We start from the raw sequence: 84,418 nt of genomic DNA on the forward strand, positions 1-84,418 counted from the left end.
GGCATAAAGAATAAGAATAATAGACAAATCACACTCATTTCTAAGATGGATTCTGAGAAAAATTCTTAAAATCATAAAGGCATTTGGGAATAAAAACATTCCCAAATGCCTTTTGTCTTCAATCTGATATGTTCTTTTTTTTATTAAAAAGAACATATTTTTTATTTATTTTTCATTATTTATAATTTTCTAAAGATTATTGAAAATGGATTGAAACCTTGTATAATATTAGGTAGGATTAAGTAACTTTGAGAAAAAATGCTCATCAGCCTTTTAAAAATTGTTGCTTATCCTGCAATAAAACAGAAACGTTGTTTTGTCATACGAAACAGAAAGGAGAAAATGTCTTATGAGTACTGGAATGTTAGCTTTCTTATCACTTCTTCCGATCTTAGTAGTGGCTATTTTCTTAGTAGGTCTTAAATGGCCAGCTAGTAAAGCTATGCCAATATCTTATATAGTGGCTATTGCACTGGCATTGTTTGTTTGGAAGGTACCAATGGCTAATGTAGCAGCAGCATCAGTTAATGGCCTAGTTGTAGCAGCGACACTGCTATACATTATTTTTGGCGCGATCCTTTTATTGAACACCCTGCAGGAAAGTGGCGGTATTAAAACCATTCGCCAGGGATTTACAGATATCTCGGAGGATAGAAGAATTCAAGTTATAATTGTAGCTTGGCTGTTCGGATCATTTATTGAAGGTGCTGCTGGCTTCGGAACGCCAGCTGCCGTAGCTGTGCCATTATTAGTCGGATTAGGGTTCCCTGCGATGGCAGCCGTTGTAGCTGGAATGGTGATTCAAAGTACACCAGTTTCATTTGGAGCAGTAGGCACACCCATTCTTTTAGGAGTTCAATCAGGATTGACTGCTGATCCAAGCATTACAGATAACTTCCTTTCATTAGTAACCATGATTGGAACAAAGGTTGCACTACTACATATGCTTGCAGGTACACTTGTACCGCTTTTTGTGGTGGCATTAATGACGAGATTCTTTGGAAAAAATAAATCATTTACCGAAGGAATTAAGGTTTGGAAATTTGCGTTATTCGCTTCCTTTGCCATGACAATTCCATATATTATTGTGGCGAATCTGCTGGGGCCAGAGTTTCCATCCATGCTAGGCGGCTTAATCGGTCTTGCAATCGTTGTTACTGCAGCCAAAAAAGGATTCTTAATGCCTCCTAAGGACGAAGTGTGGGATTTTGATGAAAAATCAAAATGGGACCCGGAATGGGTTGGCAGACTTGAAATTAAAGACATTGCCCACAAAAGCGGCAGTATGAGTATGATTCGGGCATGGATACCGTATGTATTGGTCGGATTATTCCTTGTATTGTCAAGATTGGAAGCGCTTCCTATTATGGGCTGGCTTCAATCGTGGACAGTTTCATTTAATGAAATGTTTGGTACAGGAATTACTGCAAGTTTCCAGCCATTATATTTACCAGGAACCATTTTTATTGTCGTTTCACTCATTACGTTCTTTATTCATGGAATGAGTGGGAGCGCATACAAGCGAGCTTGGGCTCAATCTGGAAAAACCGTTGTGGCTGCTTCAACAGCACTAGTATTTACAGTGCCAATGGTTCAAGTGTTCTTAAATACAGGCGGCGGAGCAGCTGGTTATGAGCGGATGCCAATTGAATTAGCTAACGGTGTAGCTGCTTTAACAGGAGAGCTTTGGCCATTGATTGCAACATTTATTGGCGGTCTGGGTGCTTTTATTGCGGGAAGCAATACAGTCAGTAATATGATGTTCTCATTATTCCAGTATAATGTTGGTTCACAAATCGGAGTAGATCCTACATGGGTAGTCGCTCTTCAGGCAGTAGGAGGGGCCGCTGGAAACATGATTTGTGTTCACAATGTTGTTGCAGCCTCTGCAGTAGTAGGTTTAGTAGGGAAAGAAGGAGCAGTCATTCGAAAAACTTTATTCCCATTCACATATTATGCCTTATTTGCCGGATCAATCGGATATTCGATTGTATGGTTTTCGCAAAAGGGAATCTTCAATCTTGGATCGTTTATAGCTTTAGTGATCATTGGAGCAGCAATTTATATTGTAGCAACGAATCATAAGCGTGCGCTTCTTATTGCTGATACGAAATCAGTAGAAGTTAAATAAACAGCTAACATTAAAGTACATCATAGGAATTAAATAAATCAAAATTTCACGTTTTTTTTGAACGTATGGAATGTGATGCTGACATCCATGCGTTTTTTTATTCGCTGCTAGATCAAAATTAGCAATAGGTAATTAGTTTTTAGTAGGAGATTGGAAATTATTGAGAAGCAGTCAGGTCGAATCAATTGATTTAAAGGGTAATTTGGAATAAAATGTTTTTTTGTATTAATTGAGGTGACCCATCATGAAACCAATCTTACAATTAAATGAAACTATGCGAACCAAAGTTCAAAGTCTTGAATCTGAATGTGAACGAATATGTAAAAAATTAGTAAATGAATACAATCATACATTTTCACAATTAGGTGTGACATTAAACATTGAACTTGTACGAACACGAAAGCATTTTGAAGTCAGCCAAGATCAATTGTTTTCAAAAGATTATCATTCCTTTATCGAAATCGGAATTGAAAAGAATAATGAGTATTTTACCAATTCCGTTGTATCAATTTGGAAATGCAAAGAAGAATGGTTTAATCTAGTTGGCTTTATCACTGAAAACACTGCGGAAAAGATTGAGCAGAATATTAGGGAGATTATTCAAGAAATGATCCATGATTTAAAAGAAAGCTATTAGATTTTTCGGATGCTTCGTCAATGCTATATTTTTCACAGTATGATGTACATTAAAGTGGTTAGACTAACTGCATCAAATCTCGAGGAGAGATGAAGTGTGAAAAAATTGCTTGCTTTATTTGTGATGTACATTATATTTTTTTTATCATTTTCTATTTGTAAAGCAAATGTGAAGCCCGATCCAGATTCAATTCTTTCCTTACAGATTGAAATGTTAAGGTGGGACGAAGTCAATAAATTACTTCCCAAGTATTCAACCTTTAAGGTTGTCGATTTCGAAACTGGACAAAGTTTTATGGTTCAACGCAGAGCTGGCCATTATCATGCTGATGTTCAGCCAATCAGTCATAGAGATACGAAAATAATGAAAGACATCTATAACGGGGAATGGAGCTGGAGGAGAAGGGCGATTCTTGTTGCGGTTAATGATGAGTGGATTGCGGCTTCTATGCATGGGATGCCACATGGAGCTGGTGCTTTAAAAAACGGATTTCCGGGCCATTTTTGCATACATTTTTTTGGCAGTAAGACCCACAGGTCTCATGATACAGATTTATCCCACCAGCTGATGATTTTAAAAGCTGCTGGGAAATTAGATCAATATGTGTCTGAGGCAGAGCCTGAAGAGGTTGTTGATATTTTTTTTGCAGGCCTAAAACAGCACGATGCTAAGATAGTGGAGTCGGTGTTGATCCCAGGACAAAAAATAAATTGGGATACAGTCTGGGATGAAATGAATACGATTAGCTTAAGAAGATTCTCCATAAGTAAGGATCACCCTTCATCTATCTATATAGAGGTTCCCGTTGAATATGAGTGGATTCATAGGGATATCGGCAGGAAGGTATATGATAATGAGCTGTTTCTTGTTAAGCTTTCACCTATTAAGGGGTGGAAGGTAGATTCAGAATGGCTGACTGATGGTGTGTATTAAGCTACCAGCCTTCATTGATTTTCTAAGCAAGAAAAAAGGCTGGGCATCGTATGCTCAGCCTAAGATTCTCCAAATTTAATGAACATTCGTTCATCCTCCACTAGTCCACAAGCGGCACATTGAACCTTTACATCAGGTCCCCGATAGGCAAGATGGAATGGTTCCAGTTCTTCGTTTGTATACCGCTGTACAACATCACCTGTTTGCGGGTCTAATTTTACCGGTTCTGCATGTTGCTGAATAATATTAAACCTAGTTCGATTGGTTTTACAGTTTGGGCAACGATATGGTGCTGCCATAAATGCATACCTCCCTTATTAGTTTAATGATTAGTATTTGAAGAGTCGGCGTATATATGTAAATTTTTATAAGTAAAGGTAAAAATGTATGATTACATAGTAATAAATACAGCAATAATTGATATTTGCATGTAACGTCTGTAACAATAGGGGCTGTTTTTAAAGAGTGTCAAGCTAATATTTTGCCCAAGTTTATTCCAATCATATAATTCATAACCAACTGGTGAATGATTTGGGGGATTTTGATTTTTTTACCAGTTGACTGCTTATCCCAAGAGATACATAGATTAATAGGATTTGTGCTTATTATTTTCAGCAGAATTTTGTAGGTTTACAGGTTTTTTTGCGAAATTGGAAGCATCGTCCAAAATTATTACAAAAAACGGATGGTATGATGTTGTTGTAAGCGAAACGCGAAAAAAATTTCAAGGAGGCAAACTCATGAAAAAGTCATGGATTATTTCTGCAGCTGCAGCAGCTACTCTTATTTTTTCTGGAGCAGCAACCACAACAGCAGATGCTGCTGAAGTAAAAGTTCAATCTAAGGTGTACACTCAACAGTTTAACAATATAAATGAAGCAAACTCATATATTCAAAATCTATTAAACAAGTATGGTGTCCAATGGAACCAATTTAATGGTTTTGTGCCAACTAATCAGCCTACTACACAGGCTCCAACTCAAGCACAGCCTAAAGCTCAAGCTCCTGCACCAGCACAAAAGCCAGCTGCGCAACAACAACCAGCAAAACAAACAACTACAAATACTGCAGCAAGTGTTTCAGAATTTGAAAAACAAGTAGTTGAATTAACAAACCAAGAACGTGCAAAAGCAGGACTTGCACCACTTCAATTAGATGAAAACCTAAGTAAAGTAGCTAGAGACAAATCTCTAGATATGCAGCAAAAAGGTTATTTCTCTCACAACAGTCCAACTTACGGATCTCCATTTGATATGATGAGAAGCTATGGTATTCAATACAATTCAGCAGGTGAAAATATTGCAATGGGTCAACGTTCTCCAGAGGAAGTTGTACAAGCTTGGATGAACAGTGCCGGACACCGTGCAAATATTCTAAATTCCAGCTTTACTCATATTGGCGTAGGTTATGTAGCAAACGGTAACTACTGGACTCAAATGTTTATCGGAAAATAATAGGAATGATCTTAAACCTCAGGGGCTTTCCCTGAGGTTTTTTTACTTTAGGAGTACAAAATTTTAGCAATGCTGTGAAATCGACGTAGTCAAAACTTTTAGCAATCAAGCACGAGGGGCATGGAGACATAAGTCATGCGAGGCCACAGGATGTTGCGTATCGAGCATGATAATGTAACCAGGCGTGTGACTATAGGCTTGGCGCTTGCCTAGTTTTCTTTACATTTTTCGGATTTTTTTACATCATACTAATTCTATATGACGAAAACAGAGGTGCTAATGACATGCTTATCCGCAAAGCAAACCGTGATGATCTTCAGGCCATTATGTCGATGATTGAGATTACCGTTAAGCTTATGGAAAAAAATCAGAATGATCAATGGACGGGTGAATACCCCGCTAAAGATGATTTTCAATCAGATTTAAGAAAAGATAACTTATATGTAGCAATTCTCCATGAAAAAATTGTGGGATGTATTACGATTGATCAGGAAGAGCCCGAAGAGTATTCTTTAGTAAAATGGAGGAGGGCAGGGGAAGCTTACCTTTTTCACCGGTTAGCAGTAGATCCTGATACGAGGGGAGAAGGAGTAGCTTCCAAATTAATATCATTTGCTGAGAGTATAGCAATCAAGAACAATGTGTTTTATATGAAGGTAGACACCTATTCGCTTAATCAAAAAGCTCAAATGCTTTTTGAAAAACTGGGTTACGAAAAAAGAGGAGAAATTTATTTGTATGGTAAGATAGAGCCTTTTTATTGTTATGATAAAATTTTACATTCCTGATGTATGACAGAATTAATAGGGAGGGAGTTCAATCTCTGTTTCTTGCCATTCAACACTTTTAGGGAGTTTGATCTCGAGGATGTTATCCTTAAAGACTGTTTTCGCTCCTTTTTTTCGGACAAGCGATGGAAGTGGAATCGTCCAGGTATCCCCTTCTGCAGGAGCATCCATGATCATGCATTGATTTCGGGTATAACTAATTTTCATTTGATGAAGCCAGCTTTTATCTTCTATAGTCAAGCGGATAAATACATCATCATGCGTTTCAAATACCTTTTCTGAAAAAGGAGATGCAGAATAATCAGCTGCTCCTTGATGTTGATTGAATCGATGACTCCATGAAGATGGATTGCTCATCATTTCTTTAATTTGTGGCGGAAACATTTGGTTCATCATTTGGTCGACATATTTTTGAAAATGTTCTGGACTAAAGGATCCCCCTATTGAGTGCTCATTTTGCTTTCCAAATGGCATTTTCCAATTCCAAGGAAACATCATCTTCCCTCCTTTTAACTCAAGTGTATATAATTACGTTAAATCTGTATTAATATCGTATGCTTTTTAATTTGAACTGTTAATAGGGGACATAAATGGCTAAGCCGGTTGTTATTTGAAATGTAAAGGAATCGGTATTACTATAAAAGGACAAAGGGATAAGGAGTGGATGTATGGAAAGAAAAGCAGCTTTTATTACAGGAGGAACGAAAGGCTTAGGGAAACGTTCAGCAGAGGCATTAGCTGCTGTCGGGTATGATTTATATCTTAATTACCGAACCGAATATATAGAAACAAAAGAATGGGTTGAGTACGTACAAGATACATACGAGATTGCTGTAACCTTAATCAAAGGAAATATGTCTATAATGGATGATTGCTTAAAGGTAAGTAAGTATATTAGAGAACATGTGCCCAATTTATCAGCTGTTATCTTAAATGCGGGACCTTATATTGCTGACCGAAAGCAATTTGCTGAATATACAGAGAGTGAATGGTTTGAGCTATTGAACGGAAACCTTTCTTCTGCCTTTTATATTTTAAAAGAATTAATCCCTGTATTAAGAAAAAATAAAGGGCGAATCATTACGTTTGGTTTTGACAAAGTTGAGACAGCCCCAGGATGGATGTACCGTTCTGCTTTTGCTGCTGCTAAATCGGGGTTAGCATCCTTGACAAGGTCTATTGCCTTGGAAGAAGCCGAAAATGGAATAACAGCCAATATGATATGTCCTGGAGATATAACGAAAGAATGGAAAGAAAGAAAAATTGAGGATGCAATTGACTTTTATGATCCCGAGAAACCGGTTGGACGTCCTGGTACAGGTGAAGATATCGCGAGAATGGTTACATTCCTATGTGATGAAAAATCAGATTTTATTACAGGATCCATTTTCCATATAAACGGTGGGCAGGATGTTTTATCTAAATCTAGTAAAGAAAGTAAATAATGAGTGTAAATAGCGAAAACTTATAAGTTTTTAGTCACCATTGTTCTATGATTCCCTTTCTAGCATACATTGAAATTAAAGTATAGAAGGGGGAAAGATTATGGCTTACATTGGAACAAAAGGATGGTATATTCAGCAATTAAAGGAAAAAGGGATCTATTATCACCCTACTGAAAAAAAGAAATTAGAATTATATAAAACTTTTGTCGTGCGTAATTTATATTTGCAGGTAACCGCACAAAATAAACAGGAATAGCTTTTTTGTTATTTTACTAATAGAAAAACAGGCTGCTCACAAGGGAGAGCCTGTTTTTATGCTTCCATGGCGGACATATCCTCGTCCAGTTCTATCCGTTTTAAGTGGAATAAGAACAAATCTTTAGGAATTTCATAGAGATCATAAATCTCTTCATCTGGATTTGGGTTGAGTTGGCGATAAACAAATGGTCTAATCTCGTTTGCTTTGATGCAATACGGCAATTTCTCCGCAGCTCTTTTGGAACGTACATTTTCTTTTCGGATTCTCATGAAAACTGTTTCTATACCTAATTCTAAAAATAATTCGTTAAAAAAAGCATCTTTTGCCAGTTTATTATATCCTTTACCATGATACGGTTTACCAATCCAAGTTCCCAGAAATCCTGTGTTTTCATTTATGTCAAACAAGTTAATGGTTCCAATTGGACTGCCCCATTCGTCAGTAATGGTCCGTGAAATCATTTTTCCTTGCTCTTCCGCTTCAATCGTTTGTTTGGTCAAAAACAGGTATTCCTCATAGGAGTATGCCTTCTGCCGGACAAACGGAAAAACGTCCGGATGAGTCATTAGATCAAAGAGTGTATGAGAATCGTGCAGATCACGTTTTTTAAGCATAAAAAATACCCTCCTTTAACCGAGGGCATACTCCACGTACGTGTAACCACCCTCGAAATTTTAAAATGCAAAATTTCGGGGTGGGAATCGAACCCACTAGAACCAGTTTAACTGGTGGCTCACCATTTGCCTTCCCTAGTGCTCATTTTCAATTGACTAACATTTTCTTTTGTATCATACAGGATTTTTTAGCCGTTGAAAATAGGGAAAACGTTAATATTTCGTAAAAACTTTTGACAAAATGTTGAACCCTGTCGATTAAACAGTTTTAAACACAATTTCACCATTTATAATCGTCATGCTAGGTTTTGCTAAGAAGGAAAACGGGTGATCATCCCATAGAACAACATCAGCATCTTTGCCTATTTCAATACTTCCTACACGATCTTCTATTTGTAAATTCTTAGCTGGCAATATCGTAATTCCTTCTAATGCTCTTTGTACTGACAAACCTTCCCGAACAGCTAATGCAGCACATACATTTAAATATTGAATGGGAGTATATGGATGATCCGTTGTAATAGAAACTTCGATTCCTCTTTCGTACAGGGATTGGTACGTATACCAGCTTTTATTTTTTAATTCAACTTTAGAGCGTCGAGTCATTGTGGGACCAACTGAAACCTTTAAACCAACGGGCAGTTCTTCCACAACGAGATGGCCCTCTGTACAATGTTCAATCCGCAAATCAAGATTGAATTCCTCAGCAAATCGAACTGCTGAAATGATATCATCAGCGCGGTGTGCATGAATTCGAACTGGGATTTCCCGATTTAACGCCATTAAAATTGGTGCTGTTCGTAAATCCTCAGGGTTTCCTTCTGTCATGGCTTTATAAAACGCCTCTCTAAGCATTCCCATGATTCCCATGCGGGTAATAGATTCTTTATTGCCCTGAGAATGCATTCGTTTCGGATTTTCTCCTAAAGCTATCTTTAGACCAGCGATATCCTTCACAATCATTTTCTCGATATGTTTCCCTGCCGTTTTTATTACTGAGGTCGTTCCGCCAATCACATTTGCACTCCCTGGCATAACATGGGCTGTTGTAATGCCATAGCGAATTGAATCAGTAAATGCGGGATCGAGGGGGTAGACACCATCCTTAGCACGAATATGGGGAGTGATTGGTTCTATCGTTTCATTCGCATCATTACCAGCCCAGCCTGTTCCTTCGTCATACAGACCTAAGTGGGTGTGAACATCGATAAAGCCTGGAAGTAAATATTGTCCGGTTCCATCGATAATCGTAACGGAAAGAGGAGGAGTTAAGTTTTCACCAATCTCTTTTATTTTTCCATCCTGAATCAGTACATCCTGATTAAGCTTTGTATGAGACGTAACAGGGATTAAAGTAACATTTTTTATTAATAGTGTACTCATGCTTTCTCCTTACAGGTAAAAATCAAATAGTTTAGCCTATTGTAGCATGAGACCATTAGGTTGCCACTATCATTTTTTCCGATGAGCTCTTTTTTTTATAAAAAAATAAAGCAATAGAGAACATAGGGCAAAGACAATGAGATGTTTCATATATCTTCCTGCCAGATTTTCAATCGAAGCCCAATTATCTCCAAGACTCATACCAAGCAAAAGGAATAGAAAAGTCCAAGGAATCATTGCTGCCATCGTATAGGTGAGAAAGGTTGAAAAATGCATTTTCCCAATGCCTGCCGGAATTGAAATCGCATGACGAACAACTGGAATAAAACGTGCAAAAAAATAACCGTTGGTCCGTACTCGTTAAACCATTTTTCTGATTTCGAAAGATGATGAGGAGAAATTAAAATCCATTTGCCAAATCGTTCGATAAAAGGTCTCCCACCGTACAAACCGATCCAGTAGAGGAAAACCTGGGCAATCGTGCCTCCAAAAATGCCTGCAATCATCGCATCCAAAAAAGAGAGATGATTCGTATAAACGAGATAGCCTCCATAACTTAAAACAACCTCACTTGGGATTACCTCGACCATTAGCCCAAGCAAAATTCCCCAAAAGCCAAATGATTGTAGTAGATCAAATAATTCATGAACCCATTCCATTAATGATTACACCTCTTATATTACATAATGCCAAGGGATTGTAATGCAAGGACAAGACCGCCAAGTATCCACACATACACAGCAAAGATTTTTAAAGATTTTTTCTTTAAAATATGCAGCATCGTCATAATGGCTAAGTATCCGAACAAAGCGGAACTGATTGTGCCAACTAAAAGACTGGACAAAGAAACAGTGTTAATGGTACCTGTAAATAATTCTTTGCTTTGTAGCAATATCCCCCCAAAGATTGCGGGAATGGAAAGGAAAAAGGAGAAATATGCAGCGGTTTCCCGATCGAGTTTTCGCCATAAACCTGCCGCAATTGTGAAGCCAGACCGAGAAAGGGCGGGAAAAATCGCAGCCGCCTGGAAGGTACCAATAAAAAAAGCATCTTTTACGCTAATGTCTTCCATTTTCTTGGAACCATTCCGGATAGAATCGGAAAACCAAAGAATGGCACCTGTAAGCAGAAATTCCCAGCCTAAAGTGACTCCAGTTTTTGAGATTGCATCAAAATAGTCTTCAAACAAGAGCCCGACGATGACGGCTGGAATGGTCCCGACTGCAAGCAAAAAAGATAGCTTATGAAATGGATTTTTTAAAATCGTGACTATTTCATTTTTATAAATAACTAAGACGGCTAAAAGTGTTCCAATGTGAAGCATCGTATCTAAAAATAGACCTGCATCCTGAAGTCCAAAAAACTGTCTCCCAAGAAATAAATGACCAGTACTGGAAATAGGCAAAAATTCAGTTAATCCTTGGATTAACCCAAGAAAAAATGCTTCAATTTTTGTCAAATATCTCACCACGCTTTGTATTTGGAAAACTAAAAAATCGAGGTAAGTCTTCCTTTGGACAAACCTTTACTTCATATGTATTCAGCATGCAGGCATACCATGACATGAAATCAGGACTAGTAGGGAAGAAGAGGATCTTACATCATCAAAAAAATAGAGTAGATTAGCATCTACTCTTTAAAATAGTCCTCAAATTCTTTTGGGTCATCTGGTAATTTATTTTCTAAGTAAGGATTTTCCTCTGTTGCATTTTCCGGGTCCAGATTTGTTTTAATAACCAGCGTTGGCTGTTTATTTCCCTCTGCAATGACTCTGTCACTTAGTTCGTTAAAATCTTTCATATTGGGGCTTCCAGGTTTTCTTGGCTCCATACGGCGTCACCTCCTTGATGATTAGCATGCAGTCCAAAGAGAAAAATATGTAAGATCGCTAAGGGGAAGCCAAAAAAATATAGTACAATATACACTTAGAATCCAAAAGAAATGAGGAATGCAAATGGAAGAATTAGCGATCCAACTGGCCCAGAAACAATTAGATGCCTACAACAGTCAAAATTTGGAGGAGTTTTTATCGGTATACAGTGAAGATGTAGAGGTATTGGAATTTCCCACAAACAAGCAAATGTATAAAGGTATAGAGCGGATGAGAGAGAGGTATGAAGCATTATTTAAAAACAATCCAAATCAGCATGCAAAGCTGCTAACGAGAATGGCAAAAGGAAATATCGTGATCGATCATGAGTATGTTACAGGAAGAACAAATGAAATCGAAGTTACAGCCATCGCTATGTATGAAATAAAAGGCAACAAGATTGGAAGAGTCTGGTTTGTAAAATAGCGAAAAAGCATCTGAGGGTTTCTCGGATGCTTTTTCTTAATGTTTCTGACTATTGTCGTTCCCTTGCTTATCATTTTTTTATTTTTCTATTCATTTTTCATAGAACCCAAATAAAAATCATAGGTTTAAAGTAGAACACACAGTGCAGACCGGCCAATAAACAGCGTAGACCGGCCCATAAACAGTGCGGACCGGCACATAAACAGCGTAGACTGGCCCATAAACAGTGAGGACCGGCACATAAACAGCGCAGACCGGCACATAAACAGTGCAGACCGGCACATAAATTATTTGGGAGTCGACAATATGATGAATGAAATTTATGCAGACATTACAAACCAATACATGAAACAAAGCCTCTGGCTGATGCATTTATCCCTGTTTGTAGTTATGATTTGTATTATATGGGATATTCCATATGGGATTTGGATTATATCTCCGCTTTTTGTCTTAAGTTTAATTAGCGGATACATGTCGTATGTGTATCGTAACAGAACTTTTGACACTACCTCTGAAAAGAGGGATCATTCTGCGAATAGCGTAACAAACGATTTTGTAATACTGAAAGATGGGACAACCGTATATTTTATGGATCCAACAGGACGTAAACATTACACTGTACGGAACCGGGGAAAATCAGTATTTACCTTATATAATCAAAGGAATTTTCCAGTATGTTCAATTGAGAAAAGCCTTTTCTCCTCCTCTCCCTTTACGATTCGTAATCATAAACATAAGCTTATCGCAGTTTATATGGAAGGGGATACAGCTTCATTTTTTGCATATAATGGAAAAGTCATCCTAAAAGATGAATCATTCTCCATTAAATCCATCCATTTGCATCATTTTTGTTTTGAATCCGAATCACGAGAAAGGATTGCATTTGTTCAAAAAGGGTGGATGCCTATTCTTTGGCAAAAACGATTCCCCGCGAATGCTCCGACCATCACATTTAAAGAAGATGCAGATATAGAAAGAAGAGAGATTTTGCTCCTAGTGATCGGTTATATTCTTCTCCAAAAATAATATAAGCAGAATATATGCTTTTTAATTTTATTTTTGATATGATGTGTATAATTCGATATGGTTCCTTCGGGGCAGGGTGCAATTCCCGACCGGCGGTGATGAGCGATCGCTTGCTCTAAGTCCGTGACCCGTATTTAATACGGTGGATTCGGTGAAAATCCGAAGCCGACAGTGAAAGTCTGGATGGGAGAAGGAAGACGAGCGTTTGTTAAGACGCTTATTTCAATATGGACAAAATCGCCCCGTTTTGACAAAAACGGGGTTTTTTTATGACATGAAACAATGTCTTCAGGTATTTTTGGAAAAGCTAAAGTTATATTTTCCCGTATACATAAGGAGGTGTTTTGGATGTTTACTGGCATCGTTGAAGAAATAGGAACGATCCGGGAAATTAAACAGGGTAAAGAAGCGATGACTCTTACCATTCAAGCTAAAATAACAATGGAGGATATCCATCTCGGAGACAGTTATTCGATAAATGGTGTATGTTTAACCGTTAACTCTTTTACTAAAGACCAGTTTACAGTAGATGTAATGCCTGAAACGTTCCATAACACTGCGCTTTCCAAATTAAAGGTAGGATCCCCTATTAATATAGAAAGGGCCATGGCAGCGAATGGCAGGTTTGGCGGTCATTTTGTCTCGGGTCACGTGGATGGAGTGGGGACTATAGTAGGGCGAACGGAGAGAAGTAACGCGATTTATTTAAATATTCAAGTTCCCGAACATATCGAACAATTCTTAATCCATCGGGGTTCTGTAACACTAGATGGAACGTCGTTAACGATCTTTTCAATCGAAGGGAATGTGATTACCGTTTCTTTAATTCCTCATACAGCTCATGTGACAATTTTAGGAGGAAAAAAGATAGGAGATCTGATTAACGTGGAAGCTGATATGCTAGCAAAATATATAGCAAGCTTATTAAATAACAGGAGCCAGCAAAAAGAAAAAAAGGGAATAACTCTTTCATTTTTGAATCAGCATGGGTTCTTGTCTTAAAGTGAAGGGTGTGAGTCATTTGTTCGATACAATTGAAGCGGCATTAGAAGATTTAAGAAATGGTAAAGTAATTATTGTAGTTGATGATGAAGACCGTGAAAATGAGGGAGACTTTATTGCGGTAGCTGAATATGCAACACCAGAAGTCATTAACTTTATGGCAACTGAAGGAAGAGGTCTGATTTGTACTCCCATTTCAGAGGAAAGAGCGAGTCAGCTGCAGCTGAAGCCTATGACGGATGTCAATACTGATCTGCACGGGACTGCTTTTACAATCAGTGTCGATCATCAAGAAACCACTACAGGTATTAGCGCATTCGAAAGAAGCTTGACCATTCAGAAATTGATAGACCCTTTTTCACAGCCAAAAGATTTTAAACGACCTGGTCATGTATTTCCTTTAATCGCTAAAAACGGAGGCGTTCTTCGGAGAGCAGGACATACGGAAGCCGCTGTGGATTTAGCTCGATTAGCGGGAAAACAGCCAGCTGGCGTCATTTGTGAAATTCTCAATGAGGATGGCACAATGGCAAGGGTGCCACAGCTTAAAAAGATTGCGGAAAAGCATAATCTGAAATTAATTACGATTCAGGATTTGATTAGCTATCGCTTGCAGCATGACAGTTTAATTAAAAGAGAAGTAGAGGTGCAGCTTCCTACGATATATGGGACCTTTCGTGCAATTGGCTATACCAATGTGTTAGACGGTAAAGAGCATGTTGCTCTGGTGAAAGGTGAAATCAATGGGGACGAGCCCGTCTTGGTAAGAGTGCATTCAGAATGTTTAACAGGTGACGTTTTTGGTTCCAATCGGTGTGATTGCGGACCGCAATTACATTCCGCACTCGAACAAATTGAAGCTGCCGGAAATGGTGTCTTACTGTATATGCGCCAAGAAGGCCGCGGCATTGGATTAATCAATAAATTAAAGGCCTATAAGCTGCAGGAAGAAGGCCTTGATACTGTTGAAGCGAATCAAGAGCTTGGATTTAAGCCGGATTTGCGTGACTATGGCATTGGTGCCCAAATTTTACGGGATTTAGGTATTCAACAACTCAAAATCATGACCAATAATCCAAGAAAAATAAAGGGACTGAATGGATATGGGCTTGAAGTGGTGGAAAGAGTAGCAATTCAAATGCCAATCAAAAAAGAGAACGAAAAATACTTGCACACAAAGCATGATAAGCTTGGACATTTATTACAATTTCATCAAGGGGAGTGATTCATTATGAATACATTTGAAGGACATTTAGTTGGCACAGGTTTAAAAATTGGTATCGTTGTGGGAAGATTTAATGATTTTATTACAAGCAAACTGTTAGATGGAGCATTAGACGGATTAAAGCGTCTTGGTGTAGAAGATGACTCAGTATCAGTTGCATGGGTTCCTGGTGCATTTGAAATCCCATTGGCCGCTAAAAAAATGGCGGATTCTAAAAAATATGATGCTGTCATCACACTAGGAACTGTTATTCGCGGAGCTACACCTCACTTTGACTATGTGAGCAGCGAGGTTTCTAAAGGAGTGGCAAAAGTCAGTTTAGAAATAGGAGTACCTGTCGTGTTTGGGGTACTGACCACAGATACGATTGAACAAGCTGTTGAAAGAGCTGGAACAAAAGCTGGAAATAAAGGCTTTGAAGCTGCGCAAACTGCAATTGAAATGGCGAATTTGTTGAAATCCTTTGAATAAAATAAGCAAGAGAGTGGAACAGGCGATCCTTTGGGTTGCCTGTTTTTTTATGTAAACGTCTTCTAAGACGCTTAAAAAACTTTACGATACATAAAAGGAAATCTAATACTTCCAATTATTGTGTAATTTTTTGAAAACCAGGTATTATTAACCATATTTATTAAAACCAGATAGTCTACTAATCCTATTTTTATTTAGGACATAATTAAGACTATTATTTCAATCTATAATATTTCTATCTTATAAAATAATATTGGGGGGAGCTGAAAGTAATATGGGGTTAAAAGTGTTTCGTAAGTTTGTTTTTTGTTTTTTTTGTTTACTATTCATATTTTCGCTTTCGACATTCCATACAATTGTTCAGGCAGAAGTAGAAGCAGAAGAAACGGTTATGGCCAAATTAAATGGAAGAGGCTTTAAAGAAGTTGTGGATTTAGGAGTTGCGGCCTCAAATGTAGTCATAACTAGTGCTGTTTTCGGTAATGAGGATGGAAAAGATGTCGTATATACGACAGCAAATGGCGGAATGTTTAATGTAGTAGATGTAAAAGAAAACGAACTTATATTTTCTGAACAACTTGAAGGTGTTACTCAGGTTTGGTCACACACCATTGCACCAGATGGTACAGTCTATATTGTTTCTTTACATTCGCTTTGGAAGTATTCACCTAGTACAAAATCGGTTGAAGAGATTGGTAGCCCAAATTCTGGTCATCAGCTGTGGACAAGCACAGTTGACGAAGAAGGCAATGTCTATATAGGAACTTTTGCTCCAGGGAATGGAAGAATTTATAAATATGACGTAAGAACAGGTGAATTTGTTGATTTTGGCAAAATTGATGACGGTGATGGAAGTTATGTGCGATCTCTAGCCTTTCATGATGGCTATATTTATGCTGGTTTAGGCGTTAGCGGTAAGGTATACCGGATTAACGCTGAAACGAAAGAAAAAGAAGACATTACAAAAAATGTACCAGATATCATAGGAAAACCGATTGAACAAGTAAAATTCGCATACGATATGAATGTAATAGGCAACTATCTTTTCGTTAGATTTGACAGTGATGTAGAAAACGCACTCCTTTTCTATGATTTAACAAAACAGCAATGGGCAGACAAAAAAATAGCAAAAATTGGAGACGGTTCTGCAGATGATTATGGCGTATGGGGATTTACCCAAATTCCCGTAAATGGAGATAAAGCGTATGTAATCAATAATCGTCACATTTTAGAGATTGATATTCATACACTTGAAACAAGAGAAACGGGAGTATATTATCCAGCAGGACTAAGAGGAGGAGCATTTGTAGACTTAGGGCGTGAGGACTTGCCTGGGTTATCATTCGTTACTTTGAAAAGAAGTGGCGAAATGTTTGCAGCTAATATTGAAAATAGGACTTCTGTAAGTTTGCCTACGGTAATGGAAGCCCAACCTTTAATGCTGCATAACCTTGGAAAAGGTCCAGATGGGAATTTATATATGACAACCTATCCCGGAGGACCTAAGGGTGCACAATATAATCCAAAAACAAATAAATTTGTTTCCTATGCTCAAGGGCAAGCAGAAGGAATGGTCGCAGGAAACGGGAGTGATTTGTACTTTGGTATTTACCCGGGTGCTGTTATTCAAAAGATGAACACGGAGACACTTAAAATTGACACTCTGTTTAATCTCAAGGATGCATATGAACAGGATCGTCCGTATATTATGAAATTTGAAGATAATAAGTTATTAATCGGAACAATTCCAGATTATAAAAAATTAGGTGGTTCTTTAACCATTTATGATCCAGCAACGGGAGAAAAAGAAACCTACCGCAATGTCGTACAAGATCAGAGTGTTGTAGGGTTAGCGTATAAAGATGGATTCATTTATGGTTCAACCTCTACACTAGGAGGATTAGATATTGAACCGACAGCTGAAAAAGCCAAAATGTTTGTATGGGATGTCAAAGGTCAACAGAAAGTTATCGAATTTGAACTGGCATTGGATGAATTAGATACCCCGCCAATGATTAGCGGCTTAACATTTGATGATAAAGGTTTTTTATGGGGTGCCGTGGATGGTATTTTATTTGCGATGGATCCGAATACGTATGAAATAGTAAAATACAAAAATATATATCCAAATATAAAAAATAGAGGAATGTGGCGTCCCGTCCATATTGAATTTGGCAGTGACGGATTGTTATATACTGATTTAGGCGGCAAGTTAACAGTTGTGAATCCAAATTCTCAAAATTTACACCATGTTACACTTATTGATCAAGCAAAAGAAATTGAATTTATGACACTTGCAGAGGATAGTAATGGCAATGAGAATATTTATTTTCTTGAACATAATACAACTGTGTTAAAAATGATTCCTGTAATTAATGGCGGGGAAGTTATAGATGAACCTGAACTAGAAACAGTTGAAGTTCCGATTGTCAATGGCGGCTTTGAAGAATCGGTTGAAAATGGAGAGATTCCTGGCTGGTCATCATTGTTTGGGGAATTTTCAGCGAATGTTTCTTTTCAGACTAGTACTGAGCGAAGTTTCTCTGGCCATTATAGCTTGAAAGTTGCAGATACCTCACAATCTGAAACTGTGTTTGCTCAGTCTGATTTGATTCCAGTTACAGCAGGGACTGAATACACAGCCTCTGCAAAACTTTTCTTAGATGATGGAAGTGTCAGTTTCTTCCTCCGCTACTATGATGATAGTGGAAATCAGGTGGGTTCTGATGCAGATGGAGTCAATATTATTCATATTCGAGGCGGTCATAAACAATGGCAAACGGTTCAGGCAACCGTACCTGCTCCAGAGGGTGCAAAATATGCAAGAATCTTCGTAGGAGCTTCCAATTACTTTACAACAAATGGTGCGTACTTCGATGATATTACATTTACTTATAACAGGGTGAAATAGATAAAAAAATTGCACGAAACAGACTACTGCCAATTATACTGAAGAATATTGTCCGCAAAAGCTTGAATAAAGGCTTTTAAGCTACACAAACTGTAATTGTAATGGATAATTTGCTTAAATCCTTAAAATAAAATAAGAATAAGAATGGAACAGGCGATTACGAAGTCGTCTGTTTTTGTTTGCATAACGCTATAATTTCAGAGTGTTAGCCATATAGCAAATAAAGGACAAAACAGGCCAAAAAGCCGGTGAGAATGTCCTTCATAAGGGGGATGAAGGACAAAACAGGCCAAAAAGCCGGTGAGAATGTCCTTCATAAGGGGGATGAAGGACAAAACAGGCCCAAAAGCCGGTGAAAATGTCCTTTATAAGGGGGATGAAGGACAAAACCAAGTAAAAAATCCTGTAAAATTGTCCCATAAAAGGTATAATCAGGAAAATAATTAGTCGTAAACGGGGGTGTGTTTTGTGAAAGATACTATAACGATTCGCCGCTTTAAAAATCAAGATACCGGTGAATTAACAGAATTAATAAACCGTTCAAATCTTCACGAAAATAGAGCTGTTACTAAATCGGTTTCCGACATGAATCAGTTCTTAGATGAACCAGGGGAGGAAATCCGGGATAACACCTTTGTTGCGGCGGAACATAATAAAATCATAGGATATAATTCATTATGTTTTGTAAAAGGAGATGCATTGATAAAGGTATACAGCTATGGAACGGTTGATCCATTATACAGAAGACAAGGTATAGGAACGATGCTTGTAAAGGTATCCCTTCAACATTTGCAGCAAAGAGCAAAGGAAGAGGGGATAAAAATTATATATAATCAAATGGCACGTATAGAAAGGGCTGGTCAAATTCCTTTGGCAGAAAAATTCGGATTCAGCAAGCATACAGATTTACTTTCAATGAAGCTATCATTAGATCGATTTGAACCTAAGGATTCACAAAAAACAGATTTTGTTTTTCACACTCCAACTAAAGCTGATGCAGTTGAATGGGCAACTATTTATAACAATGCTTTTGCTTGGGCAAGCAATCATACAAATCTGGCTCCGGAAAATGTAAAATACGAGTTTCAAAGCTCTGAATTTTCCTCGGATTTTTATATTCTTTGCCGAGACAAGAAAAGAGAGCCATTGGGGTTTATTTGCGGACGCATTGAAGAAGAAGGTAAAGGTGTGATTTCGACATTAGCTGTCTCAAGATCATCCCAAGGAATGGGAGTAGGAAAGGTATTGTTAAATCAGATATTGGATAGAATGCAAAAAATGAATATTAAAGAAGTAAGATTAACGGTTGATTATCAGAATCCAACTCCTGCCATCCATCTATACAGAAAAACTGGATTTAATGAGGATGGCAGAATTATACAATATATATACGAGTTAACACCCTAAATAAAAGCAGCCCGAGATAGCAGAAATACCTGACACTCGGGCTCTTGTCATTATTTTGGATAAAGTATAATGAAGCTATCTATTAAATAAGGAAAGTGCTGCTTTGACAATGAGAACGACTGAAAATACAAGAACACTTAGAACTCCAACTAATGAAAAGAAAGAATCTAGGCTTTCAAGCGGAGTTGCCGCTAAATTAACTCTTATGAGTGCGAAACCCGCTAGAATAGCAGATAAAAATAACAATATGGCTCTGTCCATCATTCAATCCTCCTCTCTATCAATATATGTAAGCGGTAACAGGTTGTTCCACCCAAAATTTAGGAAACGCAAATTAGATACCCTATTTCACGTAAAAGTGATTTCATTGCCAAAACAGTAGAGGAGGGGGTATAATAAATGCTTGTGGTTTGCAAACAGCAAACGGGTGGGAGAGGGATATTTAGTAGGAACGATTACTAAATGAAAACATCAGAAATTAGGAGAGAAGTAATTGCCGGGACGATTGGTTTTTTTACAGTTGCCTATATTATTGCAGTTAATAGTATGATATTAGCTGAATCAGGAATGCCTTATCGTTTGGCAGTAATGGCAACAATCCTTAGCTCAGCGTTTGGCTGTATTTTGATGGGATTTTATGCGAAATCACCGATCATAGTCATCCCAGGGATGGGCATCAATGCTTTATTTGCCTATTCTTTTGTCGGGCAGATGGGAATGACCTGGCAAACAGCTCTAGTCTGTGTGGTCATTAGCGGATTGATTATGATGTCGATATCCTTTACGCGTCTTTCGGCCGTACTTTTACAGTCGATTCCTTCTTCGCTTAAGAGTGGCTTAACAGCAGGGCTCGGTATGTTTCTAATTTTTATAGGGCTTGAAAAAGGCGGTCTGATTGAAAGAGGTACACAAACCCTGATCTCATTTGGTGATTTGACGAATGTAACAGTAATCGCCAGTCTTATTTCGATTTTTGTGACGATGGTTCTTTTCATAAGAGGGGTAAAGGGAAATCTCCTCCTCAGTCTAATATTAGGTACATTGGTTTCCTTATGGCTGTGCCGTTCTTTCTTTGACACTTGTCATTTTATTTGAAAATATAGGGTTAGTTTATAGTCATTTAGCGAAAGCAAATCAAACAGAGAAGTTTTCAAAATCGTTTCGGGTAATTGGTCTATCTGCTGCCGTTTCAGGCATATTTGGCACGAGTCCTACGGTAGCGGCTGCTGAAACCCAAGCTGCCATTGTTTCTGGAGGGAAAACAGGATTAACTTCGATAACAACAGGCATTTGGTTTTTAATCAGTATCGTTGCGATTCCTTTACTGAAATGGATCCCGGACTCGGCAATTGCTGCGATTTTTGTGTTAATTGGCGGCCTGATGCTTGAGGAAATGAAGGAAATTAGTCCGCGAGATCTGACTGAAAGTTTTCCTGCCTATCTAATGATCGCTTTTATTCCGTTTACGAATAGTATTGTTGACGGAATGGCGATAGGCTTTATTCTCTATCCTTTATTAAAGATAGCCGCAGGAAAAAGAAAAGAGATTTCCTTTACGCTTTTGGCTGTTGCATCCTTATTTGTTGTGAATTATCTTCTCAAAATTCAGCTGGTTTAATTTGGGCAAGAACCCTTTCGGTTCTTGCTTTTTTTAAACAGAAATGTTCTCATCGATAAATGTTTAATGATAAAATAGATTAAATTTCTTTTTATTATGAAAGGACTAATGAACATGCAGATTCCCTATACTAAAGTTCATGGATCTAGAAATGATTTTATTTTAATAGACGAAGCTGGCAAATACTGGACAGACGAGGAACGTGTTCAGCTGGCTTTACAAGTATGCAGGCGCGATAAAGGCATCGGGGCGGACGGAATATTATTTGTATCAGATAGCGAAACAGCAGATGGAAAAATGCGCGTGTTTAATGCAGACGGGTCTGAGGCTTCCATGTGCGGAAACGGACTTCGGTGTGTAGCAAGATATTTGATTGAAAAGCTGGGAAAAGAGGAGCTAGAGGTTGAAACCATGAAAGCCACCTTATCGGTAAAGAAAGAGGCTGAAATTTTCCCTGGAATCCCAACGTTCGCAGTAGAAATTTCTCCCGTTTCTTTCAAAACGAGTGATCTCCCAATCTATGTGAATCAGGATGTAGTCATCAATGAAGTGATTTCTGAGATTCATCCTGAACGAAAGTGGTCGGCTTTGGCTGTTCCGAATCCTCATCTGATTACGGTGGTAGAGGGGAACATCATCAAATCAGATGAGCAGAAAGAGATAGCAGAGTATTTGAATGGGGAAAATCCGATATGTCCTGATGGCGTAAATGTCAGCTATGTGGTGCCTTTGTCAGAAGAGAATATTTTTGTCAAAACCTATGAGAGAGGTGTCGGTTTTACAAATGCATGCGGGACAGCAATGTCTGCGTCAACCTTTATTACATGCCAACTTGGTTTGAACCGCTGGGGAAACAAAATTAATGTATACAACCCAGGCGGTAAAGTACAGTGTGTCGCAACCAATAGCGGAGAACATGCATCGATTCAATTAATCGGTAATGCGACTTACGAACACCAAGGAACCATCCATTGGGATCAAGGTATAAACTTCCAGATTCATAAAGTATTTAAAGATGAAGAACAGGCCTATCAAAAACTAGAAGAAAACATCGCGACGGTTCTCGCCTTTTGACACAAAGGGACGGTTCTTCTGTTTCATCCTGAAACAGAAGAACCGTCCCTCCGTTGCATTAAACCTGCTTCTTCAGAAACTCAATAATTTCGTCAAAGGGCTGCTCTTCCCGTACTAAGTCGAATTTCCAGAAAGGGCAGCCCAGATGCCTAATTCGCTTTCTGACAACATCCATTGTGAATGCTTTTGGCGTTAAATCCTGGTTGACCTCGTCCCAAAATAAGGGAGTAGCCACAAGTCCTTCTTCGTTTCCTCGGACTGAATAGGGAGCGACAATGGTTTTCCCTTTCCCATGCTGGATGTAATCTAAATACAGACGATTTCCGCGATTTTTCTTAAGTCTCTCAATGGTGAATATGTCTTCATGCCCCAGTAATACAGACCGTGCTAAAAATTCCATAAAAATAGCTGTATCATCATAAGAATACGTTCGGGGAAGCGGGATATAGACCTGCAGCCCTTTATTTCCGGAGGTCTTGATAAAGGAATGTAAATGAAGCTGATCTGCCTGTTGTTTGATTAAGGCTGCTGCTTTCACAGCAAGCTGGAAATAATCACGTGAAGGCGGATCCAAGTCAAACACGATTTCAGAGGTTCCATTTTCATGGATTGTATTAAAAGGAACATGAAATTCAAATGCAAGCTGGTTGCCAAGCCACATGTAAGTTCTCAAATCATTACAAATAATATAATCGATATCCTCATGCCTAACCGTATTGATAAAATCAGGTGCATAGTCGGGGCAATTTTTCTGATAAAAGCTTTCTCCCTTTATACCGTGCGGGTAACGGATTACAGTTAGCAAACGGTCCTTTATGAAAGGCTGAATAAAACCATAAATTTCCCTCATGTATCCCAAATAACTAACTTTATCAATGCCTTCCCACAACGGTTTATCAGGATGAGTAACTTCTACTTCATGTGGGAGGTTTAAAAGGTCAATCCGAAATTTTTCTAACGTACAATCCGCTGGTTTTAAATCCAAGCGAAATGACACGAAATGGGGTTCTCTTAATTCATTATCCGCAATTTTCTCTAAAAATTTTACTTCTACACAAATTGCTGGCTCAACAAAATAAAAGGAGCCAGATGTTGACAAGGTATTTTGCTTAATGATTTGATTAAGTGCATCCTTTTCTTCCTTTGAAATTCCAAAGTAAAAATAACCCACTTCAACAACATGATCAGCATCTAGCACACCAATATAATAATAGCCATTTTTACTATCCAGTCTCGTAATAAAAGCTGTTATATGGATCCAGTTTTTATCTTTAACCCAAAGACTAGTTCGTTTTCCTTCCTCCCAAACAGACTTTTCTGATTTGCCTACAATCCCTTCCCCGTCATAATCTCTTACTAGATTCCATACCTCATTAAGCTTGCTGTAAGAAGGAATGAGCTGGATCACTCTTGGGTTGCCGGGTGAAGGCTGTAAGGGCAATTCTAAGTCCTTAAAAAGCTTTTCCAATGTTACCTTTCTTTTCGGGTACTTCTGTTTTCGGATATCCTCGCCTTTCAACATCAATAAATCAAACACTAAAAAAGAACAAGGAAATCTTTCGTGTTCTGTTTTGATTTTTTCCTTGGCACGCATCCTACCGCGCTGCTGTACCTTTGAAAAGCTTGCGTGATAAGGAGATAAAAGCATAACAAGTTCACCATCAAGCTGTAAAGGAAGATAGGGTAAAAACATGTCTTTATGATCCGCGTAAAACTGATAGACCTCTGGGAAAATAGGTGAGAGATCATTTCCGTTTCTGCTTTTAAAATCAAACGTGTTCTCATCTATATATAACAAAGCCCGAAAGCCATCATATTTTATTTCATATTTCCATCCCTTCGAACTAGGGATTTCACCGAGCTCAGGCAGCATTGGTTTCAACATGTATGAACACCTCCTTATTAGCATTACCTAATCTGGCTATAATTTTCCATAATATTTACCGGATTAGAAATAAACGATTACCCTCAAACTAACAGTAAATAACAACTAAAAGTGAGGGATTACATGCATACGATTTGGAAGGGCAGCATCAGTTTTGGACTTGTGAACATACCAGTAAAGCTTCATGCTGCAACAGATGACAAAGGAATTAAATTTAGAACATTGCATGAAAAGTGTCATTCGCCAATCCGTTATGAAAAGGTTTGTCCAGTATGTGAAGAGGAAGTGAAACAGGATGAAATGGTGAAGGCGTATGAATACACAAAGGGAAAATTTATTATTGTAGAAGATGAGGAACTGGAGAAATTAAAGAATCAGGCAGAAGAAAGAGCGGTAGAAATTGTACAGTTTGTCAAAATTGAAGAGATTGATCCCATCTATTTCGATAAAAGCTATTATCTCTCGCCTAATGAAGGCGGTACAAAGGCGTATTCACTGCTAAGGGAGGCATTAGCGGAATCAGGTAAAGTGGGTATTGCAAAGATGGTTTTTCGTTCGAAGGAACAATTAGCAGTTTTACGGGTATATCATGATACGATTGTGATGGAAACGATTCATTATCCAGATGAGGTTAGAAACGCTAAAGATGTACCGAATGTACCAGAAAAGAGCGAGCTGTCCAAGAAGGAATTAGATACGGCTATTTTGCTGATTGATCAATTAACGGCAGAGTTCAATCCAGAAGAATTTCATGATGAATACCGAGAAGCGGTACTTCAATTTATTGAAGGAAAGCGGACAGGAGCAGAGGTTGTTACGCCAAAAGAAAAAGAAAAGCCTACCAATGTTACAGATCTTATGGCGGCCTTGCAAGCGTCTATTGATAAAACGAAACCTAAAACGAAAGCGAAAACTGCAGCTAAAAAGAAAACAACTGCTGCCAAGGCTAAAGCCAAGAAAAATGCATAAATTCCAGATTCTTATTCATTAGGAAAACATAGGCAAAACCCTCTTTTCCGACATAGTCTAAATTAACAGTGTTGCAGAAAAGAGGGAAAAAAATGAGAAAAGTATTACTATTTTTAGATCCTGGAATCGATGATTCTTTAGCTCTAATGTACACTCTGATGCATCCTGAGTATGAAGTTGTCGGTATTGTTGCAGGCTATGGAAATGTTCCAAAACAACAAGCAGTTGAAAATGCAGCCTATCTCTTAGATTTAGCGGGAATCAAGGATATTCCGATCATTGCCGGCGCTATAGGTCCTTTGACAGGAGAACTAGTCCCTTATTATCCTTTGATCCATGGGGAAGAAGGACTGGGCCCAATCAAACCGCCGCCTTATGTATATGCCGATCAAGAAGTATTTGATATTGATAAAGCGAGAGAGCTCATTGAACAGCATGGCAATGAATTATCGATTGTAAACTTGGGTCGTCTTACAGATTTAGCGATGCTTTATATCCTTTATGGACCTGAATTTGTAAATCAAGTTAAAGCCATATATTTAATGGGAGGGGCCTTTTTGGTTCCGGGAAATGTTACACCGGTGGCAGAGGCTAACTTCTTTGCTGATCCCATTGCAGCAGATCTTGTTTTAGAAAAGGGGGAAAGTATAACAATTTTCCCCTTAAATGTAACCAATAAAGCCATACTGACTCCTGAAGTAGTGGAGTATTTAACGCAAATCAACAAGTCACCATATGCCTTTTTATTTGAACCAATTTTTGATTTCTATTTTGCTGCCTATCAAAAGTTAATCCCTGGTATAAAGGGAGCGCCCATCCATGACCTTTTAGTTGTCAGCGCACTCATTAATCCTGAAATTGTAAAAACTCTAAAACGGAGAGCACGGGTTGACCAGACGGGTGAATTCACAAAGGGAGAAAGTATAGCAGACTTTAGGCCAAAACCGAAAGAAGAACCAGCAAAAAAATTAGATACAATTGCTATGGAGATTGATTATCCGGCTTTTATCGAAGATGTGGTCCATATCTTTTCGCAAAGTAAGGTTGAAGAGTGAGAGATTTGTTGACATGTTTGATTTGGCTTGTTACAATGATATTGAGAATCATTCTCAAAAATTACCCCCCTCTATTTTTGAGATCGATATTGGATAAAACAGGGAAGATCTGTATTGGATCTTCCCTGTTTTTTTGTCGGCATTTTATTTTACTTTCATCGAATAAACTCCTACTCATTACAGAAAATATTCAAAAAGGGGAGAGGTATAGATCCAATGACTAAAAGGAAAATAAAAAACCAAACTCGGACTTCAATTTGTGAAACAGAATGCAAAAAAACAATCATCGAATAAAGAGAAACCGCATCAAAATTGATTACATTAAATTATCCAATCATTTGGATTAGGGGAGAGAAGTGTATGAAATTTATGGAGTATAAAGATACACAGTTGGCTTACTATGACAAGGGTGAAGGAACACCTATCATCATGATACATCCGCCTGGTTTTGGTTATAAAGTTTTTTACAGACAGTTTCCGCTGTCACAATATTTTCGCTTAATCATCCCTGATTTAAGCGGTCATGGAAGCAGTGGAGTCTACAGCACCACATCTACGATTCATGATTACACAGATGAAATTAAAGCTTTACTTGACCATTTAGGGTTAAAGTCTGTATATATATTTGGTTACTCATCGGGAGGTTCAGTTGCTCAGGCTTTTGCCATTAAATATCAACATTTGGTAAAGGGGATGATTTTGAGCGGAGCTTACCCAAAGGTTAGTTCCTTCATTTTTAATTTGGAACACCGAATTGGAATCCTGCTTGCAAAACGCCATCCGAAGTTCTTGTCGACTTTATTAAGTAAAACGCATGGCATCGATTACCATAGCACAACAGAATTATACTGGTATGCAAGGAGAACCCACCCCTCCGTTTGGGCTCATTTTTACAGGGAAGCGCTTATTTATAACTGTGTCCCTCAGTTAAACCAGCTAAACATTCCGCTTTTATTGCTTTATGGCACTCTGGCAGATCCGATCAATAAACATAATCGGTTCTATCAAAAATATTTAAATCCCGAAATCAAATTTATTAACAGAGGAACACACCAGCTCCCGATTTATTTTGCAGAGGAACTAAACCTTCAAATCCTTAATTTCATTAAAAAAAGCGATCAAATATCTACACAGTAGACTATTGATCGCTTTCTGGTTTTATAGCTTTAAAAGTGAGTAAGCAAGAAAGCAAGCAAAGAACTAAAAAAGCTCCAAATATCCAGCTTTTTTGTGTGTTCATAAGAAGGGCTACAATCGGTGGCCCTGCTGCAACTCCAACAAATCTCATGGAGCTATAAAGAGACGTAATGGTTCCTCGCTGCTGCTTTTCAACCCCCTCTGTTATCAATGCATCCAGTGAGGGCAAAGCCACACCAATCCCGATTCCGCCAATCGTAAAAAGAACAATTAAATACCACAGTTTAGTTGAGAAAATAACGAGAAACCCTGTTACTCCCAATGCGAAAACCCCAAAAAAAGTCAACCATTTCATTAAAACTTTATTTTTCTTAATGACTTTTCCAGTAATATACGATGCTAAACATAAAGCCCCGAGCGGGATCGCCAAGTAAAAACCTTTTTGGATATCTTTGATATTATATTGATCCTCAAATATTTTGGAAAGATAGAATAGCTCTCCGAATAAAACAAGCATTAAAATACAGCCAATAAAAAAGATTGAAAAAAGCCATTTTCCATCTACCTGAAAGATTTTCTTTATATTGATTAAGAAATAATCAAAACTGACTACTTCCTGATCTTTTTTCGGTGTTTTAACCAGTATCATAACCATTAATATGGTAATCGCACAAAAAATTGGAAAAGCAAAGAACGGCGTAAACCAAACAATCGCTGCAAGCACAGCCCCGAGGACCGGACTTAAAACTTTTCCAAAAGTATTGGCCGTTTCAATGATTCCTAAAGCACTGCTAACATCTTCTTCCTTTCGGAACATATCACCTACAAGAGGCAAAACGATAGGAAAAGCTCCTGCTGCACCCACTCCTTGCAAAAGCCGGCCGAACAAAATAAATAGATAGGCTGAGTCGAACAGCCATCCAGCTATACCAGAAATCAGTCCTCCGGCTGCTGCAATAATTAAGCTTGGGATAATGATTTTCTTTCTTCCCCATTTATCAGACAAAAATCCTGCAATTGGAATGAAAATAATGGCGACAATTGAGTAGACCGTAATAATTAAACTAGATTGAAAAGGGCTTATATTCAATTCCTTTTCCATTGTAGGAAGGACTGGTAAAAGCATGGAGTTACCAAGAGTCATCACTAGTGGAATCGATGCTATTGAAACAATGGCCCATTTTTGCTGATGGTTTTTTTTATCTGTAATACTCTTAGGGTCAGTAAATTCAGCACCATTCAAGCCTTCTATATGTTCCATGATCAATCCCCTCTTTAAAAAAATCATTATTCTTAATATGAACCGGAGTTAATAAAAATATTGACTGATTCTAAAGAGGGGGACTTCCATTTTTTTAATATTGTTGTTGACTTTTTTATTTTCCCGTAATATGATAATAAACAAATTCATTACGGTAAAGCGATGATGAAGAGTAGTAACTAGTCAAAGTTTCTTTAGAGAGCTGGTGGTTGGTGTAAACCAGTGTAACCGGCTAGTGAATGGACTTCTGAGCATCCAAACTGAAATCCTTTAAGAGAGTAGGATTTGGCGATCGGCCTGTTCGTTACAATGGGCAATCATTCATATTGGATGATAAAGTGAGCTTTTTAGCTAATAAAGGTGGCACCGCGGGGTACTTCGTCCTTTCAGGGAGGGAGTACCCCTTTTTGCATTCATCATCAATCAATATGGAAACTCGATGATTGAGAATAGTAAGAAGCATCGCATCTTTAACAGAGAGTCAGGGATGGTGGAATCCTGACAAAGAACAGCTTCTGAATGGACTCATGAGACATCCTTTGAAACGTTTGGAGTAGAAGGATGCGGACTCCGCCGTTATCCGGGACAGGAATTGTCTTTGTGCAATCCCTGAATGAGCGGGAGCAAGCGTGCTCCAACTAGAGGTGGTACCGCGGTAATTCGTCCTCTTCTTGTACAATTTTTGTACAGGAAGAGGACTTTTTTTTACTTAGAATTAGCCTGAGCTTTAGAAAGGAGAGTTTAGTTTAGATGAGGAAAGAGCAGGGTGTTTTTATTCATGTGGAAGAGATTGAAGGAGACACGTTAACTCCAATTGCAATCTTTCAACAAATTCCCGGAAAAAAGAAATGCTTGTTGGAAAGTTCCAGCAAGCACCAAGAAAACGGACGCTTTTCTTTTATTGCGGCCAACCCTTATCTAGAAATAAAGTCAAAGGGTGAGACAAATGAAATTATTAAAAGCAATCAAAGTAAAGAAATTAAAAATGGCCATACGATTCCTCTTTTAAAAGAGCTGATCCCACACATTGAATCAATGCCGAACTATCCATTTGTTGGCGGTGCAGTTGGAGTAATTGGCTATGATATCATTCGCCAATATGAAAACATTGGGACTATTATCAAGGATTCTATGCAGCTTCCTGATGCCCATTTAATGGTGTATCAAGATGTCTGTATCTATGATCATCTCATGGAAAAAGTAATCCTTATCGCTGTTTCTTTTACCAGTGAAGAGGATTCAAGAGCACGCCTTAAAGAAGTAAAAAATAGCTTGGAAAACCAACAGCCTGTTCATGCAAAAGATTACTTTAAAACAACGGCGGTCCAATCCAATATTAGCAAAGAACAATTTATTGCTAATGTTCAAAAGGCGAAATCCCTGATTCAGAAAGGTGATATATTTCAGGTTGTGTTATCGCAAAGACTTGAAAGCTCTTTTGAAGGAGAGCCATTTACATTTTATCGTGAATTAAGAAGATCAAATCCGTCTCCATATATGTTTTATATTGATTTTTCAGATTATATCGTACTTGGAGCATCACCCGAGAGTTTGCTGAAAACAGAAGGCAATGTGATGATATCAAACCCAATTGCAGGAACAAGGCCACGGGGAAAAACGGCTGAAGAAGATGAGTTTCTGAAACAAGAGCTCTTAGCTGATGAAAAAGAAAGAGCGGAGCATGATATGCTCGTTGATTTGAGCCGAAATGACCTGGGCAGGGTAGCTAAGATCGGATCGGTTCAAGTTTCACGATATATGGAAGTTGAAAAATTTCAGCATGTCATGCATCTTGTCTCAGAAGTAAAAGGCGTGTTAAGAGATGAGGTTCATCCTTTAGATGCTTTAGCAGTCTCTCTTCCAGCCGGCACGGTTTCAGGAGCACCTAAAATTAGAGCAATGACAATTTTAAATGAACTTGAACAAGAAAAACGCGGGTTATATTCCGGAGCAGTCGGTTACGTATCGTTTAATGGAAAGATGGACTTCGCTCTTGCTATCAGAACTATGATTATTAAAGGGAATCAAGCCTATGTTCAGGCAGGGGCCGGCATAGTGTTTGACTCTGATCCTGAAAAAGAATATCAGGAAACACTAGACAAGGCTCGTTCATTGCTGGAGGTAAAATCATGATTTTACTGATTGATAATTATGATTCATTCACATTTAACCTTTACCAGATGATTGCTTTAGAAGAGGAAGTCGTCGTTTATAGAAATGATGAAATTTCAATTGATGATATAGTTCGGATAAACCCAGATAGAATTGTAATATCTCCAGGACCAGGGAGACCAGAAGATGCAGGAATATGTGTCGATGTGATTAAAAGGTTTGGGAGTGAAATCCCGATTTTAGGTGTTTGTTTAGGACATCAGGCCATTGGGTTAGCTTATGGCGGCAAGGTGATTCAGGCAAACTTTATCAAACACGGGAAAAGGTCCAAGATTCGGCATGATAAAGCGGGGCTGTTTTCGGATGTGTCCAATCCATTAGAGGTTATGCGCTACCATTCATTGGTAGTGGATCGAAAAACACTTCCGCTTGAATTAACAGTAACGGCTGAATCGGTTGATGATCACGAAATTATGGCACTTAAACATCAGTTGTATCCAGTCTATGGCGTACAATTTCATCCTGAATCGATAGGAACGGATAGCGGGAACAAGCTGATTGAAAACTTTTTAAAAGAATGCAGGAGGACGGTCAACCATGCAAAAATTTTTACTGAAACTAAGTGAGGGATCTTCATTATCAAAGGTCGAAATGAAAATAGCAGCGGGAGAAATGTTTCATGAACAAACGACTGAAAGTGAAATCGCAGCTTTGCTGATGGCGCTTAAGTTAAAGGGAGAAACAGTTGAAGAAATTACAGGGCTTGTCGAGGCATTGCTTGAGAAGGCAATCTCGTTTCCAAAAAAGATACCAGGGTTAATGGATAATTGCGGAACGGGAGGGGATCGTTCAAAGAGCTTTAATATAAGTACAACATCCGCATTTGTTTTAGCTGGTGCGGGTGTAAAGGTGGCAAAGCATGGAAATAGAAGTATTACATCCCGTTCCGGCAGTGCCGATGTGTTAGAAAACCTTGGTGTTTCATTAACGATGTCGCCTTCTGAAGTAGAGAAAACGATTGAACAGGTAGGCATTGCGTTCCTATTTGCACCTCATGTCCATCCGATGATGAAAAAGATTATGAATGTGCGCAGGTCGCTGAATATCCCTACGATTTTTAATCTGATAGGTCCACTAACGAATCCGCTTCCATTAGAAACACAAGTGATTGGCATTTATAGAAAAGATCTCCTTACTGTTTTTGCTGAAGTTCTTAGAAACTTGGGGAGAAAAAGAGCAGTGCTTTTATATGGTGCAGGAGGTTTAGACGAAGCGACCCTTGTCGGTGAAAATGTATATGTTCTACTTGATAACGGAAAAATTACAGAACATACCCTTTCACCGGAAGATGTAGGCTTAAAACGAGCTGGAAAGGAAGAGATTGTTGGCGGAGATGCGAGTCAAAATGCAAAAATCTTGCGGGATATTCTGCTGGGGAAAGAAGGACCGCATTTGGACACGGTTTTATTAAATGCCGGAATCGGGTTATTTGCGAGCGGGATGGTCATGACTATTCAAGAAGGGATTCATGAAGCTAGAAAAAGCATTTTTTCTGGTAAAGCTTATGAAACATTAGAAAAATTGATACATGTCAGCAGTAAAAGAGAGGTAATATAAATGACATCAATTTTGGAAGAAATTCTCGCTGTTAAACAAAAAGAAGTAGAACGGCTGAAAGATGTAAACACATGGAATTTTCCGGAGGATCCAAAGGAGGCATATGCCTTAACGAAAGTATTAAAGGGAAAAAAAAATGTGAGTATCATTGCTGAATTTAAACGAGCTTCACCATCAAAGGGAATCATTAATGCAAACCTAGATCCTGTTAAACAAGCTGTTGCTTATAAAGAAAATGGAGCTGATGCCATATCGGTTTTAACCGATTCAACTTTTTTTAAAGGAAGCTATTATGATTTGCAGGATGTTCAAAATGCAGTAGACCTGCCAGTTTTATGCAAAGACTTTGTCATTGATGAGGTGCAAATCCATCGTGCTCTTCATGTTGGTGCTACAGTCGTTTTGCTGATTGCTGCTGCTCTGTCTGATCAAAAGCTAAAACAGCTCTTTCGTTATGCCTCTTCGTTGAGCCTTGATGCGATTGTTGAGGTACATAATGAAGAAGAGCTAGAGAGAGCATTAGAAATCGATGCCTCTATTATTGGGGTCAACAACCGAGATTTGAAGACATTTAATATTGACTTATCGACATCAGAAAAGTTAGGACCTGTGATTCGAAGAGAAGGAAAGTTTTTTATTGCGGAAAGCGGGATTCATACAAAAGAAGATGTAATCCGTGTTCGGGACGCAGGGGCTCATGCGATTTTAGTCGGAGAGGCATTTATGACTAGCAAATCAGTGAAAGATACGATTATGGACTTTAAAGTTCCGGTATTAAAAGGGTGAATGAGATGAAAGTAAAAATTTGCGGATTATCGGATGAACAGGCCGTTTACGCTGCTGTTTCTAACGGCGCAGATGCAATTGGCTTTGTTTTTGCCAAAAGTAAAAGAAAAGTTGATCCCTACACAGTTGCAGATATAACGAAAGCTGTTCCTGCAAGTGTTCAAAAAGTCGGAGTATTTGTCAACGAAACGAAAGAGAATATTGAGGAAATCGCGCAACTGTGCAGGCTCGACCTTATACAATTGCATGGAGATGAAAGTGAAGAGTTTGCGACCAGCTTGTCTTATCCTATTATTAAGGCATTTGGCATCAGCAGCCAGGAAGATTTAGAAAGGGCGAAATCCTATCCGGCGGAATATGTGCTACTCGATAGTCCTAAAGGTAAATATCGGGGCGGGAATGGGACTTCATTTGATTGGAATCTTCTCAAAAGGTCCGATTTCCCACAAAAAATCATTATTGCGGGCGGACTCAATGAACATAATGTGCAAAGTTTGCTTGATAAGGTAACCCCTTTTATGGTCGATGTCTCAAGTGGTGTCGAAACGGACGGGAAGAAAGATTTAAATAAAATAAAAAGATTCATAGAAAAAGTAAAACAGACAGAGGAGGCAGTAGAATGAAACCATATACATTACCAAACCAGACAGGTCATTTTGGAAAATTTGGGGGACGCTATATTCCAGAAACTCTGATGCAGGCAGTCCTTGAATTAGAGGATGCTTATAAGGCGGCACAGGAAGATCCGGACTTTCAAAAAGAGCTTGATTACTATTTAAAACAGTATGTCGGACGGGAAACTCCCCTTTATTTTGCTGAACACTTAACGAAGCAAGTCGCGGGTGCAAAGATTTATTTAAAACGGGAAGATTTAAACCATACGGGTGCCCATAAAATTAACAACACAATTGGTCAGGCATTACTGGCAGTCAGGATGGGGAAAAGAAAGATTGTTGCAGAAACAGGAGCGGGACAGCATGGTGTTGCCACGGCAACGGTTTGTGCCCTTTTAAACTTAGAATGTGTCGTGTTTATGGGGTCTGAAGATGTTCGCAGACAAAGGCTGAACGTATTTAGAATGGAGCTTCTCGGTGCGAAAGTGGTAAGCGTAGAGCAAGGGAGCGGAACACTAAAAGATGCGGTGAATGAAGCATTGCGATATTGGGTGACAAATGTGGAAGATACCCATTATATTATTGGTTCTGTTTTAGGGCCTCATCCATTTCCTAAAATCGTTCGTGATTTTCAAAGTGTAATAGGAAAAGAGACAAAAGAACAGATATTACGTAAAGAAGGGAAGCTCCCTGATGCGATTGTTGCCTGCATTGGCGGAGGAAGCAACGCGATTGGTATGTTTTATCCGTTTATTGAGGAAGAGAATGTAAAGCTATATGGAATTGAAGCCGCTGGTTCGGGGATTGAAACCGGTCTCCATGCCGCATCATTGACTGAAGGAAAAGTTGGAGTTCTACATGGTTCGATGATGTATCTCCTGCAAAATGAAGACGGGCAGATTCAAGAAGCTCATTCGATTTCAGCGGGATTGGATTATCCTGGAGTTGGTCCAGAACATAGCTATCTGCATGAGGCCGGAAGAGTCCAATATCATTCCATTACGGATGAGGAAGCTTTGGAAGGGTTTCAGCTTCTTTCCAAAACAGAAGGGATTATTCCAGCCTTAGAAAGCTCACATGCTGTTGCCTACGCAGTTAAGCTTGCAAAAGTGATGGATCCCGACCAGTCTTTAGTAATCTGTCTCTCAGGACGCGGTGATAAAGATGTAGAACAAGTGAAATCCTTTTTAGGGGGCCGGGCAAATGGGTAAAGAACGCATAGAAGCTGCCTTACAGAACGTATTAAGTCAAGGGGATAAAGCATTTGTACCGTATATAATGGCCGGAGACGGCGGATTAAATATGTTAGAAAAAAAGCTTTTATTTTTGCAAGACAATGGAGCGACGCTTATCGAGCTTGGCGTTCCATTTTCAGATCCTGTTGCTGACGGACCGACAATCCAGGCTGCCGGTATTCGTGCACGATCAGGCGGGGCAACGTTAGAAAAGATACTGAATCAATTAAAATCGATCAGAAATCATATTCATGTTCCTATAGTCCTGATGACTTATATCAATCCATTGCTGCAATTTGGGATTGAGCGGCTCGTTAAGGAAGCATCAGAAGCAGGGGTAGATGGATTCATAATTCCCGATGTTCCAATCGAAGAAGAAGATATCATAGCGCCACAGTTAAAGCGTGCCGGAATCGCCTTGATTCAATTGGTTAGCGTTACCAGCCCAATTGAAAGAATAAAAAGAATAGTAAACCAGTCGGACGGATTTGTTTACGCTGTAACGGTAGCAGGGATAACAGGTGCAAGGAAGTCTCTTCAATCGAGGCTGCATCAATATTTGGAGTCGGTTAAAAAAGTCAGTTCGCTCCCTGTGCTTGCCGGATTTGGTATTTCGACACCCGAACATGTAAGAGACACAACTCAATATTGTGACGGGGTTGTGGTAGGAAGCAAAGTTATTGATCTATTACAAGAAGGAAATCAGGATGAATTAATTTCGCTAATGAAAGCGAGTCAAAAGATTAGGCAATAGCAAAATGGCAGTACCTAAAAAAAGGTACTGCCTTTGAATGTATAGGAGTATAGATGGGCTGGCAAAAAAGAAATAATGACAGCTTCGTCTCTTAATAGCTGAAAAAAAAGTAATGTGAGAATCGACTTTATGTTCATTTATTGCAAAATCATTTATTATAATGTCAAACGATTGTTCGAAATTACTTTGTGAAATGGGAGAGAGTGTTAGAGGATGGATTGTACACTGCAGCATTATATAAAGGATAAACAAAACTATATTCTTATTGACGTTCGCTCCCCGCAAGAGTATAAAGAAGGGCACATCCCGGATGCAATCAATGTTCCTTTATTCACGAATGAGGAAAGAGCTAAGGTTGGAACCACCTATAAACTGCAAGGAAAGCAGCAGGCTCAATGGCTAGGCATGGAGATTGTTTCCCCTAAAATACCAGACCTTTTGAATCAAATTAAACGGGTAGCAGAAAAGGGGAAAATCCCTTTAATATATTGCTTTCGCGGTGGGTTAAGATCAAGATCGGTTGCACAATTTTGTGAGTTATCAGGTTTGTCTGTTTCAAGATTAGTGGGAGGCTATAAAGAATACAGAACGTATATTTCAGGGACCCTTGAGCAGCTGATTCCTGAGAAAGCTTTTGTTTTGCATGGATTAACGGGCACGGGGAAAACCGAGATCCTGAAGTGCCTTAAAGAAAAAGGCTTGCCTGTGGTGGATCTTGAAGAGCTCGCAGGCCATAGAGGATCTCTCTTTGGTCATATAGGCTTAGAAGTCAATTCGCAAAGAATGTTTGATGCTTACCTTTATGAAACATTGATCGAGATTCAGTCGCACTCCTATTTTATTATGGAAGCCGAGAGTAAAAGAATAGGAAATTCTGTGTTACCCGAACGATTATTGCAAGTTAAAAAAACAGGAATTCCCATTATCATTAATTGTTCTTTTGAGAATAGGGTAAAAAGAATTATAAATGAATATATTGTTCCCTATGAACAGGAGGAATGGTTTAAGGCTGCTGTAGAGGAGATACTAGTAAGGCTGTGGAAATACATGCGGGGACAATCAATATGCAAGGATATGAAAGATTCCTGGCAGAAAAAAGACTACCACCAGTTTGTTTCATTGCTGCTGGAACATTACTATGACCCTAAGTATCTTCACAAACAAAAGGATTATGATATGGAGACTGGAAGGGTATATACAGTGGACTCAGACCATATTAATGAGGCTGCTCTGGCTATTGAAAAAATTGTATCAAAAACAGAATTACACATACGCTAAAAAGAGCACCTTCGTAGGTGTTCTTTTAATGTCCTTCAAAAAAGGAAATACTGCATGATAGTTTATGAAATTAGTTGGATTTATTAATAAGAAACTATTGGCATTTTGCCCCATTAGTAGTAAGATTGTATCGGTTGAAGAAAACGATTAGAAATATTTTCTCAAAAAAATTTACAGCTGTATTTTCTTGTATTTTTCAACCGTGAGTAAGATAGAATCTTTTGAAAAGTCTTACTATTTGGAAGTGTTTTTTTTCCTTTGTAGATAACGCTTTACAGTGATAAAATAACAATGTGAAAGCGTTTATCTTACATTACAATAATTTTTTCACATACCGTTCAAAAAGTTTAGAAAAATAAAATCGTGGGAATGGTATGGCAGAATACTACTTGGAGGGTTCATTAATCATGAGTAAAGGTGCTGGACGCCTTATCAGTCCGTGGGAAAAATTTCACGGTCCGAACCTAGGCTATATTATGGAAGCCTATGAATCATATTTACAAAATCCAGATGATGTCGACCCAGAATTGGTTGCCTTATTTAAGGAATGGGGGGCACCTGTTATTACAGACGGGGATCCTTCAGAAACCAACGTAAGCTTCCAAACCAGTTTTACACAGGGGGTATCACCAGATCAGCTCCTAAAAGCTGTTCAGGCAGTTAAACTAGCAGAAAATATCCGTTCCTACGGACACTTAGCTGCTGACATTAATCCGCTTCAAAATCAAGAAAAAGATACATCCAGAATGGAGCTTGGAGAATATGGGCTAACAGAAGAAGATCTTCGCGGTTTGCCAAGTACGTTCATTATACAAAATCCTCCCAAGGCTGTAAAAAATGCTTTGGATGCGATTGAACATCTAAAGCGGGTGTATACGAGATCATTAGCATTTGAATTGCATCATGTACATGATCAAGAGGAGAAAAACTGGCTTAGAAACATGGTCGAATCTGAAGACTATTTCCCAGCCATTACTCCTGAGAAACAAAAAGAGATGTTGAAGCGTCTAGCCGAAGTAGAAGGCTTTGAAAGCTTTTTACACCGCACATTTGTCGGGCAAAAACGTTTTAGTATTGAAGGGGTAGATACACTTGTTCCTCTTCTAGATGAAATTATATCAGAATCGGTGCAAAGCGGTGCTTCTAATGTCAATATCGGTATGGCACACCGCGGCCGTCTGAATGTATTGGCACATGTGTTAGGGAAGCCGTATGAAATGATTTTTGCTGAATTCCAGCATGCTCCTAACAAAGACCTTGTTCCATCTGAAGGTTCCATTGGAATCAATTACGGTTGGACAGGTGACGTAAAATACCATTTAGGATTAGATCGCCAAATTAAGAGTGATAATGTCCAAAAAGCCCGAATTACTTTAGCGAATAACCCAAGTCACCTCGAATTTGTTAATCCGATTGTGGTTGGGTATACTCGTGCGGCACAAGAAAAACGGAATAAAGCCGGTTTCCCTGATCAGGATACAACCTCTTCCTTTGCGATATTGATTCATGGAGATGCAGCATTTCCGGGACAAGGAATCAATGCCGAAACACTAAACCTCAGTAAATTAAGAGGATATCATACAGGCGGTACCATTCATATTATTGCAAACAATATGATTGGGTTTACAACCGAAAGCGAAGATTCACGTTCTACTAAGTATGCGAGTGACTTAGCGAAAGGTTACGAAATTCCAATTGTACACGTAAATGCAGATGATCCCGAAGCTGTGTTAGCTGCTGCTCATTTTGCAACCCTATATCGTAAGACATTCCAAAAGGATTTCTTAATCGATTTAATAGGATATCGCCGCTATGGACACAACGAAATGGATGAACCTGTTGCCACAAATCCATTGATGTATAAGATTATTCATAATCGCCCTACGATTAAAAACCTTTATTTTGAAACATTAAAACAAAAAGGAATCGTAAATGACAGCGAATTAAAAGAGATTGAACAATCAATCGAATCTAAGTTAAAAGCGGCCTATGAAAAAGTTCCAAAAAGCAGTGAAGATTTTGATACGGAAATGAGACCTCCAGAGATCGTTGAAAAAGGGTTTCCAAAGATCAAGACATCGGTAGATGAAAAAACACTGACTGCTTTAAATGAAGACCTTTTAAAATGGCCAGCAGGATTCAAAGTGTTTAATAAACTTGAAAAAATCTTAAAACGTCGTTCAAAAGCCTTTGCAGAAGGAAAAATTGACTGGGCTCATGCAGAAGCACTTGCCTTTGCAAGTATCATTTCTGAGGGGACGCCAATTCGTCTTACAGGGCAAGACTCTGAAAGAGGAACGTTTGCTCATCGTCACCTTGTATTACATGATAGCGAGACTGGTGAAGTATTCTCGCCATTGCATAACTTGCCAAACGGAAAAGCAAGCTTCGCAATTCATAATAGCCCGCTATCTGAAGCAGGTGTATTAGGATTTGAATATGGCTATAACGTTTATGCTCCAGAAACACTTGTACTTTGGGAAGCTCAATTTGGAGATTTTGCTAACACGGCTCAAGTCATGTTTGATCAATTCATTGCAGCCGGGCGTGCAAAGTGGGGTCAAAAATCGGGGTTAGTGATGCTCTTGCCTCATGGATATGAAGGACAGGGTCCAGAACACTCCAGTGCCCGCTTAGAACGTTTCTTACAATTGGCAGCTGAAAATAACTGGACGGTAGCCAATCTTTCGAATGCTGCACAATATTTTCATATTTTAAGACGTCAAGCCTTAATGCTGCAAAAAGAAGAAATTCGTCCATTAGTTTTAATGTCACCAAAGAGTTTATTAAGACATCCTTTAGCTTCAGCAGCATCAGCTGACTTAAGTGAAGGTCAATTCCAGCCGATAGTGAATCAGCCTGGTTCCGGGGAAAACCCAGACAAAGTTGAACGTCTTCTTATCGGATCAGGTAAAGTTATGATTGATGTTGAAGAAGAAATGAGTAAGAAAGATGCTGACTTTAGCTGGCTTCATGTAGCAAGATTAGAAGAAATATACCCATTCCCTATGTCTGACATGAGAACACTCATTTCAACTTATAAGAACCTGAAAGAAATTGTTTGGATTCAGGAAGAACCTAAAAATATGGGGGCTTGGAGCTTTGTAGAACCTCGTATTAAGGAATTGGCTCCAAAAGGAGCAGAAGTAAAATATGTTGGACGCCGCAGAAGATCTAGTACGGCTGAAGGAGATCCGATTGTTCATAAGAAAGAACAAGCTCGTATCATTACTGAAGGAATCACACGCTAATCATATAAGGGGGACATAAGAGTGGCAGAAGTAAAAGTGCCAGAGCTTGCCGAATCTATTACAGAAGGTACAATTGCTCAGTGGCTTAAAAAACCAGGTGAATATGTGGAAAAAGGAGAATATATCGTTGAACTTGAAACAGATAAAGTTAACGTTGAAATTATCTCCGAAGAAGCAGGTGTGCTAAAAGAACAGCTTAAAGAAGAAGGCGATACTGTATTAGTAGGAGAGGTTATTGCTATTGTAGATAATGCTGCTTCTCCTGCAGCCGGGGCTCCAGCTGCAGAAGTGCCTGTTGCCGCGGAACCTAAAGAACAGCCAAAAGAAGCGGTAAAACAACCAGTTCCAGCGGCAGCAACGGAAACTACAGCGAACAATCGCCCAATTGCTTCACCGGCTGCACGTAAGCTAGCTCGTGAGAAAGGGATTGATTTAAGCCAAGTTCCTACAGTTGATCCGCTAGGAAGAGTAAGAAAACAAGATGTGGATTCTTATCAAAATCAGCCGGCTCCGGTTCCAGGTAAGCCTGCAGCTGCTGCCGTGCCTGCTGTAGATGTGTTGGATGCCAAGCCAGTTGAAAGAATCAAAATGTCTCGCCGCCGTCAAACGATTGCGAAACGTCTGGTAGATGTTCAGCATACAGCAGCGATGTTAACTACTTTTAACGAAGTTGATATGACTGCAGTTATGGAAGTAAGAAAGCGTCGTAAAGATCAATTCCAGGCTGAACATGATGTTAAATTAGGCTTCATGTCATTCTTTACAAAAGCTGTGACGGTTGCACTTAAGAAATTCCCATTATTAAATGCGGAAATTGATGGCGATGAAATTATCAAGAAAAACTTCTATGATATCGGTATTGCTGTCTCAACTGATGAAGGTTTAATCGTACCGGTTGTTCGCGATACAGACCGTAAGTCTTTTGCGGAGATTGAAAGAGACATCGCAGATCTAGCTAAAAAAGCACGTGAGAAAAAACTGGGCCTTGCTGAACTTCAAGGCGGTACTTTCACAATTACAAACGGAGGAACATTTGGTTCCCTTCTTTCAACACCGATCTTAAATGCTCCACAGGTTGGTATTCTTGGAATGCATGCGATTCAAAATAGACCAGTTGCGATTGAGGATAGAATTGAAATCCGTCCAATGATGTACATTGCCCTATCCTATGACCACAGAATCGTTGATGGAAAAGAAGCGGTAAGCTTCCTTGTAAAAGTTAAACAGCTGCTAGAAGATCCAGAGCAATTGCTTCTAGGTTAATCAAAAGAAAAAACCCCTTGGTAACTTGGTTACTAAAGGGGTTTTTCTTTTACCAATCTCTCCGCCTGAAGATGTACGGTTTTTCTGCCTGAGGAAGGAATTGAATTCAATCGGTTAGCCGATGAGACATTTTTATAAGAGCCTTACAATGAGGGTAGTAAACAAAGGGGAGAGATGAATAAATGTATCATAGCGACTATGTTCATTTGTATTTATATAACCAGTATGCAGAAGCAATTAATAAAATATACAGGGATAGATGCTATAAGAAAGATAGCTTTTTTGAAAAGTATACCTCAATGTTATCTAAAATTTGGAGCTGATAAAGTTGACGGGGAACGATAACAGATGATGATGTGCCCGGAATAAGAGGCAAGAGTTCCGAAAAATAGGTAATGAGTTTAGAAAAACGGCACTCAAGTTCCAGATAAAAGGTAATAATGACCTGAAATCCCTCTGTAGACCCGAAAACAATTTGAGTAAATGTAAGAAAAGCTCCTAATTGAGAGCTGAGTCCCTATAAAATGGTACTCAGTTCCAATTTTTTGACAAAATCTGACCCTCTGAAGGACTAGATGATTTTTCACTAATATAAACGAAGTCCATATCAATACTTTTACAATAAGTTGAGGAATAGAGGGTCTTTCCATTATACTATTAGTAAGATTGTTATTTAGGAGGATTAACATGCAGCATCTATCATGGGCCAACAAACCAACGATTAAACAAGTAAAATGTGTACATACAGACGCTAAAAAATACATGGTTGAAAATGTGTTAACACCTGGAAAAACATATGAAGTAAAAAATGAAACCGAAGAATTTTATTTTGTGGTAGATGATACAGGACAGGTAGGCGGCTTCTATAAAGATTATTTTGAAGAAGTGTAGGACCTTTGCTATATGAAAAGTTGCCATTAGGCTTTGTGGCAGCTTTTTTATTATATTTTAAAAGAAAATGGGGGATTAAACTAATGGGAGCTTATCTCTTTGTATATGGGACATTACGGAAGTATGAAGCTAATCATGAGTACCTTCAAAATAGTAAGTGCCTGGCCAATCAGTCATGGGTTAGAGGGAGTCTATTCGACACGGGTGATGGATATCCCGCGTTAGTAATAGACAATGAGAAAGAGTATGTATATGGTGAAGTTTATGAAGTGGATGATGAGGCATTAGCAAACATTGATCAATTAGAAGACTACAAGGCTGACAGAGATGAAAATCTTTATGATCGAGTTGAAATAGATATCTACACAGATCAGGGAGCCATAAAAGGGATCACTTATATCGCAGGGAACCAATGCTCATTAAAAACTAAAATAGAGCTTGGTGACTGGAGGGTCTATCAGTTTTTAAAAGAGAAGCCTGGCAAGGTTTATTATTTTGCCTATGGGTCTTGTATGGACCAGGAACGATTTAAACAGGCAAAGGCTGATCGCTATTTTCAAAAGGAAGTGGGGGCAGGAATTCTTCACGGATATTCAATGAAATATGCATTTCAGGTAGATGATGGGGGAAGAGCCGATATTATTGAGGCTAACGATAGTTTAGAGGGGATTCTTTACGATTGTCCGCAAGATGCGGTTGTTTATTTATTTAAACGTGAGGGTGTGTATACTCAATCGTACCGTCCAACATTTGTGGATATTCAAGTTGGGGACCAACTTTATCACTCTTGCTTAACTTTTACAGTGGTTCATAAAAAAGCGGAAATAGCTCCTCCTGTTCATTATGCTAAAGAAATCTTGAGAGGTTCGAAAGGAAAGGTAAGTTCCGCCTATTATAAAAGGCTTATCAGTCATTTAGAGGAATTAGAATTTGATTTGGCTCATCAGGAGATTAAACCGATTATTACCAGTCAATTTGCAGGAAGCTAGAGAAAAATCATGAATTTGAACCATTTATTTTCGATAACAGTCATCTGGATTATAGTAAAATAGTGTAACTTTCTTGTAATGGAAAGATAGTCTAAACAGTTCTTTATAAAAAATAAGTAATTTGGCACAAGGAAAAAATCAATTGAATAGGGAATCTTTGTAAAAACAAGCTATATAAATATAATAAGGAATTATTTTTTATCCTTGAAAGGAGGGATGTCGATGAATAAATAAAGGAATTATTGTTAAATCCCCTCTTAGCCTCGGAAAAAGACAACATGAATTAAGAATACGAAGGAAAGCTGTTATGTGTTGTGACGTGCTGTCGGTAAGGTCTATTTCTGACTGTGTGTGAACAGAATGGATGTGCCACAGAGTTTTGTGCAAAACAGTAACCCGCAGGTATTCGTGTCTTTTAAATTAAAATGAGGGGTGGTTTTATGTCGTTGTTGTATGGATTCTTGATCGGAAGTTTAATGGGATTGCTGACGCATGCTAAAAGAAATGGAAAAATCATTAAGCCTTACAACAAAAAGAGAGTATTTGAGTATGGTTTCTTGTTAGATCTTGTTTTTGGAGGAGTGGCGGCGATTGCCATTGTTACCCTAACCGACCCCACTACAGTAGAACAATTAATTTTCACGTCGGTATTAGCTGGTTACGGTGGCGATACGTTAATTGCCAAACTGGAAGAAGCCAAATTAAGTGACGTCCTTAATCAGCTTTTTTTTCAAGTAGAGATTGAACTAAACGCAGAGCTAACCGTTGAAACACAAAGTCAGGTCCATTCGTAATTTGACAGAATGGAGGGAAACTCTGTGGTAAGATTAAAAGAATATATGACAGAAGAAGAATATAATAAAATCAGAAACCTCCAGCTTGAGCTATTAAGAGCCAACTCAAAAAAAGAAGCACTACTAATTAAGGGAGAAATAGATGAAATCATACAACAGGTTAAAATGCGGTATCAAGCTGAAAAAATCGATAAACACTCCGCATCCTCTTAAGGATCCGCATCGCTCCCAACTCCTGCCTTTAAACTAAGGTAGCTGTAGCCTTAGTTTTTATTTTGCCTATTTCCTTCATCAATGGATATTTTCAATAGTTTTTTACCATAAACTTATTATGTAAACTAATTTTAAAGGATAGGTTTGGAAAGGGGATTAAAAATTTCCCCTTAGTCTTTGACAGACCGGAATATTAAAGTGGTATTATGACCCCCAAAGCCAAACGCATTACTTAACACAGTATGTACTCTTTTTTTCCTCGCGTGATTCGGTACATAGTCTAGGTCACATTCAGGATCAGGATGTTCAAGGTTAATTGTTGGAGGAATCGTCCCGGTATTTATGGCCATCAAAGAAAAAATTGCTTCAATAGCTCCGGCTGCACCCATCATGTGACCAGTCATTGATTTGGTTGAACTTATCGGAATTTGATAGGCCATCTCTTTAAAGAAAGTCTTAATAGCTGCTGTTTCAGATTTGTCATTATAAACCGTACTAGTTCCATGCGCATTAATATAATCAATCTCTTCTTTTTCAAGCTGTGCATACTGAACAGCCAGCTGCATAGCTCTTACCCCTCCTTCACCACCTGGGGCGGGACTTGTAATATGATAGGCATCTCCAACTGTTGCATAGCTGATGATTTCTCCATATACATGTGCATGTCGCCTAACCGCAGATTCATAGGATTCAAGAATAATGGCTCCTGCTCCTTCACCCATAACCAGTCCATCCCGATCTCTATCAAAGGGTCTGCACGCTTTTTTCGGATCTGGATTTGTTGAGATTGCTTCCATTGCACAGAAAGCACCAATACCTAATGGGGTGATAGACGCTTCGGAACCGCCAGCAATCATGATGTCTGCTTCTCCACGCTGGATTGCTCTGAAAGATTCTCCTATGGCATTCGCTCCAGAAGCACAGGACAAAACCGTACAATTATTAATTCCTCTAGCTCCAACCGCTATAGAAACCTGACTGGAAGCCATATTACTTATGACCGTTGTCGTAGCAAAAGGATAAAGGTTCGTATATCCGCCCTCAAGGAGATTTCTATGACTTTCCTCAAAGCTTTCAATCCCGCCAATAGCCGTTCCAAACCAAACCCCGATGCGTTCAGCCTCCACATCTTTGCCTATCTGAATTCGGGCATCTTCTAGAGCCATAATCGATGAAGCAATGGCATAGGAAGCAAAACGATCCATTCGATGTCTCTCATTCACCTTCATGTAATCACTTAATTGAAAATTTTTAACCTCAGCGGCCGTCTTGGCTGAGAAATGTTCACAATCAAACCTGGTGAGCGGACCAATTCCTGATTTTCCATTAATGGCTGATTCCCATGTTTCAGCTAGGGAATTTCCTATTGGTGAAATAGTCCCTAGACCAGTTATCACAACTCTAGTCAATTGTACCCCTCCTTAAAAAATGGATTTAAAGGTACAATTCGACAAAACTAGTCAAATATCCTCCATAATTTATAAAAAATGACATTTAATACCTTATTGAAGGCGGAAAAGTCTTTATATTTATGTAAGTAAATGGTCATGAGAAATAAGTAACAAAACGATATTCTCTGACGCCGTTCATTACTGAGCAGGATGAAGTCCATATTGCTTTATCCTATTTACAATCTGTTCTTGGTCAATACGGCTGGAATCATAGGTGATTTTAACTTCTCCGTCCTCGATGTCCACAAGAGCCCGTTCAACACCATCTAATCCCATTAAAATGGTTTCTAATTTTTGAATAGGTTCTTCACTTGTCGCTTCTTTTATAAAAAGAGTTAAGTCCTCCATAAGTTCCATCCTTTCTAAAGGAAAATGCTAATTCTCTTGTTGTATATTTTCCACTTTCATCTGAAATATGTAAAATTATTCTATAGAAAGTAAAAAGGATGGCCCGATCTTGCAGCCATCCTTACCTTATATTAGTCTTCGTAGCTTCTTTCCAGTTCATCAACGAGTGATCCTACGTATGCAACGGCCTTACGGATTGGTTCTGGTGTTGACATATCGACGCCTGCATATTGGATTAATTCGAGCGGAGTTTTTGTTCCGCCTGCTTTTAAAACCTCTAACCAGCGGTCAATGGCAGGTTGTCCTTCTTCTCTAAAGAGTTGCGAAACGGCAGTTGATACTGTCAAACCAGCAGAATAGGTATATGGATAAAGACCCATATAGTAATGTGGCTGTCGCATCCAGGTTAATTTTGCGCCTTCATCAATTTCAACCGTATCTCCCCAGAAATTAGAAAGAGCCTCGCCTTTTTGTTCGGAAAGCGTCTTCGCTGTTAACGGAACCCCTTTTTCAGCTAATGAATAGACTCTTCTTTGATATTCTCCCTCTAGAAGGTGAGTTACAAAGTTATGATAATAGGTTCCTAATAGCTGAAGGATAACCCAGCGTCTCATTCTTTTATCCGTTGTTTTTGATAAGATGTGATCAGCTAGAAGCATTTCATTCATCGTAGATGGAGCTTCAACAAAATAGGTAGATGGACGAGTATTGAAGCTGCGCTGATTTTTGTTAGCCAGATAGAAGTGGCCTGCATGTCCAAGTTCATGTGCTAGTACAAAGGTACTCCGCATGTTATTAGTCCAGGTAATTAAAATAAATGGGTGGGATCCATAAGGACTTGAACAAAATGCTCCTGTCGATTTACCCACGTTATCTGCTAAATCTACCCAACGTTCAGTTAAAGCTGTTTTCATGATTTGACTATATTCAGGTCCCATTACTTGCAACGCTTCTAAGATTATATTGGAAGCTTCTTCATAAGTAGTTTGAGGGTTGAAATCTGGATCGAGTGGAGCTTTCAAATCACAGAATTTCAGGGTATCTAATCCAAGCACCCGTTTTTTTAATTGCGCGAACCTGCGCATATGCGGAGCAAGCTCTTGTTGAATCACATCTAATTGATTATGATACATTTCTTCCGTCACTTTTTGCGGCTGAAGCAGCATTTGCGTTACCGAATCATACTTTCGGAGTTTTGCCATAGCTACTTGTTTCTTAACCTCAGTCGAATAGGTAGCAGCAAAGGTATTCTGGTATTGTTTTAAAGTCTTCACAAAGGATGCATATGCTTTTCTCCGGGTTTCCGTACTAGGGGATTGCTCATATTCATCTTCATAAAGGGCAAATGAGTTTGGCAGCTCATCTCCATCAGGGGTTTCAAATGAGTCAAACACCATATCAGCTAATTTACTTCGCTGGTAAATCATATAAGGTGCCTGATGAACTTCACTTAAACTAGCAAGAGCTTCCTCGGTTTCAGGGGAGAGTGTATGCTGCTTTCGCTTCGCTAAATCTTCTAAATTCTTACGAAATGGCTCTAGTGCTTCGTTTTCGTTTAAGTATTGTTCAACCGTTCCATCTGGAAGCGAGAGTATTTCTGTATCAACAAAGGATAGGGAAGCATTTAATCTGGCAAAGGCCGATGCAACCTTCCCGGAAATCGCCTGGTTATCTGGATTGGATCCATCCTCCGATGAGCGAAGGCTAGCATAAGTACCAACCAAAATTCCCTTTTCGGTTACATTGGCTTGCGCTTCTAAACATTCTAGCAGAACTTGAGATCCCTCTCCAAGTCTGCCCTTATATTGAGTAACCGTAGGAAGTAACTCTTCAATCTCTCTTAAAGCAGCCTCCCATTCTTCAACGGTTTCAAATAAATCTTCTAATTTCCAAGTTTGCTCGACAGGTACTTCAGCACGTGTCAGTCGTTTTTTTACGGTTTTTTGCATCATCATCAAATCTCCTTTCTTGAGTGGCCCGAATATCAAGTTTTATTGAAATCTATCAAATGGAATCTCTAGAAATTTATTTCGCCACTCTAATAAAATGATTATAAAGGAAAATCTATTATTTGTGTCATATAAGTCAGAATTTTTATGCAACAAATTTCGCGATAGATTTTAAAAAAAAGGGGGAATCGTGTAAATGCAGTTTCTATCATCATTTTAGTCATCCCTTTTCCCTTTATGATAAAATAAAATGATACATGTCCGATAAATAAGGATTGTTTTAATAGGAGTTGTTCTAATGTCAAAAAAATTAGTATTAGCAGAAAAACCATCTGTTGGCAGAGATATAGCAAGAGTGCTTGCATGCCAGAAAAAAGGAAATGGCTACTTTGAAGGTTCCGGATATATTGTGACTTGGGCACTTGGACATCTTGTCACATTAGCGGACCCAGAGGTTTATGATCAGAAATACAAATCATGGCGAATAGAGGACTTGCCGATGCTTCCGTCTCCATTAAAATTAGTGGTGATTAAGCAAACGGGAAAACAATTTAATACAGTTAAACAACTATTAAGCCGCAGTGATGTCAGCGAAATTATCATTGCAACAGATGCTGGGCGTGAAGGGGAGCTTGTGGCCCGGTGGATTATTGAAAAAGCAAAGGTATATAAACCAATAAAACGACTTTGGATATCATCTGTAACGGACAAAGCAATTAAAGAGGGCTTTTCACGTTTGCGGAGCGGAAAGGATTTTGAGGACTTATATGCCTCAGCCGTTGCGCGTTCTGAGGCAGATTGGTATGTCGGCATTAATGCCACTAGAGCATTGACGACAAAGTACAATGCCCAGCTCTCTTGCGGGCGGGTGCAAACTCCTACACTTGCGATGATTGCGGCAAGGGAAGATGAAATCAAAAACTTCAAACCTAAAACGTATTACGGTATTCAAGCTGAAACCGGTTCGTTAGTTTTTTATTGGCAGGATCCCAAAACAAAAGATCATAAAACGTTTCAAAAGGAAAGAATCCAAAACCTGCTTTTAAAGCTAAATCATAATAAATTAGTAGTAGAGAATATTCATCGGACTCTTAAAAAAAGTTATGCACCACAACTTTATGATTTAACAGAATTACAAAGAGATGCACACAAAATCTTTGGATTTTCTGCAAAGGAAACGCTATCTATTATGCAAAAGCTTTATGAACAGCATAAAGTGGTGACATATCCAAGAACTGATTCGAGATATCTTTCAGCTGACATCGTAGATACGTTAAAAGAACGGGTAGAAGCCTGCAGAGTACAGCCGTATGCTGGGGTAGCTGCAAAAATTATGAAAAGTCCAATTAAAACAAATAAGTCATTTGTTGATAATAGCAAGGTAACCGACCATCATGCGATTATCCCGACAGAACAGCCAGCTAATATGAGGGCACTAAGTGAAAAAGAGAGAAAAATATATGATTTAGTTGTGAAACGGTTCCTGTCCGTATTATTGCCTCCATTTGAATATGAGCAAACAGTTGTTGAAGCAAGGGCTGAGGGTGAAATTTTTACAGCAAAAGGGAAAAGAGTTTTGTCCCTAGGCTGGAAGGAAGTTTTTGAACAGCATGATGAAGATCAAACAGACGAGACGGAAGCTGTACAAACAATCCCTGTTATAGACAAGGGAGAGCTATTACATGTAATACGGTGGAACCAGACATCCGGTGAAACACAGCCGCCGAAACCTTTTAACGAAGCGACCCTTCTATCTGCAATGGAGAACCCGGTACGATATATGACCGGAGAGAGGAAGGATCTGATCCAGACAATTGGGAAAACAGGCGGGCTTGGTACGGTTGCGACTCGAGCGGATATCATTGAAAAGTTATTTAATAGCTTTTTAATTGAACAAAGAGGAAAAGACATTTTTATAACCAATAAGGGCAGACAGCTGTTAGAGCTTGTACCTGAGGATTTAAAGTCTCCAGCTCTCACTGCAGAGTGGGAACAAAAGCTCGAGTTAATTGCAAAAGGGAAGCTGCCTAAAAAAGTATTCATGAAAGAAATAGTTGCTTATACAAAAGAGGCTGTTTCCGAAATTAAAAATAGCGAGGCACGGTTTAAGCACGATAATATGACAGGAACACGCTGTCCCGAATGCGGTAAATTGATGCTTGAGGTCAATGGAAAAAAAGGAAAAATGCTTGTTTGCCAGGATCGCGATTGCGGACACCGCAAAAACATTTCTAAAATCACGAATGCCAGATGCCCGAATTGTTATAAACGGCTTGAACTTCGCGGTGAAGGAGAAGGGCAAATCTTCTTCTGCAAATGCGGTCATCGGGAAAAGGTATCTGCCTTTCAAAAGCGGAGAAAAGAAAATCAAACTTCAAAAGCTTCTAAACAAGAAGTTCAAAAATATATGAAGAAAAACAAGCAAGACGAGCCAATCAACACTGCTTTAGCAGATGCACTAGCGAAGCTTAAATTAGATCAGTAAAAAACATTTTGATGTATAAAACCAATAAATTTAATCAGGGGGATTCCTATGAGAACAGAAGATGTTTTAAAAGCTGATGTGTTAGTGATTGGTTCCGGAGCAGGAGGGATGATGGCAGCTCGTGCAGCCTCTGATAAAGGAGTAAACGTCATTCTCGCAGACAAAAGTTTAATAGGACGTGGCGGAGCTACCATTTTAGCGCAAATGACTGTTGCGGTAGCATTAGGAGAAGCAGAAGAAGATGATCCATCCATACACTTTCAAGACACAATGGAAGGAAGCAGAGGGTTAGCTGAACCGGATATCGTTGAAGCAATTGTAAAACGAGCACCTGAAGTAATTCTCGAAGTGGAAGGCTATGGAGTCAAATGGGCGAGAACCCCAGATGGAAAACGTTCACAAGTCATATCTCCAGGACACTCCAGAAATCGTTGTGTTTATGTGGATATATTGAATACAGGCGGAGCTACTTCCAATGGTTTACGAAAGGCTATTTGGAAAGATACACAAATTCAGCGGCTAAAAAATGTTATGATTACACGGCTGGTAAAGAAGGAAGGTCAAGTCATTGGCGCGGTTGGATTTTCAATAGAAGAGTTAAAGCCGGTCGGTATATCAGCCTCTAAAGTGGTTCTTGCTACAGGAGGTTTAACAGAGATTTATGAGAGAAATAGTGCATCAGCCAATATGACGGGAGATGGATTTTTACTTGCTGCTCAAGCTGGCGCAGAATTAAGGGATATGGAGATGGTTCAATTTTTTCCTATTGCTCACCTTTATCCCCCGTTAGTAGGAATTGATCCAATCATGTGGGATCCGTTCCGATATAAACTAGGCGGGCGCCTATTAAATGGGCTAGAAGAGGAATTTATGGATAAGTATGCTGGGGAAAAAGCAGGTAAATATACAGCCACAAGAGATATGACGAGTTATGCAATCTTTAAGGAAGTGGAAGAAGGACGGGGGACTCCTCATGGAGGAGCCTATCTCGATTTTCGCATGGTACCGGAGGCGAAGCTTCGCGAAGGATTTGGACCAGTCATTGATATATTATTGTCTCAAGGAGTCGATTTAACAAAGGATCTGGTTGAAGTCGCTCCAATGGCTCACTTTATGCTTGGAGGAATCAAAGTAGATAAAGAGATGAATACAACCGTGCCCGGCTTGTTAGCATGCGGTGAACTGATTCATGGTATGCATGGAGCGAATCGTTTGTCCGGAAATGCCATTACGGAGGCTCTCGTGACGGGAAGAATTTCAGGTGAAACGGCAGCAAAATGTGAAAAAGAAGACTACAGTTCGATTATACAAACGGAAAGTTCCCGCGAATGGGAGAGGCTGCAGCAGTTTTGGCATCCGAGAGACGTAGCAGAGGATGAAGCCTCTATGCTTCAACTCAGAAAAAAAATTCAGAAAGTCATGTGGGAAGGAGCAGGTCCTCTTCGGACAGAAGAAAAATTAAAAGAAGCATTAGTAAAGATTCGTAAGCTTAGAGAGGAATGCAAAAGTGTTTCTCTTGCCAAACAAAGCAAATATGCCCTTCCTTTGGTAGAAAAAATTGAAGCTTACAATATGACATTCATTGGTGAGGCAGTCGTATTAGGTGCTCTAAATCGCTGTGAAACAAGAGGAGCTCACGTAAGACTAGATTATCCAGACCAGCTTTCAAAACCTTTGAGCCCTCGATTTACCATGAGTGAAGAGCTTGAATGGAAAATAGAAAGCTTGTAAATAACGAACAGAAAGGGTGATAAAGGCATGTCAACGATTCAATTAAATGTCCTTCGGGGTGATGAAGATCAAGGGAGTACAATGGTTCATTATGAAATACTCTTTGAAGAAGGCATGAGCCTATTAGATGCTTTATTTTGGATAAGAGAAAATATGGATTCAAGCCTTGCTGTTCGTTATTCTTGCCGATCTGCTAATGCTTGTAAGGAGTGCATGGCTTTAGTGGATGGGAAAGCAGGTTATTTATGCAGTATGCGGGCAAAAGAGGGAACAACTCTAACTTTAGAACCCTTAAAAGGGCGCCCATGGGTACGAGATTTAACGACTGCTATAGAATGAAGAGTAAAAGGGTCATCTTTGATATAGATGACCCTTTTATTTTTGGCTGATAAAACCTGGAATTCGTTGATAAACAGCCCGGATTCGTTGATAAAATCAGAATTTGTTGATAAGCGTCCCGAATTCGCTGATAAAACCAGGAATTCGTTGATAAACAGCCTAGATTCGCTGATATAACCTGGAATTCGTTGATAAACAGCCTGGATTCGTTGATTAAACCAGAATTTGTTGATAAACGTCCCGAATTCGCTGATAAAACCTGGAATTCGTTGATAAGCGTCCCGGATTCGCTGATATAACCTGGAATTTGTTGATAAACTGCCTGAATTCGTTGATATATCCTGAATCACTAGACAGCCCGAATTCGCTGGCTCATTACAAAACAGCAATCTGTTCATTTTTTAGATCTGTTATAAACATATGGCCGGGTGCATGAGTAATCATAATCTCAGGTTTAACTTGCATGGCAACTGCCTGGGGGGTAACGCCGCAAGCCCAAAACACTGGAACTTCTCCATCTTTAATCGAAACACAATCACCAAAGTCAGGCTGATCAATGTTTTGAATGCCAATCGATGCCGGATCTCCAATATGAACAGGCGCCCCATGAACGGAAGGGAAACGACTCGTTACCTGGACTGCTCTTACTACATCTTTTTCTGGGACTGGCCGCATACTAACCACCATAGGTCCTTCAAATTGACCAGCCTTCAGACATGAAATATTGGTCTTATACATTGGAACATTACAATTTTCTTCTATGTGTCTGATTGGTATTCCGTTTTCAATCAATGCACTTTCAAAGGTGAAGCTGCAACCGAGCAGAAATCCAACCATATTATCGTCCCAAAGATCACGAATATCGGTTCTTTCCTCTGTAAGCACCCCGTTACGATAGACTCGATACTTCGGAATATCGGTTCTTAAGTCAGCAGAAGGGGCTGTTAAGGTCGGAATAGCTGAACCAGGTTCCGTAACATCAAGAACAGGACAAGGTTTTGGATTACGCTGACAAAATAAGAGAAAATCAAAGGCTAATTCTTTCGGGAGGACCACTAAATTAGCCTGAGTATATCCCTTGGAAACACCTGAAGTTGGTTTTATCCATTGATTGTTCCGGATCATCTCTCGAGCTGCATCGGGAGTCAGTTTAGCAGCCTCTAACATAGAACCACCTCATTTTATGCAAATAATTGTGGAATACCTTTAAATAATGAATAAATACCCATGAAGGCCATAGCAACTACAACAATTGCCCCAAAAATGGTCATCCATAAAGGATGCTTATAATCTCCAACAATATTCTTTTTATATGCAGCGATTAGCATAACTCCTAATGCAATTGGTAAAATAAGACCATTTAATGAACCAACCAGGATTAAAATCTTAACGGGTTGCCCAATCAACACAAACACGAGTGTAGAAACAGCAATAAAAAATACAATTACGAATTTATGATATTTATCAACCGTTTTGCTTAGAGTACGGATAAAAGAAACAGAAGTATATGCCGCACCAACAACTGATGTAACAGCAGCTGCCCACATCACAACACCGAAAATTTTATAACCGATGTCACCAGCAGCAAGACGGAAAACAGAAGCAGGAGGATTCGCAGGATCAAGAGCTAAACCTTGTGCAACGATACCTAATGCAGCTAAAAATAGGAAAATCCTCATAATAGAAGCAATTCCAATTGCTGAAACGGAGCTTTTAGTAACCTGAGGAAGCGCCTCTTTTCCTTTTATTCCAGCGTCAATTAAACGGTGTCCGCCAGCGAAAGTTATGTATCCGCCAACTGTACCGCCTACTAATGTAACAATCGCTAAGATATCAATTTGAGCAGGAGCAAAAGTTTTTACAACCGCTTCTCCATATGGAGGGTTAGAAGTAAACATTACATAGACCGTTAATGCGATCATGACAAATCCCATAACTTGCGCGAAACGGTCCATCATTTTTCCAGCTTCTCTTACAAGGAAAATGCCAATGGCTACTATACCGCTAAAGAGCGCACCCATCTTTGCTGAGATTCCAAATAAAACGTTCGTTCCTAACCCAGCACCTGCGATATTTCCAATGTTGAAGGCTAATCCTCCAGCAACAATCAATACCGCCAGGAAAATTCCTAATCCGGGCAATACATCATTTGCAATATCTTGTGCCCTTTTTCCTGAAACTGCAATAATTCTCCAAATATTTAATTGAGCACCGATGTCAATGATAATAGACATTAGGATTACAAATCCAAAGCTTGCTGCTAGTTTTTCTGTAAAAGTGGTGGTTTGTGTTAAAAATCCTGGACCTATAGCTGAAGTAGCCATTAAAAAGGCAGCGCCAAGAAGTACGCTCTTGTTTTTGGTCATAAGAACCCTCCTATTTTTAAAACTTTCTATTTAAATTCACCAATTTTTGCCACGGTAATTCCCGCTTCTTTTAATGCCTGTGAAATGTACTTTGCAAATTCCAAAGCATGTGGTCCATCTCCATGTATACAGACTGTATCAGCTTTGATGGATACATCACTTCCTTGTACAGATGTCACTTTGCCTTCTTTAACCATTCGAATCACTTGATGGATGGCTGTTTCGTGATCTTTAATAAGTGCATTGGCTTCGCGTCTGGAAGTTAAAGAGCCATCTTCTTGATAGGTTCGGTCTGAAAACACCTCACTGGCTGTGCGAAGACCGATCTTTTCTCCCGCTTTTACGAGTTCGCTGCCAGCTAATCCGAATAGAATTAACTCTGGGTCCACTTTGTAGATTGCTTCTGCAATCGCTTCAGAAAGCGGGGCACTTTTGGCAGCCATATTGAATAGTGCTCCGTGAGGCTTTACATGCTGAAGTTTGCCGCCCTCCGATTTTACAAATCCATACAAAGCCCCTATTTGATAAACAACCAGATCATATGCTTCTTGTGGTGTAACATCTATATTACGTCGGCCAAAGCCTGTCAAATCTTGAAAACCAGGATGTACGCCAATACCAACATTTTTTTTAATTGCAAGCTTTACAGTTGTTCTCATAGTGGCAGGGTCACCTGCATGAAAACCACATGCAATATTTGCTGAAGTAACATAATTCAAAATTTCTTCATCTCGTCCCATTTTATAGGCACCAAAACTTTCTCCCATATCACAATTTAAATCTACAATGTGCATATTCTTGCCTCCTATAAATATTTGAGGATAATCCCCTGTTTTAGTTGTTGAAGCTTCATTTCTCTCTCTATAAAAAGGCGTTCTGCCTCTTCATATGATACTAATGCAAATCTAAGTGAATCTCCTGGCTTTAGCTGAGCCATTAGCGGAATATCTGCAAAGGCAATTTGAGCAATTTTTGGATAACCGCCAGTTGTTTGCCGATCCGCCAATAGGACTATCGGGTTTCCTTCAGGAGGTACCTGGATGGATCCAAAGTTCACGGCTTCAGATAACAATTCAGTTGGTGTGCCTAATTCAAGGAAAGGTCCTTTTAAACGGTAGCCCATTCGGTCTGATTGTGTAGTTACTTCAAATAATTCGGTTAAGAATTGATCTTTGCTTTGCTCAGTAAATAAGTGATATTGTCTTCCTTTTATAGCACGTATGGTCGGTGAGCTTTGCAGAGATGGAATTAAATCAGACGTTACCGTCCAATCATTTTCTATAAAGCTCGTTTCACCCAATTGATTTTTTAAGCGATTGATCATTTGGTCAGAAAGGTTACTGGGTTCCTCACTGTCTAATCGATCACCAGATCTAAGTGCACGACCTTTAAAACCGCCAATTCCAGCTCTTAAATAAGTGGATTTACTCTCCATGACATTGGAGATTTTAAAGCCCCCTGCAACGGCTAAATAAGCGCGGCAGCCATTTTTACACGCGCCGAAACTCAAGAGACTTCCTTTTTTGACGAAGATAGATCGCCATAATCGGATTGGTTCGCCATTTATCGCAGGAGATAGATCGCCCCCGCAAATCGAGATGAGAGTGTCTTCTTCAAATTCAATAACTGGCCCGAGTAAAGTAATTTCTAATGTAGCTGCGTTTTCTTGATTCCCTACCAGAAGATTGGCTATTCGGTGAGAAAGTGTGTCCATTGCCCCGCTGACAATGACACCATATTTTTGGTATTTATATCTTCCAAGATCTTGAACACTAGTAAGGAGGCCAGGCTTCATGATTTTAATCATTATTTACGTCCTCCAATTCTTTGTATTCAGAACAAGAGATCGGGATAAAACGGATTTTATCTCCAGCTTTTAAAAGACTTGGAGGATTATCTTGAGGACGGAAAAGTTTTAAAGGAGTTTTTCCAATTAACTGCCAACCTCCAGGTGTTTCAATGGGGTACACACCAGTCTGTTTGCCTGCAATACCAACTGTACCAGCTGGGATCTTTAAACGAGGAGACTGTCTTCTGGGAGCTAAAATTTTTTCAGACATCCCGCCAATATAAGGAAAACCTGGGGCAAAGCCAATCATGTAAACGATATAATCTCCAGAAGCGTGTATAGTGATCACTTCATCAATGGTTAATCCATTATGTTTTGCTACGAATTCTAAATCAGGGCCAAATTCTCCACCGTAACATACTGGAATCTCTACCACTCTAGATGGAATTGAATCATCCATTTTTAAATGAGTAAACCAATTAGAAATCGAGTCGCATACCACTTGATAGGGGGAGAGATGATTAGTTTGATCTATAATTTTCATTGGATCATAAAATATGGTCACAGTTGTAAAGGCGGGAATATATTCTACCATCCATTCAATGGATTGATGATCAAGAAATGAAGAAATCATTTGAACTTTATGGTGTGTATCCAATTGAATATCATCGCCTAACTCAATCATTACAGCATTTTCACCTAGCGGAAATAATCGATAGTCCATTTGTATTACACCTCTATTTGTCTCTTTTAGATTCAAACGTGTGTGAAAATACCGCAATTGAAACACTGGTATTCATTCAACGGCTTGAAAAAGGGCATTACATATATTTATCAAATTAAAGGCTCTGAAATTTGCGTTCCTTTTTTATAAATATAAAGGAAGTTGTCTTTATTTTTCAAATACTATTTTTTCTAAGTAAAGGATTAAAGTCTATTAAATCGTGTGAAATACTAGGGATTTGGGCTTAAAAAAGCCAGCTAGTCTATCGCAGCCAGCTGGCATTTTTTATGAGGGAATTATTTGACTATATTCTCATTCTTGTCCATATAAACAGACAGAATTACAGTTCGGTTAAATTCTCGTCCTTGGCTCGATTGGCCAGAAATGTCGATTGTAATATTGTAAACACCTGCCCCCAAAAAGGGAATTTTTACCGAAGAACTATCTTCGTTTTTTATTAGCTTTATTTGACTAGGTTTTGCTTTTTCATCTTCATAGTATATTAGAGTAATAGCAGCTTCTATTTGATCTTTTTCCACTGTTTCACCATCAGAGTAGATGGTTAATTCTCTATCATTACTGATGGAAATATTCAGGTCATGGTTAATGTTGCTTTTATAAAATACACCCATTAAAAAATTCTCATTTTTTGAACTAGCTTCCATCAGCCATTTCCCGGCTTTAGGGGAAGGAATGGTTATCGAATGATGGTAAGCGTCAGCAAACGGACTGTAATCAGGTTCTTCATTAACTGAAAAATTTGAGTGTATATGTCCATCAGGATCCTTTAATACAAGTGTGGAATTCTTTTGATCACTGATCCAATCGACTGTGATCTCAGAAACACCTTCCTCCACTGCAAAGATTTCAGATGTTTTGACTTGATAGGTTCCGCCTTTGTAATAAGAGTTTGATAATGAAGTGTTTTTTTCTACTGAGGATGAGGCATTTGCGAAGTTTGCATTTTCATATAAATGAGGTTCGAAGAGATTAAAAGTTGAGCTTCCTTGTCTAATTTCGGAATGGTTCCAATCTCCAACAGAAACTTCGGTTGCATAGGGTAATCGCGAGCTTACAACTGTTACAGCACCATCATTTGGACCATATGCACTTAAGTAAAGGCCGCCCCAATATAAGGAGTTTCCAAAATGGCCCCAAGCGGTTCCTCCAAATGTGTAATAGGGAATACGGTTCACATTTGGATGTGAATCAGTTTGGGATCGGTATTGATTCATATATCCCGTCTGCAGCGAATATGTTGCATCACTCTTACTTCCAAGTATTCCTGCCAGCCATCCGGCCCATCTGCTATAGGCTAAATCAGCCAGTTCGGATCCATGGTGAGGACTCGACAATGTGATGACACGGTGGACATAAGGAAAAGCATTATAATGGACTAGTGCTGCTTGAGCATCGATTCCCCCTTTACTATGGCCAACAACAATTAGTTTTTCTCCAAAATGATTGTATATATCTTCTAATTGGTTTGCTAGTAATTGCCCATTATCCCACATATTTTTAGTTGGATATAAATCAATAAAGGCTGTTTCATATCCATTGGCGTAGGCTGTGTCATACATATCATTTTCGACCCACCAGGTGGATGCTGAACTATTCAATCCATGGATAAAAACAATTGGTGACTTATTAGGATCTACATAATTGGGTGTGGTTCCAAAATACCATTCACCTGGGGTGCCAGTCGGTTCACCCTTTCCAAGAGAACCGGCTACTCCTGTTAATGGCCACGCAAACAATATAACCAGTACGATCCATACAATTTTTTTCGTAGTAAACACACTCCTTTTTAATAAGGTAAGAAGCAAATAAAGCGCCTTCAACCCTTACAAAATATATGGAAAATACAATCATTTATAACAGAGAAAAATACCTAAACTGTTTTCGTAAATCGGCACTTATGATCTAATCGGTTTGTTTTAATAGTAACGATTCTTTAGAATTTTGTCGATTGATAAAATAACCAAAAATATTGATTTTACATGAAAATAGGTGTATAGTAAAGATATATTTCATATTTTTTGTTAAATAGTATATGGAATAGGTCGTATCTTCTGATGAGGCGAAGGCAAATGTTGATGGCCTTTTCTCAAGAGCTACGCCTTTTTTTATGGGTAACTCCGCTTTGGTAAGAATGATAAACGTATATCATTTTTGAAGGAGTAATTTCATAAACTTATGGGTAGTCTATTTTTAAATGAATCAGCTTTTCAAAATCTCATTGGGGGTGTAGGCTTGTTTAATCGCAGAAATCAGGAAGAAGTTGAAAAAGTAGAAACCAAAGTATGGGTTTGTACTTCAGATGATTGTAATTGCTGGGTACGCGATAATTTTAAAAGCAGTGAAGTGCCGGCTTGTCCTATTTGTGAAAGTGAAATGGAACAAACAACAAGGGTTATTGAAATTCTGCATAATCCAAGTTCCGCAATCTGATTTTTTTGCCCCCTCGGTCAACGGCACTATGAGAATAATGTTCAACTCATTAATTAAGATAAAGGCATTTCGCCTTTATCTTTGTTTTATGTACATACATATCTATTTGAGCAGCAAGGTATAGGAGGAAACATATAAATGAACCGTTTAGAAGCGGGAACTTTAGTCAGGCTTCAGGCTGAGCGAGAAGCGCCATTCGGTTATTTCTTATCAGATGGAGATGAGAGTGTATTACTGCACCAAAATGAAATAGACGAGAAGATTGAACTGGGTCAGGAAGTTACTGTTTTTTTATACCATGACAAACAAGGAAGGCTAGCCGCTACAACAAAAATTCCAGCAATCCAAAAAGGCCGTTATGGCTGGGCGGAGGTGGTAGATGTAGTAAAAAAATTAGGTGTATTTGTCAATATAGGAATCAATAAAGATATTTTGGTTTCATTAGATGATTTGCCATTATTAGAGCACTTATGGCCAAAAGAAGGGGACCGACTATTTCTATCATTAAAAAGTGACCGCAATGGAAGATTGTTTGGACAGTTAGCAACAGAGGATATCATTCGTCAAATGGCGAGAAAAGCACCAGAATCGATGAAAAACCAAAATATAAGCGGACGAGTTTACCGTTTATTGAAGGTAGGGTCTTTTGTTTTAACGGAAGATGGGTATAAAGGATTTATCCATGAATCGGAGCGTATTGAGGAACCAAGACTGGGAGAATTGGTAAAAGGGAGAGTAATAGGGGTCAAACCCGATGGATCGCTTAATCTTTCTTTGATTCCTCGTGCCCATGAAAAAATGGATCGGGATTCAGAGGTTATTTTATCGTTTATGGAATCACGCAATGGTGCCATGCCCTATACCGATAAAAGTCAGCCCGATGATATTCAGCTGCGATTTGGCATGAGCAAGGCTGCATTTAAACGGGCCTTAGGCCGTCTTATGAAAGCTGACAAAGTGGTGCAAAGAAATGGCTGGACCTATGTGGTTAAGAACGAACCACCAGAAAAACAGAACTAAAAAAGTATTGTGAAAATCGAGCTTGAGGGAATAAAAGTCCCCAAGCTTTTTTTAATATGTGGAAGTAATTAATCTAATGTTTCAAGTGTGTCTTTCCACTTTAAATAAGTAGCCTCACAATGTGATGGAAAGATCAATATATTTTTATTTTTTGAATGTAATTGATTTAGCTTAGTAAAGGTTTTTACATACGCGTGCCAATCCTCAATTGCTAAACGTGCAAATGGAAGCGGAAGTGAATGTTGTTCGATCGATCTTAATGACCAGCTGGCATCTGCACACAATAACACCCATCTTCTTTTAGTTTTAAGGAAAACGCCATATTGATAATTTGTATGTCCTGGAAGATGGACCGCGTAAACTAAAGAATCCCCAAATAAATCATACCCTCTAGTGAAGGGAAATAGTTCGTCTGGAAGCCGAACTAAAGAAGTATCTTCCACAAATGAGAACGGAAAATTGGGTGGTACTAAGTCGGGAAGATAAGCCCGTTTTAATGCTTTCAACCCTTTCTTGTCTCTTACAGACTCCCATTCTTGTTTTGAACAAATCTTTTGTGTATCTTTAAAAAAATAAAGACCGCCTAAATGATCGGCATGAAAATGAGAAATCAAAACAATATCAATTGGGGGGAGGCTTATCTTAAAAGAGAAATCATCACAAAGTTTTACAGGAGTTACGAATCGATACAAACGATAGGGGAACTTTTTACTAGCGGAAAAATAAGCAGAATCGTACCCAGTATCAAATAGAATATTCCCTTTTTGCGGATGATAAAATGAAAATATTAATGCAGGAAACGATTGTTTCTTCCATGGATTTGTATGGTCGGTCAATTTTCCGAGCTGAAAGCATTCACCGGTTTTGTATATGTTTAGGCTAGAAATATAACTTGCAGTAGTTTTATCCATAATTTAGGTCTCCTTTTTGAAGTACTCCTTTTCTAAAGTATAGTGAAAATTTAAGGTGAATTGTAAAAAATTATGTTTTTTAAAAGTTATAGACATGAAAAAAACGCCTATTAGGAAAACTGAAATTTCGTGGTATCAGCTGTCCTAATAAGACGTTAATTGTTTAGAAGGAATTCTAAATATCAATTTTTCTATGGTTTTAATAGAAAATAAAACCTAAAACAATGAAAGCCCTACCTCTCTTTCATCCTTACGGCTCCTAGACCGCGCCAGTGTGGATCAGGTTATCTACCTGTTAAAGCTTAAACTTACATGTTTGATTCTAAACATTTCACCGTTATTTTTTGGAAACTGTAACTTGAGGCTGATGTTTGAATATATGAATGGTTTAAGAAGAGTGAAAAAACATGAAGGTGGAATCGCCGAAGGGTAACTTTAATAGAAAAGGCGGCGTGTAAAACGCCGCCGAAACATTATTGTCCTTACGCTTTTACAACGTTCGCAGCTTGAGGTCCGCGGTTGCCTTCAACGATTTCGAAAGTAACTGTTTGACCTTCTTCAAGTGTTTTGAAACCTTCGCCTTGGATTGCTGAGAAGTGTACGAATACGTCGTCTCCGCCTTCTACTTCGATGAATCCAAAACCTTTTTCTGAATTAAACCATTTTACTTTACCAGTGTTCATTAAAAAATTCCTCCTAAATCTGTTTAACCATCACCCATTAAAAATCAAACGAAATGAAAAACCGTGATTGCGATAAGCTGTCATTTAAGTAAATCATCCAACTTACGAAATCACGGCTTACATCTATTTAGTCTTTATTGTATTAACGAGAACATGGTGTATTAAGTAAAACATAAATAGAGGTGTAAAGTCAAGCGGACTTACAAAAGTCTTCCAAAAAAAAGACAAGCTTCACTTAAATTTTTATAATCGGGGTAGCATTCCTTTTAGACGATGCTTTCAGCATGTTACTAGACTAATACGGCTAAAATTGTGAAGGGTTTAAAGAAATTATTGCTTGAGCCTGAACAAATTCAAGCAATCTAATAATGAGGTCAGAAAGAAAACTTAGCGACGATTTGAGCTTTAACCTCTAATTGTCCAGGTTCAATTGGGGTAGAAACACTTTTCACCATGGCAGCAGTTTCAAAAGGGATTGGCGGCTGTCTTTGTACAGTCCATTCAGCTACAGAAATAGGAGTTTGATGGAGACTGACACCAGCTGCAGAAGCAATCGTCATCGCTTTTTCTTGCGCATTTTTAACAGCAAGTGTAAGGGCCTGGTTATAAAAAGCGGATTGATTGTCTAATGAAAATTGAATTGTTGAAACCGTGTTAGCACCGTTTTGCACTGCAGTATCAACAACTAATCCAACTTTTGATACATCCTGAATCTTGACTTTAATTAAATTGGTTACGCGATATCCTCTAAACTTTTGTTGCCCATCTTGAAAATCATATTGCAGATCAATTCGATATTCGTCAGTTTGAATGTGTTCCTTAGGAATTCCAAGTTCATGAAGTGCTTGTATTATATTGGCCATGGCAGCAGAGTTTTGGTTTAACGTTTCCGTTAATTCAGCCCCTTCCGATATAACACCAAGTCTAATAATGGCAATATCAGGCAGAACTGCAACAGTTCCTTCGCCAAGTACTTCTATTACCCGATGCTTTGTAGCAGATTGGTTATGAGAGGGATAACGGTAAAACATGGACTGGTAGTGCATTCAATAAAACCTCCTAGATCCTTCTTTTCCCTATATTTAATGTAAAGTTAATTGTCCTGTGACTCCTTTTAAATGTAAAACGCTCTGTTAAGTCTTTGTTGATTTTTTTCTACGATCGTAATGAGCATAAAATCCATGACACCTCCAGATGTACAAATTTTCATAAATTCAAATGGGACATTGTAATATGCGACTTAATCTTTAGTTCGAATCATTTTCATCCATTATGTAAAGAGAAAGATCACAAAAAAGGGAAGAGTGGGTGAAGTCTAGTACTTTTTTAGTAAAAAAGAAATATAAATCTTAGGGGGGCCATTTTGCGTTTATCAAATATACATCCAATCTTTTATCATACAAGGATTGGACAGAAACGTTTTTTTCGTTTTATCAGGGATTGGAATGACCGTGGAAGCTTTGCCAGGACAAAGTGTCAAGAGAAGCTTCCATTCAGTGTTAAACGACATCAATCGCTGTTAAGAAGAAAATTGGGAAATAGTGCTCCTGGGTTGCAAGAAAGCAAGATTACCAATTTAAAGATAGCACAAAAAGCAATCGATGGAATTTTGATTCGTCCAGGGGAGGTATTTTCTTTTTGGCAATTAGTTGGAAAACCATCAAGAGATAAGGGATATACCGAAGGAATGCTATTATCAAGAGGTGAAGTAACGTCAGGAATCGGGGGCGGTTTATGCCAGATGGCCAATCTTTTATACTGGATGGCGTTACATACACCATTGACGATTACGGAACGTCATCATCATAGCTTTGATCCATTTCCAGATAGCGGAAGAGTCCTTCCATTCGGAAGCGGCGCCGGTGTTTTTTATAATTATGTTGATTTTCGTTTTAAAAATGAAACTAATCAGATTTTCCAAATTAATGTATGGTTGACAGAGAAGCATCTCAAAGGATCCATTCAAACGGATCAAGAATGGCCATTATCCTATCATATTGAAGAAAGAAACCATCGTTTCCTGCAGAAGGATGGAAAGAATTATCGGGAAAATGAGATTTGGAGAAAAACCGTCGATGTGAAGACAGGTAATATCATTGATACCGCCTTAATTATTAAAAATTTTTCCGAAGTAAAATATGAGATTCCCGGAAACGTGCTAGAAAACTGATCGAAATAAGTCGGTCAGTTTTTTTCATTTTCATTATTTTGAGACAAAGAATGAGTACATACGAGTTAATAGTTGATGGTTTTTCAATTTTAATGGATAGTTTTTTACATTATTAAACATTCCAAATAATTAAAGTAGAACGTTTGGTTCATTTTTCCAAATATGGGATTTTTAAAGCATTTAAGTTAGAACTAATAGACTAAGTTTTTTATATAAAACTTGATAAACACTTATTTTTAATGGTGAATTTTTACTAAAAATCGTAAAATGAGCTACTAATAAAGATTCATTTTTAGAAAATTCTGTAATTTAAAGACAGCAATCGACAGAATCAACCCTAATATGTAGTTTAGGCTAGAGTTAACACCAAGATTTTACATAGGTGAAATATCAAGGAAAGGAGGATAGCCGACATTTATTTATTTATTAAAAGGAGTGAAAAGGGTTGAAAAAAGCGAAACCGAAAAATTGGTGCCGACAGTTGATTCTATTTACCATGATCCTCACACTAATGATGCCTACACCAATAAGCTTTGCTGCCAGTGAACACTCTACCTCAGTCAATGACAATCAAGCCAACACAATTGCCAACAAAGTTCATTCAAAAGTAATCGATACTTTTAAGGATCAGGAATATGTAACTTACCTAGTTAAGATGAAAGAACAAGCTGATCCGCAGAAAGCTGCTGCAGAAGCAGTGCAAAAGGCTGAAGCTAAAAATGCTACAGCTGCCAGCCAAAAACTAATGAAACGTTCTGCAGTTGTTTCAACCCTAAGAGGGAAAGCACTTGAAACACAAGCCAGTTTAAAAGAGGCTTTAGAAGCTGCAAAGAAAAATGGGTCTGTCAAAGACTATCAATCTTTTTATATTGTGAACGGATTAGCTGTTACTTCGACAAAGGAAGTAATGGAAAAAATCGCCGCTTTCACAGAAGTTGAAAAAATACTTCCAAATGAAACGAGACAGCTATTTACTCCTACTGTTACAAAACAAGACCAGGTAACAGCAGATGGCGAGATACAATCAATCGAATGGAATATCAATCAAATTGGTGCACCAGCTGTTTGGAATATGGGTATCGATGGAACGGGGGTGGTCGTTGCATCAATTGATACGGGCGTTCAGTGGGACCATCCAGCTCTGGTTGAAAAATATCGAGGCTATGACCCTGCTAATCCGACACAGCCAAATCATGAATATAACTGGTTTGATGCAACTGCAGGGCAAACTGTTCCATATGATGATCAAGGACACGGTACGCATGTTACCGGAACGATGGTCGGGAGTGAACCAGATGGATCTAATCAAATCGGTGTTGCTCCTGGAGCAAAATGGATTGCCGTAAAGGCATTCACTGCTGCCGGTGGTACCGATGTCGATTTGCTTGAAGCAGGTGAATGGATTTTAGCTCCAAAGGATGCTGCAGGCAATCCTCATCCTGAAATGGCGCCAGATGTTGTAAACAATTCATGGGGAGGCGGTCCCGGACTTGATGAATGGTACCGGCCAATGGTGCAAGCTTGGCGTGCAGCTGATATCTTCCCTGAATTTTCAGCGGGTAATACAACAATATTTAACCCAGGCGGTCCAGGTTCTGTCGCAACTCCTGCCAATTATCCTGAATCCTTTGCAACAGGGGCTACCGATTCGCAAAATCGTTTGGCAAGCTTTTCATTAGAAGGGCCATCACCTTACGATGAAATTAAACCCGAAGTGACAGCACCTGGAGTAAATATTCGTTCATCAGTCCCTGGTGGAGCATATGAAGGAGGATGGAATGGAACTTCTATGGCAGGACCACATGTTTCAGCTGTCGTGGCTTTGCTTAAACAAGTTGATGCCAGCTTAACCGTTGATGAAATTGAACAAATTCTGCTCAATACAGCGACTCCTTTGACAGACAGCGAATACCCGCAATCACCGAATAATGGGTACGGCTATGGACTGGTAAGTGCATTTGATGCTGTCTCTTCTGTTGTGAACGGGCTAGGAAGAGTGAAGGGATCCGTAACGAGAGCAGGAGAAGATGTAACAGCACCTGTCGTAGAGCATCAAAGTCCTGCTGAAGTATTCTCCGGCATGGAAGTGCCGTTACAAGTCCAAGTACAAGATGATATCAGCGTGATTTCGGTAGTGCTTCGTTATTTAAAACAAGATGGAACCTGGGCTGAAGTTGAAGCTGCCAGAATCTCAGGTGATTATAAAGCTGGAACCTACCAAGTTGCGATTCCTGGTGAGGATGTGGCCGAACCTAACCTTCAATATGAAATTGTGGCTACTGATTTTGGCGGAAATCAGACATCAACAGACATCATTGATGTCCCAGTTCTGCCAGGAATATCAGTAGGTTATGAACAAGATTTCGAGGCAACTCCAGCAGGCTGGACTTCCTATGGAACAAACAATACATGGGAGTGGGGAGTTCCTACATCAGGTCCAGGCAGTGCCTTCTCTGGTGAAAAAGTATATGCGACAAATCTCGAAGGAAACTATGATAACAGAGCAAATATGAATCTTGTAATGCCGCCAGTTGATATGCCAGCAGAGGGAAATGTATATCTCCAGTTTAAACAATGGTACAACTTAGAACGAAACTACGATTATGGTCATGTTTTCGTTTCGACAGACTTGGAAAACTGGGTGCAAAAGCTAAGAATTAACAATGTTTCAAACGGTTGGATCGATGGTGAAGTTGATTTAAGTGAATATGCCGGTCAACGAATCTATGTAGCCTTTAATGTAACGACCGATGGAAGTGTACTTCGCGAAGGCTGGTATATAGATGATGTCAAATTAACCAATACCCCATTAACAACAAGTACCCAGAAAGGCACTCTTGGCAACGTAGAACAAAAAGGAGAACTAGGCATTTCGGAACCTTCTGAAAGTGAAAAGGCATATGTGGATCCGAACAAAATTGTACCTGCTGAAAAAGAGGAAACTGCACCAGTGACTGATAAGTCAGTTACACCTCAAGCATTGCCAATGAGTGCAACAGTTACCGTTGTTGAAACTGAGCGATCAACCCAAACGAACCCGCAAGATGGAAGCTTTGAACTTACACATGCAGCTGGTGCATACACATTGATAGCAGAAGCTTACGGATATAGACCTGTTACCCAAACAGTGGATATCCCTCGGGATGGAGAAGTGACAGCAAACTTTGTACTTGAAGAGCTTCCGCAAGGAACAGTTTCCGGAACGGTTAAAAATGAACAGACTGGAAATCCAGTTGAAGGTGCTACAGTTTACCTTATTGAAGATGCGGCAGTTGCCCCAGTCACAACGGATGCAAACGGAAACTTCTCATTAGTCGCCTATGAAGGGACTTATACAGTTAAGGTGTCTGCACCTTCTTACTACAGTGAGGAAATCCAAGTAACAGTAGAGGGTGATCAGGAAATTGCCTTAGATGTACAACTTAAGCCATTTATAGGCTATCCAGGAGAAATTGGCTATGATGATGGAACAGCAGAAAATGCAAGAGCCTTTTATGATGCTGGAAACGGCTGGGCTGTAAAAATGACGCTTGAAAATGGTCAGACTCAGGCAATATTGAGGGGAGGGCTATTCCGCTTCTGGGATACAACTTGGCCGGATCCGGGAGCAACGGATTTTGCAGTTGAAGTCTATGATGCGTCGGGTACAGATGGCGCTCCAGGTCAAAAATTGGCCGGTCCTATTAGTGCAACAGCCTTACGAAATGGTGATTGGACACAAGTGGACTTAAGTCAGCACGGAATCGTAGTACCGAGCGAATTCTATGTCGTCTATGTCCAAACAACTCCATATCCTAATTCACCTGGTCTTGGAACAGATGAAAATGGGGATAATGCGGGCAGAAGCTGGCAATTAGTAGGCGGGGCATGGAGTCCTGCTCCCGAGGCTGAAGGAAACTATATGATCCGTGCTTTAGTAGATTATGAGGTGACAGCACCAGTTATCACATCGCCAACTACGAACAGCTTTACCAATCAGCAAGAGGTCGTAGTAGAGGGTACAACCGCAGCTAACTACACGGTTCACCTTTATAATAACGGGGAAGAAGCTGCAGTGGTTCAATCCAATGAGGAAGGTGTGTTTTCTGCAAATGTTACCCTAACAGAGGGTGCCAATAGTCTGACTGCTAAAGCAGCTAGTGATAATGGGATGACCGATTCATCAGAGCCAGTTGTAGTTACTTATGATGCAACACTCCCTACATTATCGATTGATGCACCGGAAGACGAACTGAAAACAAATCGTGAAGTTATTACTGTCAGCGGCTTGGTGGATGATGTTAACTTAGCGTCTGTCACTGTAAATGGCCAAAATGCAGCTGTATCAGACGGAAGTTATCAGCATCGCATTATTCTAAATGAGGGTGAAAATGTGATTGAGGTTATTGCTTCCGACTTAGCTGGAAATACGACAACTAGTACTGTTACTGTAGATGCTAAGTTTAGTATTGCTGAGATTGAAAATCTGATGCCTGCAGAAGATAAAGAATTAAAAGCAGGGGAAACCGTTCAAATTGAATTCGACAGTGAGCCAGGTTTGGACACTACCTTTGTTATTCACATGCCATTAACCAATGTAACCAACACCACTGAACTGCCAATGACGGAAGTTTCAGAAGGACATTATGTTGGCTACTATACAGCTACGAAGAATGTCAAAGCTGAAGGTGCAATGATTGAAGTGATTGCCAGGGATGAATATGGAAATGAAGCCCGGAAATCTGCACCAGGTAAGTTGTATATTAATGCGAAGAAAAAATGAAGATGAGCAATAGAGGCCATCGCAGTTTGTTGCGGTGGCTTCTTTTTTAATCTTTTATAGGTGCCTTCTTGGAGCTACATCCGGCAACAAGGTTAATCCAACAAATGAATGATTCCAATAATCCGGTGATGTTTAGTCCATATTAATGAAGGAAAAGACTCTTTTGAAGTGAGGAGATATCAAGTGGTTCAAAATAACATGAAACAATATAAAGTAGTAAGAGGCCCTTATAAAGACAAAGCACAAGGTTTAAAGTTTGGTTATGAATATACATCTGGCAATAAGGTGATACCTGGCAAGAAAAAAAACCAGACGGAAAATTAAAAAGCCTGATATTTAAGGAAACCCGTTGTTAAGCATGTTGCAAAACAGACAAAAGCCATCCTTCATTAAGTGGATGGCTTTTGTTTGTACTCAGCCTGATAAGAATTCTTTCAAGCATGGACAGAGAGTAATGTATCGGCATAACCGACTAGCCGATTGATTAGTTCATCCGAAACCGCATAAATAAGGTGATGGAGAGATTCATCGTGTAATAAGGGATCGTCAAAGATAATCGTGGTATTAATAAAAATTTCACGATTTCCATAAAGATTGTAGTGGATGATCACCTTTCCTGCTGCTCCCCCTGTTTGTGGATCCTTGTAATTAGGAAGAAATACATACCACTCTTCAGCAGTGGCAGATCGGAAGTTTTTAGTAAAAGTCATGCCGCTGATTTCTTCTGTAATTTTGGTTTTTAGGGAATCAGGAATTATATCTATGATTGGCTTATTCATTTAAAACTACATTCCCCACTAAGGTCTATTCTGCCGGTGCAGCTTCAACTGCGATTTGATATGCGTCAAGAATGGATTCTTTTATATTCGGATCCGTAATCCCAACGACATATTGTTCGTCTCCTTCGTCCTCTACACGGAAAAGCAGGGTTTCGTCATTTTCTCCTCTGAGTAAGGCGTACAGCTGATCTTCCATATCGAACAAAGCTTCTACTGCATATTCTTTTTCCTGACCATTCTCATCCTCTATAATTACAATATCTCTTTCATCATCATATCTCACAAAAATCCCTCCTTAAGGTCTGTTTTACTATCCCCTAAATTGTGACTTTTTATGGGTAGTAAATAATAGGGGAAAGATTATGTTGTATACGTATTTTAAAAAGGAAGCAAACTATTGCAAACTCAAAAGATGAAATCGTAATGAACTTCACTTATAATGTAGAAATGTGTCTGAAATATTTAAATATAAATACGCGGAGGATAAAAATATGGCACAATCCTTAATCGAACCAAAAGTAAAAGAGATTCTCGAGGATAAAATTCAATATATAAAAACAGATAAAGGTGCAATCTATTTAGTCGGACCCATCCAATTACCTGTTAATTTGTATGGAGAAACTGTTATTTTTAAATGGTATTGCTGGCTGAACTGTGATGAAGCTACGGAAGACATCAATCGGATTATTGAAAAACTCTCATCCAAAAATCTTGCTGAATTTCAGCAATCCAGTGTGTTAGTTTATGGGGATTTTCAATATAAGGATGATGCTCTGATCCGCTTTCATTCTATTTGTCATACTGGGGACATTTTTGGAAGCAAAAGATGTGATTGCGGTTTTCAATTAAAGCAGTCGATGAAAATGATAGTCGATCATGGAACTGGAGCTTTATTTTATTTAGCCAATCATGAAGGCAGGGGGATTGGATTATTTAGTAAAGCAATGGCCTATCTTCTTCAGGAAAACGGATACGATACAGTAGAAGCAAATCTGCATCTAGGTTTTGCAGATGATACCAGAAACTATAGTGATGCCATTGCTGTATTAAAAGCATTACGTTCAAAACCAGTAACCCTTATTACCAATAACCCCAAAAAGCTGAAGGCATTACAGGAAGCAGGCATGGATGTTTCGGGGAGGACGGCTTTATGGGGCGACATATCGGAGTACAATGAGAAATATTTACAAACCAAAATCAACCGTTCTGGACATCTGAAAGACGAGGGAACATGCTGTAATGACTAATCATGAATTTTATATGAGACTTGCACTTGAGAATGCTCAGGCTATGAAAGGGCAAACAGATCCGAATCCATTAGTAGGTGCAGTGATTGTGAATGATAATCGAATTGTTGGAATTGGGGTGCATTTAAAAGCAGGGGAACCGCACGCTGAGATCCATGCCATTCGAATGGCTGGTGAAAAGACAAAGGGTGCGACCATTTATGTAACACTGGAGCCATGTTCACATTATGGAAGAACTGGGCCGTGTGCAGTTGCCATTGTGGAGGCTGGTATAAAAAAAGTGGTGATTGCCACACTTGATCCAAACCCAGTCGTATCCGGCAATGGAGTAAAGATTTTAAAAGATGCCGGAATTGAAGTGGTAATTGGGGTTTGTGAAGAAGAATCGAGACGGATGAACGAAGTATTTAATAAGTTTATTGTGGAGAAAAAACCATTTGTTACATTAAAAGCAGGAAGTACGTTGGATGGGAAAATTGCAAGCTATACTGGAAGCAGCAGATGGATCACATCCGAGGAAGCACGCTATGATGTCCACCTGCTTCGCAGTCAGAATATGGCTATATTAGTTGGGATCAATACGGTTTTAAAAGACAATCCTGAACTGACAGCGAGGATTCCAAATGGCAGAAATCCGATTCGTGTTGTTATGGATTCTTCTTTAAAGATTCCCATGGATACAAAAATCGTACAAGACAATGAAGCAGAAACATGGATTTTTACCACTGAAAAACATGACAAAGAGAAAAGAAAACAATTAGAGGATAAAGGTATTCAAATATTTGTTACTTCAGGTATAAATCACGTAAATCCTAGCGATGTAATACATAGATTAGGAGAAAAATTGGTATCTTCCGTTTTGATTGAAGGCGGAGGATCGATTCATGCTGCTTTCTTAGAGCAGCATTTAGTAGATAAAGCAGTGATTTATATGGCACCCAAATTGATTGGAGGAAAGAATGCTCCTACATTTATAGAGGGACAAGGCATTATGGAAATGAGTGATGCCATTGAATTATCAGATGTAACGATTAAACCGATTGGCAAGGATTATAAATGGGTCGGCTATCCAATCTATAAAGAGCTAATTAAACACTAAGACTTGAACCTCTTATAATTTTCGTGAGAATAACGGTAAACACCCTTTTTTTGTATTATTTGACCAAGAATATTCAATGGAAAAGTGACATAATCGTGTCACTTTTTTTAATTTTAAAGGGTTTACAATTTTAGCCAACGAGCGTTAGTTGAATAGGTTTTTATCCGAAAGCTGAAACTACAAAAAAACTAAGGGTGGTTCGGGCAGATGGAAATGGACAATTCATTAACTTCACATGAAATTTTAACATCGGCTGAGATAGGTAAGCTTTGGGCCACATATATGGGGAATAGCATGGCCAAACTGATTGTTCAATTTTATTTACAGCATGTTGATGACCCCGACATTCAACATGTACTTGAGTATGCTTTAGAAATAACCGAGGAAATTCTGCAAAAAATTACTTGCATCTATGAAGAGAAAAATCACCCGATTCCATCAGGTTTTACCAAGGATGATGTGAACCTTAATGCCCCAAGACTGTTTCTTGATGAATTTTATCTTCACTATTTGAAATACACTGCAAAAGCGGCGATGAGTCTGTATGCCACCGCTGTTCCTTTAATGACAAGAGAAGATACAAGAGAAATATATACTTACTGTATAACAAAGACAGTAGAGCTTATGAATCGTGTAAATAAACTTTTACAAGCCAAAGGCTTAATCCAATATCCGCCAATCATTCCGATTCCAAAACATGTTGATTTTGTAAAAAAGCAGCAATATTTACATGGTTTTTTCGGAAATGTAAGACCCCCGCATGCTTTAGAAGTAACGCATCTTCATGATAATATTGAAAATAACGTAACTTCGAAAGCACTGCTGATTGGATTTACTCAGGTGGCAAGGGATGAAGAAGTGAAGGATATTTTGGTTAGGGGAAAGGAACTGACTGAAAAACATATAAGCCGATTTTCCGAGATCTTGAATAGGAGTCACCTACCTTCAGCTCCCCGACTTGATCATTTATTCACAACATCAACTGAGTCTCCATTCTCGGATAAAGTGATGTTATTTCATAAAATTGATATGTTTTCCATGAAAATTAGAGGATATGGAAATGCAATCTCTTTAAACGGAAGACGTGATATTGGTGCCATGGCTGCGAGATTACTTTTAGAAACTTCCCTATATGTAGAGGATTTAGGAAATCTCATAATAGAAAAAGGCTGGCTGGAACAAATGCCTCAAGCACCAGACAGGGATTCCATTGCAAATGAATAAAATAAGAATATGTAAGGAAAATGGGTAATCCTAATTCAAAGGATTACCCATCTTTGTTTTCTCAATATTAGTGGGTGAACATTCTCTGGAACCGGAGTAGCAAGAAGTTCATTCATGAGGGAATTTAGCCATGTTAATTGGAGCTGGGCTATTATAAGGAGAACTGGTTCATCCATTCCCAATTTGATTTATGACTACTATAAAATAAACTTCTGGGTTTAATGCTCGATCTTCACCAATGTATGGTTCATAAGCTTTATTGGTTCCAGAAAATCAAGTAGGAATGACAATTACATTATCTTTTACTTTATTAATTGACTATACTAATAACTATTAGTTTTTATAGAGTTTGCATTTTTACATACTCGAAAAATAAAGAAAATAGAGGTATAATAGGTTGTTGTGGAAGGATTGCTGATTTTCCATTCCTAATTTCTAGCCATTTCAGCTGACACATTAAAAGCAATTCTTTTCCATGATTTGATGCAGATTCAATATTGAAAGAGAGTGGTATAGATGGGCCGTAAATGGAACAATATTAAAGAAAAAAAAGCAGCAAAAGATGCGAATATTAGTAGAATCTATTCTAAGTTCGCTATTGAAATATATGTAACTGCTAAACAAGGAGAGCCAGATCCAGAGGCGAATCAGGCTTTAAAGTTTGTGTTGGAACGTGCTAAGACGTACAATGTGCCCAAAAATATTATCGATCGCGCTATTGAAAAAGCAAAAGGTGCTGGAGATGATAATTATGATGAACTTCGTTATGAAGGTTTTGGACCTGCAGGATCTATGATTATCGTTGATGCTTTAACCAATAACGTCAATCGGACTGCTTCAGAAGTACGTGCAGCATTTGGCAAGAACGGCGGTAATATGGGTGTAAGCGGCTCTGTTGCTTACATGTTTGACCGAACCGCTGTATTTGGCCTAGAAGGAAAGTCTGCTGATGAGGTTCTTGAAATTTTAATGGAAGCAGATATCGACGTACGCGATGTGTTAGAAGAAGACGAAACCGTTATTATTTATGCAGAACCAGATCAATTCCATGCTGTACAAGAAGCGTTAAAGAATGTAGGTATTACGGAATTTACTGTAGCGGAAATATCCATGCTGCCGCAAAACGAGGTAACTTTGCATCCCGAGGCACAAGCTCAATTTGAAAAATTAATTGATGCCCTCGAAGATTTAGAAGATGTTCAGCGTGTTTACCATAATGTAGATTTAGGAGAATAAACGAATTGCAGTCCCCTGATCTCAATGAGATAAGGGGCTTTTTTATAGGGGTAACTTACAGACGTTAGTTATGAACAGGATGGATCATATATAGCAGTTTCAAGATATTATGAAGGAAAGTTTGGACCAATAGCTGTAATATACATACATCTGATGTAAATTTATAATAAAAGAAATAAACAAGTAAGGAGATGTTCATATGTCCATCTATTCATTTCAAGCTAATCTAACCAATGGTTCGAAAATCAGTCTTGAAGAGTTTAAAGGAAAAGTGCTATTAATTGTAAACACAGCCAGTCAATGCGGACTGACACCTCAGTATGAAGGACTTGAAAAATTATATCAAACGTACAAAGATGATGGTTTTACGGTACTTGGATTTCCCTGCAATCAATTTGGCGGACAAGAACCTGGGACAGATGAAGAAATCAGAAATTTTTGTACAGTAAATTATAATGTGACTTTTCCGCTGTTTCAAAAAATAGAGGTGAACGGTGAAAAGGCTCATCCTTTATTTAGTTATTTAAAATCGAAAGCTCCCGTTGACTCTGTACAAGAAGTCTTAAGTGAAGATTACCAGGAAACAGCAAGAGATACTTTAGATTCAAGCATACAATGGAATTTCACCAAATTCTTAATCAATCGGGAAGGTACTGTCTTAAAACGTTTTGGGCCAGCTACTAAACCTGAGGAAATTGAAGAAGATATCAAAAAATTATTGTAAAGCAGTACTCCCATTTGTCCTTCATGATTCCTATGAATCTTTCAGGAACGTTATTGCATTCTTTATATTACAATGCTATGTTAGTACAGAATTAAACAAATGGGGGTACTTACATAATGGGTAATATACTGCATAAAAGACCTATTGTATTTGCATGTTTGTTAATATCGCTAGCTTTTGTAATAACGGCGTGCAGCAGTACTGGAGCAGATGAGCCGAATGCAACGGGTACTTGGGATCAAATAAAAGAAAAAGGGACGATTATAGTTGGAACAGCAGGAACTCTTTATCCAGCCTCTTATCATGATTCAGAAAATGATCAGTTAACAGGTTTTGATGTAGAGGTCGTTCGCGAATTGTCAAAAAGAATGGGACTTGAGGTAGAGTTTGTCGAAATGGCATTTGACGGAATGTTAACTTCTTTAAATAGCGGTACGATCGATATCGCAGCAAACGATATTTCTATAACAGAGGATAGAAAAGAAAAGTTTTCTTTCTCGATTCCTTACAAATATTCCTTTGCAACAGCGATTGTGAGAAAAGATGATTTATCTGGAATTAAAACGATTGAAGATATTAAAGGGAAAAAGGCTGCTGGGGAGGCGACCACCATTTACATGGATATTGCCCGAAAATACGGGGCAGAGGAAGTTATTTACGATAATGCAACGAATGAACAATATTTGCGGGACGTATCCTCTGGCAGAACAGACATTATTATAAATGATTATTATTTACAAAAACTAGGTCTTGCTGCCTTCCCTGATTTTAACATTACCATTCATCCTGATTTAAAATTTGAAACTCCTGATGAGGGGGTAGGCTTGATTATGAAAAAAGAAAATGAAGAATTAAAGAAACAGATTGATCAAACTTTGCAGGAAATGTTAAAGGATGGAACAATCAGTGAACTGTCGAAACAGTTCTTTGACGGGGAAGACGTTACTAAGAAACGAGAAATAAACTACTAAACTCACTTTTTGAGCGGGTCTATTCTCGTAGTTAAGGGAATATGACCCGTGAATTATGTAACGAAATGGGAGAGGAACATGGAAAACATTCAATGGGAATATATTTTTGATTTGAAGCTGGCCATCGAGTCCTTTCCTTATGTCATTCAAGGTATTGGTTATACCTTATTGATATCTTTAATCAGTATGTTTTGCGGTCTAATGATCGGTTTTTTATTAGCTTTAGGCAGGATGTCAAAGAACATTTTCCTGCAAATTCCAGCAAGAACCTATATATCTTTTATGCGTGGGGTCCCGATTCTTGTTATTTTGTTCATCCTTTATTTTGGTTTTCCGATTATCGGGATTCACTTTTCCGCTATCACTGCTGCTTTGATTGGTTTCAGCCTCAATAGTGCAGCCTATATGGCTGAAATTAATCGTTCCGCGATTGCCGCTGTTGAAAAGGGGCAATGGGAAGCCGCCTCATCTCTTGGGCTAACCTATTGGCAGACAATGCGCAGTATCATCATCCCCCAAGCAGCAAAAATAGCTGCACCACCTTTGTCTAATGTACTTCTCGATTTAATTAAAAGCTCGTCGTTAGCAGCAATGATTACAGTACCCGAATTGTTTCAAAAAGCGAAAATCGTCGGAGGAAGAGAACTTGATTATATGACGATGTACATATTGGTTGCATTGATTTATTGGGGAATATGCTCAGTTATCACTGTTTTCCAGAATAAGTTGGAAAGAGATTTGAAGTAATTTTTGTTTATAGGATCCTTAAAAGATGGAAAATAAAAAGGAGAAGTTATCTATGGCTTCTCCATTTTTATTTTCAATTTGGCTAGATAATTATTACCATTATATTTCTGTATCTTTTGGCAATACCCAAGCTGCAAGAAGATATCCAATTACACAGGGTATAACAACAGTACCCAAAGCTAACACGATGAATCCAATTCTAGTTATAGCCGGGTCAATTCCAAAATAATCTGCAACTCCTGCTAATACTCCGCTGAGTTTCTGATCTTTCGTAGACTTATACAATCGCTTTTTATTCATTTTAACCTCCATATGTTATCTTGTTACTACTATCTATTTTATAATGGTTCCTTCGATGTAACTGAAGCACACATCATCCCAAAATATGTAGGTGCTTCATAGGAAAGAAAATCGATTTGACGAATACCTTTTGGTATCGCACCAGCTAGAATCATGGTTTGCCATATTCCATCGGGTTTAGCGGCTTCAATAAACTCTTTGTCGAAATGAGCGATTTTTTCAAGCTCATTGTTTTGAGTATATTGTACCACTAATTTGTCTAATTCCTTTGCTGCATGATCAAAGCCATATGGCCCCTCCTCATCATGGGTATGTGACCAGTCACAGCTTGCTACAAGCGCAACTCTTTTAGCAGCAGCCTGAACAGCTTCTCTTAATGCTTCACCGAAATGATAATGGAAATCAAAAGACAATTCTCTCGGTGGGGTGACGACAACTATTGGTACATTTGGCATAAATGCTAGTGGAACAATTACCCCCCAGTCCATCGGTAAACAGGATATAGGTCCAGCACTCGTTCCATAATTAATCAATGCTAGAGGAATATTATTTTTCATAGCAGTTTGTGCAATGGAATTTGCCAGCTCACGGTCGACTTTTCTTTCTAACTCATACTGTGCATCATTTTCCTCAACAGAACCAACCATTCTTTCACTGTTCGTGATAGAAAATTGTCCATTTACCCTGACACCATGAGGAGTTAAAACGATGATGGTATCGGGGTTTGCAGCTTCCATTTCTTTTCCAATCACATATAAACTTTGACGAGTAGTTTTCATTCGTTCCGGCTCTTGACGGCTTAACTCAGGTATGATTTCTCCGCCATGAGGGGTCATACATGCGTAAACAAAGGGATTCGTTTTCATAGTAATTCACTCCTATATTTATATACCTTCATAATTCTAATAATCATATGGTAAATCCTTTTTCGGGGCTTCTAGGATTTTAAGGAATTCAACAGTATTGATAACAGCAATGAAAAAAAGTTGGTATTTCTCAGTAATCAGGACATTCTGTCTTTGAATATAGGTATGTAGAGAGACTTTAAGGAATGAGGTGTACACCCCGTGAGTAATTTACCCCCAGAACATACGAATTTGAAAGCATATCAGCCGTTTCATGGACGTTTTGATCCTTGCCGGCCAATTGGGGTCAAATTTTATTCAACACCGCCAAATCTTTATTTAGGTTTTCAGCCACCGAATCTTGAGCAATTTCCGCCAGATGTTGCCTTGAAAAAAGGAACCTTATGGCCAGCTTTATACGACTTTTATGACAACCCTTATGAGGCAAAAGGGAGGTAAGGTAATGGCACATCCACAGCTACCTCAAGAGTACTATGATCTGTTAGAACAAATCCAGGCAGCTGATTTCGTTTTAGTAGAATTAACGCTTTATTTGGATACACACCCCGATGATTTAACTGCCATGCAGCAATTTAATCAATATGTCCAATATAGCAAACAGCTTAAGCAGATGTTTGAAGAAAGGTATGGTACTCTGCAGCAATTTGGAAATAGTTACACAGATGCAAATTGGAGCTGGGGCACAGCTCCATGGCCGTGGCAAGTATAATATCGGAAAGGAGTTTTCGAGATGTGGTTCTATGAGAAAAAGCTCCAGTATCCCGTTAGAGTAAGTACATGTAACCCAACGCTCGCCAAATATCTAATTGAACAATATGGAGGGGCGGATGGAGAACTAGCTGCTGCACTACGATACTTAAATCAGCGTTATACGATTCCGGATAAAGTCATTGGGTTATTAAATGATATTGGGACAGAGGAATTTGCTCATTTAGAGATGATTGCTACAATGGTTTATAAGCTGACTAAGGATGCTACACCTGAACAAATGAAGGCGGCAGGACTAGGTGATCATTATGTGGATCATGATAAGGCTCTTTTCTATCACAACGCAGCAGGTGTCCCATTTACAGCGACGTTTATCCAGGCCAAGGGCGACCCAATAGCAGACCTGTATGAGGATATTGCCGCTGAAGAAAAAGCACGAGCCACCTATCAATGGCTAATTGATATATCCGACGATCCAGATTTAAATGATGGCTTGCGTTTTCTTAGAGAAAGAGAAGTTGTCCATTCACAAAGATTCCGTGAAGCAGTTGAGATCTTAAAGGATGAACAAGGACGGAAAAGGTTTTTTTAAATATTCCACTAAAAAAGCCAGTTGCTTGGCTTTTTTACTTTGTATATTACCTTAATTTGTCATTATTGAATAATTTATTATTTTTTGGGTAACAATGTGTAAAAAAATGGAAAGAGTGTCCTGCGTTGAATCTTTGCATTTTATTCACCATTCTATATGTGATTGCTGCTTGGAAATGGGGGGACTGGAGGCATTGGCGAGACTACTATCCCACCATTCTTTTTTTCGTAATAGGAGATTTGTTATATCAATTTATGCTTCATGACTACTCCATGTGGGAGTTCGTACCAGTGGGACTCCAACAATTCAATATAACCCATACGCATGTTGCTCTTATGGAAATGATTATTAAATATCCTTGCACCATCCTTCTTTATTTAGGCAATTTTCCAAAAACCAGACTGAAACAAATAGCTTTCATTGGACTATGGATATCCATCTTTACACTGGAAGAGTGGTTTAAACTTTTGCAAGGCAGCATGATTCATGATCATGGCTGGGGGATAAAGTGGTCTATATTATTTAATATGGTTATGTTTACGCTTCTCGCCGTGCATCATAGACGCCCACTTATAGCTTGGGGTTTTTCAGGATTATTTATTGTCTTTTTATTTAATGCACATCAGGTTCCTATTTCCATTTTTAAATAAATAGCAGAAAGATTGCTCAATAACCTGACCATCCTTTGATATTAATCCTAAATGGACAGTCACCTTTTTCTCTGTCTTTCAATAAGGTAGAGAAGGAGGAGACGAAAATGGGACGTCTGTTGAATCGAAACGATATGAATCTTGAGTTAGATGATTGGCAAAAGCATGCCTTCCTTATGTTTCACTCTAAAATAGCGGATAAAGAGCGTAAATTTCCCTGTATTCCAGCCATTCAAGGGTATGTTTTAGATCAATTGCGTTATGGTTTTGTTGCTGATCCGAGAACAGAAGATGCTATAAAGGAAACAGCTTACTTTCTTAAAGAATATGGTCAGTGTTCCAAGGATATAGGGGAATACAGTGCTTTAATTCTATTCTATAAAACTCCTTATGATCTTCAAATTTTAACAACGGTAAAGTTGTTTGAACAAATATTTTGGAACCTTCTTAATAAAGTGAGCACTTTAGATACAAAAGAATGGCCTAAGAGCGTTTCTCCTGACCCCTCCCACTTTTCATGGGAATTTTGTTTTGAAGGGGAGAGGTATTTTATCTATTGTGCAACACCTGCACACGAGCACCGATATAGCCGGTATTTTCCTTACTTTATGCTAGCCATTACACCAAGATGGGTACTGAATCATTTCTTCACAACTAATCAAGCTTCCGGCAAAATAACGGAAGTGATTCGAGAGAGACTTGTAAAATATGATAAGATGCAGCCACATCCTGATTTGAAATGGTATGGGCAAGAGGATAATCATGAATGGAAACAATATTTCTTACGGGATGACAACACTGGTATGTCATCGTGCCCGTTTCATTATAGGCCGGGAAAAGGAAGGAATGAACAATATTGATTGTCATTCTTTTTTTATTTCAATACAGGTTCTTTATACTGTAAGAAAGAAAATGATATAATTTTTAAAAATATCAAAATAAAGGAGTAAACTAAATGGCTTTGGATCCTAAACCAGTAGTTAAAGCAGAGATGTTAATTAGAAAACCAGCAGAAAACGTATTTGAAGCTTTTGTTGATCCGGAAATTACCACAAAATTTTGGTTTACCAAAAGCAGCGGAAGATTAGAAGAAGGGAAAAAAGTGAAATGGGAATGGGAGATGTACGGGGTTTCTGGTGAGATTCTCGTAAAGGAACTGGTACCAAATAAACGTATTCTTATCGAATATGCCGATGATGGTACCAAGGTTGAATGGAACTTTACCGTCCGTACAGAGAACGAAACATTTGTGACTATTAAGCATTTTGGGTTTACAGGAAATGATGAGGATATCGTTAATTACGCGATTGATTCAATGGGAGGATACACCATGGTTCTTTGCGGGTTAAAAGCATTTCTCGAACATAATATCCTCTTAAACCTTGTTGCGGATAAGGCTCCTGACGCTCACGTAGCTCGCTAAGGAGTGTCACCGACAAAAAGTGGGCAAAACGTTGGATATATTCAGAATTTATTCAAATTATGACAAGGAGTGGGAGGAAATCGACTATATTGTCAGAAGTATGACAGAAGATATTGCGAAAGTTGTATTAGGCTGGAAATATGAGTCTCCCCAAGATTTGTATAATAGTGAAGTAACGAAAGAAAATATAGTGGAATTAATGGAGCAAGGATACCTTGGAGTCGTAAATGAAAATAACCAGGCTGTTGCAAATTTCAAGTTAGTTATGATAAAAAATTCGAATACCTAGGAAACAATAAATTAAAAAATATTTTCCGGGAAAGCGCAGAATTAGACAAGTATCAACGTTTTATTTAAATAAATTGAGTAAAAATTGTGTCAAATGCTGTCAATTTTTAATAAAAGAAGGCGTTTCAGGATGGGAAATGCGAAGAAAGTACTTTCTACAGGAGAGTACTTTTTTTATGTCGAAGAATAGGAAGGTTAGTACTACATATTTAATCGCATAGTGTTAGATAAGGAGGTAATGTCTATGAAAGAAGGAATATCTTATTTATTTTTATTGTTGACATTGTCTTACTTATTATTTTGGACACTTGCCAATCACTTTGGCACCAACACGTATGTTTTGGACTACTTACTGGCAATGATTGTAACTCATTTAATATTAGAAAAAAATCCATGGTTACCGGAGCTTTTATATAAAAAACCTAAGAAAGAGGAAGAGTTATTTGATGGAATATCAAATGAGGAATATGAGGGAATCAATCATTCAAAAGTGACTAGCATCCGAAAGAAGGATAAAAGCAATGTACGGTATAATGAGTTTGTGCATAATGTGCAGGTAGGTGAACGATTTGATATTCATTATAATAAGAATCGGTACTTGATTCGCCAAACAAAAAATGGTTACATTTTAACTAGGGAAATGGATGGGTATACCCAAGTATTTAAAACCGTCGATGACCTTTTTAGAAAAGGGAAAATCGATAATAAATATGTAAAAGATATTATTGATCAGGTTAATTAATGATTCAAAATGTACAGTAGGTGAAGGGAAGTTTTTTATGAAATTTGATTCGAACTATATGATCACAATGAAAGACATTGTAAGAGAAGGAGATCCGATATTAAGAGAGGTTACAAAAGAAGTACCTGTTCCGCTTTCTGAGGAAGATCAGGAAATCATGAATTGTATGCTGCAGTATATAAAAAATAGTCAAAATCCTGAAAGATCGAAAGAGTATCAGCTTCGTCCGGGGGTAGGATTGTCTGCCAATCAAATTGGATTGAATAAAAGAATGTTCGCTGCTTATTTTACCGATGAAAAAGGCGATCAGCATGAATATACCCTTTTTAATCCAAAAATTATCAGCCATTCGGTATCCATGATTTACTTGCCTGATGGAGAAGGCTGCCTCTCTGTAGACCGGTCAGTACCAGGTTTTGTACCAAGATATGAACGAATCAAAGTAAAGGCGTACAATATGGAAAATGAAGAAGTAGTAATTAAGTTAAAAGGGTATGCGGCGATTGTAGTCCAACATGAAATCGACCATTTAAATGGAATTATGTTCTTTGATCGAATTAATAAAGAAAACCCATTTAGCCTTCCGGAAAATGTATCAATTAAAAGTGTCTATTAAACCAATATTAGGCAAATTCTTTAATGATGCAGCTTTTTTAATAACATTGAAGATGGAACGAGAAATTAAGGATTTACGAAATATAAGAGCTAGTTAAGGAGCTTGGAGTCAACTCCAAGCTCCAGACTGTAGACAAACTCGATAATATCGAGTTTGCCTACAGTCTTTTTTGATTTACAATATTTATAATGAGATATCTAGAGGTGATGGATTATGATGACGAGAAACAATAATATTGAAAGAGACCAA

The 84,418-nt window shown here is 38.6% G+C and carries 84 protein-coding genes, 1 pseudogene, 1 riboswitch and 2 other annotated features; of the genes and pseudogenes, 59 read left to right on the top strand and 26 right to left on the bottom strand.

What is annotated here, in order from left to right; translation table 11 throughout:
* The first annotated feature begins 349 nt into the window (after nucleotides 1-349).
* From MLE14_RS11270 to MLE14_RS11280, 3 genes are all read left to right on the top strand, one after another.
* Nucleotides 350-2,131, top strand: coding sequence for an L-lactate permease (locus MLE14_RS11270; protein ID WP_243298476.1), 1,782 nt, complete (start codon nucleotides 350-352; stop codon nucleotides 2,129-2,131).
* A gap of 244 nt (nucleotides 2,132-2,375) precedes the next feature.
* Complete coding sequence (locus MLE14_RS11275; protein ID WP_243298477.1) at nucleotides 2,376-2,768, top strand: hypothetical protein; 393 nt, start codon at nucleotides 2,376-2,378, stop codon at nucleotides 2,766-2,768.
* Nucleotides 2,769-2,864: 96 nt separating this feature from the next.
* A complete protein-coding gene (locus MLE14_RS11280) occupies nucleotides 2,865-3,701 on the top strand; it encodes a hypothetical protein (RefSeq protein WP_243298478.1) in 837 nt (278 codons plus the stop codon).
* A gap of 59 nt (nucleotides 3,702-3,760) precedes the next feature.
* Here the strand turns inward: MLE14_RS11280 and MLE14_RS11285 are convergent, their stop codons facing one another.
* Nucleotides 3,761-4,000 (bottom strand): DNA alkylation repair protein, encoded by a 240-nt coding sequence (locus tag MLE14_RS11285; protein ID WP_243298479.1) that lies wholly within the window; start codon nucleotides 3,998-4,000, stop codon nucleotides 3,761-3,763.
* A gap of 441 nt (nucleotides 4,001-4,441) precedes the next feature.
* Between MLE14_RS11285 and MLE14_RS11290 the strand changes: the two genes are divergently transcribed.
* A complete protein-coding gene (locus MLE14_RS11290) occupies nucleotides 4,442-5,155 on the top strand; it encodes a CAP domain-containing protein (RefSeq protein ID WP_243298480.1) in 714 nt (237 codons plus the stop codon).
* Between the two features lie 284 nt (nucleotides 5,156-5,439).
* Nucleotides 5,440-5,943: a GNAT family N-acetyltransferase gene (locus MLE14_RS11295; protein WP_243298481.1), complete on the top strand. Its 504-nt coding sequence runs from the start codon at nucleotides 5,440-5,442 to the stop codon at nucleotides 5,941-5,943.
* A 12-nt stretch (nucleotides 5,944-5,955) separates the two neighbouring features.
* Here the strand turns inward: MLE14_RS11295 and MLE14_RS11300 are convergent, their stop codons facing one another.
* Entirely contained in the window at nucleotides 5,956-6,438 is a 483-nt protein-coding gene (locus MLE14_RS11300; protein ID WP_243298482.1) for an Hsp20/alpha crystallin family protein, read from the bottom strand.
* Between the two features lie 173 nt (nucleotides 6,439-6,611).
* Between MLE14_RS11300 and MLE14_RS11305 the strand changes: the two genes are divergently transcribed.
* Nucleotides 6,612-7,388, top strand: coding sequence for an SDR family oxidoreductase (locus tag MLE14_RS11305; protein WP_243298483.1), 777 nt, complete (start codon nucleotides 6,612-6,614; stop codon nucleotides 7,386-7,388).
* Nucleotides 7,389-7,488: 100 nt separating this feature from the next.
* Nucleotides 7,489-7,644, top strand: coding sequence for a DUF2639 domain-containing protein (locus tag MLE14_RS11310; RefSeq protein ID WP_243298484.1), 156 nt, complete (start codon nucleotides 7,489-7,491; stop codon nucleotides 7,642-7,644).
* 56 nt (nucleotides 7,645-7,700) lie between these two features.
* Here the strand turns inward: MLE14_RS11310 and MLE14_RS11315 are convergent, their stop codons facing one another.
* The 5 genes and pseudogenes from MLE14_RS11315 to MLE14_RS11335 form a co-directional block, all read right to left on the bottom strand.
* Nucleotides 7,701-8,261, bottom strand: a complete 561-nt coding sequence (locus MLE14_RS11315; RefSeq protein WP_243298485.1) for a GNAT family N-acetyltransferase — start codon at nucleotides 8,259-8,261, stop codon at nucleotides 7,701-7,703.
* A 258-nt stretch (nucleotides 8,262-8,519) separates the two neighbouring features.
* Nucleotides 8,520-9,644 (bottom strand): amidohydrolase, encoded by a 1,125-nt coding sequence (locus MLE14_RS11320; RefSeq protein ID WP_243298486.1) that lies wholly within the window; start codon nucleotides 9,642-9,644, stop codon nucleotides 8,520-8,522.
* Nucleotides 9,645-9,713: 69 nt separating this feature from the next.
* Nucleotides 9,714-10,303, bottom strand: a pseudogene (locus tag MLE14_RS11325) (DedA family protein).
* Nucleotides 10,304-10,323: 20 nt separating this feature from the next.
* The gene (locus MLE14_RS11330) at nucleotides 10,324-11,103 is read right to left on the bottom strand and encodes an undecaprenyl-diphosphate phosphatase (protein ID WP_243298487.1); all 780 of its coding nucleotides are present in this window, start codon (nucleotides 11,101-11,103) and stop codon (nucleotides 10,324-10,326) included.
* Between the two features lie 170 nt (nucleotides 11,104-11,273).
* Nucleotides 11,274-11,474, bottom strand: coding sequence for a hypothetical protein (locus tag MLE14_RS11335; protein ID WP_243298488.1), 201 nt, complete (start codon nucleotides 11,472-11,474; stop codon nucleotides 11,274-11,276).
* Nucleotides 11,475-11,598: 124 nt separating this feature from the next.
* Between MLE14_RS11335 and MLE14_RS11340 the strand changes: the two genes are divergently transcribed.
* The 8 genes from MLE14_RS11340 (at nucleotide 11,599) to MLE14_RS11370 (ending at nucleotide 19,982) form a co-directional block, all read left to right on the top strand.
* Nucleotides 11,599-11,940, top strand: coding sequence for a nuclear transport factor 2 family protein (locus tag MLE14_RS11340; protein ID WP_243298489.1), 342 nt, complete (start codon nucleotides 11,599-11,601; stop codon nucleotides 11,938-11,940).
* A gap of 306 nt (nucleotides 11,941-12,246) precedes the next feature.
* Nucleotides 12,247-12,966, top strand: coding sequence for a hypothetical protein (locus MLE14_RS11345; RefSeq protein ID WP_243298490.1), 720 nt, complete (start codon nucleotides 12,247-12,249; stop codon nucleotides 12,964-12,966).
* A 58-nt stretch (nucleotides 12,967-13,024) separates the two neighbouring features.
* A riboswitch (FMN riboswitch) is annotated at nucleotides 13,025-13,165 on the top strand.
* 149 nt (nucleotides 13,166-13,314) lie between these two features.
* Nucleotides 13,315-13,968: a riboflavin synthase gene (gene ribE / locus MLE14_RS11350; RefSeq protein ID WP_243298491.1), complete on the top strand. Its 654-nt coding sequence runs from the start codon at nucleotides 13,315-13,317 to the stop codon at nucleotides 13,966-13,968.
* 19 nt (nucleotides 13,969-13,987) lie between these two features.
* The gene (locus MLE14_RS11355) at nucleotides 13,988-15,193 is read left to right on the top strand and encodes a bifunctional 3,4-dihydroxy-2-butanone-4-phosphate synthase/GTP cyclohydrolase II (protein WP_243298492.1); all 1,206 of its coding nucleotides are present in this window, start codon (nucleotides 13,988-13,990) and stop codon (nucleotides 15,191-15,193) included.
* A 6-nt stretch (nucleotides 15,194-15,199) separates the two neighbouring features.
* Nucleotides 15,200-15,664 carry a 6,7-dimethyl-8-ribityllumazine synthase gene (ribH, locus tag MLE14_RS11360; RefSeq protein ID WP_243298493.1) on the top strand — a complete coding sequence of 155 codons (465 nt, stop codon included), beginning with the start codon at nucleotides 15,200-15,202 and terminating at the stop codon, nucleotides 15,662-15,664.
* Nucleotides 15,665-15,938: 274 nt separating this feature from the next.
* Complete coding sequence (locus MLE14_RS11365) at nucleotides 15,939-18,575, top strand: carbohydrate binding domain-containing protein (RefSeq protein ID WP_243298494.1); 2,637 nt, start codon at nucleotides 15,939-15,941, stop codon at nucleotides 18,573-18,575.
* A gap of 324 nt (nucleotides 18,576-18,899) precedes the next feature.
* On the top strand, nucleotides 18,900-19,022 hold the full coding sequence (locus MLE14_RS22475; RefSeq protein ID WP_279326819.1) for a hypothetical protein: 123 nt from the start codon (nucleotides 18,900-18,902) through the stop codon (nucleotides 19,020-19,022).
* Between the two features lie 21 nt (nucleotides 19,023-19,043).
* Complete coding sequence (locus tag MLE14_RS11370) at nucleotides 19,044-19,982, top strand: GNAT family N-acetyltransferase (RefSeq protein ID WP_243298495.1); 939 nt, start codon at nucleotides 19,044-19,046, stop codon at nucleotides 19,980-19,982.
* 75 nt (nucleotides 19,983-20,057) lie between these two features.
* Here the strand turns inward: MLE14_RS11370 and MLE14_RS11375 are convergent, their stop codons facing one another.
* Entirely contained in the window at nucleotides 20,058-20,243 is a 186-nt protein-coding gene (locus MLE14_RS11375) for a hypothetical protein (RefSeq protein WP_243298496.1), read from the bottom strand.
* A gap of 201 nt (nucleotides 20,244-20,444) precedes the next feature.
* On the opposite strand from MLE14_RS11375, the gene MLE14_RS22615 reads away from it, so the two are divergent.
* The 3 genes from MLE14_RS22615 (at nucleotide 20,445) to dapF (ending at nucleotide 22,674) form a co-directional block, all read left to right on the top strand.
* Complete coding sequence (locus MLE14_RS22615) at nucleotides 20,445-21,077, top strand: NCS2 family permease (protein WP_313897752.1); 633 nt, start codon at nucleotides 20,445-20,447, stop codon at nucleotides 21,075-21,077.
* On the top strand, nucleotides 21,055-21,600 hold the full coding sequence (locus MLE14_RS22620; RefSeq protein WP_313897754.1) for a solute carrier family 23 protein: 546 nt from the start codon (nucleotides 21,055-21,057) through the stop codon (nucleotides 21,598-21,600). Before MLE14_RS22615 ends, MLE14_RS22620 begins: the two co-directional genes overlap by 23 nt.
* A 114-nt stretch (nucleotides 21,601-21,714) precedes the next feature.
* Nucleotides 21,715-22,674: a diaminopimelate epimerase gene (dapF, locus tag MLE14_RS11385; RefSeq protein WP_243298497.1), complete on the top strand. Its 960-nt coding sequence runs from the start codon at nucleotides 21,715-21,717 to the stop codon at nucleotides 22,672-22,674.
* A gap of 58 nt (nucleotides 22,675-22,732) precedes the next feature.
* Here the strand turns inward: dapF and MLE14_RS11390 are convergent, their stop codons facing one another.
* On the bottom strand, nucleotides 22,733-24,559 hold the full coding sequence (locus tag MLE14_RS11390) for a DNA ligase D (RefSeq protein ID WP_243298498.1): 1,827 nt from the start codon (nucleotides 24,557-24,559) through the stop codon (nucleotides 22,733-22,735).
* Between the two features lie 123 nt (nucleotides 24,560-24,682).
* Between MLE14_RS11390 and ku the strand changes: the two genes are divergently transcribed.
* The 3 genes from ku (at nucleotide 24,683) to MLE14_RS11405 (ending at nucleotide 27,720) form a co-directional block, all read left to right on the top strand.
* A complete protein-coding gene (gene ku / locus MLE14_RS11395; protein WP_243298499.1) occupies nucleotides 24,683-25,528 on the top strand; it encodes a non-homologous end joining protein Ku in 846 nt (281 codons plus the stop codon).
* A gap of 92 nt (nucleotides 25,529-25,620) precedes the next feature.
* Nucleotides 25,621-26,583, top strand: a complete 963-nt coding sequence (locus MLE14_RS11400; RefSeq protein WP_243298500.1) for a nucleoside hydrolase — start codon at nucleotides 25,621-25,623, stop codon at nucleotides 26,581-26,583.
* Nucleotides 26,584-26,943: 360 nt separating this feature from the next.
* Nucleotides 26,944-27,720 (top strand): alpha/beta fold hydrolase, encoded by a 777-nt coding sequence (locus tag MLE14_RS11405; protein WP_243298501.1) that lies wholly within the window; start codon nucleotides 26,944-26,946, stop codon nucleotides 27,718-27,720.
* A gap of 1 nt (nucleotide 27,721) precedes the next feature.
* On the opposite strand, the gene MLE14_RS11410 is transcribed toward MLE14_RS11405, so the two are convergent.
* Entirely contained in the window at nucleotides 27,722-28,981 is a 1,260-nt protein-coding gene (locus MLE14_RS11410; RefSeq protein WP_243298502.1) for an MFS transporter, read from the bottom strand.
* Nucleotides 28,982-29,134: 153 nt separating this feature from the next.
* Nucleotides 29,135-29,370: a binding site (T-box leader), on the top strand.
* A gap of 41 nt (nucleotides 29,371-29,411) precedes the next feature.
* Nucleotides 29,412-29,652 (top strand) — a binding site (T-box leader).
* 79 nt (nucleotides 29,653-29,731) lie between these two features.
* Between MLE14_RS11410 and trpE the strand changes: the two genes are divergently transcribed.
* The 14 genes from trpE to MLE14_RS11480 all read left to right on the top strand — a co-directional run bounded on the left by trpE (nucleotide 29,732) and on the right by MLE14_RS11480 (nucleotide 44,778).
* Complete coding sequence (trpE, locus tag MLE14_RS11415) at nucleotides 29,732-31,114, top strand: anthranilate synthase component I (RefSeq protein WP_243298503.1); 1,383 nt, start codon at nucleotides 29,732-29,734, stop codon at nucleotides 31,112-31,114.
* Nucleotides 31,111-31,719 (top strand): anthranilate synthase component II, encoded by a 609-nt coding sequence (locus MLE14_RS11420; protein WP_243298504.1) that lies wholly within the window; start codon nucleotides 31,111-31,113, stop codon nucleotides 31,717-31,719. Before trpE ends, MLE14_RS11420 begins: the two co-directional genes overlap by 4 nt.
* Nucleotides 31,691-32,710 carry an anthranilate phosphoribosyltransferase gene (gene trpD, locus MLE14_RS11425; protein WP_243298505.1) on the top strand — a complete coding sequence of 340 codons (1,020 nt, stop codon included), beginning with the start codon at nucleotides 31,691-31,693 and terminating at the stop codon, nucleotides 32,708-32,710. The genes MLE14_RS11420 and trpD overlap by 29 nt, the downstream gene beginning before the upstream one ends.
* Nucleotides 32,711-33,496, top strand: a complete 786-nt coding sequence (gene trpC / locus MLE14_RS11430) for an indole-3-glycerol phosphate synthase TrpC (RefSeq protein WP_243298506.1) — start codon at nucleotides 32,711-32,713, stop codon at nucleotides 33,494-33,496.
* 5 nt (nucleotides 33,497-33,501) lie between these two features.
* A complete protein-coding gene (locus MLE14_RS11435; RefSeq protein ID WP_243298507.1) occupies nucleotides 33,502-34,119 on the top strand; it encodes a phosphoribosylanthranilate isomerase in 618 nt (205 codons plus the stop codon).
* Nucleotides 34,116-35,321 carry a tryptophan synthase subunit beta gene (gene trpB / locus MLE14_RS11440; protein ID WP_243298508.1) on the top strand — a complete coding sequence of 402 codons (1,206 nt, stop codon included), beginning with the start codon at nucleotides 34,116-34,118 and terminating at the stop codon, nucleotides 35,319-35,321. The genes MLE14_RS11435 and trpB overlap by 4 nt, the downstream gene beginning before the upstream one ends.
* Nucleotides 35,314-36,099 (top strand): tryptophan synthase subunit alpha, encoded by a 786-nt coding sequence (gene trpA / locus MLE14_RS11445; protein WP_243298509.1) that lies wholly within the window; start codon nucleotides 35,314-35,316, stop codon nucleotides 36,097-36,099. Before trpB ends, trpA begins: the two co-directional genes overlap by 8 nt.
* Nucleotides 36,100-36,312: 213 nt before the next feature.
* Complete coding sequence (mnmH, locus tag MLE14_RS11450) at nucleotides 36,313-37,377, top strand: tRNA 2-selenouridine(34) synthase MnmH (RefSeq protein ID WP_243298510.1); 1,065 nt, start codon at nucleotides 36,313-36,315, stop codon at nucleotides 37,375-37,377.
* 407 nt (nucleotides 37,378-37,784) lie between these two features.
* On the top strand, nucleotides 37,785-40,628 hold the full coding sequence (sucA, locus tag MLE14_RS11455) for a 2-oxoglutarate dehydrogenase E1 component (RefSeq protein WP_243298511.1): 2,844 nt from the start codon (nucleotides 37,785-37,787) through the stop codon (nucleotides 40,626-40,628).
* Between the two features lie 21 nt (nucleotides 40,629-40,649).
* A complete protein-coding gene (gene odhB, locus MLE14_RS11460) occupies nucleotides 40,650-41,891 on the top strand; it encodes a 2-oxoglutarate dehydrogenase complex dihydrolipoyllysine-residue succinyltransferase (RefSeq protein WP_243298512.1) in 1,242 nt (413 codons plus the stop codon).
* A 687-nt stretch (nucleotides 41,892-42,578) separates the two neighbouring features.
* The gene (locus MLE14_RS11465; protein ID WP_243298513.1) at nucleotides 42,579-42,782 is read left to right on the top strand and encodes a DUF6501 family protein; all 204 of its coding nucleotides are present in this window, start codon (nucleotides 42,579-42,581) and stop codon (nucleotides 42,780-42,782) included.
* A gap of 5 nt (nucleotides 42,783-42,787) precedes the next feature.
* Entirely contained in the window at nucleotides 42,788-43,771 is a 984-nt protein-coding gene (locus MLE14_RS11470; RefSeq protein WP_243298514.1) for a gamma-glutamylcyclotransferase, read from the top strand.
* A gap of 440 nt (nucleotides 43,772-44,211) precedes the next feature.
* Entirely contained in the window at nucleotides 44,212-44,565 is a 354-nt protein-coding gene (locus MLE14_RS11475) for a DUF4257 domain-containing protein (protein WP_243298515.1), read from the top strand.
* 24 nt (nucleotides 44,566-44,589) lie between these two features.
* Complete coding sequence (locus tag MLE14_RS11480) at nucleotides 44,590-44,778, top strand: hypothetical protein (RefSeq protein WP_243298516.1); 189 nt, start codon at nucleotides 44,590-44,592, stop codon at nucleotides 44,776-44,778.
* 170 nt (nucleotides 44,779-44,948) lie between these two features.
* Here MLE14_RS11480 and fabF read toward each other — a convergent pair whose 3' ends face one another.
* From fabF to pepF, 3 genes are all read right to left on the bottom strand, one after another.
* The gene (gene fabF / locus MLE14_RS11485; protein WP_243298517.1) at nucleotides 44,949-46,187 is read right to left on the bottom strand and encodes a beta-ketoacyl-ACP synthase II; all 1,239 of its coding nucleotides are present in this window, start codon (nucleotides 46,185-46,187) and stop codon (nucleotides 44,949-44,951) included.
* A 180-nt stretch (nucleotides 46,188-46,367) separates the two neighbouring features.
* On the bottom strand, nucleotides 46,368-46,577 hold the full coding sequence (locus MLE14_RS11490) for a heavy-metal-associated domain-containing protein (RefSeq protein ID WP_243298518.1): 210 nt from the start codon (nucleotides 46,575-46,577) through the stop codon (nucleotides 46,368-46,370).
* 131 nt (nucleotides 46,578-46,708) lie between these two features.
* Nucleotides 46,709-48,526: an oligoendopeptidase F gene (gene pepF / locus MLE14_RS11495; protein ID WP_243298552.1), complete on the bottom strand. Its 1,818-nt coding sequence runs from the start codon at nucleotides 48,524-48,526 to the stop codon at nucleotides 46,709-46,711.
* A gap of 298 nt (nucleotides 48,527-48,824) precedes the next feature.
* Here pepF and MLE14_RS11500 point away from each other — a divergent pair, with 298 nt between their 5' ends.
* From MLE14_RS11500 to MLE14_RS11510, 3 genes are read left to right on the top strand one after another with little or no spacing between them, the layout of a single operon-like run.
* Nucleotides 48,825-51,011, top strand: a complete 2,187-nt coding sequence (locus tag MLE14_RS11500; RefSeq protein WP_243298519.1) for a DNA topoisomerase III — start codon at nucleotides 48,825-48,827, stop codon at nucleotides 51,009-51,011.
* A 48-nt stretch (nucleotides 51,012-51,059) separates the two neighbouring features.
* Nucleotides 51,060-52,742 carry an FAD-binding protein gene (locus MLE14_RS11505; RefSeq protein WP_243298520.1) on the top strand — a complete coding sequence of 561 codons (1,683 nt, stop codon included), beginning with the start codon at nucleotides 51,060-51,062 and terminating at the stop codon, nucleotides 52,740-52,742.
* Nucleotides 52,743-52,769: 27 nt separating this feature from the next.
* The gene (locus MLE14_RS11510; protein ID WP_243298521.1) at nucleotides 52,770-53,081 is read left to right on the top strand and encodes a 2Fe-2S iron-sulfur cluster-binding protein; all 312 of its coding nucleotides are present in this window, start codon (nucleotides 52,770-52,772) and stop codon (nucleotides 53,079-53,081) included.
* A gap of 375 nt (nucleotides 53,082-53,456) precedes the next feature.
* On the opposite strand, the gene MLE14_RS11515 is transcribed toward MLE14_RS11510, so the two are convergent.
* The 6 genes from MLE14_RS11515 to MLE14_RS11540 form a co-directional block, all read right to left on the bottom strand.
* Nucleotides 53,457-54,248 carry a putative hydro-lyase gene (locus tag MLE14_RS11515; protein WP_243298522.1) on the bottom strand — a complete coding sequence of 264 codons (792 nt, stop codon included), beginning with the start codon at nucleotides 54,246-54,248 and terminating at the stop codon, nucleotides 53,457-53,459.
* A 14-nt stretch (nucleotides 54,249-54,262) separates the two neighbouring features.
* Nucleotides 54,263-55,447 (bottom strand): NRAMP family divalent metal transporter, encoded by a 1,185-nt coding sequence (locus tag MLE14_RS11520; protein ID WP_243298523.1) that lies wholly within the window; start codon nucleotides 55,445-55,447, stop codon nucleotides 54,263-54,265.
* A gap of 26 nt (nucleotides 55,448-55,473) precedes the next feature.
* Nucleotides 55,474-56,241, bottom strand: a complete 768-nt coding sequence (locus MLE14_RS11525; RefSeq protein WP_243298524.1) for a LamB/YcsF family protein — start codon at nucleotides 56,239-56,241, stop codon at nucleotides 55,474-55,476.
* 11 nt (nucleotides 56,242-56,252) lie between these two features.
* The gene (locus tag MLE14_RS11530) at nucleotides 56,253-57,254 is read right to left on the bottom strand and encodes a 5-oxoprolinase subunit C family protein (RefSeq protein WP_279326820.1); all 1,002 of its coding nucleotides are present in this window, start codon (nucleotides 57,252-57,254) and stop codon (nucleotides 56,253-56,255) included.
* Nucleotides 57,247-57,960, bottom strand: a complete 714-nt coding sequence (gene pxpB / locus MLE14_RS11535) for a 5-oxoprolinase subunit PxpB (protein ID WP_279326821.1) — start codon at nucleotides 57,958-57,960, stop codon at nucleotides 57,247-57,249. Before pxpB ends, MLE14_RS11530 begins: the two co-directional genes overlap by 8 nt.
* Nucleotides 57,961-58,256: 296 nt before the next feature.
* A complete protein-coding gene (locus MLE14_RS11540) occupies nucleotides 58,257-59,759 on the bottom strand; it encodes an esterase/lipase family protein (protein WP_243298525.1) in 1,503 nt (500 codons plus the stop codon).
* Between the two features lie 397 nt (nucleotides 59,760-60,156).
* Here MLE14_RS11540 and MLE14_RS11545 point away from each other — a divergent pair, with 397 nt between their 5' ends.
* Both MLE14_RS11545 and MLE14_RS11550 read left to right on the top strand, forming a co-directional pair.
* Nucleotides 60,157-60,411 carry a cold-shock protein gene (locus MLE14_RS11545; protein WP_313897756.1) on the top strand — a complete coding sequence of 85 codons (255 nt, stop codon included), beginning with the start codon at nucleotides 60,157-60,159 and terminating at the stop codon, nucleotides 60,409-60,411.
* 138 nt (nucleotides 60,412-60,549) lie between these two features.
* Nucleotides 60,550-61,431 (top strand): CvfB family protein, encoded by an 882-nt coding sequence (locus MLE14_RS11550; RefSeq protein WP_243298526.1) that lies wholly within the window; start codon nucleotides 60,550-60,552, stop codon nucleotides 61,429-61,431.
* Between the two features lie 68 nt (nucleotides 61,432-61,499).
* Here MLE14_RS11550 and MLE14_RS11555 read toward each other — a convergent pair whose 3' ends face one another.
* The 3 genes from MLE14_RS11555 to MLE14_RS11565 all read right to left on the bottom strand — a co-directional run bounded on the left by MLE14_RS11555 (nucleotide 61,500) and on the right by MLE14_RS11565 (nucleotide 64,071).
* A complete protein-coding gene (locus MLE14_RS11555) occupies nucleotides 61,500-62,342 on the bottom strand; it encodes an MBL fold metallo-hydrolase (protein ID WP_243298527.1) in 843 nt (280 codons plus the stop codon).
* A 482-nt stretch (nucleotides 62,343-62,824) separates the two neighbouring features.
* Nucleotides 62,825-63,025, bottom strand: coding sequence for a cold-shock protein CspD (gene cspD, locus MLE14_RS11560; RefSeq protein ID WP_243298528.1), 201 nt, complete (start codon nucleotides 63,023-63,025; stop codon nucleotides 62,825-62,827).
* Between the two features lie 374 nt (nucleotides 63,026-63,399).
* Complete coding sequence (locus MLE14_RS11565) at nucleotides 63,400-64,071, bottom strand: SIMPL domain-containing protein (RefSeq protein ID WP_243298529.1); 672 nt, start codon at nucleotides 64,069-64,071, stop codon at nucleotides 63,400-63,402.
* Between the two features lie 317 nt (nucleotides 64,072-64,388).
* On the opposite strand from MLE14_RS11565, the gene MLE14_RS11570 reads away from it, so the two are divergent.
* The 3 genes from MLE14_RS11570 (at nucleotide 64,389) to MLE14_RS11580 (ending at nucleotide 70,281) form a co-directional block, all read left to right on the top strand.
* Nucleotides 64,389-65,195 carry a VanW family protein gene (locus tag MLE14_RS11570; RefSeq protein ID WP_243298530.1) on the top strand — a complete coding sequence of 269 codons (807 nt, stop codon included), beginning with the start codon at nucleotides 64,389-64,391 and terminating at the stop codon, nucleotides 65,193-65,195.
* Between the two features lie 496 nt (nucleotides 65,196-65,691).
* A complete protein-coding gene (locus tag MLE14_RS11575; protein ID WP_243298556.1) occupies nucleotides 65,692-69,957 on the top strand; it encodes a S8 family serine peptidase in 4,266 nt (1,421 codons plus the stop codon).
* Nucleotides 69,958-70,140: 183 nt separating this feature from the next.
* Nucleotides 70,141-70,281 carry a hypothetical protein gene (locus tag MLE14_RS11580; RefSeq protein WP_243298531.1) on the top strand — a complete coding sequence of 47 codons (141 nt, stop codon included), beginning with the start codon at nucleotides 70,141-70,143 and terminating at the stop codon, nucleotides 70,279-70,281.
* Nucleotides 70,282-70,391: 110 nt separating this feature from the next.
* On the opposite strand, the gene MLE14_RS11585 is transcribed toward MLE14_RS11580, so the two are convergent.
* Both MLE14_RS11585 and MLE14_RS11590 read right to left on the bottom strand, forming a co-directional pair.
* Nucleotides 70,392-70,736 carry a hypothetical protein gene (locus tag MLE14_RS11585; RefSeq protein ID WP_243298532.1) on the bottom strand — a complete coding sequence of 115 codons (345 nt, stop codon included), beginning with the start codon at nucleotides 70,734-70,736 and terminating at the stop codon, nucleotides 70,392-70,394.
* Nucleotides 70,737-70,761: 25 nt separating this feature from the next.
* Nucleotides 70,762-71,019 carry a DUF1292 domain-containing protein gene (locus MLE14_RS11590; RefSeq protein ID WP_243298533.1) on the bottom strand — a complete coding sequence of 86 codons (258 nt, stop codon included), beginning with the start codon at nucleotides 71,017-71,019 and terminating at the stop codon, nucleotides 70,762-70,764.
* A gap of 208 nt (nucleotides 71,020-71,227) precedes the next feature.
* On the opposite strand from MLE14_RS11590, the gene MLE14_RS11595 reads away from it, so the two are divergent.
* From MLE14_RS11595 to MLE14_RS11625, 7 genes are all read left to right on the top strand, one after another.
* Nucleotides 71,228-71,983, top strand: coding sequence for a GTP cyclohydrolase II (locus MLE14_RS11595; RefSeq protein WP_243298534.1), 756 nt, complete (start codon nucleotides 71,228-71,230; stop codon nucleotides 71,981-71,983).
* A complete protein-coding gene (gene ribD / locus MLE14_RS11600) occupies nucleotides 71,976-73,082 on the top strand; it encodes a bifunctional diaminohydroxyphosphoribosylaminopyrimidine deaminase/5-amino-6-(5-phosphoribosylamino)uracil reductase RibD (RefSeq protein WP_243298535.1) in 1,107 nt (368 codons plus the stop codon). The genes MLE14_RS11595 and ribD overlap by 8 nt, the downstream gene beginning before the upstream one ends.
* A 207-nt stretch (nucleotides 73,083-73,289) precedes the next feature.
* Nucleotides 73,290-74,306: a DUF3231 family protein gene (locus tag MLE14_RS11605; protein ID WP_243298536.1), complete on the top strand. Its 1,017-nt coding sequence runs from the start codon at nucleotides 73,290-73,292 to the stop codon at nucleotides 74,304-74,306.
* A 516-nt stretch (nucleotides 74,307-74,822) separates the two neighbouring features.
* On the top strand, nucleotides 74,823-75,542 hold the full coding sequence (locus MLE14_RS11610; protein ID WP_243298537.1) for a YebC/PmpR family DNA-binding transcriptional regulator: 720 nt from the start codon (nucleotides 74,823-74,825) through the stop codon (nucleotides 75,540-75,542).
* Between the two features lie 199 nt (nucleotides 75,543-75,741).
* Nucleotides 75,742-76,266 carry a glutathione peroxidase gene (locus MLE14_RS11615; RefSeq protein WP_243298538.1) on the top strand — a complete coding sequence of 175 codons (525 nt, stop codon included), beginning with the start codon at nucleotides 75,742-75,744 and terminating at the stop codon, nucleotides 76,264-76,266.
* 116 nt (nucleotides 76,267-76,382) lie between these two features.
* The gene (locus tag MLE14_RS11620; RefSeq protein WP_243298539.1) at nucleotides 76,383-77,237 is read left to right on the top strand and encodes a transporter substrate-binding domain-containing protein; all 855 of its coding nucleotides are present in this window, start codon (nucleotides 76,383-76,385) and stop codon (nucleotides 77,235-77,237) included.
* Nucleotides 77,238-77,315: 78 nt separating this feature from the next.
* Nucleotides 77,316-77,984 (top strand): amino acid ABC transporter permease, encoded by a 669-nt coding sequence (locus tag MLE14_RS11625; protein WP_243298540.1) that lies wholly within the window; start codon nucleotides 77,316-77,318, stop codon nucleotides 77,982-77,984.
* Between the two features lie 99 nt (nucleotides 77,985-78,083).
* Here the strand turns inward: MLE14_RS11625 and MLE14_RS11630 are convergent, their stop codons facing one another.
* Nucleotides 78,084-78,284, bottom strand: a complete 201-nt coding sequence (locus tag MLE14_RS11630) for a PspC domain-containing protein (protein ID WP_243298541.1) — start codon at nucleotides 78,282-78,284, stop codon at nucleotides 78,084-78,086.
* 38 nt (nucleotides 78,285-78,322) lie between these two features.
* A complete protein-coding gene (locus MLE14_RS11635; RefSeq protein ID WP_243298542.1) occupies nucleotides 78,323-79,150 on the bottom strand; it encodes a DODA-type extradiol aromatic ring-opening family dioxygenase in 828 nt (275 codons plus the stop codon).
* A gap of 201 nt (nucleotides 79,151-79,351) precedes the next feature.
* Here MLE14_RS11635 and MLE14_RS11640 point away from each other — a divergent pair, with 201 nt between their 5' ends.
* The 9 genes from MLE14_RS11640 (at nucleotide 79,352) to def (ending at nucleotide 84,169) form a co-directional block, all read left to right on the top strand.
* Complete coding sequence (locus MLE14_RS11640) at nucleotides 79,352-79,588, top strand: spore coat associated protein CotJA (RefSeq protein ID WP_243298543.1); 237 nt, start codon at nucleotides 79,352-79,354, stop codon at nucleotides 79,586-79,588.
* Between the two features lie 4 nt (nucleotides 79,589-79,592).
* Entirely contained in the window at nucleotides 79,593-79,859 is a 267-nt protein-coding gene (locus MLE14_RS11645) for a spore coat protein CotJB (RefSeq protein ID WP_243298544.1), read from the top strand.
* Nucleotides 79,860-79,880: 21 nt separating this feature from the next.
* A complete protein-coding gene (locus MLE14_RS11650; RefSeq protein ID WP_243298545.1) occupies nucleotides 79,881-80,450 on the top strand; it encodes a manganese catalase family protein in 570 nt (189 codons plus the stop codon).
* 125 nt (nucleotides 80,451-80,575) lie between these two features.
* A complete protein-coding gene (locus MLE14_RS11655; protein WP_243298546.1) occupies nucleotides 80,576-81,100 on the top strand; it encodes a CBO0543 family protein in 525 nt (174 codons plus the stop codon).
* A gap of 107 nt (nucleotides 81,101-81,207) precedes the next feature.
* Nucleotides 81,208-81,960, top strand: coding sequence for a YqcI/YcgG family protein (locus tag MLE14_RS11660; protein WP_243298547.1), 753 nt, complete (start codon nucleotides 81,208-81,210; stop codon nucleotides 81,958-81,960).
* 95 nt (nucleotides 81,961-82,055) lie between these two features.
* The gene (locus MLE14_RS11665; protein WP_243298548.1) at nucleotides 82,056-82,523 is read left to right on the top strand and encodes an SRPBCC family protein; all 468 of its coding nucleotides are present in this window, start codon (nucleotides 82,056-82,058) and stop codon (nucleotides 82,521-82,523) included.
* Between the two features lie 31 nt (nucleotides 82,524-82,554).
* On the top strand, nucleotides 82,555-82,812 hold the full coding sequence (locus MLE14_RS11670; RefSeq protein WP_243298549.1) for a hypothetical protein: 258 nt from the start codon (nucleotides 82,555-82,557) through the stop codon (nucleotides 82,810-82,812).
* Between the two features lie 243 nt (nucleotides 82,813-83,055).
* Entirely contained in the window at nucleotides 83,056-83,553 is a 498-nt protein-coding gene (locus tag MLE14_RS11675; RefSeq protein WP_243298550.1) for a hypothetical protein, read from the top strand.
* Between the two features lie 37 nt (nucleotides 83,554-83,590).
* The gene (gene def / locus MLE14_RS11680) at nucleotides 83,591-84,169 is read left to right on the top strand and encodes a peptide deformylase (RefSeq protein WP_243298551.1); all 579 of its coding nucleotides are present in this window, start codon (nucleotides 83,591-83,593) and stop codon (nucleotides 84,167-84,169) included.
* Nucleotides 84,170-84,418 lie beyond the last annotated feature (249 nt).

Origin of the sequence: Bacillus litorisediminis, assembly GCF_022808645.1 — a bacterium.
Lineage (GTDB): Bacteria > Bacillota > Bacilli > Bacillales > JC228 > Bacillus_BF > Bacillus_BF litorisediminis.

Excerpts from the sequence above, each read along its gene's own strand:
- MLE14_RS11270 (WP_243298476.1), top strand. The coding sequence starts at position 350 with ATGAGTACTGGAATGTTAGCTTTCTTATCACTTCTTCCGATCTTAGTA.
- MLE14_RS11275 (WP_243298477.1), top strand. The coding sequence starts at position 2,376 with ATGAAACCAATCTTACAATTAAATGAAACTATGCGAACCAAAGTTCAA.
- MLE14_RS11285 (WP_243298479.1), bottom strand. The coding sequence starts at position 4,000 with ATGGCAGCACCATATCGTTGCCCAAACTGTAAAACCAATCGAACTAGG.
- MLE14_RS11290 (WP_243298480.1), top strand. The coding sequence starts at position 4,442 with ATGAAAAAGTCATGGATTATTTCTGCAGCTGCAGCAGCTACTCTTATT.
- MLE14_RS11295 (WP_243298481.1), top strand. The coding sequence starts at position 5,440 with ATGCTTATCCGCAAAGCAAACCGTGATGATCTTCAGGCCATTATGTCG.
- MLE14_RS11300 (WP_243298482.1), bottom strand. The coding sequence starts at position 6,438 with ATGTTTCCTTGGAATTGGAAAATGCCATTTGGAAAGCAAAATGAGCAC.
- MLE14_RS11305 (WP_243298483.1), top strand. The coding sequence starts at position 6,612 with ATGGAAAGAAAAGCAGCTTTTATTACAGGAGGAACGAAAGGCTTAGGG.
- MLE14_RS11310 (WP_243298484.1), top strand. The coding sequence starts at position 7,489 with ATGGCTTACATTGGAACAAAAGGATGGTATATTCAGCAATTAAAGGAA.
- MLE14_RS11315 (WP_243298485.1), bottom strand. The coding sequence starts at position 8,261 with ATGCTTAAAAAACGTGATCTGCACGATTCTCATACACTCTTTGATCTA.
- MLE14_RS11320 (WP_243298486.1), bottom strand. The coding sequence starts at position 9,644 with ATGAGTACACTATTAATAAAAAATGTTACTTTAATCCCTGTTACGTCT.
- MLE14_RS11335 (WP_243298488.1), bottom strand. The coding sequence starts at position 11,474 with ATGGAGCCAAGAAAACCTGGAAGCCCCAATATGAAAGATTTTAACGAA.
- MLE14_RS11340 (WP_243298489.1), top strand. The coding sequence starts at position 11,599 with ATGGAAGAATTAGCGATCCAACTGGCCCAGAAACAATTAGATGCCTAC.
- MLE14_RS11345 (WP_243298490.1), top strand. The coding sequence starts at position 12,247 with ATGATGAATGAAATTTATGCAGACATTACAAACCAATACATGAAACAA.
- ribE (WP_243298491.1), top strand. The coding sequence starts at position 13,315 with ATGTTTACTGGCATCGTTGAAGAAATAGGAACGATCCGGGAAATTAAA.
- ribH (WP_243298493.1), top strand. The coding sequence starts at position 15,200 with ATGAATACATTTGAAGGACATTTAGTTGGCACAGGTTTAAAAATTGGT.
- MLE14_RS11365 (WP_243298494.1), top strand. The coding sequence starts at position 15,939 with ATGGGGTTAAAAGTGTTTCGTAAGTTTGTTTTTTGTTTTTTTTGTTTA.
- MLE14_RS22475 (WP_279326819.1), top strand. The coding sequence starts at position 18,900 with ATGAAGGACAAAACAGGCCCAAAAGCCGGTGAAAATGTCCTTTATAAG.
- MLE14_RS11375 (WP_243298496.1), bottom strand. The coding sequence starts at position 20,243 with ATGGACAGAGCCATATTGTTATTTTTATCTGCTATTCTAGCGGGTTTC.
- MLE14_RS22615 (WP_313897752.1), top strand. The coding sequence starts at position 20,445 with ATGAAAACATCAGAAATTAGGAGAGAAGTAATTGCCGGGACGATTGGT.
- dapF (WP_243298497.1), top strand. The coding sequence starts at position 21,715 with ATGCAGATTCCCTATACTAAAGTTCATGGATCTAGAAATGATTTTATT.
- MLE14_RS11390 (WP_243298498.1), bottom strand. The coding sequence starts at position 24,559 with ATGTTGAAACCAATGCTGCCTGAGCTCGGTGAAATCCCTAGTTCGAAG.
- ku (WP_243298499.1), top strand. The coding sequence starts at position 24,683 with ATGCATACGATTTGGAAGGGCAGCATCAGTTTTGGACTTGTGAACATA.
- MLE14_RS11400 (WP_243298500.1), top strand. The coding sequence starts at position 25,621 with ATGAGAAAAGTATTACTATTTTTAGATCCTGGAATCGATGATTCTTTA.
- MLE14_RS11405 (WP_243298501.1), top strand. The coding sequence starts at position 26,944 with ATGAAATTTATGGAGTATAAAGATACACAGTTGGCTTACTATGACAAG.
- MLE14_RS11410 (WP_243298502.1), bottom strand. The coding sequence starts at position 28,981 with ATGGAACATATAGAAGGCTTGAATGGTGCTGAATTTACTGACCCTAAG.
- trpE (WP_243298503.1), top strand. The coding sequence starts at position 29,732 with ATGAGGAAAGAGCAGGGTGTTTTTATTCATGTGGAAGAGATTGAAGGA.
- MLE14_RS11420 (WP_243298504.1), top strand. The coding sequence starts at position 31,111 with ATGATTTTACTGATTGATAATTATGATTCATTCACATTTAACCTTTAC.
- trpD (WP_243298505.1), top strand. The coding sequence starts at position 31,691 with ATGCAAAAATTTTTACTGAAACTAAGTGAGGGATCTTCATTATCAAAG.
- trpC (WP_243298506.1), top strand. The coding sequence starts at position 32,711 with ATGACATCAATTTTGGAAGAAATTCTCGCTGTTAAACAAAAAGAAGTA.
- MLE14_RS11435 (WP_243298507.1), top strand. The coding sequence starts at position 33,502 with ATGAAAGTAAAAATTTGCGGATTATCGGATGAACAGGCCGTTTACGCT.
- trpB (WP_243298508.1), top strand. The coding sequence starts at position 34,116 with ATGAAACCATATACATTACCAAACCAGACAGGTCATTTTGGAAAATTT.
- trpA (WP_243298509.1), top strand. The coding sequence starts at position 35,314 with ATGGGTAAAGAACGCATAGAAGCTGCCTTACAGAACGTATTAAGTCAA.
- mnmH (WP_243298510.1), top strand. The coding sequence starts at position 36,313 with ATGGATTGTACACTGCAGCATTATATAAAGGATAAACAAAACTATATT.
- sucA (WP_243298511.1), top strand. The coding sequence starts at position 37,785 with ATGAGTAAAGGTGCTGGACGCCTTATCAGTCCGTGGGAAAAATTTCAC.
- MLE14_RS11465 (WP_243298513.1), top strand. The coding sequence starts at position 42,579 with ATGCAGCATCTATCATGGGCCAACAAACCAACGATTAAACAAGTAAAA.
- MLE14_RS11475 (WP_243298515.1), top strand. The coding sequence starts at position 44,212 with ATGTCGTTGTTGTATGGATTCTTGATCGGAAGTTTAATGGGATTGCTG.
- MLE14_RS11490 (WP_243298518.1), bottom strand. The coding sequence starts at position 46,577 with ATGGAGGACTTAACTCTTTTTATAAAAGAAGCGACAAGTGAAGAACCT.
- pepF (WP_243298552.1), bottom strand. The coding sequence starts at position 48,526 with ATGCAAAAAACCGTAAAAAAACGACTGACACGTGCTGAAGTACCTGTC.
- MLE14_RS11500 (WP_243298519.1), top strand. The coding sequence starts at position 48,825 with ATGTCAAAAAAATTAGTATTAGCAGAAAAACCATCTGTTGGCAGAGAT.
- MLE14_RS11505 (WP_243298520.1), top strand. The coding sequence starts at position 51,060 with ATGAGAACAGAAGATGTTTTAAAAGCTGATGTGTTAGTGATTGGTTCC.
- MLE14_RS11510 (WP_243298521.1), top strand. The coding sequence starts at position 52,770 with ATGTCAACGATTCAATTAAATGTCCTTCGGGGTGATGAAGATCAAGGG.
- MLE14_RS11515 (WP_243298522.1), bottom strand. The coding sequence starts at position 54,248 with ATGTTAGAGGCTGCTAAACTGACTCCCGATGCAGCTCGAGAGATGATC.
- MLE14_RS11520 (WP_243298523.1), bottom strand. The coding sequence starts at position 55,447 with ATGACCAAAAACAAGAGCGTACTTCTTGGCGCTGCCTTTTTAATGGCT.
- MLE14_RS11525 (WP_243298524.1), bottom strand. The coding sequence starts at position 56,241 with ATGCACATTGTAGATTTAAATTGTGATATGGGAGAAAGTTTTGGTGCC.
- MLE14_RS11530 (WP_279326820.1), bottom strand. The coding sequence starts at position 57,254 with ATGATTAAAATCATGAAGCCTGGCCTCCTTACTAGTGTTCAAGATCTT.
- pxpB (WP_279326821.1), bottom strand. The coding sequence starts at position 57,960 with ATGGACTATCGATTATTTCCGCTAGGTGAAAATGCTGTAATGATTGAG.
- MLE14_RS11545 (WP_313897756.1), top strand. The coding sequence starts at position 60,157 with ATGGGTAGTCTATTTTTAAATGAATCAGCTTTTCAAAATCTCATTGGG.
- MLE14_RS11550 (WP_243298526.1), top strand. The coding sequence starts at position 60,550 with ATGAACCGTTTAGAAGCGGGAACTTTAGTCAGGCTTCAGGCTGAGCGA.
- MLE14_RS11555 (WP_243298527.1), bottom strand. The coding sequence starts at position 62,342 with ATGGATAAAACTACTGCAAGTTATATTTCTAGCCTAAACATATACAAA.
- cspD (WP_243298528.1), bottom strand. The coding sequence starts at position 63,025 with ATGAACACTGGTAAAGTAAAATGGTTTAATTCAGAAAAAGGTTTTGGA.
- MLE14_RS11565 (WP_243298529.1), bottom strand. The coding sequence starts at position 64,071 with ATGCACTACCAGTCCATGTTTTACCGTTATCCCTCTCATAACCAATCT.
- MLE14_RS11575 (WP_243298556.1), top strand. The coding sequence starts at position 65,692 with ATGATCCTCACACTAATGATGCCTACACCAATAAGCTTTGCTGCCAGT.
- MLE14_RS11585 (WP_243298532.1), bottom strand. The coding sequence starts at position 70,736 with ATGAATAAGCCAATCATAGATATAATTCCTGATTCCCTAAAAACCAAA.
- MLE14_RS11595 (WP_243298534.1), top strand. The coding sequence starts at position 71,228 with ATGGCACAATCCTTAATCGAACCAAAAGTAAAAGAGATTCTCGAGGAT.
- ribD (WP_243298535.1), top strand. The coding sequence starts at position 71,976 with ATGACTAATCATGAATTTTATATGAGACTTGCACTTGAGAATGCTCAG.
- MLE14_RS11605 (WP_243298536.1), top strand. The coding sequence starts at position 73,290 with ATGGAAATGGACAATTCATTAACTTCACATGAAATTTTAACATCGGCT.
- MLE14_RS11610 (WP_243298537.1), top strand. The coding sequence starts at position 74,823 with ATGGGCCGTAAATGGAACAATATTAAAGAAAAAAAAGCAGCAAAAGAT.
- MLE14_RS11615 (WP_243298538.1), top strand. The coding sequence starts at position 75,742 with ATGTCCATCTATTCATTTCAAGCTAATCTAACCAATGGTTCGAAAATC.
- MLE14_RS11620 (WP_243298539.1), top strand. The coding sequence starts at position 76,383 with ATGGGTAATATACTGCATAAAAGACCTATTGTATTTGCATGTTTGTTA.
- MLE14_RS11625 (WP_243298540.1), top strand. The coding sequence starts at position 77,316 with ATGGAAAACATTCAATGGGAATATATTTTTGATTTGAAGCTGGCCATC.
- MLE14_RS11630 (WP_243298541.1), bottom strand. The coding sequence starts at position 78,284 with ATGAATAAAAAGCGATTGTATAAGTCTACGAAAGATCAGAAACTCAGC.
- MLE14_RS11635 (WP_243298542.1), bottom strand. The coding sequence starts at position 79,150 with ATGAAAACGAATCCCTTTGTTTACGCATGTATGACCCCTCATGGCGGA.
- MLE14_RS11645 (WP_243298544.1), top strand. The coding sequence starts at position 79,593 with ATGGCACATCCACAGCTACCTCAAGAGTACTATGATCTGTTAGAACAA.
- MLE14_RS11650 (WP_243298545.1), top strand. The coding sequence starts at position 79,881 with ATGTGGTTCTATGAGAAAAAGCTCCAGTATCCCGTTAGAGTAAGTACA.
- MLE14_RS11660 (WP_243298547.1), top strand. The coding sequence starts at position 81,208 with ATGGGACGTCTGTTGAATCGAAACGATATGAATCTTGAGTTAGATGAT.
- MLE14_RS11665 (WP_243298548.1), top strand. The coding sequence starts at position 82,056 with ATGGCTTTGGATCCTAAACCAGTAGTTAAAGCAGAGATGTTAATTAGA.
- MLE14_RS11675 (WP_243298550.1), top strand. The coding sequence starts at position 83,056 with ATGAAAGAAGGAATATCTTATTTATTTTTATTGTTGACATTGTCTTAC.
- def (WP_243298551.1), top strand. The coding sequence starts at position 83,591 with ATGAAATTTGATTCGAACTATATGATCACAATGAAAGACATTGTAAGA.